Origin of the sequence: Mycoplasma iguanae (assembly GCF_024722375.1) — a bacterium.
In the GTDB taxonomy this organism is placed as follows: domain Bacteria; phylum Bacillota_I; class Bacilli_A; order Mycoplasmatales; family Metamycoplasmataceae; genus Mycoplasma_M; species Mycoplasma_M iguanae.
In genome coordinates, this window is the sequence record NZ_CP102734.1 from 115,343 (window position 1) to 230,685 (window position 115,343).

Here is a 115,343-nt window from a genome sequence, read left to right on the forward strand (position 1 = left end):
AACCTTCTAAAAGGAATGAATTATGTGAATTAGATGATACAAAACTAATTCAACGAAAAGATGATCAGCCTGAAGCAATCATCCAACGTTTGGAAGTTTATGAAAAACAAACAAAACCTTTAATTGATTATTATCAAGCACAAGGTAAATTAAAAATATTTAATGGTGATCAAACAATTGAAGCAACAGCAGCACAAATTATTGCTGAGGTAATAAATTAATGATTTCTATTAAAAATGCAATGGAAATTGCAAAAATCACTAAATCATGCGAAATCCTGGCGCAAGTAAAAGAAGTGATTTATGATTTAATCAAACCAGGTATTTCTTTAAAAGAATTGGATACAATCGCTTTTAAAGAAATAAAAAAAAGAGGCGGAGAACCAGCTTTCTTAGGATACTACGGTTTTCCGGCAACAATTTGTGCCTCTTTAAATGAAGAATTGATCCATGGAATACCTGATAATCGCACTTTACAAGAAGGTGATATTATATCTATTGATATGGGTGTGATTTATGAAGGTTATTACTCCGATTCTGCCTTTACTAAAGGTGTAGGTAAAATTTCACAAACAGATCAAAAATTAATTGATGTAGCTAAAAATGCTTTTTATGCTGGATTAAATGCTATTAAGCCCGGTGCTAGAATCGGTGATATTGAGCATGCAATCGGGCAGTACATTAAAAATCAAGGTCTATATACTACCTACGATTTTGCTGGCCACGGTATTGGTCGCAAATTACATGAAGATCCAACAATCTTCAATGATGGAATAAAAGGCAAAGGAGCACTTTTAAGAGATGGGATGGTAATTTGTATCGAGCCCATGATTTTACAAGATAGTAGTAAAACTTTTATTAAAAAAGACGGTTGAACTGTTGTGGCTTCATCTCGTAAAAATGCTTCACATTATGAACATACAATTTTAATCAAAGATGGGTATCCAATTGTACTCACAGGAGGTATTTAATTAGTGGCAAAAGATGCAATTAAAGCAGTTGGCAAAGTTACCAAAGCTCATACAGCCGATCAATATGAAGTTGAGCTTGAAAATGGCATTAAAATCTTAGCTCATGTTTCTGGAAAAATGAAAGTGCACCATATCAAAATTATTCCCGGTGACACTGTCGACTTAGAAATGTCAGCCTATGATTTAACTAAAGGTCGAATCGTTTATCGACACAAATAGAAATAAATAAGGAGTAACATGAAAGTTAGAGCATCAGTTAAAAAAATGTGTAAAAACTGCAAAATTATTAAACGTCACGACATTATTAGAGTAATTTGTGTTTTACCAAAGCACAAACAAAGACAAGGTTAGGAGAAAAATAAATGGCTAGAATTTTAAACGTTGAAGTTCCTTCAAATAAACGTGTTGTTATTTCTTTAACATATATCTACGGAATTGGTAGATCACTATCACAAGAAATCTTAGCAAAAGCAAATATTGATGAAAATACTCGTGTAAAAGATTTAACAGAAGAGCAATTAACTAAGATTAGAGATATTGCTAAAAATTACATAACAGAAGGTGATTTACGTCGTGAAGTTTCACTAAATATTAAACGTTTAATGGAAATTAAGACATATCGTGGAATCAGACACAGAAAAGGATTACCTGTTCGTGGTCAAGTAACACAGAAAAATGCCCGTACAAGAAAAGGTCCAAGAAAAACAGTGGCTGGAAAGAAAGGTAAATAATCATGGCTAGAAAAGCAAAAAGAAAAAATATTACTAGCGGTGTTGCCCACATTCATTCAACTCATCAAAACACCATTATTTCTTTTGCAGATGAACAAGGGAATGTCTTTGCATGATCATCTGCAGGAGCAATTGGTTACAAAGGAACAAAGAAAAAAACACCTTATGCAGCTGGTTTAGCAGCTGCTGCAGCTTCAGAAGCAGCTAAAGAACACGGATTAAAAGAAGTACGTGTAGAATTAAAAGGTTTAGGGCCTGGTAAAGATGCTGCCAAAAAACAAATTGAAGTTTCCGGAATTACTGTTAAAGAAGTAAAAGATGTAACTCCAATTCCCCATAACGGAACACGTCCACCAAAGAAAGTATTAAAAAGAGCGACAAAAAGATAAATGAAAGTGGTGTAAACTATGAAAAAAATGGCAAGAATTACTTATAAAGAAAATAAAGCGAAAAAAAATTCTGAATTTAGCACAACCTTAGAAGTTCAACCATTAGAAAAAGGTTTTGCTAATACTTTAGGTAATGCGCTAAGAAGAACCTTGCTTTCTTCAGTAACTTCTGTTGCACCATTTGCTGTTAAAATCAGTAATGTACAACATGAATTTTCAACTATTCCTAATGTAGTTGAGGATGTAGTTACCTTAATTTCAAATATTAAAGAAGTAAAATATCTATATGATGAAAATGTTTTTCCAGATGAAGCAATTTTAAAATGTTGATTTAAATCAAATGAAACAGGTCAAATTACAGCTAGAGATATGACTTGTGATGCTGGAATTAAAATGATCAATCAAGATCAAGAAATTGCTACAGTGCAAGCTAAAAATGCTTTAGAATTTGAAGTATTTTTAATTTCTGGTAAAGGTTATATTGACTTTGAAGACAACAAATCTTTTATTAATGAAGTTCAAACAAAATTAGATTCTAAAATTAAACAAGGTGCATTTATTGCTGTTGATTCTGATTTCTCACCTATTAAAAATGTAAATTATCGTTCTTCAGAATTAAATTCTTCTGCGGCAATTGTTCAAGAAAAATTAGAATTAAATATTGAAACAGACGGTACAATGACAGCGCCGGAAGCACTTGCACAAGCTGCAAAAATTTTAATGGCACATTTAGGAAAAATCGCCAATATTGAAAACTTAGATGAAAATGAAGTATTTGAGCAAGAAAAACAAAAAGAAGGTGTTCCAAAAGTTTATTCTGCTGATATTACAACACTTGATTTATCAATTCGTTCATTAAATGCTTTAAGAAGAGCTAAATATAGAAAAATTTCTGATTTACAACAATTAACTATTGAAGAATTGGAAAATATTAAAAACTTAGGTAAAAAATCAGTTCAAGAAATTGTTGATAAATTAGAAGAACAAGGTATTAAATTAAATAAAGGAGATGAGTAATTTATGGCAAATCCAACGCAATTATTCCGTCGTAATACTACTTGAAAAAAGCATGTAATCCGTTCACTAGCAACTGATGTTATTGTTTTTGGCAGAATTACTACAACTGAAGTACGTGCTAAAGAAATTAGACGTCATGTAGATAAACTAATTACAAAAGCAAAAAAAGATACATTAGCTTCAAGAAGAGCAGCTGTTGCTTTCTTAAGACCGATAACAACAAAAGAAGGTGTTCCAGCTTTAAAACATTTATTTGAAACAATTGGTCCTAAATATAAAGATCGCAAAGGTGGATACACAAGAATTATTAAACTAGCACCACGTCAAGGTGACAATAGTAAAATGGCTATTTTAGAATTAGTTTAATTTACTAATTTTTAAATTTAAATCGCTAAAATAGGTAAAAAATCACAGCTAAATGTTGTGTTTTTTTATTTTACATTTATAATTTAAATAAAAATTACCATTACTAATTCATGTTATTTTTTAAAATAACAGTTTCTTTAAGTATTAAAAGCACTCAAAAAAATTATTATAAAGTATAATTTTTGTCAATTATTATTAATCGATTTTTATCACAGCAGTCACAACTAAAACGGGAGTAGTTTATGAAGAATTTCTGAAAAAGAATTAGTTTTTGATTTTTTGGATTATTTACTCTAATAACAAGTTTTACATTAGTTGGTTTAGCAACTAATGGTCATTTTACTACTGCAAAAACAGTTCAAGTAGATAATAAAAATCTTTTAGAAGCTACAAATATTCGAAATGATACAGCAGCAGCAAAAGAAATAACTCAATTTCAATCTAGTCCAAATATTAATACTATCATCACAGAATCAGGACCTATCTTGTATGATAAAAATAAAATTTATGCTGTTGACTGATTTGGTGAAAAAAAATGAGAAGTTGATGTTTATCAATTTTTAGTTAAACGAGGATTAAGAAGAAATGGTAACAATACCATTTTAAATTCCAATGCACATGCTTCTAGAGTTCAAATTTATTTAAATTTAGATCAAGCATGAAATAACTGAATTTATCATGAACCTACAAAAAGAATTTATATTTTAACGACTGTTAGTGATATGAATACTAGAAATAAAAATAATAAAAGAAATTATCAATACATTTTTCCTATTAATGCTTTAACAGGAGAATTACCAGCTGATGGTGATGATAGTCAAATTAAAAGATTAGATGGATCATTTTCTCTTTCTAACTCATTAGCATATGCCGGAGGACAATATTATCAAATTTCTACTTTAGGTAATGGTAATATTGTTATCTTTTATACAAGATCAGCCGGGGTTGCCAATGGTGGTACTTCAGGTTATATTTTTAACCCTTTTACTAATGAATTAAGAAACGTTTCCATTTTAGTTAACAACGTTAGAGCTGGAGCAGCAGCTTTTCCTGACTTGCACGGATGAGAGTTAAGAATTTTAAATATTATTCCTGTAAGTAAAACACTTAACTTTGTTTTACTAGTACGTGGTGGAGGAACGGGCAACAACTATTATGGAGATAATTCTGGATTAGGGGCCATTTTTGTTATGCCCGCCGATGAAAATTTAAAGGTAATTAATGCAGCACGTGATAGATTTCAAAAAAATGCAAGTAGACAAGCTTTAATTAAATATTGAGTTCCACCAAATAAAAATTTTGAAACAGGAAATGTTGCCAATAGACAAGATTATGGATATAATTCTTCATTCTTCGTTAACCCTATTACCCGTGTTTTACAATTTTCAATTTATAACAAAATATTCTTTGTTAAAGAAAATCCTGGTGGACGTAATGGTGGATTTACTTATACATCTGTAGATTTACCGGTTGTAAATAATGATAATAACAATAATTTACGGGTATATCAAAATGAAGGTATTTTATATAGTGGATATTTTGATCTTTTAGGTGACTACTATTTCAATATGGCAACATGAAGAAATAATCAATGAATAGTTCAACCTAAAATTTATCGTTTAAGAAGTACTGATGGTAATCCTTCAATTATTGAATTTTTAGATTTACGTAATTCTGGAATTGATGATATTAATAAAGAAATTGAACATTTCAAGATTTTCCCTACACCTAATCAAGTAGGAAAAATTATGATTAAAAATACCAAAACCGGAATTGCTGCCGCTATTGTTACTGATCCTAATAATCCAAATGTTGGAAAATTACTAGGAACATTAAACGGATCAAGTAATTTCTTAGTAAGACCTGGATTTCATATTTCTAATAGTTCTAACTTGTTATTACCTTCAGAATTAGCAAATTCTAACTTTCTTCCAAATGGACAAAATGACATTATTAATAAAATTGAAGTAACTCAAATTGATGATAAAAGCGGAACAATTACAGTAAAAGCTAGCATTTCTTACTTACCATGATTTGAAGATGGAACTTCTTCAAATTATCAATTTTTAGAAGAAGAAAATAAATTTTCTAACCTTAAAAAAATTCAAGATATTTCTGGATGGACCGATAGGTTATCCAACAACTTAACTAATTTATATATTGAATTTTTTGATGAAGCTAAAGCAGAAGCAATTAATTTATTTAAACTAAATGCTGTACTTAATAATATTCTAACGCCTAATAAATACAAAATTATTAATAAAAATATTGATACTGGTGAAGTAACATTAGAATATTCAATTCAATATCATAATAATACTTCTATTTTAGGGCCATTACAAAGTTTTAATGCTGGCCAAAAAACTTACAAAATGATGGGTAAAAAAGACCTAAAACCAGAAATCCACTTAATAGGTGGATCAAATATCATTAAAGATAAACATGTTGATATTACTAGAAATATAAACATTGATCAATATAGTAATTTACAATTATTTAAAACCAATGGCCTATTACCTTCAAACATTGCAAACAATGGATCTAGTTTTTTAACTAACTTTTTAGATATGGATAAATTATTAGGTTACCAACTAACAGATTTAAAATTCTCAATGGAACCTAATGATTCTACCGGAAGTTTGACTGTAGAAATTACAATCCCAGCAAGTATGAATAGAGTGCTAAATCAGGGAACTACAGATAGTAAAATTAAATCTACTTATACAGGATTTAGCAAAACTAATGAATATAGTTTCAACTTTAATCAGTTTGAAAAAGTTGAAACTACCTTAGTAAACAGCATTTTAAATGTAAAAGATTTAAAAGATGAAAATTTAAAAACAAAATATACAAATTTCTTACCATCAGAAGTAAATTGACAAGAAATCTTTTATGATTTATTCGAATTAAAAGGTTTTGAATTTGATGCGTTTGAAATCAAATTTAGTGCAGATGATTTTACCGGAAACTTAGTTTTAGAAATTAAACTAAAACCTGAATATGTACGATTTAATAAAAATACACCATTTGAAGCAGCCTTTAATAATTTAAAAATTCTTATAGGTGGATTTAACAAAATTAATGAAATCCAATCTGTTAGCAATCAAGTGATCTTTAAAGATGAAAATGATCCAGCTGTTGCCCAATTACAAACAAAATTAGCTTATCAAATTACTGCACAAGATGCCTTAAGTTTAATTGAATTTACACCAAATGAAAATATTAGTGAAATTACTACTAAAAATATTATTCTTTTTCCTAATAATAAAGCAAGATCATTAACAATTGTTGTTGATCTAAGTATGGATAAGGAAAATTTTAATAATAAAGGACCTTCAGAAGTAAGATTACAAAATTCATACATTAAAACTTATACAAATTTTGGTAGTTTCCAACGAGACGGTTTAGAAATCCAATTATTGAGTGATCAACAGCTACCAGCTTTTGTTGATCGTAGTGCTATTACAGCAGATTACATTTTTAGTAATTTAAAAACTTTTATACCTATTTTAAATGGTTATAAAATTACAAGTAGAGATCAAATTGAAATCAATCAAATTGCTTTTAGTCGTAAATTATTTGTAACTTACAACTTTGAAAATCAAAAAGATTTATCAAACTTTGCAATTAAAAAATTCTCAGTAGTTTATAACTACTAATAAAATAAAAATCACTAATACTATAAAGATTAGTGATTTTTTATTAACTAAAAAATAAACTGTTATTTAATTAAAAGTTTTGGATCAAATTTCTAAGCCACTAATTACCATTTCTGGTTCAAAATCAAAACTATAATGTAACATTTCTGTTATCTTTTTACTCAAGAAAGAAAAATCTCCACCAGTAAAAACTACTTGTTCTATTTGATATTGTTCTTTTAAAAGTTTTATATAACCTTTAATAGCCATCACTTTAGAATTAATAATTCCAGCACTAATAGCATTTTTAGTATCAAGTCCTAAAAGATCTGCTTCATAATTTAATCAAAGGGCATTAATTTTTTCATCATTTCAAAGACTGTTAAAAAAAGTGGTAATTGATTTATTAAATCCTACATCAATTGCAACACCTTCAATTTTTTGTTTGTATAACACAAAATAAACAATGGCAGTTCCCAAAGATACTATTAAAGTTTTTTTCTGAGGATAAAAACTATTAGCCGCAATAGCATTTGCAATTATATCAGACCCTATTTCATGTTTTTTTTCTGAATCTGCTTGATAATTTTCAATTTTTATTAAATTTTGTTTTTCAAAAGATAAATAAAAAATCTCAGCTTGAAATTTTTGTTCTAAAAAATTTATAACACTATTTTTCATTTTTTCATTAACAGAAGAAACGAAAACCTTTATAGATTCTTTTTCATCTACTTTTAAATTTTCAAAAAAATGTTCTTTTTGTTTTTCATCTAGTTCTAAAAAAAGCGAGTTATTTTCTTTGAGAAAAATATTTTTATCTTTATTTTTAATTTTTAAAAACGAATTTCCAATATCAATATATATAGTAGTCATAAAAAATTATTGTGCTACCTTACTTTTTTTAAAATTGTATTTGATGTTTTGATAGTATCAAATCGAAATTTCTGTTAAAAGAATTAGTGCACCAGCTCCTTGTGCTACAATAATAATTCAAGTTATATATTTTGGTAATCCAATAATAATAGGATCATAGTGAATTCCTAAGACAAAATTAAAGAATCATGCTGTGTTAAAAATTAATCCGTTTATTAAAACATAAACTGAAATTGTATACATCTTTTTAGAACGAATTACGCTAATAATTTGAAATAAAAATGCTACATTATTTAGAAAAATAGATAGTAGCAATGATGGAGCTAAAATAAAAATCGATCCTTCTGATTCAAAATAAATATCATTTATTCAAAAAGTTATGGCTATAGTAATCAAAAGAAATAATCAGCTTAAAATACCAACCCCAAATAATTGAATTTCTCTTTTATTTCTTTTTTGATAAATCTTGTAAAGAAAAATAGTTGTACCAGCTAAAGTAAAACTAATCAAGTTAGCTACCACAATGTAATCTACTTTATTTTTTAATAAAATGGAATAAAGTAAACCCAAACTAGCACTTACTACAAAAAAATAATATGGTTTATGTTCTTTTTCTGTTGTTTGATATTTAGTGTTTGTATCTTTTTTGTAAAGTGTAAATAACAGCGAAATAATTTGTGGTAAAGCTTGAATAATTAGAAATACTACTCCTGTTCAAGATAGTATTTTAATAAAAATTAATATACTCGACATGCCTTATAATTATAAATTAAAAACTTATTAAAAATATTTTTTAATAAGTTAATTAAAGTTTATAATCTAGACCATGACGAATAGTTTTTTAAAATTTTGTAAATACATCGATTTTATTCCCCCCACAAATTGAGAACAAAATCAAATTTTAGATGTCAAAAAAGATATCAATGGTAATTTTTTTGTCATTGTTGCTTTTTATGTAATGCCAGAAATCAAAGATTTTGAAAAGTTTTTAGAAAGCGCACAAATTTCAGACAAAAATTTTATAATTGAATGAAGATTTCAAAATCAATTTTGTGAATATGATTTACTTTTACAATATTTCAATTATTTAATGAAAAAAGATCAAATAATTGATCTTGAATTTACACGTAAAATGGTTGAAATTCAATTAAATGAGGATAATGTTTACTGTTTCTTCTTTCATAATAAAAATTTATGGGAAGAAATTAGCGATAAACTTGAAGCAATTTTTCTTTCATTCAAAAATTTTGGTTTAGATAAAATTAAAGTTGATTTTAAATTTAATTTTGCAAAATATCAAAAAATAGAAAATAAGCAAAAAGAAAAAGAAAGAAAAATTGAGAAACAACAAGAAATTTTTGAATTTCATCAAAAAAATAACAACAAAAATTTAATAAGTGATTTTGGTTATAGTAATAAAAAAGTTTTTGTACCTTTAAGTATTAATAAATGTTTTAAATCTTTTGAAAAAATGGTATCAATTGAAGGCGAAATTTTTAAGAAAGATATTATTCAAACCAAATCTGGAATGTGAATTTTTATTTTTTCCATTTCTGATTTTTCCAATGCAATCACAGTAAAGCTTTTCTGTAAAAAAGAAGAAAGAAAAGCTCAAATAAATGAATTTAAAACTGGTGATTCCATTTTAGTAAATGGTGAACTAAATTATGATGAATACCTTAAAGAAAAAACGGTAGTTGCAAATAGTATCTCAAAAATTGAATCTATTCAAAAAGCAAGAGAAGATAATGCAACTCACAAAAGGTTAGAATTATCAGTTCGAACCAAAATGTCAGCAATGGATGGAATTACAACTCCAGAGGATTATTTAAAAGTTGCAGAACAAATGGGACATAAGGCATTAGCAATTGTTGACACTAATTCAGTACAATCATTTCCTGAGTTTTTTCATTTAAGTAAAAAAAGTTCTGTAAAACCAATTTATGGTGCTTCTTTTTCTATTTTAGAAAAAGAAAATAATGTAATTTTAAATTATCAAAATTTTAAATTAGAAGATCAAAAGTATGTTATTTTCGATTTAGAAACTACAGGTCTTTCTGCTCGTTTTAATGAAATTATTGAATTTGGTGCTGCAGTAATTATTGGTGGAAAAGTTGTGCATCAACATCAATTTTTTATCAAACCTCAACAGCCCATACCAGCAGATATTACTGATATTACTCATATTACAAATGAAATGGTTGCAAACGCTATAGATCAAGCAACAGGAATTAAAAAAATTGTTGAAATTTTAAAAGATTCTGTCATTATTGCTCACAATGCCAAATTTGATCTTTCTTTTATTGAAGAAAAAATGGCTGAATTTAATTTAGAAAAAACTAAATTTATTACAATTGATACACTAAATTTAGCACGTATTTTATTACCATCAATGAAAAAATTTACCTTAAAAGATGTTGCAAAGCATTATTCAATAAATTATGATTCTGAAGTGGCTCACCGCGCTGATTATGATGCCAATATTTTAGCTCATGTGTGACTTGCAATTTTAAGAGATTTAAAAATCAAAAATATTTTTGATGCAGAGCAATTGAAGAATTTACAAGAAAAAAATTTTTACAAGAAACAGTATCCCTATGAAATTACTGTACTTGCTAAAAACCAAGCTGGTCTAAAAGAATTATTCAAATTAATTTCTTTAGCTTCTACAGAAAATTTACAAGATGAACCTCGATTATTTTTCGAAGATTTACCAAAGAGTGAAAATTTATTATATGGTTCATCTACTTTAAACTCAAGGTTAATTGATCATTTATTTTATGGTACAAAGGAAAAACTTTATCACGAAATAAGTCAATATGACTATATTGAAATTCCCCCTCTACAAGATTTTTTACACATGTTTAATCGCGGTTTAAATAAAACAGAAATAGAAAAAGCTTTAAAAGATTTAATTTTAGAAGCTAAAAAACAGCAGAAATTAGTTGTAGCAGTTTCTGATGCTAGATATATCAATGCTGAAGAGAAATTTTTGCATGAAATTTATATTTCATCAAAAGGACTAGGAGGAGTAAATCATTATCTTTATAAATACAATGAAACAAATCCCGTATATCCTACACAAAATTATTTAACTACAGATGAAATGAAAGCACAATTTTCCTTTTTAATAGATCCAGATTTGATAGATGAAATTGTTGTAGATAATCCAAATAAAATTGCTGATGCAATTGATGACAACATCATTGTTATTAAAGAAGGATTATTTCCACCTGTTTTTGATAATTCAAAAGAAAATTTAGAAAAATTAGTTTGAGATAATGCTAAAAAAATGTATGGAGATCCTTTACCAGAAATTGTCCATGCTAGACTGGAACGTGAGTTAGAGCCAATTTTAAAATATGGTTTTGATGTTGTTTATTGGTTATCTTATAAATTGGTTGCAAAATCTTTATCAGATGGTTATATTGTAGGATCTCGTGGTTCTGTGGGTTCTTCTTTAGTGGCAACTGTAGCTGGTATTACTGAGGTTAATCCACTGGTTCCACATTATATTTGTAAGCAGTGTTATTTCAGTGAATTTTTCATCAACAGTGAATATTCTTCAGGTTTTGATCTACCTGATAAAAATTGTCCCAAATGTGACATTATCATGGATAAAGATGGTCAAACAATTCCCTTTGAAGCTTTCTTAGGTTTAGAAGCTGATAAGGTACCTGATATTGATTTGAATTTTTCAGGAGATTATCAAGCAAAAGTACATGATGAAATTCGAAATTTATTTGGTGAAAACCACACTTTCCGTTCTGGTACAATCAGTACCAATGCAGAAAAAACTGCCTTTGGTTATGTAAAAAAATATGAGGAAATGACAGGAAAAGAATTTTCAAATTCTTTTTTGAATTTCCTATCAACAAAACTTTCAAAAGTTAAAAGAACATCAGGACAACACCCTGGTGGAATTATTGTAGTGCCAAAAGAATATGACATTGAAGACTTTACTCCGGTCAATTTTCCAGCAAATGATGCATCTTCTTCATGAAAAACTACTCACTTTGATTACAAAGCAATCCATGACAATTTATTAAAACTAGATATTTTAGGCCATGTTAATCCCACAGCTATTAAAATGTTAGAAGATTTAACAGGAGTTAAAGTTGATCAAATACCAAAAAGTGATGAAAAAATAATTTCTTTATTTTCTTCACTTGATGCCTTAGGAATTAAACCTGAAGATGTTTCAGGAGAAACTACAGCAGCTCAGGGGATTCCTGAATTTGGTACTTCTTTTGTGCGGCAAATGTTGAAAAGCGCAAAAGTTACATCTTTTGCTGATTTAGTATCAATTTCTGGACTTTCACATGGTGAAAATGTTTGAAAAAATAATGCTGAAGATTTAATTACTAAAGAAAACAAACAATTCAAAGATATTGTTTCTTGTCGTGATGATATTATGGAATATTTAGTTCGAAAAGGATTTGATAAAAGATTTTCTTTTGATATTATGGAACAAGTAAGAAAAGGAAAATCAATCAGTAAAGAACAAGAAACAATGTTGCAAGAAAAAGCTGTACCCCAATGATATATTGATTCAATGAAAAAAATCAAATATATGTTCCCTAAAGCTCATGCTGTTGCCTATGTTATCATGGCTTGAAGAATTGGTTTTTATAAGATATATTATCCTTTAGCATATTATGCAACTTATTTTTCAACACGTTCAGATGTTTTTGATATTGAAACTTTAATTGCTGGTAAACAAGCAATTTCTGAAAAACTAAAAGATTTTACTAGTCGTAAATTTAAAAAAGACTCATTGTTAAAACTTTCTACTAAAGAAGAGAATTTAATTCCAGTTTTTGCAATCGCCGAAGAAATGTATGCTCGTGGTTTCAAAATTGAAAATATTCAAATTGGAAAGTCCAAAGTCAAAGAGTGAATTATTAACTACGAAAATAATTCACTTATCCCTCCTTATATTACATTAGATGGTTTAGGGGAAACACAAGCCCAATCAATTGTTGATGCTTTAAAAGAAGGTGACTTTCTTTCAATTGAAGATTTTGTGAGACGGACAACTATTAATCAAACATTAATTTCTAAAATGCGTGAATTAAATATTTTTTCTGAACTTGATGAAACAAATCAAATGACATTATTCTAATTTTGGTGTATAATATTAAAAAAATTAAAACTTAATCCGAGAAAGTTGCAATTTGCAACTTTTTCTATATTTATTGTAATTTTAAAGAGGTGTTGTGGATATCGAAAAATTATTAAAAGATCAATTTCCCGTTATTAATAAAGCATTTTTTGAAAGAGAAATTCAATTACTTTTCTTACGTGTTGAAGTGAATTTAGTAACTATGGATGAAGTGGAAAACATTTCAAGAAAAATCTCAGATTTTTTAGATGAAAAATATACAGCAGATGGTGAATACTATTTAGATGTTTATTCAAAAGGTAGTGAACCTACTTTTGAATACGAAGAAATTGCAAAACATTTGGAACGATATGTAGAAATTGAATTAGTCGATCAATCTATCCCTTTGATTGTAAAATTACAAGCAGCAGATGAAGTAAAATTACTTGCTTTAGAAAATCATAAAGGTCAAATGAAAAAAATAATTGTGCCAAAAGAAAAAATTAAAAGCTTAAAACTACACATCAAAATTTAAGGAGAATTTATGGCAAAAAAACAAACTATTGATAATGATATAAATCTAATGATTTTTAAAATTATTGATGAAATTTCAAATTTTAGAAAAATTGAAAAAACTGTTGTAGAAGATATTTTTAAGGAAGCTATTATTAAAACATTCCATAAAAAAATTGATGCTGATGCAGAAATAGAAGTAGAAATTGACGAAGAATCAAAAACATTTAATATTTTTAATAAAAATGCAATTGTTGTTTCAGATGAAGAATATGAAGAACAAGATGATTTATTAAATAATGTACTTGTTGGTTTAACTGAAGCTAAAAAAATTGATGCTAATTTAGAAGAAGGTGATGTTTTTGAAAAAACATTCACCTTAAAATCTTTACCTTCGCATTTACATATTATTATTTCTCAGACTTTTAAACAAAAAATTATTGAAGTAATGCGTAAATCTCTTTACCAAAGATACTTACCCAAAAAAGGTACAATTGTGAAAGCTAAGTTTATTTCCAATTCAAAAAAAGGTTATGTTTTTGAATTGGAAGATGGCGCTATTGCTTTTATGCCTTTTTCATTAGCTAATAAAGCACTAAATTTACAAATGAATAAAGTAATTGATGTTTATATTGATAATGTGATTTTAGATACTCGTGAATCACAAATCATTCTTTCAAATTCATCAAACTTATTATTGCAAAATGCTTTAGAAAGATCTATTCCTGAAATTGCTTCTGGAGAGATTGAAATTGTTAAAATTTCGAGAATTCCTGGAGTACGTTCAAAAATTGCTGTTCGCTTAAATCCTGAATACCAAGAAAGTGGAATTGAAGAAGTTGGATCCATCATTGGTAAAGAAGGAAAGAGAATTATTGCAATTCAAAATGAACTGGAAGGTGAAAGAATTGACATTGTTAAATATAGTGATGATATTTATGAATTTATCACTGAAGCAATGAGCCCTGCAAAAGTAGTTTCAATTAACTATGATAATTTCAAAAAAGGTAAAGAAACCTATTTAGTTGTTGTGCCTGATGCTCAAAATACAATTGCAATTGGGAAAAAAGGAAATAATGCGCTTTTAGCGGTAGAAATTACTAATACTCGTTTAGATATTATTTCTGTTTCAACAGCAAAAGAAAAAGGTGTGGAATTACTGTGAAACGGTAATTTAACTGAAGAAGAATTAGAAAAAATTGAAGCTGGTGAAAAAGCAATATACAGACCAAAACGTGGAAATGATTTTTCAGCTCAAAGATTTGCAAGAAAAACTCCTTCATACACATCAAGTTTTGATATGTCTGAATTTGATCAAGAAATAGCAGATTATAAAATTAGTATTGAAGAATTAGAAAATTTTGGTGAAGAGCAAGCATTAGAAGAAAGCCCTGAAGAAATTAATGTAAACCAAATTTTAGAACAACATTTAGAAGAAGAAGCACGTTTAGCTGCTGAAGATGATTATGAACCAGAAGAAGCTAATGAAGAAGAACAACAGCAGATTTTAAATGTTAAAAAAGATTTAAAAAACTTTAAATATGATAATGAATTAGCTTCATATGCTGGTTTGAATGATTTAGATATCGAAGATGAAGATTGAGATTAAATACACCCGAAAATGCATTGTAACTTCAGAAGTTAAACCAATCAAGCAGTTAGTTCGTTTTAATCGTGATAAGGAAAACAATTTTCATTTTGATCCAGAATTAAAACTCCATGGTCGTGGTGCTTATGTGACCAATGATGCAAATATTTTAGCTATACTATTTCAAAAGAAATTATTAAATCAAGCTTATAAAACTAAAATTCAACACGAAATTTATCAGAAATTAGAAGAGGAAGTGATTCAATGGCAAAAAACAAAATCAGAAAATCAAATGTAAATGAAATTAAATCAAAAATGGTTTCTGTAAAAACAGAACTAAAGGATGGTGTATTTACATTTTCAGGACCGATGACAATTATGGAATTTTCCCAAAAAATCAATAAAACTGCACCTGAAATTATTATGTATTTTTTCCAAAAGGGAAAAATGCTAAATGTAAATCACACCTTAAGTGAAGAAGATATTGCAGAATTATGTTTTGAATTTGGTTATGACTTTAAAAAAGAAACTGAAATTAATGCTTCTAATTTTATGGATGAAATCGAAATTGAAGATGATATAAAAGATTTAACTCCTCGCCCACCAATTATTACTATTATGGGTCATGTTGATCATGGAAAAACAACTTTATTAGATAAAATTCGTAAAGCAAATGTTGCTTCAAGTGAATCAGGGGGAATTACACAACATACCGGTTCTTATCAAGTAATTCACAAGAAAAAATCTATTACTTTTTTAGATACTCCAGGACATGAAGCTTTCACAGCGATGCGTGCTCGTGGTGCTAAAGTCACTGACATTGTGGTGCTTGTAGTAGCTGCCGATGATGGAGTTATGCCTCAAACTATTGAAGCTATTAGTCATGCTAAAGCTGCTAAAGTACCAATTATTGTATTTGTTAATAAAATGGATAAACCTTCCAGAGATCCAGAAAAAGTTAAAGCTGAACTTTCAACTCACGATGTAGTAACAGAGGAGTGGGGTGGAGATACACAATTTATTTATGGTTCAGGACAAACTGCAGAAGGAATTAAAGAATTATTTGATGCTATTCATGTGCTTTCAGAAATTCTAGAATTAAAAGCTAATAAAAACCGTCACCCTATTGGTGTAGTTATTGAATCACGTCTAGATAAAGGTCGTGGTGCACTTGCAACAGTTATTGTTCAAAACGGAACTTTATATTCACGCGATTTTATTGTAGCTGGTTCAAAATATGGAAAAATTCGTACAATGGAATCTACAAGTGGTCAAAAAATTGAGGCTGCTGAACCAGGAATGCCAGTTGTGATTACTGGTCTAAATTATTTACCAGAAGCTGGAGATAAATTTTTTGGTTTTTCAGATGAAAAATTTGCTAAAAGAATTGCTGAAGAAAAAGCTTTTTCTGAAAAACGAAGAAATCTTAACGAAAAAAATGCAATTAGTTTTGAAGAAGGTACCAAAGTTATTAATGTTATTATAAAATCAGATGTTCATGGAACTTCTGAAGCCATTAAAGGTGCTTTAGAAAAATTAAAAAATGATGAAGCTGCAGTAAATGTTATTCATGCTTCTGCTGGAGAAATTTCCAAATCAGATGTACTTTTAGCTTCTGCTTCTTCAGCCATTATTTATGGCTTTAATTTACGGGTTTCAGAATCAATCCGTCAATTTGCCAAAGAACAAAAAGTAGAAATTAAAAATTACTCAATTATTTATAAAATTATTGAAGAATTAGAATTGATGCTAAAAGGCTTAAAAGCTCCAAAATATGAAAAAAAATTCATGGGAGAAGCACAGATTTTAAAAATATTTTTCTACTCTAAAGTAGGGAATATTGCTGGTTGTGTTGCAACAAGTGGGAAAATTAAAGCCAATTCAAGAGTAGAAATCTGACGTAAGAAAAAACTAATTTTTGATGGAAAATTAGATTCGCTAAAATCAGGACCTAATGAAATTAAAGAAGCTGCAAATGGTCATGAATTTGGTTGTCATATTAATAAATTTAATCAAATTGAAGAAGGTGATATCATTAAAGCTTATGAAGAAGTTTTAGTGGAGGATTAAAATGAATCCAATCATACATGCCAAAAAAGAACATAAATTACTTTTATTAGTTTCACAAATTATTGCCCAAGATGTTACAAATGTTAACATTTATGGCCCAACTGTAGTTGATGTAAAATTAAGTAATGATGGTTCTCATCTAAATATTTATATGTCATTTGCTTCACATGAAAATAAATCTCTAGATGCCATTAACCATGCTAAGGGATTTATTAGATCACAAATTGCTCGTTATTGAGATAAGAGAAAAGTTCCTGAATTACATTTCATGTTAGATCCTGTAGGTCCAAGGGCTGAAAAAATAGATCAAATTTTAAAAAAAATTAAAGAAGAAGAAAAATAAAAAAATGTTTGATTTTTAAGAATCAAACATTTTTTAATATTTAAAAATTGATTTTAATGTCAAATTGTAATTTTTATATGTATTAAGAATTCTATAAATTAGTTAGTTCTAATTTTTAAAACTTCCTGAAGAATATCATCTCCAGTTTTTTTATTTGATGTAGTTCCTTGTGAAGTTTGTGTATTTTGGAAAAGAGCATCTGAAATTAAAGATGATATTTTATTTGTTACATTATCATTAGGAGCAAAATAAATGGCAGTTTTTTTAGTTGGATCAATTGTACCTGTTGATAAATCCATACCTTTTTGTTTTAACAAGTCTTCCAATGATAGTTGAGCACCTTGAATGATTGTTAATTCAACTAATAAATCATCCATTTGTTTTTTTTCTTCTGCAGTTTTATTTGCTTTAACTTCCAGATCATCTATTTGTTTTTGCAAAGTAGCAACCTGTTGACTTATTTTTTTATATTCTTCAAAAGTAACTCTGTCTCTTGTTGGTACAACATAAGCACTTGTATCTCTAATAAAGTCTTTTACAAATACTTCACCTTCTCCATGAGGATTTGGCATTTTCCCTGTAAGTAATCATTCAATAAATTTAACAGTTGCAGCATTTCTTTTATCATTTGTTTTTATTGCTACAAGTGATGATCCACCTTCATTAAATACTCCACCTTTTGCAGTAATCATATTTTGAATTTGATTAGATCATAAAACATCTTTTTGTTTTGCAAAACTTTTTGCTATTTCTTCATTATTTTTAGCAAAAACTAATTTAGTAAAGCTATTAGAAATTGATTGTTTAATTCCAACATGAGGTGCAATCGCGATTGCACTATCATAAGTTCTAATATCTCAACTAGCTCAAATATTATTTACTCCACCATTTGTAAAGTAAACTGATTTAAACATCTTGTTAGAATCAGCGGCAAGCTTTGCCATTTTATTATGACTAACTAAAGTATTATATGTGTCTTTAATTTGTTTTTGTAATTCATCTTTATTTGCAGCGTTTAGATATGAATAGTCTACAACAAACTGATTATTTCTATCTTTGGCAAGTTTATAAATATATTTTTCAGGGCTACCTGTAATTTCATTTCCAACACTTGCTTCAGTATTTGCATATAACATTTTTTTGTAAATTGTATTACTGTAATCAACAATCAATACAGAAGTATCACGGCCATTTTCTTCAAGCTTTGCTTTTATTTCTGCACTTAAAGTAGGATCTAAATGTAATCCATCATAAACTTTTCCAGAAAATTCTAAAATTTTATCCATTGATGAAAATGTCTCATCATTTACTTTTAAGTCTTTGAAAATGTCAGAAGATTTTGCCTTCATATATCTTCAAGCTTTAGTTTCAGGAATTTCATGATTTCCTTCTTTATCGGCATTTATTACTTTTTTATAAATGCTTGAGTTTTCATCAACAGTACCACCATTGTTTTTAATTTCTTCAAAGATTTTTTTCATAATATCTAAGTTAAAAACTAATGAATCAATTGAAGAAATATCAAAAGGAATTGAAAAAATTTTTCCTTCAGCTTCACCAGCTAATTTGTTATGAAGTGTAAATAATTCACTATCTAGTAATGATTCTTTTATTTGTGATTTTGAAAGATCTAATAAACGATCATATTGATTAACAACAAAAGCTCCACTTTGTTTATTTAGGATAATATTGGGAATACTATCTAAATCAGGATTTGAACTATCTTTGATAGCATTTAATTTTGTTGCAACTTGTGTTGCTAAAGCTGTTTCAGTATTTGCTTTTGTATCTTCTGCATGTTGAATAATAACAGGTAGAAAGTTTTCAGTTCCTTTTTGTGTTTCATTATAAATTTTTACAGCTTGATTAAGTGACCCCACTAAAGGATAAAATTTATTCTGTGCTGTTTGAAATAAAACACTTTCTTCTTTTAATGGCTTACTGGTCTCAGTATTTTTTTCTGTGTTTGTACTATTTGTTGTGCTACAAGCAACAACAACAGCAGGAACAGAAAACATAGCTAAAAAAGAAATATTTTTAGCCGCTTTTTTAAAATTCATTTTTTTCTCCTAAAAATTCTTTATTACTTTTTGTGTAAATAAAATATTACTCTTTTTTTACTAAAAATTCTTTTTTTAGTAAAAAATTATTTATAATTTATCCTTATGAATAATCCAGAAAACAATTATCTAATTGTGAAAGATTTAAACATTGTTTTGAATAAAGAAGTAATTTTGTCCAATGTTAATTTTTCAGTTAAAAAAGGAGATTTTGTCTCTATTATTGGACCTTCTGGTAGTGGAAAAACTACACTCTTAAATTCTATAGCTAATTTAATTCCAAAAACCAGTGGCACAATCATGATTGATAATCATGAAAATAATTTAAACATTGGTTATGTTTTTCAAGATTTTAACCTTTATGAAAACATAACTGTTTATCAAAATATTTATTTATCGGTAAAAAATTCTTTTTTTTGAACAGTAAAAAGAAAACTAGATTTTTTAAAATCATTTGATGTTGAAAACAAATTTAAAATTTTAGAATTCACAACTAAAATTGAAAAATATTTAGAAAATAATACAAACAAAAGAAAAGTTTTAGCAGAATTACAACAACAACATTTTTTATTTTTTAAAAAATTACTTTTGCAAAGAAAAATAAAAACAGCTTTTAAATTTTTAAAGCAAAGTAGTGTGAAACAATTAGCAAAGCAAGATATTGTCGAAATTGCTAGAAATTTAAATATTGAAGATCTTTTATTTAAAAAAACAATGTATTTATCTGGTGGTCAAAAGCAAAGAGTTTCTATTGCAAAAGCCCTAGCTAAAAAAAGTAGTTTAATTTTATTAGATGAACCATTCGCAGCTTTTGATGCTAAATTAAAAGAAAAAACACGTGATTGATTAAAAACAATTAATCAAAAATTTAAGATTACTATGTTGTTTGTTACACATGATCAAAATGATGCAATGTTGATTAGTGACAAAATTATTTTTATTAGCCAAAAAACAATAGTCCAATATGATGAACCAAAAAACATCTTTAAAAATCCTGCAAATTTAGCAATTGCTAAATTTATTGGATATCCAGAAATTATTTTTTTAGAAGAGAAAAATAAATTAAATTATTATATTCGTCCTAAAAACATTTCAATTCAATTCAAAGAGAATTCCACAGATTACATTAAAGAAATCAAAACTAATGGTAATATTGATATTTTAGATATTTGATCTAATAAATATCAAAAAGTTATCACTGTTATTTCAGATGTGAATAAACATCAAATTAACCAAAAAGTCATTTTAATTTTTGATGAAAAAGAAATTTTAATTTTTGATGAATTAGGAAATAGAGTGATCGATGAACAAATTTAATTGAAAGAATTTAAAAGCAAGCACTTTTTTAATTCCGTTATTGGTTATAACGGTTATTTTTATTTTATATCCCTTAATTAATACATTCATTGATTCTTTTAAAAGTTATCACCGTTATTCAAAAGTCAATTTTGATTGATCATTTAAAAATTTTGAAAGTATTTTAAATGATTCACAATTTCAAGCTGCATTTGGAAACACTACAATTGTTTTATTAGTAGCTACACCTTTAGGAATTATTTTAGCATTTTTATTTGCTTTGTTGGTTAATTCCTTAACTTCAAAATTAAGTAAAAATGTTTTAATTACTATGCTTTATTCACAGTTTTTTATTTCTATTTTTGCAATTGGAACTAGCTTTATCTTTTTGTTTGGTAATCACTACAATGCTTTTAATCAAGCATTTAACAGTAATTATAAATTTACTAACAATCAACCATTATTTTTGTATGTTTTATTTCACATTTGGAGAATATTTCCTTTCAATAGTGTCCTATTTATTTTTGCAATTACAAAAGCAATTGAAAAAAACTACAAAAAAATGAGAATTGACAACTTAAGTTTAAAAGATAAAATCTTTCATATTTATAGTTATGAGTTAAAAAAAAGTTTAGTTTTAATGCTTTATATTAATTTTATGACTGTCATGACGCTGTTCCCTGAAGCTATTTTAGGTCAAAATTTTCCCTGAGAGCTAAATCATGCTCATACTTTAACAAGTTATATTTTTGAATATATAAATCCCAAATTTGGGATTGAAATTAATGATGCTAAAGCTGCTGCTTCAGGTATTCTAGTATTTTTATATATTTTATTTTTAATTATACTTTTTTTCACATTCAAAATTTCATTTAGATTTTTTAATAAGAAAAATATGTTACATAAACAGAAAGCACTGGAGGATATATAATGAAATATTTTTGAATTATTTTCAAGTATTTATTAATCACTTTAGTTTTATTATTAGTTCTTTTTCCGCTTTTTTATTTAATTTCTATTTCACTAATGTCAAATAATTTAGTTACTTCAGGTAAAGCACATTTTATAGCTGATGACTGAAACTGACAAAATTATAGCAATGCCTTTTACAATGGTTTTTTACCTTCATTAGCAAATAGCTTAGCTAACGTATCATTAGTGGTAGTAACTAAATTAATAACATTAATCCTGGGAGCTTATGGGTTGTTTTTACTAAACAAATTTTGAAGAAAGATATTATTTATAATTTTTTTATTTATATCTATCATTCCAGAAATCAGCCTTTATTTTAATTTATTTAAATTAAGTACGGAATGAAGTTTGACAAATAAATCAATTATTTTGGCATTATCTATTAATTCAGTATTTTCATTTTTTTCTTTAAATTATTTTTATAATGCATTTGTGGATGTAAGTAACAAAGAAGCTAAAACTGTTGTAATTGATAATTTAAAATGATGGGAAAAATTTTATTATGTTTATTATTCAAAATTAAAAATGCCAATTTTTTTAACAGTAGTTTTTACAACGATTGAAGTATGAAATAGTTACTTATGACCAGCAATTATTTTATCGGGAAAACAAACTGAAAATGGGCAAGCTCTTAATACTATTGCAACATGATTTCCCCAATTAGGTTATATGGAACAAGGAGAATTATTAAATCTTGTTGCTGCAGGATCAGTAATTTCTATTTTAATTCCTTTATCAATTTATTTAATTTGTTCAAAATGAATTAACAGAAATTTATATAAAATGGTGTAATAAATCATCAAAATGAATAAAAAAAATCTCCAGTTAATTGGAGATTTTTTATCTTTGTTTATTTTAAAAAATCTTCTAGACTAGTGAAATCAATTTGATCACTTAATTCTGTGTTGTGTTTTACATATAAAACTTTTCCAGTTTTATCTACAACAATAATTGCCCGGTTCATCAAGAAAATTCCTTCAACTAGTAAACCGTATTTAGTAGAAAATTCTCTTTGTTTGTAATCTGAAAAAATTGAAATATTATCAACTCCATGAGTTCCACATCACTCTTTTAATGCAGTAGGTAAATCTAAAGAAAGAGCGATAAAATTAATTTCTGGATTATTGTGAGCTAATTGAGAAATCCCACGTGTTTGTTCATCACATACTGAAGTATTGATAGATGGAAAGATTGAAATTACATTTAAATCTTTTGTAAATAATTGATTAATTTCTTGATCTTGAAATTCTAGATTTGCAACTTTTGCATTAATCTGGTCACCAACCTTTACAGGTGTACCTACTAAGTTGAATTTAGTTCCTCTAACTGTTATTGTTGACATGTATCATCCTTTACAAATAAACTAATTTAGTGCTTATGTTTAGCATATGGCGGGAATTAAAGGAATCGAACCTTTGCGAACAGGTTTGGAATCTGTGATACTACCATTATATTAAATTCCCGTATTGATAAATATTATTTACCAAATTTAAAGTGACAAACATCACCATCTTGCATTATATATGTTTTTCCTTCAAGTCGCATTTTTCCATTTTCTTTAGCATTTTTTTCACCTTGCTCTTGAATATAATCTAAATAACTAATAACTTCAGCTTTAATAAATTTTTTTTCAAAATCACTGTGAATAATTCCAGCACATTGAGGCGCTAGCATTCCATTTGTAAAAGTTCAGGCGCGAACTTCTAAAATTCCAGCAGTAAAATAAGTTGATAGATTTAATAATTTAAAAGCATGTTGTGTTAAAAGATCTAAACCAGAGTACTTTAAGTTATATTCTTTTAAAAATGCTTGAAAATCTTCTTGATCTAATTGTGAAAGTTCATGTTCTAATTTAATCGAAATAGGTAATAAAGTAACTTTTTTAGCTGTTGCTCATTTTTCTAAATTTTTGTAGTGAGAATTATTTTTTAGATTGTCTATATCATTTTGGGCAATATTAGCAACATATAAAATAGGTTTTAAAGTTAAAAGTTGATAACTTTTTAAGAATTTTAATTCTTTTTCTGAATAATCAAGTTCACGGGCTTGAATATTTTGTTCAAAAGCTTTTTGTAATTTTAAAGCTAATTCATATTCAATTTTAGTTTCTGCATCGGAAGTATTTTGTGCTTTTTTAGTTACACGTTTTAAAACATTTTCAATGATTGTCATATCAGAAAGTAATAATTCTAAATTAATTATTTCCAAATCTCTTAGTGGATTAATGCTATTAGCAACATGAACAATGTCATCATCTTCAAAACATCTAACTACTTGAATAATTGCATCTACTTCACGAATATTTGCTAAAAATTTATTCCCTAAACCTTCCCCTTTGGAAGCACCTTCAACTAGACCTGCAATATCAACAAACTGAAAAGTTGCAGGTAAGATTCTTTCTGGTTTAACAATTTTTGCTAGCTCATGTAATCGATTATCATTTAGTTCTACAATACTGATATTAGGTTCAATTGTAGTAAATGCATAATTGGCAGATTCAACTTGAGTTCTAGTTAAGGCTGAAAAAAGCGTTGATTTTCCAACATTGGGTAGCCCAACAATACCAGCTTTTAGTGACATATTTTTTCCTTTATAAAACATAAATTTTCTTTGAATTAAATAAATAATTATAGCATACAAAAAAATGCTTATTCTATATATATTTTTTACAATCAAACAAAATAAAAATTTATTTTTATGTAGAAAAAAATGTTTTTATTTCTAAAAGTTGCAATTAAGTAACTATTTAAAAAAACAGATCATATTGATCTGTTTTTAACAATGTTTTAAAATTCAGCAGCTAAAGCCTTAATTTCTGCATCAAAAGAATCTAAGTAAGCTTCTTTTGATAATTCAGTAGCTGGTGCAACTTTTGTTCCAGCAAGAATAAATGGTTTAGCAACTTGGGCACCTAAAAAGTTTCAAATTCCTCTTAAGTTTTCAGTATGGTCACCTCATGGGTATCAACCTAAAGGTGCACCTTGACTTGTTAATAATTGAACTTTTAAATTTGTTAATAAACCAATCGCATCACCTTTTTTAGAATATTTATAACTAAATGTTTTATCAGCTACACATATATGGTCAATATAGTTTTTTGTTGTAGCTGGATAGTGGAAATTTGTCATTGGCGTAGACATAACAACACGATCTACGCTTTTTAGTTGGTTAATGTATTTATCTGCATCTTCTGGATTTCAAAATTCTTTAAAGTTGTTAGTTGTTAAAGATTTTATTCCAGCACTTTCTTCGTTTAAATCTAGATATGTTACTTCTGCTTCAGGATGTAATTCTAAATAATGTTTCATAAAACGGTCACTTAATAGTGAAGAAAAAGAACCTGTTTTTTCAGTCATTGAAGATTTAATTACTAATACTTTCATATAAACTCCTTATTAATAAATATTTATTTTTCTTATTAATAATTTTAGCCTTTTTTTATTTTAAATTAATAAAAAAAGGCTAATAAAAGCCTTTTGTTTTGGTCATTAATAATGTCTTGGAGCGAGTGAAGGGAATCGAACCCTCACAATCAGCTTGGAAGGCTGAAGTTCTGCCATTAAACTACACTCGCGTTTAATTTGCTTTATTATTATATAAAAAAAATAAAAAAAAGCAAATATTTCATTTTAATGAATAAAAGCATAAAAAAACAACAAGTTTAGTGTATGTTTATTTTATTTTTGATTCAAAATTATGATTGATTCAATTTATTAAATTTTTCTGTTTTTTCTTTGTTTGATTTATTTTTCATTGCAAGAGCTTCTAAGATAGGTGTTGCAATAATGTCATTTTTAATATTTCCTAAAGCTACACCTGATTGACCATTTAACAATAAATCAACAGCTTTAATTCCCATTAATGTCGATTGAATTCTTTCTTGGGCAGTAGGAGTTCCACCGCGTTGAACATGTTCTAAAGCCATTGCTCTTGAAGCAATTCCAGTTTGAGCTTCAACTTCTTTTGCTAGAGCTTTAATATCTTCATAAATAAATTCACTTACAATTGCTATTACACTTCTTTTTTTCTTTGCAATCATTTGATCTTTTACAATTGCTACAATTTCTTCGGTAGTTTTTATTGCTTCATTAGTGATAATGATTTCAGCTCCGGTAGCTAAACCTGAATAAAGTGCTAAGTCTCCTGCACCGTGGCCCATTACTTCTAAAATTAAAAAACGATTGTGTGAATTAGAAGTATCTCTTAGTGAATCAACAGCTTTAACAATTGTATTTAAAGCTGTATCATAACCGATTGTAAAATCACTGGAAGTAATATCGTTGTCTATCGTTCCTGGCATTGTAATAGTTTTTACTCCAATTTCGTGTAATAATTGCGCTCCCATGTATGAACCATCACCACCAATTACAACTAAAGCATCAATTTCTAAATCTAATAAATTTTGTTTAGCTTGCATTCTTACTGCTGGATCTTTAAATTCTGGATATCTTGCAGAATAAATAAAAGTTCCACCTTTAGCTATATATTGATCAACATCAACATTTTTAGCATTTTGAATATTTTTTTCAACAAGACCTTTATATCCTTCATAAATTAAAAAAGTTTCTAAGTTATTTGCAAGGGCATGTTTTAGAACTGCTCTAATAGCATTATTCATCCCTGGAGCATCACCACCCGATGTTAAAACTGCAATTTTTTTGATTGTAGACATATATTTTTCTCTCCATTATTATTTAATTTAAATTAAAACAGATGTTAATTTTACCTTTTATGTTTTGAAAGGTCATTGCAAAACATAAAAGGTAAGGTAATATATAATGTAATGAAATTTTAACAAAAAACCACAATAAAATAAATTTAGTTTGCTAAATCATTAGGTTATAAAAATAACTTTTAAAATTGATGATGTTTTTAAAAGTTATTTTTATTCAATTACCATTTTTTTTACTAATTTCTATGTAAAAAATTAATAAAAAAAATGGCGGGATAGAAAGGATTTGAACCTTCGCGGGAGTTGCCTCCCCTAACACATTAGCAGTGTGTCCTCTTCAGCCTCTTGAGTACTATCCCAACATGATTAAATAGCCAAATTATTATACAATATTTTAATAAAAAAATAAAGTGATTAAACTAAAGTGGTATTGTTAAAAAGATACTGATTGCAATTCCAAAAAAAATCAATGTTGAAGTTGCATCAGTTAAGGTTGCTAAAATAGGAGCTGACATAACAGCGGGATCTTTGCCGATTTTGGAAGCTATCAAAGGAATAATTGAACCTAAAAATTTTGAAAAAATTATTACAAACAACATTGCAAGTGAAGCTGCAAAAGAAATAATTAAAATTCCCTCAAATTGTTTTAATGAACTATTTGGAATTATTGTTGTATTGAATAATTCTTTGGTTGCAGAAAAATATATCATTAAACGAGCAAAATTGATAGTCATCAAAATTGATCCGATAATTAAACCTACCATAAATTCTTTAAAAAGCACTTTACGAACAATATTGTCACCTTCAATTTCGCCTAGTGAAATTGCTCGAGTAATTGTAGTTGCTGCTTGAGAACCAGCATTTCCAGCTGAACCAGCAATAACAGGAATGATAGAAACAATGGTAGAAAAAAAAGTACTTACTCCAATTTTATTTAAATATGCACTGTGTTCTAATAAATTAGTAAATTGATCGATGATAATCTGTGAAAGTGTTGATCCTATCATTAAAATAATTAATCAAATTACTCTAGATTTTACAAGTTTAATAATTGCTGTTTTTAAATAGTCATCATCAATATTAGAAGAAGAAATACCAGCCATTTTATACATATCTTCAGTAGCTTCTTCTTGGAAAATATCAATAATATCATCAGAAGTCAACATCCCCACAATTCGACGAGAACTATTAATAACAGGAATTACAGACAAGTCATTATCAGCAAAAACATGAGCAGCTTCTTCTTTTTTATCATATGTACGAACAAAAGGTACAGGAAAAAGAATTTTTTTAACTTTAGTTTTTGGATCAGAGAAAACCAAATCTTCTAAAGTTACCGCTCCAATCAAATGTTTGTGTTGATCAACTACATAGTAATAATGAACTAACTCAGCTTCATCACGCATATCACGAATTTTTTTTAGAGCTTGTGAGCAACTTCATTGATCTTTGATATTGACAATATCAATAGACATAATTGAACCAACAACATCATCGCTATATTTTAAAATTTTATTGACATTATTTCTGGTTTCTTTGTCTGTATTTTTTAGAATTCTTTTTGCAAGATTAGAAGGAACTTCTTCTAAAATATCAGCAATTTCATCGGTGTATAATTCTTCCAAAACAGAAGCAATCATTTTATCAGAAAAATTTTTGATTAAATTTTGTTTTACTTCAGGAGATAAAAAAGAAAAAACTTCTCCAGAAATATCTGTACTAAGTAAACGAAAAAAAATTACACTTTCTTGTGGATCTAAATTTTCTACTTCGGCAGCAATTGAAGCAATAGGATTTGTTTTTGAGTAATCACGAATAAAGTTGACATCTTTATTTTGGATTGCTACTTTTAATGTCATATTGCCTCCGCTTTATTAATTAACTAAATGTTTTAATAAGTTTTCTTGAATTAAATCTAAGTTTGTAGAAAAAAACTTTCCTAGTTTAGCAATTGTTACATCACCATTTTCTTCTGAAACAACAATAGTAATGGCATCAGTTTGTTCACTAATCCCCATAGCAGCTCTGTGACGTGCTCCATATTTATTATTGATTGATTTTCCTGTAATTTTAAAGTATGTAGAAGCATAAGTAATTTTATTATCTTTAATAATAACAGCCCCATCATGTAATGGCGATTTTTTATTAAAAATAGCAATTAGTAAAGTTGAAGAAATATTGGCATTTAATTCCAGACCATCTGTTCTAAAACTACTTAAATCATCTTTTTTTTGAATTGTAATAATTGCGCCTGTTTTACTTTTTGATAATTCAATAATTGCTTCTTTTAAATGATAAATTAAATGTACTTTTGTTGTATTTCCTAATTTTGAAAAACTAGTTTTTTTGCTTTTTAATTTTTTAATTATATAAAAAACCAAAAAAATGATTGTCAGTAAAACAACTCAAACAAGTAATACAAAATTTAAAATTATAAAAGTATTTATCATAATTTTAAAATTATAGATTAATAACAATAAAAGAAAAAACTTTTCTCAATTTCAAAGTTGTTTAATAAGATAATTATTTTAAATAACAAAACAAGTAAAAATAAATTCAAAAAACATTAATAGTGTTTTTTAGTACTATTAATGTTTTTTATATTATGAAAATTTTATTGAATTTTAGCTAATCATTTTAAAATTTTTTGAGCGATTTGGTTTGCTTCAAAACCATGTAATTCATAGACAATTTGTCCGTCTGCAGAAGCACCAAATGTATCTGAAAAATGACCATTAAATTTATTGTATGTTGCTAATTTATATCACATTGAATCATTTGAAGCTTCAATGGCAAAAATTGGTTTTTGATCAATTTTTAGCTTTTTAATTAGTACTTCATCATTTACTAAGTCATTTAGAATCGGTACAGAAATTAATTGAGCTAAAATATTTTCTGATTTTAAAATATTTAATACTTTTTCTGCTAACTCCACTTCACTACCAGAAGCCAATAAAGTTAATTGAAAATGATCATTTTCAATAATGTGATAAGCTGCTTCTAAATTGTTTTTAGCTAAATTGTAAGATTTTAAAGGTTGGCGACAACCAATAATTGCATATTGTTCTTTTTTTGAACTAAAAGCTTTTTTAAAAGCTAATAGCATTTCTGATTCATCACAAGGGCGAACTACTTTAAAATTGGGGATAGATCTTAAACCTGTAATTTGTTCGATTGGTTGATGAGTTGGTCCATCACCACCAACTTGATAAGAATCATGGGTATAAATATGAATGTTTGTTAATTCCATCAATGAAGCTAATCTTAGGGCACTTTTAGCATAATCTGAAAACACTAAAAAAGTAGCATCAAGTGTTTTAAAGTTACTATATAAATTAATTCCATTATTAATAGCTGTCATTGCAAATTCACGAATCCCGTATTTAATATTTTTACCACCTTGTCAAAAATCTAAATTTCATCCAACTTTACAAGCAGCTTTTAAATCGGCTGATCCACCTAAAACATTTCATGCATTTTGATCAATATGTTCCATAATTGTAGGAATATAATCACGGGTAGCTAAATTAGATTTTGCAAAACTAACATCAAAACTAGGAAGTGGTAATTGATTATTTATTAATTTTAACAATTCATTGGCTAGTTCAGGAAAATGATTTGAGTATTCAGTGAATAATTCTTTCCATTGATCATATTTTTGGTTTTTATCTTTTATGATTTGAGCACCATATTGATAGTTACTTTCATCATATTCAAAAGGTTCAAAAGTTTTAAAATCAAGCGCTTTTTTATATTGAATTGTTGCTTCTGGGCTCAAAATTCCATTATGACCTTTAGGAGTATTTGCCACAGCAGTGCCTTTAGCAATTTCAGTTCTTACTTGAATATAAGTTGGTTGATCTGATTTTTTAGCTAACTCAATGGCTGCTAAAAAATTCTGTGTGTTATCATTTTCCATAATAATAACATTGAAATTTTGCGATTTGAAATATTGTTGAAAATCAATGTTATTTACTTCTGCTGAACTGGAATCAATTTGCATTGCATTATAGTCATGAATTAAAATTAATTTGTTTAATTTTAAAGTACCAGCCAATTGAATTGCTTCCAGTGCTACTCCTTCTTGTATACAACCATCTCCATGAACTACAAAAATGTGATTATCAATTATACGATAATTTTTTTTGTTAAATTTTTGCGCTAGATATTGTTGAGCAATGGCCATTCCCACACCCATGGCAATTCCTTGTCCTAATGGACCAGTTGATGCATCAACAAATTCTAATTTATCCATTTCAGGATGGGAAGGAGTTTTAGAATTTAAGATTTTATGGTTGATTAAATCTTCTTTATTCAAAATACCTAAAAAATTGTATAGTGAATAAATAGTTAAAGATCCATGACCCGCACTCAGAACAAAACGATCACGATTAATTCATTTTGGATCTTTAGTTGTAAATTTCATTACATTACCCACAAGGTTAGCGATTAAATTTGTTGCACCTAAAGCCATTCCTAAATGACCTTGTTTTGCATGATTAATTGCGTCTAAGGAAATTCCACGCATCGCTGAAACTAAAGCTTCATGCTTTTCTAAGTTTATCATTTTACACCTTTGCAACTTGTTTGTGATTGTTTTTGTTACCAGGTCAAGAAGGAATAAATTTAGCAAAAATTCCGTCCATTACTAAACCTAAGTAAAGGATAATTGCTCCTACAAGGGCAACATATTTGTTAATTTTTCCAAGTAATCCTGGGAATGCAGCAATGATGTAGTCAGTATCACCTCAGTTTAGTGAATTTAGGTTAACATCACTTTCTTGTGCTTTTGCTAAAGTATCTAGCGCAGAATTACTTGCTGGTACTCATGAACCTGCAATGAAAATAATTGGAATAAAGGTAATGAAAATACCCATCACAAATGAACCGATAATAGCTCCTCAAATTCCACCTTTAACATTTCCAAATACTCCTGAAGTTGCCCCTAAGAAAAAGTGTGGTACTAAACCAGGTAAAATTACTGCAGCTGCAGCTGAACTATGATCAATTGCAATTGTGATAAACATTGCAACAATTCCACCGGCAAATGATGATAGAAAACCAATAATTACAGCATTTGGTGCATAAGGGAAAACAACAGGACAGTCCACAGCAGCTTTTGAATTTTTAATTAATTTTTCACTAATCCCTTTAAACATTGGAACCAATTCACCAATAAATAAACGCACTCCAGCTAAGATGATTTCCACACCTGCTGTAAATGTAAAAGCTTGAACAAACATTGTTACAAGTCAATTTGAACTACTTAAAATATTGACAACATTTTCCTTACCTGCAATAATGCTAGTTGTTCCATCAATTGTTTGGTGGAATTTACCCATTTCATACATAATTCCAGCAGGTAAGAAAGCGATCATATAGAAAATAAAGATTGTTAATGAAATAGATACCATTGTATTTCTAAAAAAGTAAAGTGACTGAGGAAATTTAATTTGTTCAGTTGATAAAACTTTACCTTTTTTAATTTTGTAAATAACTTCACCAATTAGCCCACTCATTGCATAACCAAAACCACCTGTATGTCCCATTCCGATTTCGTTTGTACCAATGATTTGTCTCATATATCTTTGATTCACAGCAGGTGAAATAACCATGTATGCAGCAAGCACTAAGGCACCAATAATTAAAGCAATGGCAAAATCACCAGCATTATTTTGGAAGTCTAATCCCACTGCATATAAAGTTGCTGCTAAAGCTAATGATGTGTAGTATAAAACATGTCCTGATAAGAAAACATATTTTAATCTTGATAGCAATGCTAATAAAATATTAGCAATCATCCCTACAACCATGATTAGTGAACCTAAAGTTGCAATGGCTGGTAAAGCATTTGCTAAAATACCAGCAAAGGCATCGTTATTAGGAATGATGCCATTCAAACTATAAGTTTCTTGAAATAAAGGCTGGAATTTTTGAAGTGAACCTACTAATACTCCAGCTCCTCCACCCAAAATTAGAAAACCAATTATTACTTTAAAAACACTAATAATTGTTTGTGATACTTTTTTTCTTTGTATTAAAGCTCCAATTAAAACAAAGATACCAACCAAAAAAGCTGGAACTGATACAAAGTCTTTTAAAAAAATTAAAAATCACATTTTAGTTCCTCCTTAATGACTATTTGTTTTTATTTTCAAAATATTTTTGAAGCTTTTCTTCTAGTTCTTGTTTCGATAAAATATTTGTTAGAATAATTTTATCTTCTTCAGGAAAGTCCAAAGCTGGAGCAACATCTGCTCCAACTACAATTAAATCAACTCCTTCTTTAGAAAAAGAGGAAATATTTGTGTGTTCTACACTTTCATATTGAATTCCCATTGAGTCCAAAACACTTTTTACATTGATTTCCATCAACAGTGATGATCCCAAACCAGAACCACAAACACATTTAATATTCATGTTAATCTCCTTTATATTTATTAACCACTGTTCAAAATTGTTCTAAATTTTGAACAGTTAATATCTCTTGTTTGAAATTTTTATCCATAAAATACATTGCAAAATCTTGAATAAACCCCATATGAGAATCTGAGTCTGGTGTAGATAAAGTAATAATTATTCTAGCTGTTTTATCTGCTTGATCATTAAAGGTTACTGCTTCACTTAATATTAAAGTTGAAACAGCAGGTTTTAATGAATAATTACCAGGAGCAGCATGAAGTAAAGCGATACCTTTTTCTAAGACATAGTATGCACCATATTGTTTTGTAGATTCTAATATTGCTGTTTCCAGTTTTTCTGTAGCTTGTCCTTTATCCACAAGTTTTTGAACACCTAATTTAATAACATCTTTTCAATTTAATTTTTCTTTAATTCAAAATACATTATTTTGGTCAAATATTTTTTGCATTTTTATTTCCTTAATTGTTAGCGAATGCTAAATAAAACATGAGAATTCCAAAAATAATAAATATGAAAATGAATGCTATGATTACTCATATTCCAGCTTTTGGGGAAGTTTTAGTTTCTCATTTTTTGGGTTTAGGCATAGAATTTAATATAAAAAATTTATTAGGATTAGAATTTTTATCTAAATTATCTTTTTCAATTTTATAAATCAATTGTTGCATTTCTTCTGCAGTAAGTTTTTTGATTTTTTCAGAATTTTGACCATACAAATCAATCAATTTATTTTTTAAAAAATTTATGTCATTATCCATTATTTACCTCATTTTAAAAATAACTTTATTAAATCTGCAAAAGGCTCAATAGGTATTGTGATTATTTTTTGGATTAAAGTTCATTTTTTATATTTAAAATATTTTTTAGCTTGTTCAAATTCATGAACTGTAAGGTATTCTTTTAAAACTTTTTCGGTTTGTTTTAAAGATAATTGATGATTTTGTCTTTGTAAAAAATAATCAATTAATATAAGTAATAAAAAAAGTAAACCAAAAATTATTGCAAGTATTCAAATACTAAAAATTAAGCAAAAAGCCAAAACTCAAAAAGAAATAAATAAAAAGTATTTGATAATTTGTTTTTTAGGCTAAATGATTTCATGGATCAACAATATTAAATTTACGAAACTATAAATATTTGCTTCTAAATAGAGTTTATTTAGATTAATAAAGCTTTTTTTGAAATTAATATTATTTAATCAAAAATTAGCCTCTTTATCGTTTATTTGCAAAGTAATTTCTTTAGATTTTAAAAAATTTTGAAAAATAACGCCAGGATAAACATTTTTTAAATTTATTTTTCTGTATTTAATTTTCAGATTTTCTGCATAAATATAAAGCACAAATAAAGCAACAAAAATCCAAAATAAAACGAAAAATAAACCATAATAATTTAATTGTATTTCTCACATTATTTTTTATCTGAACTTAATAAATTATTTCTTTTAAAAAAATTAATTCATTTTAATTGGTCAATATTATTTTTCATTTTTTCGCTTTCAAATTTAATTTTTTCACCCAATTCTTCAAAAGTTAAAATTGGATAATTTGTTGAATTTTTTACCATAGAGTTAGGATTGTTTTTGATAAAAATTATTTCAAAAGTAACTTTATATTTACTTAGTAATTTTTCAATTTCTTGATATTTATTTTCTGAATTTAAGTTAATAATTTCTTGATTATTAGAAAAAATAATTTCAGACAATATATAAATTTTTTTATCAGTAACAATAATTGCAGGAATTAAGCTTTTTTTCACTTTGGCATGTGGGTTTTTTATTAATATATTTATAAAAAGTTTTAAATTGTTTAGCATTGCAAAAAAATGAAATTTTTCAACACTTTTTTGAGAAAGTAATTTCATAGATCCCTTATCTAGATCCATTTTTTTATTTGTATAAATTCTCCAGATAACAACAGCTAGCAAAATTACAATTAAAATTGAACTAAAAATTATTAGAAATAATTTAAGCATATTTTTACCTCAATTAATTTATGGATGGACTTAAAGTCCAAATAAATTTTATATAAATTATATTTTTATCTTTTTAATGTGAAAGGAACTTTCATAATTAAAATTAATAAGCTATAATTATTTTATGAACAGTGAAAAAGCTTCTTTTCCAATCATAACTAAAAAATTTAATTTAACTGATGTTGAAGAAAATATTTTAAATTTTATTAATTCTTTAAAATTAGAACCTTTTAATTTAACTTCATTAGAATTATCAAAAAAAGTTTTTTGTTCGGAAGCTTCTATCTCACGTTTTGTAAAACGCTATGGCTTTAGTTCTTACAGAAATTTTGTTTTTTATGTCAACAAAAAAATTGAAGAACTTAAGTCACAAACCAGAAATATTCATAATACAAAAGAAGATTTAGTAATTTTGAATAATATTCATAATTACTCTTTTCAAAATACGATTAATAATTTTAATATAGAACAAATTTATCAAGCAGCCAATCTTATTAATGTTTCCAAAAAAATTATGTGTATTGGAGTAGGTTCATCTAACAAATTAGCAAATGAACTATCATCTAATCTAGCAAAATCAGGAAAAAATGTTTTATTTAGTGAAGACTTTCACACAATTATGCCGTTAATTGGTTTATTAAACAAAAATTCTTGTGTAATTGTGGTATCAAATAATTTAAATAATAAAGAAATTATTTTTTCCATTCAACAATCTAGAAATCAAGGCGCAAAAATTATTGTTATTACTTCCAATGGCAAAAATCAATTTTCAGATTTAATAGATATCAAAATTCTTTATGAAAAAATTCATGATAATACTAAAAATGTTCCAGTTGCATCTAAGTTATCATCAATCATCATTATTGATTGTTTATTTGAAATTTATATGAATTTAGATAAAAAATATAGAAAAAATATTTACAAAACAGATAAAATTTTGCAAAAATGAAGACAAAGTTAGTTTTAAATATTAATGTGTGTAATTATCAATTAGCTTTTGATTATAATTGACTTTTCCTTGTAAATAAATATAGGAAATGTAGTTTAATGCAAGTATATAATATTTATTATTTTCTTGTCATATATATTCATCTTCTGAACTGACTTCTAAACAGGGCAGTAAAATGCTTTCACGACGAATATGTTCTTGGTTGAGTGCATAAGAGTAACTATAAACACTAGAAACAAAAAGATTTGTTAGTATTTTTGCAAAAAAATAATTAACAGAATTATCTAATTTTTCTAAATCTTTATTTTTATAATCCATCACATATGTATGTGATGTAGCAACAAAATCATAATCATGATAAAAACTATAACCTACACTACCATCTTTATTAATAGTTAGTTGATTTCTAAAAATAGGAATTGTTGGATCTAAATCATCCTTATTAATATACTTATAAGAATTATTTTTTGAACTAGTAACAACCTTAATGTAATTATCTTGAGCTTGATCAAGCAAATTATAATTTTTTAATGTCAATGATCCTGGAACAGTTATAAACTCAAATAAATCATCTAGTTTAAACGATTTTCAAATAATATTTGTTTTATCTTGTAAATAAGTTAATTCATACTTAGCTTTTTGTGCTTCATATTTAGCTTTTTGAGCTTCATACAATCTAATTGTTTTTTGCTCTTTATATTCTTTAGCTTGCTCCATTAAATCTTTTATATAATCAGTAGCAAGCGTATAATATTTACCATCTTCTATATATATATATATATTGGTCATCCGGTTTAACTTCTAAACAGGGTAGTAAAATACTTTCACGACTGATATTTTCTTGGTTTAATTTATATGAATAATTGTAGATATTGTTAGTAAAAGATTTGATAGTATTTTTGCTAAAAAATGATTAACTGAATTATCTAATTTTTCTAAATCTTTATTTTTATAACTTAAAATACACGTATCAGCAGTTGCGACAAAATCATAATCATGATAAAAGCAATAACCTACACTACCATTTTTATTAATAGTTAGTTGATTTCTAAAAATAGGAATTGTTGGATCTAAATCATCCTTATTAATATACTTATAAGAATTATTTTTTGAACTAGTAACAACCTTAATGTAATTATCCTGCACTTGATCAAGCAAATTATAATTTTTTAGTGTCAATGATCTTGAAACAGTTATAAACTCAAACAAATCACCTAGTTTAAACGATTTTCAAATAATTTCACCCATAATTTATTCCTTATTTATTATTTAACAAGACTGTTTTTCACCAAATCATAAATTAAATTCAGATCATGTTTTTTACAAAATTTAAAAATTATCCAGTTTGAATATTTTTAGTATTTTAATTTTACTAGCATTTTATATATTTATAATAATAAAGAAATTTTAATTTTATGTTAAAATAAAAAACGTTACTTAATGTAACCATTCTAAAAAGGTTCTAAATCTAAATATTTTTAAAAAAATATTTAGTACCTTCAAGATGAGCCATTATTAAGGAGAAATATGTTTGCAATTATTCAAACTGGTGGTAAACAATTACTTGTCAAAAAAGATGATACTATCTTTATTGAAAAAATTGAAGGTAACGAAGGTGATATAGTTACTTTTGATCAAGTACTAGTTTTAGACCAAAAAATCGGAGCACCTTTAGTTACTGGAGCAACAGTAACTGGTGTGATTGAAAAACAAGGAAAACAAAAGAAAATTATTGTTTATCGTCACAACGCAAAATCAACTCACAAAAGAAAATTAGGACATCGTCAACCTTATACAAGAGTAAAAATTACGGAATTGAAAGGATAATCAGAAATGGCAAAGACAAAAGCTGGTGGTTCGACTCGTAATGGTCGTGATTCCAAAGGAAGACGTTTAGGATTAAAATTAGGTGATGGTCAATTTGCAACAGCTGGTGCAATAATTTTTAGACAAAGAGGAACAAAAATCTTCCCCGGTACTAATGTGGGAAGAGGAAATGATGATACTCTTTTTGCTTTAATTGAGGGATACGTAAAATACGAAACTAAGAAAAATCGTAAATATGCATCCGTTTATACAGAAAGACAATAATTTTCATGCTAAAAATCTTACAAATTAATGTAAGATTTTTTTATTGACAGAATTAATATATAAGGAGCACTATGAAATTTATTGATCAGGTAAAATTACTAGTTCAAGCTGGTAAGGGAGGAGACGGAATGATTGCCTTCCGTCGTGAAGCTCACGTTGATCGTGGTGGCCCTTCAGGTGGCGATGGTGGCGATGGTGGTTCTGTTTATTTTGTACCTGACAGCGGAGTTAATACACTTTTAAGTTTACACTTAAAAAAAACTGTCAAAGCTGAAGATGGTGAAAATGGTAGAATTAAAAATCAATATGGAGCTAAAGGCAAAGATACTTTTGTCAAAGTACCTTTTGGTTCTGTGGTTTATCATAAAAATAAAATAATTGCAGATATTATAGAAGATCGACCTTACCTAATTGCTCAAGGTGGTAAAGGTGGAAGAGGAAACAGTAAATTTAAATCTTCTAGAAATACTGCACCGGAAATTTCTGAAAAAGGTGATCGAGGCCAAAAAATGGACATCTTCATAAATTTAAAAATTATGGCAGATGCAGGCTTAGTGGGAAAACCATCAGCTGGAAAATCAACTTTACTTTCGCGAATTTCTAATGCTAAACCCAAAATAGCAGATTATACTTTTACCACATTAGTGCCTCAACTTGGTTTAGTAAAATATTTTGAAAATTCATTTGTAGTAGCAGATTTACCAGGCTTAATTAAAGGCGCTTCACAAGGTAAAGGTTTAGGGATTAGATTTTTAAAACACTTAGAAAGATGTCGTGTCTTATTACATGTCATTGATTTTGGTGATCCTAATAAAGATCCCATCACAGATTATGAGCATATCAATCAAGAGATTAAAGCATACAATATAGGTTTAGAAAACAGAGCTCAAATTATAATTGCTAATAAAGCAGATTTAAGTAGTTTTCAACAACATCTAAAAGCTTTCAAAGCAAAATATCCTAGTCAGGAAATCATTACAATTAGTGCTTTAGAAAATGATGACTTTGACACATTAAAAGCAAAGATTTTTAAAATGATTGAAGCAAATAAAAATCCAATAATTGCAAAAGTTAAATCAGAAGTTACCATTAGTTTGAAAACATACTTCGAAGTTAAAAAAATTCATGAAGGATTATTTGAAATTTTTGGCCCAGAAATCGAAGAAATTTACCATAAAATTCCTTTAATTTCACATGATAATTTAATGCTTTTCAACAGAAAATTACGTCAGTTAGGTGTTTGAAAAGCATTAGAAAATCAAGGAGTTAAAAAAAATGACACAGTTAGAATTTTTGATTATGAATTTTTATGAGAAAATGACTAACTCTAAAAAAAGCTAACTACTTTAATTATTCTTTTTTTAGTTTAAAACAGTAAAAAATTGTTATAATTTTTAATAAAAAATACTTTCAAGGTAATTTTTTGTAATTTTATAATAAATAACTATACGTTGACACAGTGAATATAGTAAAATAAATTCTTGTAAATAAGATATTTTTAAATGAAAGTAAAGGAAAGATATGAAAAAAATATATAAATGAAGCGCTCTTAGTGTAAGTACAATTACGCCTATTGCAATTGTAATTTCGTGTGCTCCAAGTTCAGAAAGTAGTAATCAGCAATTACAGTACAAAAATTATATAGATGCTGATGCTTCATGAACTGCAACTGATTCAACTGCAACTCTTAAACTAAAAAACTTAGGGCAATTCATTGGCAAAAAACTTGTTGTTAATTATCGTGAAGTAGGTTCAACTAACTTCGCTTCTTTACCTGTTGAAGGTGGAATTGCAATTAATGATCAAAATAAAGATAATTTTACAGTTACTCTAACAAAATTAGGTTCAAAAAAAGAGTATGAAGTTAGATTTAATATTTTAGAACCTGGTGATTCAAGTGTTATTGTTGCTAGTTCAAATATTTGAACTAATGCTTTTACTACTAAAGCAGCACCAACTCCAGAACAACCAACTAGTCCAAGCCCTGCACCAACTACAGAAACTCCTCAAACTCCAGAAACAAAAACTGAAGAATTTTCATATTCAACAGATTTAATTTCTTCAAATGAAGTTCATTTAGTTTTTAATAATCTACATGATTATGTAGGTAAAAGCTTGCAGATTAATTACAAAGAAGTTATTGATAAATCAAAATTTACTTTAGAGAATTATTTTGATGTAACTAAAAAAGCTCCAACATCATTAGAATTAACTTTCAAATATCTAGAAGAATTTATTGGTAAAAAATTAAAAGTATCATACGCAAAAGAAACAACTGCATCAGCGCCAGCAACATCGCCAGAAACACCATCACCTGCTGTATCTGCCACATCAAGCGACACAAGCGACACAAGCGACACAAGCGACACAAGCGCTTCAACTCCAACAAGTGAGACAAGTCAATCTAATCCATCAAATGAAACAGCTACTCCAGCTCCAGCTCCAGCTCCAGCTCCAGCTCCAGCTCCTGAAACAGCTCCATCACCTATTACATATGAAGAAGCTAAACATGTAACATCAAGTGAAATTACTGTCGCAAATCAAAATGCTTTAACAGTTTCTTTATCTGGTTTAGAAGCATCTTCTAAATATAAAATTACAGTTTCTGTTATTACTGAAGCACCAGTACCTACAGAAGGTGAAACTGCTTCTTCTACTACAGAAACATCATTGCCTTTAGCTAATGAAACATCAAAAATTTTAGAAACACCTGCATCATCAACTGCAGAAACAACCGAAACAGCTCCAGCTCCAGTTACTTATTGAACAGTTAATACAACCACAATTTCTGAAGTTAATAATCAAAAATTTAGTGTTCCATTAACACAAGGTATTTCAAAAGAAAAAACTTATACTTTTGAAGTTAAAGCATTAAGTCAAAATTTAGTTAATTTTGGTACAGCAGAATCTACATTTACTACTCCTAAAAGTACAGGTGTAAAATTTGAATTAATTAATAAAACAGCTAAAATATTTATTGAAAATATTTCTAAAAAATATGATGGTGAAGCTTTAACAGTAAGTTTATTGAAAAATTCAGCTGCTGTATCATCAAGTGCAACAATTGTGTTAGAAAAAGTAAATTCTAAAAATGCTTTAGTTCAAAATCAAAAATTAAATCTTAATTTTGATAACTTAGAAGCAAACCAAGAATACACAATTCAAATTTCAGATCCTAAAACAGGGCAAATTATTAGTCAATTCTTTGATAGCAGTGCTGTTGTTTCATTTAAAATGTCTGAATCTATAAATAGCCTAGTGCAAACAGGACCTAAAACAGCAACTGTTAAATTAACAAATATAGACAAAAAATTAGCTGGTAAAAAAGTTGTTGTTGCATTTTTAAATAAAACAACAGATAAAGCAACAGCAGATTCTTTCAAAGATGAAGATCTTACTAAAAAGGTAGAAACTACACTTGCATTACCTACCGGAACTGATCAAAAATTAACAGCTAATTTAGAATTAACTGGATTAATTCCTGAAACAGATTATTTATATAAAGTATATTTAGAAGATGCACCAGAAATTTCTTTATTAGATACTGAAGTAAATAATTTTAAAACTACAAAATTCCCTAGAGCAAAAGTAAATGCAGATAATAATGTAATTATTACATTAGTAGGTAATAAAGTATCTGTAAATATTGAAAACATTGATAGTACATTTTCAAGTTCAATGCTTATGGCACGTGTTATTGAAAACCCAACCCCAAATGCTGCTTTAGATCCTACTATTTTAGACTTTTTTCCTGAAAATAAAAATAGTGTTAAAACTGGTAATGAATCAAAAGTAAATGCAGATAGTTCAAAAGAAATAACTGTATCTAATTTAGATTCATCAGTGAAATATGTTTTACAACTATTCGTTCATGATCAAACAAATCCATTACTTGAATCACCCATTACTTTTACTTCAAATCAAGCTCCAACAACAACTATTGTTTTAGATTCTGAAAATACTGTAAAAGTAAAAGTGGGAAGAACCCAAAATCTTGTTGGTGGAAAAATCAAAGTCAGTTATAGAAAAACTGGCAGCAGCAGCAGCAGCATGCCTTGACAAACAGCATCAACAAATGGATCTGCTACTCCACCAACAAGTGGTGATAATTCATATACTGTAGCTTCTTCTACAACTTCAAGTTCATCAGATTCATACGAATTTACTTTATCTAGTTTAGAAAAAACTGAATACCAAGTTAAAGTAGAATTCCAATCACCTGGTGCAACTCAGTGAGATGAATTAAAAGAAGAAACATTTAAATTACCTAGCTCATCTACAGAATCTAAATTGGCTGGATCAATTATAAATCTTGATGATGCACAACTAATTGCCGGATTAAATATTTTTGTTAAATACCAACTTAATAATAGTAGTGGAACATCAACTGAATGAACTAGCTCACCAACTATAGCAGTAAATGCTGAAGGAAAAGCAACTATAGAATTAAAAGGTTTACAAAAAAATGAAACTTACAAATATGAAGTTTACTTTAAAAAACCAGGAAGTAGCACAAATGATACATTAACAGATACTAAACTTTTAGCTGAAAGTACATTTAAAACATATGGTGATCCTATTGCTACTGTTACATATGAAACAGGTCAAACTAGTGCAACTATTAAAGTTTCACCATTAATTGAAAACGTATCTTCAATACTAACTTTACATTACCGTGAAGTAGCAGATGCAGCTTCTTCAACAACAAATAGTTGAAAAGCGGTAGAAGGTGCACCTCAAATCGTTACAGAAGCAAATAAAATTACTGGTGTTGAATTTAAATTAACAACTTTAGAATCAGGAAAAACTTATGAATACAAAGTTGTTGATGAAAAAGGAACAGAAATTATTATTCCAGCTTCATTAAAACCTAGTGATTCAACTCCAGCAGCAGGCTCAGCTGCCACATCTTAATAACATAAAAAAATACTTTATTATAAAGTATTTTTTTCTTTACTTATTTTTAAAATCTGATAAAATTAAATAGATCCGTTGGAATAGTACCCAAGCGGGTTTTAAGAAATATTAATAAATATTTCTGCGTATAATAAAACATCTTAAAGACATTTGCAATGTTATTCCATATGCTTAATAAGGTAATAACTCCGAGGAGTTATTACATTTTTTATTTAATAAAACTAAAATTTAGAAAAAATGATAAAATTATTTTAAAAATATTTCTCATTTTATAAAAATATTGTATAATTCAAAAGCATTTAAAACAACTAAATATTATTTAGTTCCATATTGGAGAAGTAGCTCAGCTTGGTAGAGCACTTGGTTTGGGACCAAGTGGTCGCAGGTTCGAATCCTGTCTTCTTCACCATTTTGGGGGGGTAGCTCACCTGGCTAGAGCGCCTGCCTTGCACGCAGGAGGTAGAGGGTTCGACTCCCTTCCTCTCCACCATTATGGCTCTGTAGCTCAGTTGGTTAGAGCATCCGGTTCATACCCGGAAGGTCAAGAGTTCGACTCTCTTTGGAGCCACCATATGGAATTAAATAGGTTATTTAGGACCTATAGCTCAGTTGGTTAGAGCAACCGGCTCATAACCGGTCGGTCGCTGGTTCGAGCCCAGCTGGGTCCACCAAGGGCAATTACCCAAGTCTGGCTGAAGGGACTAGTCTTGAAAACTAGCAGGGGCTTCACGGCCCGCGGGGGTTCGAATCCCTCATTGCCCGCCAGTGTTTATTAAAAGTTAAAAACTTTCAATAGGCAATATACCATCTAAATGCATTATTGATGCATTTCAATATAGCGGAGTGGAGCAGTTGGCAGCTCGTTGGGCTCATAACCCAAAGGTCATAGGTTCGAATCCTATCTCCGCAACCAATGGTTCAGTGGTAAAGTGGTTTAATACGCCTCCCTGTCACGGAGGAGATCGCGGGTTCGATCCCCGTCTGGACCGCCATTAGGCTTTGTAGCTCAGTAGGTAGAGCAACGGATTGAAGCTCCGTGTGTCGCTGGTTCGATTCCTGCCGAAGCCACCATATCATCCATATATGGCCTTGCACTCATCATTAATGATGAGTGTTTTTTCTTTTTTTTTATCATTTTTCTACATTCATATAATGAGAAGAAAATAAAAAAGGAGTTTACAATGTTACTAATTAATATGCCGATTGTGATCCCACAACAAAATCAACAACAAAAAATTATTTCTAGAACTCACTACATTCCATACCATCAAGCTAATTTAAATCAGCTTAATGAAAATGACCAAAGTGTGATAGAACTAAAACGATATTTAGTAAATGGTTTATTTGCTAGTAAAGGACAATTTTTAACAGAACAAAGTTTTTATTGATCACACTATTTTCAATGAAATAACAGCAATCAATTACAAACTGCTTTAGAACAATTAAATACAGGAAAATGAAATCAAACTTTCCTAAGTCCTAATTTCACAAAAAATTTGCAATTTAAAAAATTGCAAGGTATTTCTTCTATTACTAATTTAAGGGATCATGAAAATAATGAATATATGAAAATTGTTAATCAAATTGCGGTGAAACATCAAGAAAATGAAAAAGAATATTTAGTATCTGAAAATGGCATTCATTTTCTTAGCCCTAAAACTTATTCCAACCACTTGCAAGTTGTCAATTCTCAAATAGTTAGTAAAAATAATATCATTTATAACAATATTATTTTGTATCCTCAAAAATTGCAACAAGGAATACATAATAAAGTACTTTTTAAAGTTGCAATATTTAATGATAATGAGGAAGATATTGCAAGGGATATAGCATTATTACCAAAAAAAGTTTCTGGTTTACCTCTTAAAGGGAATAGTTCTTTAGATCTCCAGTTTGTTCTAAACAATACTAGTAATCCAGAAACAATTAATAATCAAAAAATTATTGGTACCATCGAAATAATAAGCAACACTTTTTATGATATGAAAAGCCAACAAACTATCAAGGGGTTGAATAAAAATGCCAATAAAGGTTATATTATTCCCTTTAATTTTCAAGGTGAATTAAATTATGTAATAGAAACTGACCTAAATGAGGATTTTTCTAATCTTCATTTAGGTCTACATCAAACTATTTTACAACCTTATTTAGATCACTACGAGGGAATTAAAAAACTGAAAATTATTTACAAAAATGATATAGATAATGTTTTCTTACCTTATACAATTAAAAGTAGAGATTTTGTTAAAATAGCTTTACAAAAGTTATCTTTGCAAACTATTTTACATTTAAGTAAAAAAGAAGAAAATGAAAATCTTGAATAAATTAAAATATGCTTGGCAAAAAATTAATTTAGCTAAAAAATGAAAAATGCTTTTATTAGTTTCTTTAATTATTGGTTTAGTTCCCATTACTTTTGTAACTATTGAACTAATTAAAAAAAATCAAACAGAAAAATATTCTTTATTTGATGATAAGCAGAAGTTAACTGAGACAGTAGTTTTCCCAAAAATTGATATAAGTGATTTTTACGATTATTTAGAATATAAAGGCAATAAGTTATTAATAAGTGATAACTTTATTGCTGCCATTATTCAAGAAACAATAAAAACAATGAACAAAACAACAGGTAAAATAACCTTTAACTATAAAAAAATTAATGATCAAAGTGTAGAATTTCATTTTAAATGAACTGATCAAAATTTAAGTGAAGTAAATAATTTTCAAATAGATTTATCTTAATGTTATAATTTTAAGATGTCAAATTCAGATATTGAAAAATTTATTTTTAACAACCTTGAAAGAATGGGTGCTAAAAATTTAAAAAAAGATAGTATCATTTTAAATGTAGGTATTGATTCTTTAGATTTAGTAGAAATGGTAACTGATTTAGAAGAACATTTTTCCATTGAAATTAGCGATGATGAATTAATGAGCATTAAAACTATTAATGATGTTATCGAAATGGTAACAAAAAAAATAACTAAATAATAACATAAACATATTTAAAAACCCAAGTAGCAGAAAAAGCTATTTGAGTTTTTTTATTTTCATGCATTTTTTTTACATTTACTTAATGAAGTGACAGTAAAAAAGGAGAATAAATGAAATATGTACTAGTTTATTTCGCAATCAAATACAAAGGTGATTTTAATCAAATATATGAAGCATTATTAAAAAATGAATTAATTTCATTTTCAGAAATTGAAGAAGTTAAAAAACAAGTTGAAGCTCGAAAAATCAAAGCGATTACTATTTTAGATTGAGATTACCCCCAGGAATTTAAATTTTTAGCTAAACCACCATTTGTGATTTTTTATGAAGGTAATAAACTGCTTTTATACAATAAACATAAAATATGTTTAACTGGTGAACATCAGACACAAAATATCGAATTTTATTTTAATAAAACATTGCCGGAAGTAATTAAAAAACAAACATTAATTACTAATTATTCGAAAGCCATGGATCACAAAATAGTTAATTATTTTCAAAAAAATGATAAACCAATAATTTATATTTCATGTAATGGTATAGAAAATCCTTTTTTTCATGAACCGGTAAAAGTTACAGATCAAACTTTAATTATTTCAGAAAGTCCAAGTAATGTAAATATTTCAAGAAATAGACTAAGAGCTCGTAACCGTTTAGTATCTGCACTTGGAGAATCATTAGTTATTTATTCTTCTAAAAAAAGAAGTCAAGCTAATACTTTAGTAACGGAGTTTTTGAATTTAGGAAAAGAAATTTATTGTTTCCCTGGTGATATAAGCGAAGATGATGGAAATAATTATTTAATTAGTCAAGGAGCACATTTAATTACATCAATTATTGATGTTAATTAAATGCAAATTTAAAGATTTAAATGTTATTAAATGGTAAAATTATATGGATATTTTATTTTATAAAGGATGTATAAATGACCCCACATATTAAAGCTAAAAAAGAAGATATTGCAAAAATTGTTTTAATGCCAGGAGACCCGCTGAGAGCAAAATTTATTGCTGAAACTTTCTTGGAAGATTACAGATTAGTTAACACAGTTAGAAACTGTTTTATGTATACAGGTAAATATAAAGGTAAGGAAATTACTGTAGCCGCTTCAGGTATGGGAATTCCTTCAATCGGGATTTACTCATATGAATTATTCAAATTTTACGATGTAGAAAAAATTGTCAGAATTGGATCAGCAGGAGCATACAAAGCTGAATTAAAACTTTATGACATTATTCTTGTTGAAAGTGCTTATTCAGATTCAACTACCTTTACTGAACTTGTTCTAGGAGAAAAAACACATGTTATGTATCCTTCAAAAGAATTAAATGAAGCATTATTAAAAAATGCTGAAAAATTAAATATTCCTGTAACTACAGGAAGAGTCCATTCTTCAGATGTTTTTTATTCATCTAGATCATTAGAAGAAACATTAAAAATTACAGAAGCAATTGCAGTAGAAATGGAATCTTTCGCCTTATTTACAAATGCTAAAAAACTAGGTAAGCAAGCTGCATGTTTATTAACTGTCAGTGATAATCTAATTACCCATGAATTAACCTCACCCGAAGAGAGAGAACAAAAATTTAATAAAATGATGGAAATTGCCTTAGAACTAGCTTAATTTTTTAAGTTAGTTTTTATTAGTAAAAAATATTAATTAGAAAGAAGTTTAATGACAATAATTGATTTAATTAACAAAAAGAAAAATAAAAAAGAATTAACAGAACAAGAAATTAAATTTTTAATCGATAATTATGTAAATGATAATATTAAAGATTATCAAATGTCTGCATTTTTAATGGCAACGTTTATAAATGGTATGACTACTAAAGAAACCTCATATTTAACTTTAGCAATGATGCATTCAGGAAAAGTAATAGACTTAAGTTTAATTCCTGGAATCAAAGTAGACAAACACTCAACTGGTGGAGTAGGAGATAAAACTACTTTAGTAATTGGCCCTATTCTTGCTTCTCTAGGTATTCCGGTTGCTAAAATGTCAGGTAGAGGATTAGGACATACAGGTGGAACAATTGATAAATTAGAATCAATTGAAGGATTTCAAACTGAACTAGATTATGAAACTTTTATTAAACAAGTTCAAGATATTAATATTGCTTTAATGGGACAAACTGATGATTTAGTTCCTGCAGATAAAAAAATTTATGCCCTAAGAGATGTTACTGGAACTGTCGACTCAATGCCTCTAATTGCTTCTTCAATTATGTCTAAAAAGTTAGCGGTAGGAGCAGATGCAATTTTATTAGATGTAAAATGTGGTAATGGTGCATTTATGAAAGATTTAGAATCTGCAATGCAATTAGGGCAAGAAATGATTAATATAGGTAAAGAATTAAACCGTGATGTTAAAGTAGAAATTACTAACATGGATAAACCAATCGGTTGTGAAATCGGTAATAAAAACGAAGTGCTAGAAGCTATTAAAACTTTGCAAGGTCAAGGACCAAAAGATTTCACAGAATTATGTTATTCTTCATGTGAAACGATTATTATGCAATCACAAAAAGCTTCAAACCGTGATGAAGCTAAAAAAATGATTGATGCAACAATCAAAGAAGGTAAAGCCTTAGAAAAGTTTTATGAGTTTATCGCAGCGCAAAATGGAAACGTCGAAAAATTGAAATCAGCAAGTTTTTGACAACCAAAACATGCATTAGAAATAAAAGCTACTTCAGAAGGATTTTTTAATATTAAGTCAGCTTTAGATTTTGGCATGGTTTCATCAAAATTAGGAGCAGGTAGATTTAGTAAAACTGATATTATTGATTTTGATGCTGGTATAACATTAAATAAAAAGACAAATGATCTAGTGAAAAAAGGTGAAATCTTATTTACACTATATTCATCTAAACCAATTGATCCAAAAATTGTAGAAGATTTAAATGATTCATATGAAATTAATCCAGAACAAATTGAAAATAAAGTTATTTTAAAAAGGATGGAATAGATATGAATTTCAACAAAATGATTGATCATACTCTTCTAAAACCAGAAGCTAAAACTACAGATATTGATAAATTAATTCAAGAAGCAATTGAATATCAATTTGCTACAGTGTGCGTTAATTCATCATGAGTATCATATGTTTATTCAAAACTAAAAAATACTAATGTGGGAATCACATCAGTTATTGGTTTTCCTTTAGGGGCAATGGATACAAATTCAAAAGTTTTTGAAGCTAAATCAGCTATCGAAGCTGGAGCTAATGAAATTGATATGGTTATTAATATTGGAAGATTTAAAGACCATGACTATGATTATGTATTAAAAGAAATTCAAGCTATCAAAAAAGCGATAGGAACTCATATATTAAAAGTTATTATCGAAACTGCTTTATTGTCAAAAGAAGAAATTTTAAAAATTTCTGAAATTGTTGTTAATTCAGGTGCTGATTTTATTAAAACTTCAACAGGTTTTTCTACAAGAGGAGCTACTATAGAAGATATTATTTTAATGAAATCAGTAGTAGGTGATACAATAGAAATAAAAGCAGCAGGTGGTATCAGAAAAATTGAAGATCTAGAAAGTATGCATAAAGAAGGTGCTACTAGATTTGGGACTTCATCAGCTGTGCAAATTTTAAGTAATGAAAAAATCTCAAAAAACAACTACTAATAAATAAAAAAGAGAGGATAAAAATGGTAAAAGTTTTAGATCATCCGCTAATTAAAACGAAGTTAACAATTATGCGTGATGAAAAAACATCACATCAAGTTTTCAGAAAACTTTTAGAAGAAATTTCATCACTAATGGTTTATGAAATTTTACGTAATTATGAGACTAAATCATTATTAGTTCAAACACCAACAGGATCAATTGCAAAGGGCGAGCAAATGGATAAAGAAATTGTCATTATTCCTATTTTAAGAGCCGGTTTGGGAATGGTGCAAGGAATTCTTTCATTAGTTCCTGATGCCAGAGTAGGACATGTAGGACTTTATCGTGACGAAAAAACTTTTGAATCACACGAATATTTTTATAAAATTCCTGATGTTGCTAAAGATTCATACATGATAGTTGTAGATCCTATGTTGGCGACAGGTATTTCTGCATTTGATTGTATTAAAAGGTTAAAAAAAGATGGTTTTACCAACATTAAACTTGTTTGTCTTGTAGGTGTTAATGAAGGAATTGAAAAAATCCAAACAGTTTTTCCTGATGTAAATATTTATCTATCAGCAAGAGACGAAAAATTAAATAGTAAAAAATACATTATTCCCGGTCTAGGTGACGCCGGAGACCGTATTTTTGGGACTAAATAATGTATCAACAATTTAAAACTCATTCACCAAAAATAACTTTCCAAATTACTTTTGCCGGCATCATGTTGGGATTAGTTTTACTATTTACATTTTTAAATCGTTTTCTAGCATTTTATGGATTTTTAAAATTTGATTTTTCAATTATTTTTATTACCATAACTTATATAGTTGCGGGTTGAAAACCTACTTTATTAATTTTACTATTAAGATTTTTTATTGCTCCTTCATATAATGAAGGTTACACTTCTTTAGGTTTTTTAGGGCAAGGAGTTTTATTAATTGTTTCGCTTTTATACATTGGATCTTTATGGATTTCACATTATTTATTCAATTTTAAAAATAAACATCTAACTAAAATAGTCCAATTTACATTTGCATCTTTAGTTACAATAATTATTATTAATATTTTAAATATTTTCTTAATCAATCCACTATTTTTCTCTATTTTTGAGAATAGATTTGTAAATTTTTATATGATTATAGACAATTGAGAAACTTACAAAACATTATTCTTTTTATTACCTAATTACTTTTTAGGTAGCTTAGCTCTGTACTCTTCTTTTAACGTTATTTTATTAGTGATAACATCTCTTACTTGTTATGCTGTAACAGAAGGATACGAAAAAATACATAAAAATGGCATTCAATTATAGAGATTGCTAAATTATTGTATAATTATCTAATATATTTAAATTTTTTAAAATTAAGAAATGAGGTCAAATGTTAATACCATTTGTTAAATTACACCGCGAAATCTATTTTCCAGGAACACGAGTAACTCTAACCTCTACTAATGAACAAGAAAAGTTAGCAATGGAAATAGCATGAAATTCAGACAAGAAATTTATTGCTTTATTCCCTTCTAAAAAAGAGAAAAAAAATGCAAAAATTAATGATGTTGCTGAACTTTACCATTTTGGTGTTATCGGCCAAATGGTAAGTATTGATTCTAGACCTAAAAAAACTAAAGTTGAACTTAATATATTAGGTAGACTTGTTGTAAGCAAAATCTATCCAAGTGATGTTGACATGACATGAAATGTAATGGCTGAAGTAAAAGAATATGTCATAACTCATGCAGATAATGAAGAAATGCTAAAAAATCGTCTAGACATTATTAGTGCTATTTTCGGTGATATATTAGATAATATTAAACATATACCAAGTCATGATAAATATAATTTAGAGTTTTTATATAATGCCAAACCAGACCAAGCCGTGAGAGTAGTTGATATTTTATGTTCATTTTTAAATAAAACATTTGAGCAAAAATATGATATTTTTTCAACTCAAAGTTTAATTGAACAATTAGACATTTTAATTGATGATTTACAATTCGAAGAAATGTCTAGAGAAATTGACAATGAAGTTGATTCAGAAATTCGTCAAAATTTAGATGCACAACAAAGAGAATTTATTTTAAGAGAAAAAGTTAAAGTAATTCGCAAAAAATTAGGTGATGATAATGCTGATGATGAAGATGAATTTATCAAATATACTTCCAGCGGTGAAGGTAAATTAATTTATCCTGAATACATCAAAAAAATTATTATTGCTGAAAAAAGACGACTAAAAGGAATGATGTCAACTTCTCCAGAGGCTAATATTTCAAGAACTTATTTAGACTGATTACAAAAATTACCTTGAAGAATTGTCAAACCTGATTTTCTAGAACTAAAAAAAGCTAAAAAGATTTTAGATGAAAATCATTTTGGTTTAAAAGAAGTAAAAGAAAGAATTTTAGAATTTATTGCTATTTTAACCAAACAAAAAGCTACTGGATTAGATGAAAACTTTAAACCTATTAGAAAAAAATTATTAGTTGATGAAAGTTTATTTGTAGAAAATAAAAAGCAAAAAAATAGTCCCAAACAAAAATTTAATGTTCCAATCATTACTTTAGTTGGTCCACCAGGAACAGGAAAAACCTCTTTAGCTAAATCAATTGCTGATGCCATGGGTCGTAAATTCGTTAAAATTTCACTAGGTGGAGTGCATGATGAATCTGAAATTCGAGGGCATAGAAGAACTTATGTTGGAGCTATGCCAGGGAAAGTAATTCAAGCCATTAAAAAAGCTGGAGTTTCAAATCCACTTATCTTATTAGATGAAATTGATAAATTATCTTCTAATTATAAAGGTGATCCAGCTTCTGCGATGTTAGAAGTATTAGATCCAGAGCAAAATGCTCATTTTCAAGATCATTATTTAGAAGCTGAATACGACTTATCAAAAGTCTTATTCATTGCAACAGCTAACTATTATGAAGGAATTCCTGAACCATTGATGGACAGGGTAGAAATCATTGAAGTTTCTTCTTATACATTATTAGAAAAAATTCAAATTTGTCGTGATTATTTAATTGCAAAAACATTAGAACAAAACTTTTTAGAACCCGAATACTTTGATATTTCAGATGAAGTAATTGAATTTATTATTCAAAAATACACCCGTGAAGCTGGAGTAAGGGAATTAAAAAGAATTTTAGATAAACTAGCACGTAAAATTGTTGTAAAACAAATTAATAAAGAAATCAAAGAAAATAAATTTACTATCACAAAAGAAATTACAACTAAATTTTTAGGTGTGGAAAAATTCAGCGATGAAGAAAATGATGGAAAAGAACAAATTGGTGCAGTTAATGGTCTTGCATATACTCAATATGGTGGTTCAACTTTATCAATTGAAGTTTCAACTTCAGCTGGTAAAGGTGAATTGAAACTTACAGGTCAATTAAAAGATGTTATGCAAGAATCAGCGCAGATTGCTCTTTCATATGTGCGTTCAAATGCTGAACAATTCCGTATTAAAGATTTTGACTGAGATTCAAATAATATTCACATTCATGTCCCTGAAGGAGCTGTTCCCAAAGATGGTCCTTCAGCTGGAGTAACATTTACAACAGCAATTATTTCTGCCTTAGCCAAAAAGTCAATAAGTCATCAAATAGGTATGACTGGCGAAATTACTTTAAGAGGAAAAGTTTTAGCAATTGGTGGATTAAAAGAAAAATCACTTGCAGCTTTAAAATTTGGAATCAAAACTGTTTTTATTCCAAAAGATAATGAAAAAAACCTTGAAGAACTTTCAGATCAAGTTAAAAAGAATATTACCTTTATACCAGTTTCACATTATGATGAAATTGCTAAATATTTATTCAAATAAAAGCCTTATTGGCTTTTTTTTATATCACATTTTTAGCACTATTTTAATGAAAGTGCTAAAAATGTGATATAATTGGTTAATAGAATTAAGGAGGTAATTATGAATAATACAAATAATGAAAATGCATTAATGAAATATGGTAGAAATTTAACTGATTTAGCTAAAAATAATAAACTAGAGCCAGTTATTGGTCGTGATGATGAAATTCGAAGAATTATCCACATTCTTTCCAGAAAAAATAAAAATAATCCAATTTTAGTTGGAGAACCTGGAGTAGGTAAAACTGCCATTGTTGAAGGTTTAGCAACTAAAATAGTTCAAGGTTCTGTGCCTGAAAATTTAAAAAATATGGAATTATATGAAATTGATTTACCTGCTTTAATCGCTGGTGCATCATATCAAGGTGAATTTGAAAAAAGATTAAAAGACATTATGAAAGCGATTGAAGAATCAGAAAATAAAGTAATTATTTTTATTGATGAAATTCATATGATTGTTGGTGCTGGAAAAACTTCGGGAGCAATGGATGCGGCAAATATTGTAAAACCAGCTATGGCTCGCGATCAAATTAAATTAATTGGTTCAACAACTTTGGAAGAATACAAATTATATATAGAAAAAGATCCAGCGCTTGAAAGAAGAATGCAAAAAATTTCTGTCAAAGAACCATCAATTGAATCTACTATTACAATTTTAAGAGGAATTAAATCCAGATTTGAAGAATTTCACAAAGTAAAAATTGATGATAATGCACTAATTGCTGCTGCAAATCTATCAAATCGTTATATTGCTGATCGTTTTTTACCGGATAAAGCAATTGACTTAATTGATGAAGCAGCTGCTTCTATTAAAACTGAAATGAATTATTTACCTGAAAGTTTAGAACGTGCAAATCAAAAAATTGCTCAATTAGAAATGGAAAAAGCTGCTAAAAAAACTCAAAAAACAGCAGAAGCAACAGAAAGAATTACAGAAATTGATAAAGAATTAAAGACTTTAAAAACGCAAGCAGATGAAATTTATCAAAAATGGAAATCAGAAAAAGATGCAATTGATAAAATAGCAGCAATTAAAACACAAATTAATGAATTAAATCATAAAGCAAATTTTTATAAAGGTGAAGGTAAATATCGTGAAGCTTCTGAAATTGCTTATTTAAAAATTCCTCAACTAGAAAAAGAACTAGCTCAATTAGAAAAAATAGCTGAAAACAAAATTTCAAAAGAAATTATGACCAGTGAAGATATTGCGAAAGTGGTTTCTAAATGAACTAAAATTCCTTTAGAAAAATTAGTAAAAAGTCAAAAAGATAAATTATTAGAATTAGAAGCTAATTTATCACAAAGAATTAAGGGACAACAAGAAGCTAATAAACTGGTAGCAAATGTTATTCTTCGTTCTAAAGCAAACATTAATGATCCCTTTAAACCCATCGGTTCATTCCTGTTTTTAGGTCCAACGGGGGTGGGTAAAACTGAATTAGCAAGATCATTAGCTTTCAATTTATTTGATTCTGAAAAACAAATGATTCGTTTAGATATGTCTGAGTACATGGAAAAACATTCAGTATCTAAAATTATAGGTTCACCTCCAGGTTATGTAGGTTTTGAACAATCAGGACAACTAACAGAAAAAGTTAGACAACAGCCTTATTCAATTGTTTTATTTGATGAAATTGAGAAAGCTCATCCTGATGTTTTAAATCTTTTATTACAAATTTTAGATACAGGAGCTTTAACTGATTCTAAAGGAAGAAACATCAATTTTAAAAACACAATTATAATCATGACTTCCAACATTGCATCTCAAGAAATTTTGGATAATAAATTAAACAAAAAAGAGTTAGATCAAATTTTACTAAAACATTTCCGCCCTGAATTTATTAACAGAATCGATGAAATTATTGCATTTAATAAATTAGATGAAAATAGTGTTAGAGAAATTATTAAATTAGAGTTAAATAAATTAGCTCAAAGAATCCAAAATACTTATAAATTAAAAGTAGAATATTCAGAAGCTTTAATTAACTATATTCTAAAAGAAGCGTATGATGTCAATTTTGGAGCAAGACCAATTAAAAGATTTATTCAAAAAAACATTGAAAAAGAAATTGCCTTATTTTTAATCTCTCATAATTTAGAAGAAAAAGACACAATGTTTTTAGATTATTCAAACAATAAAATTACAATTAAAGTTTCATAATAAAAAACTAACCTCATAATGAAGGTTAGTTTTTTCCTTTTAATGAAAAAAACTTTAATTTTTATAAAATTAAGTTAATTAAGTATGAACTTTTTACTAACAACTTGTGCAAAATTCATTCACTATTTTGCACAAGTTATGGAGTATTTTTTAAAAAGCCAGTTTCAGCCCATATTGATTTATTTTTTTGTATCTTTTTTATTTTCATAAAAATAAAAAAGTAATAAAATAATTTAGACATAGTTATAAATTGTGTCAGTTTAGATAGGAATATAATGTCATTTCCAAAAAAAATATTTTTAACTTGATTAACATTATATTTGCTAGGATCTGTAATTAGTATTGTTTTAATGTTTACCATTAACAATAAGTCAATACTTTTGGGATGGATTTGAAGTGGGATTGGAAATATTTTTTTTATATTTCCAAAGTTATTTTTCTTAAATGAAAAATATAAAAATCAAAGTGAAGCAAAAAACAGTTTTAATAAAATGAAATATTTGATTTTTACATATACAAATAGTTTTATTCAAATTTTATTAGCACTATTTTTGATTTTTATTAATTATTGAGCCAATGGTAATTGATCAAATGTTTTATTAGCACCTTTGAATATTATAAGTTTCGTTGTAGGTTCAAGTATACCCATGATTACATTTTTAATTGCAGCATCGTTAAGCCGAAAGGAGTAAAATTTGAATATTCTAACTGAAAGTTCAACTCCCAATATCGAAATGCCAAAAACTATGGCAATTGATTTTGCAAAGAATTTTTTGGACGCGCAATCATTTTGAATGCAACCACAACTATTTTCAATGATAATTGCAACAATTTTAATCATTATTATTGCAGTAGTAGTTTACTTCAAAGTTAAAAAAGTTAAACCCAACCAAGCACCTAATACAACTGCTTACATTGCTGAGCAATATGTATCTTTAGTTGATAACATGGTTGAAACTAGTGGTGAAGGAAAAATGAATAAAACCGCGCCATATTTTTTTACATTATTAACTTTTTTAATTTTTGGTAATTTGCTTTCTTTAATTGGATTGGAATCTATTTCAACATCTTATTCAGTACCCTTAACTTTGGGAATAATTACATGATTGGGAATTTATGTTTCAGGGATTGTGCATGCTAAATTGAGATGGTTTTTAAAATTTGCAAAAAATCCATTAGATCTAATCGGAGTTCAATCAAGTTTAATTTCTTTAACATTTAGGATGTTTGGAAACTTGATTGGAGGAGTAGTATTATTAATTCTAATTCAAGTTTTTACAGCTTGAATTTGAGAAATGATACCAGTTCCAGGTATTTGAAGAGTTAACTTTTTAAATTCAATTGTTGCAGTACCATTTAAATTTTATTTTGATATTTTTGGTACTTTAATTCAAGCCTTTATTTTTGTACTGCTATCAACAATTTTCTGAGGTACAGAACTAACTCAAGATTTACCACAAAAAAAGGCAAAAAAAATCAAAAAATCTATATTTTTACATAAAAAACAAACAACATTAAATTAAGGACACAAAAATGAATGAAATTTTAAATTTATTTAATGACACAGTTGCTACATCAACAACAGATGCTAATGCAGGAATTACAGTAGGTAAAGGATTAGTTGCTATAGGAGCTGGTCTTGCCATGATAGGCGGAGCATCAGTAGGGGTTGGACAAGGTATTGCTGTAGGTCGTGCAGCAGATGCAATCGGAAGAAACCCTGAAGCTGAAAAAGTAGTTAGAACAAACTTAATTATTGGACTAGCTATTTCTGAAACTTCAGCTATCTATGCTTTAATTGTTTCACTAATTTTAGTATTTGCATTTAATTAATATTTTATTAATGAAAGAAGACACATATGAACAATTCAGTAGATAGTCATGTATTAGAAAATCCTTCAAATATATCAATTCAAACTCAAATGCAGAATTTATTCGAAAGATTATCTCCTAATTTATGAGTGATGATTTCAACACTAATTGCTTTAGTTATTCTTTTGGTAGTATTAACTTACTTGGTTTATAAGCCAGTAAAAAAAATGTTAGCTGAAAGAAAGAAATTTATTCAAGATAATATTGATGCTTCTGTAAAAAGCCGTGAAAAAGCTTTAGAGTTTGAAAAGGAAAAACAAAAAGAATTACTTGAATCAAAAACAATCGCCTTTGAAATTGTGCGTAATGCAAAAATAGAATCTGAAAAAATTATTTGACAATATACAGAAAATGCTAAAAAAGAATATAAAAAGATTCTAGATTCAGCTGCAGTTGCAATCAACTTAAAAGAGCAACAATTTAGAGAACAAGCAAAACAAGAAGTTGTTGAAATCGGAACTGAAATTGCTTCAAAAATTTTAGAGAAAAAAGTAACTCCACAGACTGAATCAGAAATTATTAAAAAAATCTTAGATAAGGCTTAAGAAATGAATCAAACTTATACAATTGGTGCAATTTCTCAAGCACTTTTAGAAATTGCTATAGAAGAAAAAAAGCTTGATGTATTTAAAGAAAATGTTACATATATCAAAGCAATTTTTTCTAACAATCCAGAATTAAATACTATTTTAAAAAGCTATTTTATTTCTTATGAAGAAAAAGAAAAACTAATTAATAATATTTTTAAAAAAGTAATTGATTCTACTTTTATGAATTTTTTACTTTTTATTACTGAAAAAAAGCAAATTGGTTTACTTTTAAATGTTTTTGAAAAATTTATTGCTCAAGTTTACAAAAAACAAAATATTACCCTTGGAACAATTTTTTCAACTAAAGTACTTTCACAAAAAGATTTAAAAGCTTTTGAAAAATTTATTGCTCAAAAGCTAGCTAAAGAAGTTGTTTTAGTCAATAAAATTGATCCTTCATTAATTGCGGGAATAAAAATAAAAGTGGAAGATTTTATCTATGAAGACAATTACAAAAAACAAATGGAGCAAATGAAAAATCTAATTTTAAGAGGAGAAAATAATGACCGCTAATAAAGAGTTAGATATAACTTCAGTAATTAAAAAGCAAATCAAAAATTTTCATAAAAAAATTGAAGAATCAGAAATTGGAGAAGTAATTTCTGTTAGTGATTATGTGGCAATTGTTTATGGATTAAAAGATGTGCAATTTGGTGAAGTGCTAATTTTTGAAAAATCAAATGTTTCAGGAATGGCTTATTCATTAGAAGAAGAATTTATTGGAGTTTTAATTTTAGGGGATGAAACTAAAATATTTGAAGGTGAAATAGTTCATCGTACTAAAGAAATTATTTCAACTAAAATTGGTGATGCATTAGTTGGTCGTGTATTAAATGCTTTAGGTGAACCAATTGATGGTAAAACACCACTTGCAAAATTAAAAAGCAAAGAAATTTTCACAGAAGCTCCAAGCATTATGTCACGTCAAGAAGTAAATCAACCACTAGATACAGGAATTTTGTTAATAGATTCAATGATTCCAATTGGTAAAGGTCAAAGAGAATTAATTATCGGTGATCGTCAAACTGGTAAAACTTCAATCGCCTTAGACACAATCATCAATCAAAAAGGAAAAGATGTTATATGTGTTTATGTGGCAATTGGTCAAAAAAATTCAACAGTTTCCCAAATTGTTGATAAATTAGAAAAGCATGAAGCAATGGCTTATACCACAGTTGTTTCAGCTGGAGCTTCAGAATCAGCTCCAATGCAATACATTGCACCTTATACAGGGGTTACAATTGCAGAAGAGTGAATGAAACGTGGTAAAAATGTTTTAGTTGTTTATGATGATTTATCAAAACATGCTGTAGCTTATAGAGCTCTTTCACTACTTCTAAGACGTCCACCAGGTCGTGAAGCTTATCCAGGAGACATTTTTTTTCAGCATTCATATTTATTAGAAAGAGCTGCAAAATTAAGTGATACTTTAGGAGGTGGTTCAATTACTGCCTTACCAATTATCGAAACACAAGCGGGAGATATTTCAGCTTACATTCCAACTAATGTTATTTCAATTACTGATGGACAAATTTTTACAAAAGAATCATTATTTAATATTGGTCAAAGGCCAGCTGTTGATATTGGTTTTTCTGTTTCTCGTGTTGGTTCAGCTGCCCAAACCAAGCCAATGAAAAAAGTTGTTTCTTCATTAAAGCTGGAACTTGCTCAATATAATGAAATGGAAGCTTTTGCACAATTTGGTTCTGATTTAGATGAATCAACCAAAAGAATTTTAAATCATGGGGCAAAAGTTTATGAATTGTTAAAACAACCACAATATAATCCTTTATCTAATGAAAATCAAACGCTAATTTTGCTTGCTGTTAAAGAAAGAATTATTAATATTGTTCCAAAAGAAAAAATATCTGATTTTAAAGAAGAATTTATTAAATTTGCCAACAGTAATGCTGATATTCTAAAACTGAAAAGACAATTAGCTAATGACAAAAATTTTACAGATGAAACATATAAAATTGCATTAGAACTAACATTAAATTTCACTAAAGGTTATGTACAAACAATACCAGATTATGATGCATCTAAATATGAACCTGTTCCCTATGAAAGAAATTAAATATGGCTTCTCTACAATCAATTAAAAGTAGAATATCTTCAATTGAAACAACAAGAAAAATCACCAAAGCAATGGAACTTGTTTCATCAGCTAAAACAAGAAAAATCAAAATGTATCATGAATCGATCCAAGAATATGTGCAAGCTATTGCTCAAGTCTTAGGTTCAATTTATCAAAAAAATAATGCAAAAGATTTAGATTTAGACATCAATGTAACAGCTGGACAATTATATGTAATTGTTACTTCCCAATTAGGACTATGTGGACCTTACAACTTAAACATTGCAAAACTTGCAAAAAAATTAGTAACTAAAAATGACTACGTAATTATTCTAGGGTCAAAAGGAATTTCTATTTTAAGAGAAACTTTTTTAGAAGAACAAGTTTTATTTAAAGTGGCCAAATATGAACATGATGATTTAACTAAAGCTTTAGAACAAATTAAAAATATTATCGTTAACTATCTAAATGACAAAAAAATTAGTGCTGTTAATGTGTTATATACCCAGTATATTAACAGTTTAACTTTCCAAGCAATAAATAAAGAAATATTTCCTTTAAAAGCAAACGATTTTACAAACAATCTTTTAGCTGGAGAATTAGAATTGGAACCCAATGCTCAAAAGATTTTAAAAAGTGTTTTACCACTTTACTTTAGCTCAACTTTATTGAATTTAATCATAGAAAGTAAAGTATCAGAAATGTCTTCAAGAATGTCTGCAATGAAAAGTGCAACAAATAATGCAGATGAAATTAATCGAACATTGAAGTTATTATTTAATAAATCACGTCAGTCAAATATTACACAAGAAATTACCGAAATTATTAACGGTGCCTTAAATGATTAAAATAGGAGAAAAATATGGCAAATAATAATCAAAAAAATGTTGGTATAATTACTCAAATTTTAGGGCCTGTTATTGACGTCCGTTTTCCAGAAGGTGCACTTCCTAACTTATTAAATGCACTTGAATTTGAATTTAATGGTAAAAAATATGTCTTAGAAGTTGAACAACATATCGGAAACGATGTTGTAAGAACAATAGCGATGGAAATTTCTTATGGATTGAAAAAAGGTATTAAAGTTTACGACACAGGAAAACCAATTTCTGTACCAGTAGGAAAAACAGTACTTTCAAGAATGTTAAACGTTCTTGGAGAACCAATCGATGAAAAAGAACCCATTCCTGCAACTGTAGAAAGAAATCCCATCCATGCTCCTGTACCCACTTACGAAGATCAGGATCCAACTACCGAAATTTTAGAAACCGGAATTAAAGTTATTGATTTATTAATTCCTTATATTAAAGGTGGAAAAATTGGTCTTTTTGGTGGAGCTGGAGTTGGAAAAACTGTACTTGTACAAGAATTAATTAATAATGTTGCTAAACAACACGGTGGACTTTCAGTTTTTGCTGGAGTTGGTGAGCGTTCTCGTGAAGGAAATGATCTTTATAATGAAATGAAAGCTTCAGGAGTTTTAGATAAAACTGCTTTAGTTTTTGGTCAAATGAATGAACCTCCAGGTGCAAGAATGCGTGTTGTACTTTCAGCACTAACAATGGCTGAATATTTTAGAGATGAATTAAATCAAGATGTGCTATTATTTGTTGATAATATTTTCAGATTTATTCAAGCTGGTTCTGAAGTTTCAGCTTTACTAGGGAGAATGCCTTCAGCTGTTGGTTATCAACCAACACTTGCAACTGAAATGGGAAAATTACAAGAAAGAATTACTTCTACACATAAAGGATCAATTACTTCTGTACAAGCAGTTTATGTTCCGGCTGATGATTTAACTGATCCTGCTCCTGCTACAACTTTTGCACACCTAGATGCTAAAACAGTTTTAGATAGAAATATTGCAGCTTTAGGAATTTATCCTGCAATTGATCCATTAGGATCATCTTCAAGATTACTTGATCCATTAATTGTAGGACAGGAACACTACAATGTTGCCCGTGAAGTGCAAGCAACATTACAACGTTTCAAAGAATTGCAAGATATTATTGCAATTTTGGGAATGGATGAATTAACAGAAGAAGACAAAAAAGTTGTTCTACGTGCACGTAGAATCAGAAATTTCTTATCGCAACCATTCCATGTAGCAGAAAAATTTTCTGGTATTCCAGGTCAATTTATTAAACTAAGTGACACTGTAAGAAGTTTTAGAGAAATTTTAGATGGAAAACATGATCATTTACCTGAAGCAGCATTTTTATATGTTGGAACAATTGAAGATGTAGTTGCTAAAGCAGCTAAAATTACTTCAAAATAGGAGTAATCATGTTAACAACAAATTTAAAAATTATTACGCCTAACGGAATTTTTCTAGAAGAAGATGTAGAAATTGCTACTGTAACAACACTTGCAGGTCAAATTGGAATTCAAGCAAATCGTGTGCCATTTGCTTCTTATATTCAACCTTCATTCATTTTAATTAACTGAACTCATTCTTCAAATTTTAAAAAGTTTTGAACTAATGGAGCATTAGTTTATGCAGAAAAATCTTTTGTAAAAATTATCACTGATAATATTCAAAGTGATATTGATGAAGCAACAATAGAAGCTAATAAGCAAAAACAAAAACATGAAGCTTCAACAGTTACAGGTAGTGAAGTAGAAATTAAGCGTCAATTAAAGAAAAATTTTAAAAACTAGCTTCTTTTTGAAGCTTTTTTATTATTTTATTGTTTTTTATAAAATAGCTTTTTTATCGATATAATTAAATAATTTATGTCACATTTTCAATGATTTCCTGGCCATATGGCTAAAGCTCTAAGAGAAATAAAAGAAAAACAAACTCTCGCTGATCTTTTTATTATTACTTTAGATGCTCGTGCACCTATCAGTTCTTATAATGAAGAATTTGATTATATTGCCCCACACAAACCCCGGCTTTTTGTAATTACTAAAATTGATTTAGCTGATAAAAGTAAACTACCTAAAATTCGTCAACGATTTAATTCAGAAAATGCTGCAGTTATTGAAGTTAATTTAAAAAAATTTAGTTCTAAAGAAAAAATTATTAAAGCCGCAGAAAAACTTTTATATGAAAAGCGTATTCGCGATCTAAATAAAGGTTTATTAAAACCTCGCTTAAGAGTTTTTGTAATGGGTGTCCCCAATAGTGGAAAATCAACTTTAATTAATTTAGTAGCGCAAGCTAAAACTAAAGTAGGAAATATGCCCGGAGTAACTAAAGGACAGCAATGGATTAAAGCTGGAGATCTCCAATTATTAGATACACCAGGAATTTTATGACCTAAAGCTTCTGATGAACTGATTGGAATTAAAATTGCCATTATTGGTTCAATTAAATTTGATATTATTCCACCAAAAATTTTATTTAATGAGTGTTATCGATTAGTATCAAAATATTACCCTGAAAAAATTATTCAAATAGGTTTAAAGCCTGCTGATGATGAAGTTGATATTTATAATAGCTTACATAAACTTTGTGAAATTAAAAAATTTTATTTACCAAATCAAGAACACAATCTAGATAAAGCAATGAAATGATTTACCACTTATTTAAGAGATTTAAAAGGCGTTACTTATGATTAATAATTAAGGAGTGATGATGTATAAAAAATTTTCTGAAGGAATGATTGAAGTTATTACAGGACCAATGTTTTCTGGAAAAAGTGATGAACTTTTAAAAAGAATTATTACACTTTCTTATGCTAATGTTAAAACGCTAATTTTCAAACCAACATTTGATACGCGTTTTTCTGATGATGAAATTGTTTCACGTTCAGGTGCAAAAATGAAAGCTTACAATGTAAAAGACTCACAACAAATTCGTGAAATCATCAGCCAACAAAAAAGCAAATTTAAAGCAATTGCCATTGATGAAGTACATTTCTTTGATAAAGATTTAATTTTTTTAATTGATGAATTAGCCAATTCTGGTTATCGAGTAATTGTTAGTGGTTTGGATCAAGATTTTTTACGCCGTCCTTTCACAATCATGCCTCAACTTTTAGCAATGGCAGAACACATTGATAAACTGCAAGCTATTTGTGTAGTATGTAAAAATGCCGCTTCTACAACATTTAGAAAAGTAAATAAAAGCAATATTAAATTAATTGGTGATACAGATGAATATGAATCACGTTGTCGCTCATGCCATATTAAAGGCGAATATGCTAAACTAACAAAAATGAATTTAGATAAAGAATAAAAAAACCACAATTATTTTGTGGTTTTTTTTTATATTAATTTACATAGTATCTATTGTTTTCACCTTCAATATGCATTCCAGCATCTAAGGTTTCAGTTTTTTCAACTTTTTGACCATTTACTGTTATTGAATATTTTAAAGTTATATATAGTCTTTTATTTTGTACATAAATTTCACTAATGCTGATAGTTTTAAATTCTCAATCAATGGGGTAAGGTCAATTATTAGGATTTTTTAAATTTAAGATTTTATTATCAAAATATAAGTCAAAGAATTTTCAAGGTTCGGCATTTAAATTAAAGCCGTTAGCATTAAAACTTAGATCTAATTTATTAGCTGTATTTCAAATTCCAGTGATTTTTTTATTATTAAATGAAAATAAAGTTGTTCATGAATTTAGTACTTTATTACTTCTAATCTTTACAGAAAATTTATTAATATCTGAAGCTTGTCATTTATTAACTCCTGATATATCAAAAGTTTTAAATGCAATACTATTATTTTGTCAATCATAAGAATCAGCTTCGTTTATTTTATACATTTCCAAAATAACTTTCATAGTACCTGCTGCATCATTGGCATCATAAACATTAGAAATTTTAAAATAATATTTATTGCCATTAGCTAATTCATTTGGAATATCAAATCATTGATTAGCAAAATAACTTGAAGATTCTTGAGTAAGTTGTTTAAAGTAAAAATTCCCATGAAAATTTTGACCATAATAATTAGTAGTTATTTCTGGATATTCATTACTAAATTGGAATAATAAATTATTTTGTTCATTCACTTCTTGATTAAATACTTTTTGATATCAAGAAGGATAAATATTAGTGATATTTGTAAATGAATTATTTTTCAGTTTGATTTCATTAAAAGCTTTTAAAACAGAATTTTCTTGTTCTAAGGGTATTTTTAATGAATTTTGAAGTTCTCCTGAACTTGCTTTAGATTCAAAAGTTTGAGTTTCAATTTTACTATCTTTTATATTTGTAAAATTAACAGCTAAAACAACATTAATTACTAACTCTTTACTCTCATCTTTTTTTTCAGCACTTTTAATTTTTAGTGTCGGAGTAACAATTTTTTGTCATGCAGGACTATTTGAAAATTTGTAAGCTATAAAAGTAATTTCTTTCAATTTTTCAATTTTTTGTTCATTACTGATACTTGAACTATTAAAATCATTAACTAGTTGATCTATATTTTTACCTTTTGTATTTGGATTTTCTAAAGTAACATCCAAGTTATTATAGAGTTTATATTCAGTATATGAATTAAAATTACTTACACCATTAACAACATTGAAAAAACCAAGTTTTTTAGAAGTTGTTAATTTATATTCTTTGCTTTGGTTTTTACCATTTTGTGAAATAGTTGCAACAACTGTCATAGTACCTGCATTGGTGTCTAAATCTTTTGCAGTTAATGTCACATTATCATGAGAAACTTTTGAATGAGTTGTAATATTGAACTTGTTTTTATTTAAATGATTTGATAAATTACTTGATAAATATTCAGAAGCGAATAAATTATCTTTTAAAGAAATTGTAAAATTAGTAAATAAATTATCTAATGCTTTTTCTGCAACTATTTCAGATTCTTTATCAGGATTAGCAGGTTTGACAGGAGCTGGTTGTGGTTTGGAATCTTCAGGTTTTTGGTTTGTATTTTGATTATCAGTTGCATTAGGTTTATTTTCTGGATTAGTTGTAACAGGTTGAGTAGGGCTAACAGCAGCAGGTTGCTTTTCATTTTCTTTACTATTTTCTGTTGTAGTATTAGTTTTTGCAGCAGCACAACTCATCGCTACAAATGGGATAAATGTAGATAATACAGCTAAGTATTGCAGGTTTTTTTTGTTAATTTTCATATCTATAAATTTTATAGTAAAAGCATAAATAAAATAAAAAATTACATAATATTAAAAAGCACAATTGGCAATCAAATAAAAGCAAACTAAAATTTTGCTTTTTCTATTACAAAAATAGCATGAATTTCATTAAATTGTGGTAATATATACAGCGATATAAAAGTTATTTTTTTTAAATATATGAATGGAGAAAATATGACTAAAGCACGTCGTGCTGAAATGGCTGTTAGAAGAGAAAAAAGATTAGCCAAAATTCGTAAAGCAGCTAAAAAAGCAGCGCTTAAATCTAAATAATTTTCATTATTAAGTAAATCTTAAGTGTTTAAGATTTACTTTTTAATTTTTAAATGGATAATAATAACTTTTGACTTAAGGAGAAAACAATGAAATTAACTGACAAAAAAACCAAAATCATTGCAACAATTGGACCTTCATCAAATAACTATGAAACTTTAAAAGAACTAGTTCTTGCTGGTGTTACAACTGTTAGGGCAAATTTTTCGCATGGTACACATGAAGAACAAAATGGTAAATTTGAATTAGCAAAACAAATTTCAAAAGAATTAAATGTTCCAATTTCTTTAATGCTAGACACAAAAGGTCCTGAAATTAGAATTGGACAAATGAAAGATGGAGCACAAAAAATTACAGCTAACTCAAAAATTAAAATTTTTACAGGTTCAAAGCAATTTAAAGAACATGTAGGAACTTCATCAGAAATTACTGTTTCATATCAAATGGATAAAGATTTAAAAGTAGGAGATCTAGTTTTAATTGATGATGGAAAATTAAAAACAGTAGTTTTAGATATTAAAAAAGGTGAAATTTTAGTTGAAGCTCAAAATGATCATAAATTAAAAACCAACAAAAGAATTAATCTTCCTGGCGTTGAATTTTCACTACCTTTTTTAGCTAAAAAAGATATTGCTGATATTAAATTTGGAATCAAAAAAGGAATTAACTATGTTGCTGCTTCATTTGTTAACTCAGCAGCTAATATTAAAGAATTAAGAACACTTTTAAACGAAAATGGTGGAAAACATGTGCAAATTATTGCAAAAATTGAATCACATGTGGGAACAGTAAAAATTGATGAAATTATTAAAGTTTCAGATGGTATCATGGTAGCTCGTGGAGATTTAGGATTAGAAATTCCTTTTCAAGATGTTCCCTACTATCAAAAGAAAATTATTCGTAAATGTCGTTTAGCTGGTAAACCAGTTATTGTGGCAACTCAAATGTTAGATTCAATGGAAAATCATCCCCACCCCACAAGAGCTGAAGTAACTGACGTTTATTGAGCAACAGAACTAGGAGCTGACTCAACAATGCTTTCTGGAGAATCTGCACAAGGAGATTTCCCATTACTAGCAGTAAAAACAATGGCCACAATTAATGAACGTGCAGAACGTGAATTTTATCAAAAATTATTTTATGATATGCAATTAAAAGCTATGATTGCTTCTTCAAAAGGTAAAAGAGCTGAAATTGCTAAAGAAATTGCCCTAACATGTCAAAAAGATAAAGTTGACTATGTTGTTGTACTTTCAAGAACAGGTAAATTATTAAAAGAAGTTGCTAAATTTAGACCAAACGCTCCAATTATTGGAATTTTAAATGATGAAGCAATGATTGGTGCATTCGGTGTAACTTCTTCAGTTTATACTTCATTAGATTCACTAGAACTATTCAAGGAAATCAAACAAGATTCTGCAAAAGCCATTGATGCAGTTAAACCTTATGGAATCAAAAAAGGTGACATTGTTTTAGTTGTAGAAAATGATAAAATCACAAAATTAGTTGCAAAAAGAATTTAATTTTTCTTAATAATTTATACAAAATCTGGATTCAGTATTTTCCAGATTTTTTATTTTTAAAATTTTAAAGTATACTTTTATAAAAATAAAAATTATGCACTTATACGAAATTAAAAAAAGTAAATTTTATACCGCAATTTATCAAGTAAATTCTAAAAAAACAATTGATGAAATCATCCAAAAATTAAAAAAAGAACATAAAAAAGCCCGCCATATTTGTTATGCATTTTACTATCAAGATGGAGAAGGTAATTTTCATGGAGGATATTGGGATGATGGTGAACCTAAAGGTAGCGCAGGTCAACCGCTATTTAGTTTGTTGCAACATCACCACCAAATTAATAAATTATTAGTTGTTATACGCTATTTTGGCGGAACAAAACTAGGATATGGAGGATTATTAAGGGCATATATTAATGCTGCTAAATTAAATTTTTAGTTTTGTGCTGTGTTATAATTTTGACAATGAAAATTACAGCAAAATACAGCGAAAGAATTGACAAATACATCAGTGATAATTCAGAAATATCAAGAAATGATATTAAAGATTTAATTTTAAATCATGAAGTTTTTGTGAATGGTATTTCTGTGCGTAAACCAAAATTTATGTTAACTGAAAATGATGAAATTGAAATCATTAATATCCCAACTAAAGTTATGGATATTAACCCAGAAAAGATCCCTTTAAAAATTGTTTTTGAAGATGATGATATTATCATTGTAGATAAACCTTCAGGTATGGTAGTGCATCCTGCACCAGGGAATATGAGTGGGACATTAGTAAATGCTTTGCTTTATCACTTCAATAATAATCTTTCTGATGAAAATGGTTATTTAAGACCGGGAATTGTTCACAGAATTGACAAAAATACTTCAGGGCTTTTAATTGTTGCCAAGAATAATAAAATTCACAAATATTTAACTGAAAAATTAAAAAATCATGAAATTAAAAGAAAGTACAAAGCCATTGTCGAAAATTTTTTAGAAAACGATATTATCAATTTAGATTTACCAATTGGCCGTGATCCTCAAAATCGCCAAAAAATGGCAGTTATTAAACAAAACTCAAAAGAAGCTAGAACAAAAGTTTTTTTAGAAAAACTTTTTGAATATGAAAATAAAAAATACTCCTTAATTCGCTGTGAACTAGAAACAGGAAGAACCCACCAAATTAGAGTACATTTATCCTACATTAAACACCCAGTTTATGGAGATCCTTTATATGGTAATACTGTAGATGATTTTGGTCAAAGATTACATGCTTATGAACTTAGTTTGACAATGCCTGATGGCAAAGAATTAAAATTCACAAGTGATTTACCAAAAGAATTCGATATTGCAAACTAGCTAATTGATAATTAGCAGTTAATATAATAGATTGCTAATTTTTCTTTTTGTTTTAAAAATAAAGAGTATAATAATGGAATAAATATCAAAGAAAGAGGTTAATTCATGAGTAACCAAACCTTATATTCAAATACAAAAGACATGTGAAATGCAGAAAATAAAAACTTTTTTAAATATGGAAAAAATATTTTATTTTTTTGAGTAGCATTAATTTTGGGGACAGTTTTTGCCCTATCAGCCCGAATTGTGAATATTTATCAAATGTATTCAGAAAATTCAAATATTTCTGATGATGTCAAAAGATTACAAACACAATCAAATATAAGTTTAATATTTTCTATTTTAGTAGTAGCTTGAATTTTATATTCTTTAATAGCTTTTGTTAGATCAATTAACTATGTAAAAAAAGAGGAAAACTTTTCACTTTTAAAAGCATCTAATGTCTTTAAATTTATTAGCTTTTTATCGCTATTTCATGCTATTATGGGTTTAACATCGCCTTTATTTACAAATCAAGGACATTTATTGTTTGATCATTCAACTGGTTTAGTTTTTCCATTATGAACATTCATTTTTATCAATATTTTACTTTTTGTAATTTCTTATTTGGGACAGTTAAAATACATGAATAAATTATGAAATTTAAAAATTGGTTTTATTCAAATACAAATGCAAAAACAAATGTCAGAATTTATGGAAAAAAATAAAAGTTCTTTTGGTCAATTTAATGCTCCATTCGGTCCTTTCGGTCCATCTCAAGCAAGTGGTCATTCTACAGAACAAAATAATGAAGCTAATTCTGAAAATAAAGCAACAAATCAAATGACTGAACAAGAAAAGAAAAAAGCTGCAGCTGAAGCAAAGTTAAATGGATTAACATTATCAGAATTACGTAATATGGCTAAAAAATTAAACATTTTTGGTTATGAAGATATGAAACGACCTGAATTAATTAAATTTATTTTACAAAATACAGGTTTCTAAATTGTATAAAGTAAAACTTATAAATTTTTGCTATTATAATAAACCATTTTATGAAAAACAAACCACTTTTGTCGGGTTTGTTTTTCTTTTTTATTCTCATTAATTTTAATATTAAAATAAAAAAAATATTTTTTATGATACACACGGATAAGTTGTTATATAATTAACAAGTTAATTTTAAAATAATTAAATTATTTTGACCTACTTCAATAAAAATATTAAATCAAATAGAAAGGAATTAGATGCCTACAATAAGTCAATTAGTTAACCAAGGTCGTAAAAGCAAAGTATTTAAATCTAAATCACCTGCTTTAATTAGAGGTTACAATTCACTAAAGAAAAAAGAAACGAGTTTACCTTCACCATTTAAAAGAGGAGTATGTACAAGGGTTGCAACAATGACACCTAAAAAACCTAACTCTGCCTTACGTAAATATGCAAGGGTTAAATTATCAAATGGAATGGAAGTTACAGCTTACATACCAGGAGAAGGGCACAATTTACAAGAACACTCAGTTGTTTTAATTCGTGGTGGTAAAGTTAAAGATTTACCAGGGGTTAGATACCATATTATTAGAGGTACCCAAGATGCTGCTGGAGTTGCAAAACGTAACCAAGGTAGATCTAAGTACGGAACAAAAAGAGTTAAAAAATAATAAAAATTAGAAAGGAAATTTAAATATGTCTAGAAAACACCAAGCACCCATTCGTAAAGTATTAGCAGATCCAATTTTTAACTCTGAATTAGTTACAAAATTAGTTAATACAATTATGTTAGATGGTAAAAAATCAATTGCACAAAATATTCTATATTCTGCTTTTGAAATTGTCAAAGAAAAAACCGGAAGAGAACCATTAGAAGTTTTCCAAGAAGCGATTACTAACATTACTCCCCAACTTGAAATTCGTTCAAGAAGAGTTGGTGGAACAAACTACCAAGTACCTATGGAAGTTTCACAAAGAAGAAAACAAACATTATCATTAAGATGATTAGTAAATTATGCAAGATTACGTTCAGAAAAAACAATGGATGTAAGATTAGCGCATGAAATTATTGATGCTTCAAATAAAACTGGTGCTTCAATCAAGAAAAAAGAGGATACTCATAAAATGGCAGAAGCTAACAGAGCCTTTGCACACTTTAGGTGATAGACTATGGCCAGAAAATATGATTTAAAAGATTACCGTAATATCGGAATCATGGCACATATTGATGCCGGAAAAACTACTACCACCGAAAGAATTCTTTACCACACAGGTAAAATTCATAAAATTGGTGAAACACATGATGGTGGATCACAAATGGACTGAATGGAGCAAGAAAAGGAAAGAGGTATTACAATCACTTCTGCTGCTACTTCAGCTTTTTGAAAAGATAAAAGAATTAATATTATTGATACTCCAGGACACGTTGACTTTACAGTTGAAGTAGAACGTTCATTAAGAGTACTTGATGGTGCAGTTGCTGTTTTGGATGCCCAATCAGGAGTAGAACCTCAAACTGAAACTGTTTGGAGACAAGCAACAAACTACAGAGTTCCTCGAATTGTTTTTGTTAATAAAATGGATAAAGCTGGAGCTGATTTTGAAGCTTCAATTCGTTCAGTTAAAGATCGTTTAGGTGGAAATGCTGTAGCTATTCAATTAAATATTGGTGCAGAATCAGAATACAAAGGTTTAATTGATCTTGTTGAAATGAAAGCATTCGAATATGATGGAAATGCTGATGAAACTGCAAAAGAAATCGAAATTCCTGCCCATTTAAAAGATAAAGCAGAATTAATGCGTTCTCAATTAGTGGAGGCTGTTGCTGATTTTGATGAAGAACTAATGATGGCGGTTTTAGATGGTCAAGAAGTTAGTGCAGAAACTTTAAGAGCTGCAGTTAGAAAAGCTACACTTACTTCAGAGTTTTTCCCTGTAGTATGTGGTACAGCTTTCAAAAACAAAGGTGTTAAAAAAATGATTGATGCTGTTGTTGATTATTTACCTTCACCGTTAGATGTACCTGCTATTAAAGGTTATTTACCAAATGAAGAAATGATTGAAATTCCTTCATCAGATGATTTTGAATTTTCAGCTTTAGCTTTCAAAATTATGAATGATCCTTATGTGGGAACATTAACTTTCTTTAGGGTTTATTCAGGTGTTCTTTCAAAAGGTTCATATGTTTTAAATTCAACCAAAGATAAAAAAGAACGTATCGGAAGAATTTTAGAAATGCATGCTAACTCACGTGAAGAAATTGATGAAGTTAGAGCAGGTGATATTGCTGCAGCTGTTGGTTTAAAAGATACAATTACTGGAGATACACTTGTTGCTGAAAAAGGTAAAGGATTTATTTTAGAAAAAATGGTTTTCCCAGAACCAGTTATTTCACAAGCTCTTGAACCAGCTTCTAAAGCTGCAACTGAAAAACTTTCTTTAGGTTTACAAAAACTTGCTAATGAAGATCCTACATTTAGAACTTGAACAGATGATGAAACAGGTCAAACAATTATTGCTGGTATGGGTGAACTACACTTAGAAATTATTGTTGATCGTTTAAAAAGAGAATTTGGTGTTGAAGCTAACGTTGGAGCTCCACAAGTTTCATACCGTGAAACAATTACCAAAACTGCTGAAGTTGAAGGAAAACACATCAAACAATCTGGTGGTAAAGGTCAATATGGACATGTTTGAATTAAATTTGAATCAAATCCAGATGGCGGTTTTGAATTTGTTGACAAAATTGTTGGTGGAAAAATTCCTAAAGAATACATCAAATCAATTCAAAAAGGTCTTGAAGAAAAAATGGCAGTGGGAATTCTTGCTGGTTATCCAATGATTGATATGAAAGCTACATTATTTGATGGATCATACCATGATGTGGATTCATCTGAAATGGCTTATAAAATTGCTGCTTCTAAAGCGCTTACAAAAGCAAAAGATCAAATTGGAACTGTTTTATTAGAACCTATTATGGATGTTTCAGTTATTGTTCCAGCTGATTATTCAGGTGATGTTATGGGTGATTTATCACGTCGCCGTGGACAAGTTAAAGAACAAGAAACACGTTCAGATGGAGCAAATGTTATTAAAGCTGATGTACCATTAAGCGAAATGTTTGGTTATTCAACTGAACTACGTTCAATGACTTCAGGACGTGGAACTTACCAAATGCAATTTGATCACTATGAAGTTACTCCAAAACAAATTGCCGATGTAATCATTAAAAAAAGAGCAATCAAAAACGACGAAGAATAAATTTTTCTTCAGAAAAAATGCAAATTCCCAGATTTGCATTTTTTTATACAAAATATTCAAAAAACTTGATTTTAAACAATGTTTTTAAGCCTTTAAAAAACCTTAAAATAGTCATAAAAAAAGGCTTTAGTGTAAAATTGAAAACATGAAGAAAATTAGAACAAGATATGCTCCAAGCCCAACAGGTTTTTTACATATTGGTGGAGCGAGAACAGCTCTTTTTAGTTATTTATTTGCTAAAAATCAAAATGGTGATTTTATTGTAAGAATTGAAGATACTGATATTGCTAGAAATGTTGTGGATGGTGAAAGATCACAATTAGAAAATCTAGCTTGATTAGGCATTATTCCTGATGAATCACCTCTTAATCCTAAAAAAGAATTTGGTGCTTATCGCCAAAGTGAAAAACTAGCACGATATAATGAATTAATTGAACAATTATTAAGCAAAAATTTAGCATATAAAGCTTACGATACTTCCGAAGAATTAAATGAGCAAAGAGCGCAACAAAAAGCAAAAGGGATTCACAGCTTTCGTTATGACAAAAATTGATTAAAAATTTCTGATGAACAAAAAGCAAACCGTGAAGCGAAAAATGCTTATTCAATCCGTTTAAGTTTACCTGCAAATCATATTTATCAATGAAATGATTTAGTAAGAGGTCAAATTACAGTTAATTCAAATGATATTGGCGATTGAGTAATTCGTAAATCTGATGGATATCCCACTTATAATTTTGCTGTGGTAGTGGATGATTATGACATGCAAATTAGTCATGTTTTACGTGGCGAAGAACATATAACTAATACCCCGAAACAATTAGCTGTTTATGAAGCTTTTAATTGAAAAGTTCCAGAATTCGGACATTTAACAATTATTACTAATATGGAAGGCGAAAAACTTTCTAAACGCGATTTTTCTGTAAAACAATTTATTGAAGATTATAAAAATGAAGGTTATTTACCTGAAGCTATTTTTAATTTTTTAACACTTTTAGGATGAACATCAGCAGATGCTAAAGAATTAATGTCAGCTGATGAAATTGTCAAAAAATTTGATGTTAGTCGTTTGTCGAAATCTCCATCAAAATTTGATATAAAAAAAATGGAGTGATTTTCAAAACAATATTTTAAAAATTTAGATAATGCAAAAATTATTGAGTATCTAAATATTGAAGGTTTAGATCCAGCTTGATTAGAATTATTTTTAAATACTTATAAGCAAAATGCTGTAACTTACCAAGATTTAAAATCAGCTTTAAGTATTTATCAGACACCTAAATTAAGTAATGATCTAAGAGATTTAGATCAAGAAGTTATCAAAATTTTTACTAAGCAACTTATCAATAAACCATTTACAGTGGATAACATTCAAAATGCATTAGACCAAACTAAAGAATTGACTGGTAAAACAGGTCAAAAGTTGTTTATGCCAATCAGATTAGCTACAACTTATCAAAATCATGGTCCTGAGTTAGCTAAAGCAATTTATTTATTTGGTAAAGATTTAATTATGGAGCGTTTAGCAAAATGAAAATAAAATTTAGTTCACTAATTAAACAAGAAGATAATGAAAATAAAATTGAATTTGAAGCTCCATTAAAAAAAGAACAATGAGAAGAATATGATGTTTATGAATTTTTGGAACCTCAAAATAATGTTATGAATAGAATTGAAATTTCAGATGATAAAGTTAACATTTTTGCAGGACCGGCTTCAATTTTTCTTGAACTGCAAAATGAAGTCGATATTCAATTTCAAACACCGCAAGGAATCATTATTATGAAAAGTTTTTTAGAACAATTAGATAAAACTCAAAATTCCATTAAATTTAATTATTCCTTAAAAACAAAAAATAATGAATTAATCGGCCACTACAAAATTCATTTAGAAATTAGTTAATAAAGAAAAAAAGTGTAGCTTTTAGTAGCTACACTTTTTAATATAAAAATCACAATAAAAAAAACTAATTTTTCATAAAAATAACTTTTTAAAAATAATCTATTTAGAATTTTGTTTTTCTTGTGATTTAGCAACCAATTTATTAAATCTGTCAACTCTACCAGTAGCTTTAGCCATGTTTTTATCTCCGGTATAAAATGAATGACATTTTGAACAAACATCCACAGAAGCTTCTTTAGTTGTTGATCCAAATGAGTGTTCTGAATTACATGTTGAACATGTTAATTTTAAAATACTATATTCTGGGTGAATATCCTTTTTCACAATTTTCCTTTCACATAAAGCGATTTACAACTTTATATTTTTCCTTTTAATTTAAGTCTTTTAATTGTACCACTTATTTTTTTTATAAAAAGATATTTTTAAATACTTTTTATAATTTATAATTAAAAGATGATTTTAAATTTACAAGAGATTTTTAATTCACAAAAATTATTAGATCAGTCAATCTCTAAAGCTCACAATATTATTGTTAATGATGAGATTATTGATAAACAAATCATTGCTCTTTTAGTTGAAATTGGTGAATTTTCTAATGAAATAAAGACTTTCAAATATTGAAAAAAAGATCAAAAAAGAGATGAAACTAAAATATTGGAAGAATATGCTGATGTAATTCATTTTTTTATTTCTTTAGGAATAAAATATAATATGAATCCTCAAATAGAAGTTCCTATCTTTCAAGAAGATATTAATACTAATATTATTCACATTTATAATAATATAATGTTATTTTGACAATCACGTTCATTGTCAGATTTAGAAAGTGCTTTTAAAATTTTTTTATCTTTAGTTCAATGACTGGGTTATGAATACAAAACAATTTTGGATTCATATTATAAAAAAATGCAAATCAATTTTGAAAGAATTCAAAATAATTACTAATTATGGCCATTGCAATTATTGCAGAGTATAACCCCTTTCATAACGGACATATTTATCAACTTCAATATGTAAAAAAGAATTTTCCCAATGACAAAATTATTATCATTATGTCTGGCAAATATGTTCAGCGCGGTGAACTAGCTGTCGTTTCTTTTGAAGAAAGAGCAGCAATAGCAAAAAGCTACGGAGCTGATGAAGTTTATGAATTAGCTTTTGAATATGCAACTCAGGCAGCACATGTTTTTGCTGCTGGTGCAGTGAAAATGATCGCAGATTTAAAAATTGAAAAAATGATTTTCGGTTCGGAATCAAATGATGTAGAAAATTTAATTTTAATTGCAAAAACCATCAAAGAAAATATTGATCAATATAATAAATTATTAAAATTAGAATTAAAGCAAGGTTTTTCTTTTCCTAAAGCCAATGCTAATGTTTTAGAAAAATTAATTGGTCAAGCGATTAGCTTACCCAATGATATTTTAGGTCTTGAATATGTAAAAGTAATTATTATGAATAATTATAATATTACTCCTTACACTTTAAAGAGAACGCTTGATTTCCATGCAGAACAAGCTCATGAAAATTTTGCTTCTGCTTCTTTAATTAGAAAAATGATTTTTAACAATGAAGATGTTAGTAAATATACTCCAATGATTTTTAACCAAATTCCTGACAGAATTGAAAATTATTATCCCCAATTTCAAGAAATTATTCGTAACTCTTCTGTAAAAGATTTACAAAATATTTGCTTAGTGTCTGAAGGAATCGAAAATTTATTTAAAAAACATATTAATGCAAATTCTTATGATGAATTTGTTTCAAAAGTTAATTCTAAAAGATATACTTCTTCTAGAATTAAAAGAATTATGCTTTACATTTTATTAAATATTACAAAAAACAAAGAAAATTAATTATTTTTTGTATAGTGAAATTGATTAAAAAAACTATAAAAGCATTTTTATAGTTTTTTTGTTACATAAAAATTAACTATATAGTTAATTTTTTAGAAAATTATCAATTATTTCGATATAGCCATCGATATTTTCTTTAAACATTAAATGACCAGTTTTGGGCATAATTTTTACTTCAATATTTTCTACGTTTTTTTCAAAGTATTCTTTAGCATCATCACGATTAATTATTCCATCTTTTTGGCCTAAAATTAAAAGTGTTTTTACTTTAATTTGGTTCAAGCCTTTTTCAATATCATTCATTAAATTTATGTTGGGTAAACTTTTTCCTAATTTTCAAATATTTTTATTATTATATAAATTAAAATTAAAGTTTTTTCGTGCCTTAATCAAATAATCAACATCTTCTAAAAAAGTGGGATTATAAAATAAATTTTTCATAAAATTTTTTTCACCTTCAAAATTTTGAGGAAAATAATCTCTAAAAAATACTTTTTTTAAAGATAATGAAGTTTTATTCATGGGAGCTATAAAAATCATACGATCAATTAATTGCGGAATTAATTGATAAGCCAAAGCAATAATTCCCCCACCCATAGAATGTCCCATTAAAATAACATTTTTTAAATTTTTAGATTCAATAAATGTAGCAATTAATTTGGCATAATAGTAAACATTTAGTTGTTCATTTGTTGCTTCCAACAGATTGTTTCCTGGTAAGCTAATTGAATAATAATCATTTTCATGATAATTTTCATAAAAATTTTGATGTACTTGATATGAAGAATTAAAACCATGTACAAAAACAATTGGTTTTTCTGGTTTCTTATTATCTATAAAAATTTGTGGTAATTTCTTAATTACTTCATGCATTTTCACCTTCTTTCCTTAAATTATATATATTTTTTCATTTGGCTAAAATTGCAAAGAAATAAAAAACCACCTCATATAGAGGTGGTTAATCTTTTGGTCACTATTGTGATTGGCTGCCCCGGTTAGATTCGAACTAACGAATGTCGGCACCAAAAACCGATGCCTTGCCACTTGGCGACGGGGCAAAATGGTGGGGGGGGAGGGATTCGAACCCCCGAACTCGAAAGAAGTGGGTTACAGCCACCCGCATTTGGCCGCTTTGCTACCCCCCCATATTTATTTGTTGCTTAAATGCTCTGTTAATTATATAAAAAAAATATAAAAAGTAAATTTTTTTTATATAAAAAATAAAAAAAATGGCAGGGGTGACAGGACTCGAACCCATAACACACGGGGTTGAAGCCCGTTGTTCTACCATTGAACTACACCCCTACGCGTAATTGCGCTAATAATTATATAATAAATCCTTGTTTTTATCAAGCAATCTCCTATAAATTAATCTTTTCTAAAGTTTTTCTTTTTAGATCTTCATAATTCTTGAAATTCATGATAAAAATTACCATGTTCTTTTTTTATTAATGAATTTAATTTTAAAGAAATAATATCTAGAATAAACATTTCGGCAATTTTAGAAGATAAAGGCACTATTCTTTTTTCTTGTTCTAAGGTGGCAAAATAAATTACATCAACATTTTCTGAAGGATGAATTTTTTTATTGGCAGTTATTAAGCAAACTTTGATTTTGTGTTTATCTAATAACTTGATAATTTGATTGTTTTCTTTTGAATTCATACTTTTAGAAAAAATAACAATCATTTGAGCTTTTTTATAATCTTCATCAATTCATAAACTAATATCGTGTAAAGTTCTGGCATTAACAGCATTAATTCCTACAATATTTAAAGCATTAACCATTTCTAGAGCAGCTCAAGCAGAAGAACCAGCACCAAAAGTAATTACTTTTGAAGAAGTCATAATTTTTTGAGTAACTTGGTGAATTATTGCTAGATCTAATAGCTCTAAAGTTTTTTCTAATGAATGTACATAAAATAAATTTACATTTTCAATTTTGTCATTCATATCAAAAAGGCCTTTTTCTGTATTTTCATCAATTTTTTCAATTACATATTTTTTCAAATCTTTGAAATTTGCAAATCCTGCCTTTTTGACAAAATGGGTAATTGTAGCTACAGAAATAAATAACATGTCTGCTATTTCTTTAATTGATGAATTAACAAACTTTTTAGGTTTTGTTTCAATAAAACGTTTGATAATTAAATCAACATTTGAAAATTTTACTAAATCCATTTTTTCTAGTTTTATCATTATTAATTTAAAATTATAAGTAAAAAAAGCAAAAAAATACTTTTTTGCACTTATAGTTTATTAAAACATTATTTTTTAATTTCATCTACAAAAAGTTTTGTAATAAATTGTGGTCTGGTAATTGCAGATCCTACAACAACGACATCAGCAATCTTTAAAGCTTTTTTTGCTAATTGAGGAGTGTCAAAACCCCCTTCAGCAATTAAAAGTTTATTACTTTTTGTTGTTTGTTTTTTAGCTCATTTCAAAAATTTCATGTCATCATCAATATTTGATAAAGACTTTGTTTCTTGAGTATATCCCCTTAAAGTTGTTCCGATATAATCAAAATCTAATTTAATTGCATTTAAAACATCTTCTTCATTGGAACAATCAGCCATTAAAAATTGCTTTTCATTACGGTGTTTTTTAAATCAAGTCACAATTTCTTCTAAGCTTTCTTTTGGCCGCTGTCTTAATGTTGCATCAGTTGCAATAATTGTTGCTCCAGCTGCCATTAATTGTTTTACTTCATCTAAAGTAGGAGTTATAAATACTCCTGAATTTTCATATTTTTTTTTAATAAGAGAAATCACTGGAACATTAAAATTAGCACTCATAATATCTTTAACATTATCCAATTGACTAGTTCTCAATCCTTCCGCACCACCTTGTATTACAGCTTGTGCCATTTTTAAAACAATTCCAGGGCCAAACATTGGTTCATTTTCTAATGCTTGACATGAAACTATAAATGTGTTTTCTTTTAACATTCTTCTACCTTCTTGTATTTTTAACTATTATATAAATTTTTTTACAGCTTTTAGATAATTCAAAAATTCTTAAAAAAATTTTAAATTTTGATTGAAAATGTTCAAAAATTAAAATATATTTTACATTTTTATAATATTAAAAAATATTTTCTAATTAATTAGATAATTTAAACAGGTTATTAAAACCTAAACATTTTTAACTAAGGAGCAACAATGATTTATGATAGGTTAATCAATTTAAGTAGATACAAAAATATTCATCCTAATTTAAATAAGGCAATTGAATTCATTGAAAAAAATGATTTACGACAATTATCAGTTGGTAAAACGATAATTGATAATGAAAATTTATTTGTTTTAAATATGGAAGTAGACACATATGATGATAAAAATGCATTATATGAGGTTCATTCAAAATATGCAGATTTACATGTTTTAGTAGATACAAGGGAAAAATACTTTTTTGCTTATCCAGAAGAATTAAGTAATCTTCACAGTGAATTCGATGTAGAAAATGATGTAACTTTGTATTATAAAGATACTAGCAGAAATTTTTTACAACCATTTCCTGGAGAATTCATTTTGTTTTTTCCTGGTGAGGCTCATTTGCCAAAATACACCAATAGTCGAGGAAAACTTTTTAAAATTATTTTCAAAATTGCTATATAAATATTAAATTATGAAAAAAATTATTACATTAGATATTGGGGGAACCAATATTAAATACGGAATTATTAATAAAAATTATGAATTCATTTATCAAGAAAAATCTCCAACAAAAACTGCTAATATTTTTTTACAAGTAAAAAATATTATTGAAAATTTATTGGAGAAATATGCTGATATTTGCAATCAAATTGCAGGAATTGCACTTGCAACTACCGGAGCTGTTGATTCAAAAGAAAGAAAAATTGCTTGAACTAATTCATCGATGAGTTTTTATAAAGATACAGATTTTTCTTTATTAGAAAAAATCTTTAACTTACCAGTTATTTTAGAAAATGATGCAAATTCAGCGGCATTTTCAGAAAAAATCTTTGATGAATATGCAGATAATTATGCTTTTGTAACATTAGGTACAGGTGTAGGAATTGGAATCATTAAAGAAAATAAGTTATTTTCAGGTTCTAATTATTTAGGTGGTGAATTAGGCTATTTAAAATATGGTGATCAATATTTAGATCAATATCTTTCATTTACTAAACAATCAAATGAAATGAAAAATCAATTTGATATTCATATTAATGAACATGCAAAATTTAACAATTTATACTTAAATAATGAAAAATTTAAAAATTTCATGGATGACTATTTTGATAAAATTGTGAAATTTACAGTGCAATTGGCAATGTTTTTAAATCTTGATAAGATTTTTATTAGTGGCGGGTTTTCTTATATTGAAAAAAAATATTTTAAAACTGTACAAGAAAAATTTCAAAAAGCATTAGCAATAACACCTTTTAAAACACGATTAATTTTAGCAAAATCACAAAATAATGCTGGAATGTTAGGTGTGAGTTATTTAATGTTTAATAAAGGCAATGATGAGAAAAATTAAAATACTAGATTCATTGATTGAGTATAAAACTTTATGTCATGAAGATGAATGTAATCCTCAAAATAATATTTTATACATTCATGGTTTTGGCGGTGATTTAAGTCGCATTATAGAATTATCAGAGCGCTTTGTAGAATACAATATTTGAGGGTTAAATTTACCTTTTAGTGAAATAACAGCAGAAAATGAAAATAAACATTTAAATTTATTTTACTATAGTGCCATTATTAATGAATTTATTGACACTTTAAAAATTCCTAATGTTATAGGTTTTGGTCACTCAATGGGTGGTGGAGTTTTAGCTTTAGCTATGAATCAAAAATCTCAAAATTTTAAGACAGGAATTTTTGTAGCTCCAATAAATAAAACAAGTTGCAATTTAAAAGAATTATTTTTAGAGGGTTTTTATCCAGAAACGCTAACAGCTAGAATTGAATTTTTAGATAAAGTATTTTATGATGCAACTAAATTTAAAAATAATCCACTTGTTATAGACAAAGCTTTAAAATATGTTGAGAATTTAAAAAATGATAAAGCTTTCAGTCGTAAATTAAAAAAATTGGGTGCACATTTAATTTCAGATGAAGTAATGAATGGTATTGAAAAATCATTAAATAGAATTGAAAAAAATACTTTATTAATTTATGGAGATAGTGATAACATCATTGACTTAAATAATATTTATAGTTATTACCAAAAAAACTTAAAAAACCATCAAACAATTATTGTTCCAAAATCAGGGCATGCACCTTGAGAAGAAAACCCCGATTTTTTCTTTGAAAGCGTAAAAAAATTTTTAACAAAAAATAAATAATTTTTTAAGACTTTAAAATTATTTTTTATTCCTTATTAAAATCATAAATAATAAAAAAATTCAAGGAGAATTATGAAAAAATACCAAGGACTATTTTCAGCTTTAATTACTCCATTTGATGAAAATGGAAAAGTAAAAGAACAAGCTTTAAGAGATATTATTAAGTATTTAATTGAGTATCAAAAAATAGATGGACTTTATGTAACAGGTTCAACAGGAGAATTTTTATTACTTTCTGTTGAAGAAAGAAAAAGAATTTTTGAAATCGTAGCTCAAGAAGCAAAAGAAAAAATAACTTTAATTGCTCAAATTGGAATACTTAATCTTAATGATGTTGTTGAAATGGGACAATATGCACAAAAATTAGGTTTTGATGCAATTAGTGCCATTACTCCTTATTATTACAGCTTCTCATTTGAAGAAGTGAAATCATATTATCAATATATTGCTCAGAGAGTGGATTTGCCAATGTTTATTTACTACTTACCTCAACTAGCAGGTGGAAAAATGGGAATTCAACAATTTGGTGAATTACTAAACATCAAAAATGTTTTAGGATGCAAATTTGGAGCTACTGATGTGTTTTTATTTGAAAGATTAATCAGTGCATATCCAGAAAAAATATGAATGTGAGCTTGAGATGAATCATTAGTAACAGGTTTAATGTTGGGAGCTACAGGATTTATCGGTTCAACTTACAATGCTAATGCTAAAGGTGCAAGAAGAATGATTGAAGCTTTTGATAAACATGATATTGTTACATTACGTAAAGAAATTAAAGATTATAATGATTATATTGAAGCATTAATTTCAACAGGATTAATGCAAACTTTAAAAGCAATAATGCGTTTACACGGAATTAATGCTGGATTTAACAAAAAACCATTTAAATTAATTCCTGAAGAAGAACTGGAATTAGTGGCTAAAGAATTAATAAAAAAATTCAATTTATAAAAACATTTTATATAATAATTTTTTAATGCCTAAAGTAATTTTTCACATTGATATTGATTCATTTTTTGTGTCTGCACACAGAATTATAAATCCACAATTAAAAAATAAACCTGTGATAGTTGCTAAGCAAAAAACAGGTATACACGGAATAGCTACTTCAGTATCTTATGAAGCGAGAAAATTAGGGATTAAAATTGCAACTCCTTTATCTTTAATTCGTAAAAATTTTAAAAATGTGTATTTTGTTACTTTATGATACGAGCTATATAGTTATTTTTCGAATAATTTTTTTCATCACCTTACAAAAACATGAACTAAAAAAATAGAAAAAATGTCAATCGATGAGTGTTATTTAGATGCTACAGATTTATTAATCCAAAAAAATATTTCTCAACAACAATTAGCACAGCAAATTCAAAAAGATATTTGGGATAATTTAAATTTACCTGTCACAATTGGGATTGGAAAAAATAAATTTCTTGCCAAAATGGCTACTAACCGCGGAAAACCTGCAGGTATTTTTCATCTTGATGAAAAAAATTTTAAATCAGTGATTTATCCTCTTCCCATTCAAGAATTTTTATATATCGGTAAATCTTCTATTCCTAAATTGAATAAAATGGGTATTTATACCATTGGAGATTTTGCAAAACAATCATTAAATAATAAGAAATTACAAACACTTTTTGGAATTCGCTTCAAAAAACTTTTAGATAATGCTCACGGAATGGGTGATGATTTGATTAATAGTAAAAGTTTTGAATTTCAACAAATTGGAAAAGAAAAAACTTTTGATAATGGTTTTACAACAGACCATAGTTTTATTAAAAATGAAATAAAGAAAATTTGTGAACAAATTTCACAAAAAGCTAAATCACAAAATACTTTCGGACAAGTTATATCAATTAACTTTAAAATCAATTTTCATGAATCATTTAATAAACAAAAAAAATTAAATGAAAAAGTTAATAATTTCAAACAAATTTTTCAAGTTGCATCAGATATTTTTGAAAAGTATTGAAATAATCAAGAATTACGAGGAATCGGGGTTTACTTATCAGAACTTGAAAAGGGAACAGAAAAATTTAAACAAGTTGATTTATTTAGTACAGAAACAAACTCAAAAGTTGATTCAAGAGTTTTGAATGTTGTCGAGCAAGTAAATTTAAAATTAGAGAAAAAAGCAGTATTTTTATTAAACTTAAATCATTATAAAAAAAACTAATTTTCATGTATTATTTATTCTTAATGAAAATAGCTATTTTTGGTGGGTCCTTTAACCCCGTTCATCAAGGTCATATTTCAATCGCAAAAGAGGCAGTTGAAAAATTAAATTTAGATAAATTATATTTTGTACCAGCTTACAAAAATCCTTTTAAATCAAAACACAAATATGTTGATGTAGAGCACAGAATTGCTATGCTAAAAAGAGTATTGTTTAATAAAACAGATATTTCACTTTTTGAAGCAAATCGCAAAGGAATAAGTTATACAATTGATACTGTGCTTTATTTTAGAAAACAGTTCCCAGATGCAGAATTATATTTAATTTTGGGTTCAGATAATTTACCCAAATTAAATAAATGAAAAAACATTGAAACAATTTCACAAGAAACAAAAATCATTATTTTTAAAAGATCAAATAATATAGTTAAAACCAACATCAAAAAATTTAATTGTTATCTTCTAAATAATGAAATTTATGATTTTTCTTCTACAGAATTTCAACAAGGAAAATTAGATGTTGTACCAATAGAAGTTAGAAAATATATTGGTGAAAATTTCTTATATTTAGAGGAAATTTTAAAAAATTCTGTTGATGCTAAAAGATTTAAACATTGTCTAGCTACAGCTAGTGCTGCCGCCGAGTATGCAAAAGTTCTAAAATATGATGCTAAAATTGCTTGAATAGCAGGATTAGTTCATGATATTACAAAAACAATTCCCAATGATGCTCAACGTCAATATTTAGAATCACATAAGATTGATGCTAGTCAATACAGAGATTATCAATTACATCAAACTACAGCAGCAGTTTGATTAGAAAAAGATTACTATATTAACAACAAAGATATTGTTGAAGCAGTTAAATGACATACATCATTAAATTCTGAAATGACAGTTTTAGGGAAAATAGTTTTTGTAGCTGATAAATTAGCACAAGGTAGAAGATATCCCGGAATTCAAAAAGTCCGTCAATTAGCATTAACTGATTTTAATGAAGCTTTCAAAATAGTTGTACAACAAACTTGAGATTTTAATAAAGCTAAAAATATTGAAATTACTTCCGAGCAAGAAACTTTGTATAAAAAATGAACTAGTTAATTATTTATTTTTAACTAAAATTAGTTTTAATACTAAAAATGGTTAATTATGAACTTTTATAGAATCGCAAATACTAAAAATTAATATGTTACTAGATTAAATAGCATCTAGAAATTAAAATTTATAGTATTAAAAATATTAAAATTTAAATAAAAAATATATCAAATAATGTTTAACATACATAAAAATAAAATTGTTAAACAGCAGAAATAATCAAAAAAATATCCATAAAATTAAACCTAATTTCACCGGTTTTTATTTTATGGATATTTTTTTAAAATTAGGTGGCGAAAATTCAGTTTCCTTTTTTAAAATATAACTTTTGTTCATTTTGATGAACTTTTATGAATTAAATAGCATTTTAAGAATTTTTTTTGACTTTTTACATCAATTTTTAAATTTTTAGGAATATAATTAAGTGAATTATTAGAGACTTTTAGTTCTTTAATAATTATAATTTTCAAACTATTTATAAAAAAAGGAATTTATAAAAATGAAAAAATTTGTAAGAACAATTTTAGGGGACGTTGATCCCTCGGAATTAGGAGTTACTGACTGTCATGATCACTTAATTAAAAATTATGGGCCAGAGGCTCATGAACATCCTGACTTTGTTATGTTATCTATTCCTGCTGCAAAAGCAGAAATGGAAGAATATTTAGCAAAAGGTGGAAAAACTATTGTAACAATGGATCCACCTAACGTGGGACGCGATGTTCACAAAATGTTAGAAATTGCTGAACATTTTAGAGGAAGAGGTCATATTTTAATGGCTACAGGATTCCACAAAGCAGCATTTTATGACAAAGGTGCATCTTGATTGGCTTTAGCTCCTGTTGACGAAATTGTAAAAATGGTTGTTGCAGAAATTGAAGAAGGAATGGATGAATACAACTATAGTGGACCAGTTGTAAAACGTTCAAAAGCAAAAGCTGGAATTATTAAAGCTGGTACAGGATATGCAGCAATTGATCGTTTAGAACTTAAATCTCTAGAATCAGCAGCACGTTCATCGATTGCAACGGGTGCCCCTATCCTAGTACATACTCAATTAGGAACGATGGCTTATGAAGCTGCCCAACACTTAATTGATTTTGGTGTTAATCCAAGAAAAATTCAATTATCTCACTTAAATAAAAACCCTGATAAATATTATTATGAAAAAATCATTAAAGAATTAGGAGTAAGTCTTTGTTTTGACGGTCCTGACCGTGTTAAATATTACTCAGACGCAACTCTTGCAGAAAATATTAAATATCTTGTAGATAAAGGATATCAAAAACATATTACTTTATCACTAGATGCGGGTAGAATTTTATATCAAAGAAATTATGGTTTAGAAAAAGGAAAACAAACATTTGGATTAGGATATTTATTCGATCGTTTTATTCCTTTATTAAAACAAGTTGGAGTTAGTGAATCAGCTATTGAAGATATGCTTGTAAACAACCCAAGAGAAATTTTAACTTTTGATGAACCTCGAACATATGATGTTTCAAAAGTTAATCCTAGAGTTTTAGAATTAAAAAAAGAGTTCAAAATAAATTAATATAAAAAAGGAGAAACTTATATGAAGGATAAATTAGAAAAAGCCTCTAAGAAAAAAACCTTAATTGGCTGATCTATTTTTCTAGCTGTTTTCATCATCCTTTCAATTATAGTGCTACTTATTTGAATGGGAACCAATGAAAATGGTTGAAGTAAATTTGGTGAAGCTTTCAGCTTTTTAGTTAGTGTAGTTTACCTAGACAACTTCTTAAGACAACCAGTATTACTAATTGGTACTTTAGTATTTGTTGGTTATTTAGTGCTTGGTAGAGGACTTGTCGAATCATTTACTGGCGCAATGAAATCATCTATTGGTATTTTATTAATGGGTATTGGTTCAGGAATGCTAGTAGGTATGGCAAGACCTGTATTCAACGGATTACAAACATTAGGGGAAGGAACTACTGTTGTTCCATTAGATCCTTACTTTGCCTTAACAATTGCTAATCCAACAGGATTTTTATCAAGATTAGCTGGTGAAGGGTTTACCTATGCTGCATGAGTAATTTATGCATTTTTAGGGGGATTAATTATTAACATAATTCTTGTAGTATTCAAAAAATGAACAAATGTTCACTCAATTGTTATTACAGGTCACATTATGATCCAACAAGCAACTGTATTAGTGGCTTTCTTATACTTCTTATTATTTAGAGAAACAGAATTATCAGCAGGTGGAGTAAAATCAGGACCTGAATGAGCGATGATTATTATGTCATCTATAATGTTAGGTGTTTACTGAGGAGTTGGTTCAACTTCAACAATTAAACCAACAAATACAGTAACTGAAAATGCAGGATTTGCAATTGGACACCAACAAATGTTATCAATTTCTGTAGCTTATAAATTAGGAAAATATGTTGGTAAAAAAGAAAACTCAGCAGAAACAAGAGTTTTACCAAAATGATTAAAAATCTTTGAAGACAACATTTTTACTCAAACATTTATTTTATTAATCTTATTCTCAATCTTAATGATTATTCTATTTGTTTCTAACAAAGTAAATTATGACTGAGGTAAAAGAGAATTTCGTGGTGATTTTGGTTCTTGAAATGCCTTAAGTTCAGGAGCTTGAGTAGGATTACAATTTATCTTTGGAGCATTCAAAATAACAGCTTCAATCTTAACTCTAATTACAGGAGTTAGAATGTTTGTTACAGAATTACAACAATCATTCCAAGGAATTAGTGAAAAAATTATTCCTGATTCAGTAGTTGCAGTTGATATTGCTGCAGTTTACGGATTCGCACCAAACTCAATTACATATGGATTTATTTCTGGAACATTAGCGCAATTTGCTGCTGTAGGTCTAGTAATTGCTTTATCAAGAATTCCAGGACTAAGTATTTCAATTACAATCCCATTATTTATTACTTTATTCTTTAACTCAGGAGCACTTGCAGCTTACTCAAATGCTTCAGGAGGAATCAAAGGTGCTATTATAGTTCCAGCAGTTATCGGTATATTTGAAATCTTGATTATATCATTCGCTTTAGGAGCTGTTACACACGTTTCTACTGCAGCAATGCCAGGAATTGTACCAGATCCAGAAACTCTAAAACCTCAAACACCAGTTCCAGGCGGATTCATAGGAATGGCTGACTGAAACTTATTCTTTGGTGCATACATTTTAGTTTCAGCTTGATCAACAGCTGGTGCATGAATCTTTACAATTTTAGCAATTCTAGGATTACTATTCTATGGACAAGCATTAGACTCAGGAATGCAACACAAAAAAACATTTGTACAAAAATTCTTAAAGTTAAATCCAGAATTAATATCAGCAAATAAAAAAGCTTAATTATTTTAATATAAAAAAGGAGAAACTATGGCATTAAAAATTGTTGCAGCTTGTGGTAATGGTATGGGTACAAGCATGATTATTAAGTTAAAAGTGCAAAAAATTTGTAAAGCTTTAGGAATTGAAGCTGATATAGAAGCTTTATCAATGGGACAATCAAAAGGATTAACAGCTTCAGTTGATATCATTATTTCTTCAACTCATCTATCAAGTGAATTTAACCACAATCAAAAAGCTAAAATTGTTGGTGTTAAAAACCTAATGGATGAAAAAGAAATTGAAAGCGCTTTAAAAGCAGCTTTAAATCTTTAGTGACGGATAAAACATGAAAATTAATCTATTAGAAATTTTAAAAAAATATCAAACAGTGCAATTACAGTTAAATGCCAAAACATGAGAAGAAGCTGTCTTTTTATCAGCTAAACCTTTAATTGATAAAAAATTAGTGGAACATTCATATTATGATGCAATTATAGCGAGTACGCTAAAACATGGACCTTATTATATTATTGCTGATGATTTAGCGATGCCTCATGCTCAAAGTGATGCCGGTGTTAATGAAAATAGTTTCTCACTTATTACTTTACAAGAACCAGTTTTTTTCCCTGGTGATGAACGTCCAATTAGAGTATTAATTACTCTAGCAGCTACAAGTGCTGAAGTACATACATCAGAAGCATTACCTCAGATTGTTGCAGTTTTTGAAGATCCAAAAACAATTCAAGAAATAGTTGATGCTAAAACAGTAGAAGAAGTTTTTGATATTATTGAAAAAATTGATTTTACTAAATATTTATCATAATTAAGAAAAGAGTTTATATGTCGAGAAAACCAATGTTACAACTAGCTTTAGATACATTAACTATTGAAGAAGCAATTAGTAATGTCCAAAAAGTGCGTGATTACATTGACATTATTGAAGTTGGAACAATCTTAATTTCTTCAGTTGGAAAAAGTGCAATTTCCATCTTAAAAGCAACTTTTCCTGAAAAAATTATTATTGCTGATGGAAAAGTGGCTGATGCTGGTTCAATTTTTGGGAAAATGTTTTTTGGTCAAGGTGCCAATTATGTAACCGCTATCTGTGCAGCAGAACCACAAACAATGTCTGAACTTTTAAAAGTGGGACAAGAAATTGATGTTAAAAATGAAGTCCAAGTGGAACTAACTTCTAATTTCACTTGAGAACAAGCTCAACAGTGAAGAGATCATCATATAACTCAAGCAGTTTGACATCGGGCACGTGATGCACAAGCTGCTGGTGTAAAATGAGGCCAAAAAGACTTAGATAGTATTAGAAAATTAGTAGATTTAGGATTTTTAGTAACTGTCACTGGTGGAGTCGAACTAGAAGACATTAAATATTTCAAAGATTTGCCAATTTATATTTTCATTGCTGGCCGCTCAATTCGTGATGCGAAAGATCCAGCTGCGGCAGCAAAGGCCTTTAAAGATGAATTTAACAAATATTGATAAAAAAAAACGTTACTTAGGGATTTATGAAAAAGCTTTAAATAATAAGTTTTCTTGAGAAGAAAAAATTTTATTAGCAAAAAAAGCCGGTTTTGATTTTATTGAATTTAGTGTTGATGAAGCTGATTTTCGACTAGCGCGTTTAGATTGAAATGATGAAGAAATCAACCAATTACGTCAGTTATTAATTAAACACGATTTTTATTTCAATTCAATGTGTCTTAGTGGACACAGAAGGTTTCCTTTTGGTTCAAAAGATGCAGCAACACGCCAAAAAGCTTTAGAAATTATGGAAAAAGCACTAATTTTAGCTAAAAAATTAGGAATTAGAATTATTCAACTTGCTGCATATGATGTTTACTATGAAAAATCAACTGAACTTTCTAAAAAACGCTTTATTGAAGGTATCAAAAAAGCTACAGAACTAGCGCAAAAATATAGTGTTACTTTAGCTTTTGAAACAATGGATACACCTTTTGCAGGTACTATTTCAAAGTGTTTAAATTTTATTAAGAAAATCAATTATCCACAATTGTATGTTTATCCAGATATAGGTAATTTAAATCAATTTACTAATGATTTTGAAAATGAAGTGGAATTAGGTCAAGATAAAATTGTTGCTTTTCACTTTAAGGACACAACACCAACGAAATTTAAAGAGGTTGCTTGAGGGCAAGGAACAGTCGATTTTGTACGAAGCTTAAAAGCTATCAAAAAAATTAATTTTCGTGGTCCTTTAATGATTGAAATGTGATCAAAAAATGATCCTGAAGAAACATTCCAACAAAATTTAACAGAATTGAAAAAAGCTAAAAAATTTTACCAACAGCAGTGAAAATTAGCGGGTAATGATGAATAAAGCAGAAATTGAAAAATTACAAAAATTAGTTTTTGATGCTAACCAATTATTATTTACTTATCGCTTAGCTATCCATACTTGAGGAAATGTTTCAGCAATTACTCAAGATCGGAAATATATGGTTATTAAACCTAGTGGTGTAGCTTATGAAACTATGACTTACAAAGATATGGTTATAGTTGATATGGAAAATAATGTCATTGATTCAGATTTAAATCCTTCAAGCGATACACCAACACATACATTATTGTATAAAGCTGATTCACGGATTCAAGCAATTGTGCACACTCACTCACCTCATGCAGTAGCATGGGCACAAAGTGGTAAATCAATACCTTGTTTTGGTACAACTCATGCAGATAACTTTTATGAAGATGTACCTTGTACACGTGATTTAAATGAAGCAGAAATTGCTCAAAATTATGAACATAATACAGGATTAGTCATCATTGATCATTTTCATAAAAATAATCGTGATTTTGCTGCAACTCCAGCTGTTTTAGTGAAAGAACACGGACCTTTTGTATGATCAACTAAAAGTGCAAATGATGCCGTAAATCTGGCTTTAACTTTAGAAGAAGTAGCAAAAATGGCATTGTTTACTATAACAATTGATCCTAATGCTCAAGAAGCTAAAAAAGCTTTACAAGAAAAACATTACAATCGCAAACACGGGAAAGATGCCTATTATGGACAAAAAAGATAATGTTCAAACTTTAGTCTTTGACTTAGATGGAACACTATTAAACTCAGAAAAAAATGTTTTAGATTCAAGTATTGAAACAATTAAGCATTTGCAGAAAAAAAATGGCACAAAAGCAATTATTGCTTCTGGTCGTCCTTGATATTTTTGTAAAAAACCTTGAAATTTAATTGATAGCCAAATGCCAATTATTTCTTGTAATGGAGCTTTAGTATTTGATCCTGTTAACAACAAAGAAATTTTTGTTAATCCCATTGAAAAAACAGTTGCTAAATCTATTTTTAATTATTTACACGCTTTAAAAATTAATTTTTTAGTTTATACATCAAAACAAATGTTTAAAAATGAAGCAATATCACCTTCTCAGTGATTTATTTGATTAGATGGTGAACTTGCTAAAATGGCAGAAGATGAAAAATTTCAAATTAATCCTGTTAATTCAGATTTTGATTTGGATCAACACCAAGTTGTAAAATTTTTAGTTATTGCTAAGGAAACTGATCCCAAAAATCTTGATTTAATCCAAAAAGAATTCAAAAAATATCAAGAAAAAGTTTATTTAATTAAATCACAACCTACAGTTTTAGATATTATGCCAACTGGTTCAGACAAAGGTCAAGGTTTGAAACAAATTGCTCAACACGGTTTAATTAATTTAGATACAACTTTAGTTTTTGGTGATGAAGTTAACGACATTCCAATGTTTAAAGTAGCAAAATATTCAGTTGCTATGGGACAATCTAAATCAGAAGTTAAAACAATAGCAAAATATGTTACAGATTCTCATGATAAAGACGGAATTGCTAATTTTTTGAAAAAAATAATATAATCTAAAGATGTTCTTTAAAAAAATTAAAGTAAGCCATTTAACTTCCGGTTATTGATTAGCACCAAAATTTTTAAATCTTTTTAGTCCTCATAATAGTAAAGCAATTGTTAAACCGTTTGTATCTTTAGAAGATTTAATCCAAAAAAACAGATTATTGCACAGTGAATTTGCTTTCAGTTTTAATGGTGATCATAATTTTTACAATGTTAACAAACTTTATAAAATAAGAAAAATTGATTTTCAATTTAATAAACAGTTAATGAATGAAATTGAAAAAAATGGCTTCCATTATCATGAAATTATTCCTAATTTAGTTCTGGTTTGAGATTTTAAAGCAATTAAAACCATTTACAGTGGTTTAGCCCCTTTTTATTCTTTAGAATTTTATGAAAACTTATTAGCAAAGGCTAAAAAAAATATTTTGGTAGATAATAAAGCTTACTTTACTTGAAACAGAAATTGAGGATTTATTCAAATTAACAAATAATTTTAAACCCACTAAAATCTTTGTGTTTTAGTGGGTTTTTTTATATAAAAAATGCAGAATATTTATTTAATTAATAAAGATTCTTCATCCATTTCAACAGGTTTTTCAATATTCATGTAATCTAAAATTGTGGGTGCAATGTTTGCTAATTTTCCATCTTTTAGTTTTAATGATTTATCTGTTGTAATTAACATTACAGGATATGAAGTATGCTTTGTTGCAGGATTTCCGTTAGCATCTTCTGTAACTTCAGCATTTCCATGATCAGCTGTAATGAATTGAATAGCATCATTTTTTTCAACTCATTCTTTAATAATACCCAGCTGAGTATCTAAAACTTCTACAGCTTTGATTGCAGCTTGTAAATCACCAGTATGACCTACCATGTCAGGGTTGGCAAAATTCATAATTACTAAGTCGAAATTTTTAGCTTCATTTAATAAAGCTTCTGTAATTGCTTGAGCTGACATTTGTGGTGCAGTTGCATATGACTCTACTTTTAGTGAAGGTATCATAATTCTCTTGCTATTTGCATATTCAATATCTTGCCCTCCATCCATAAAGAAAGTTACGTGAGCATATTTTTGAGTTTCAGCTAGACGTAGTTGTTTGAGTCCTGCATCAGAAATTACTTTACCAATCGGTTTTTTAATTTCCATTTCATCAAAAGCAATGTCACAATTAATGCCTTCATATTTCATCATTGACACAAAAGCTGATAATTTTGCTCTATGAGAAGGAACATAGTCATATAAATCTGAATCAATTAACATATGAGTAATTTGACGAGCTCTATCTGGACGAAAGTTGAAGAAAATAACAGCATCATGATCTTTAATGAATTTAGCATCAGGATTTATTGCCGGAATTAAAAATTCATCAAATAATTGTTCTGCATATTGGGATTTAACATAATCTTTTGCTGAATGAAATGTATTTCTTGCTTTACCAAAAAGTGCATCATAAGATTTTTGATTTCTATCAAACATTTTATCACGATCCATAGCATAAAATCTTCCGGCAATGGAAGCAATTTTATAACCTGCTTTATCAGCTATTTTTGTTTCTAATTTTTCAATTGAACTAAGAATTGATTGAGGCGCTACATCTCTACCATCACCAAAAATATGTATAGATAAGTTTTCTATACCATAAGCTTTAGCAGCATCAATTAAAGCAAATAAGTGGTCTTCTAAAGAATGAACTCCACCGGGAGATAATAAACCCATCAAATGCAAAGTTGCATTATTTGTTTTTGCAGCTTCAAATGCTTTTACAAAAGCAGTATTTTGACCGAAAGTCCCATCTTCTAAAGCTTTTTTTATTAGCGAAAGCCCTGTATAAACAACAGTACCGGCTCCAATATTTAAGTGACCTACTTCACTGTTACCCATTTGTCCTTCAGGTAATCCCACATATTGACCTGAAGCTTGAATAATTGAATAAGGATAACTTTTAAAGTATTCATCAAAAGTTGGAGTTTTGGCCATTTTAAAGGCATTCCCCTGTTTTTCTGACCTTAAACCTAGCCCATCAATTACCGTTAAAATTACTGGTTTTTTCATTGTATTCCTTTTAAAATTTATTTTATATTTTATAAAAAAAGAAAACTAGGGTTAATTAGTTTTCAATTTTTATAAAATTATTTTTTGTGTAATCATCCAAATAATTTACAAAATAGTGTTTTATGTTGATGTTTTGCTTCTTTTGTTGTTGTTTCTTCTTTTTCTTGAACTTCAACATTTTCATCAGCATCTTGAATCGCTTTAATTCCTGGAAGCTCTTTACCTTCTAAGAATTCTATTGAAGCTCCTCCACCTGTAGAAATATGTGAAAATGAAGCTTCTAATTTTAAATTTTCAATAGCAGCAACAGAATCTCCACCACCAACAACTGAGTAAGCTCCATCTAATTTACCAATAGCAACAGCAATTGCTTCAGTTCCTTTTTTAAAGTTTGAGAATTCTGTAACCCCCATAGGTCCATTTCAAAGCACTGTTTTAGCATTTGCTAAAGTTTTTTCAAATAATTTTATTGATTCTTCAGCAATATCTAATCCCATATATCCTTTTGGAATGTTTAGAGGATCTTTTTTATTAACTAATCTTGCTCCATTTGCAAATTCTTTGCCTATAGCATGATCGATTGGTAAAACAATTTTATCTCCATATTTAGCTAAATATTCTTTTACAAGTTCTAATTTATCTTCTTCTAATAAAGAATTTCCAATCTCATGTCCTTGCGCTTTTGCAAATGTATAAGCCATTCCTCCACCGATAATAACTTTATCAGCAACTTTTAACAAGGAATCAACAATAGCAATCTTATCTGAAACTTTAGCTCCACCTACAATTGCTATGAATGGTCTTTCAGGATTGTTTAAAACTTTTGATAAAGCTTTAACTTCTTTTTCCATTAAATAACCCATTGCAGATTCATTAATATAAGTAGCAATTCCTACATTGGATGCATGTGCACGGTGTGCGGTACCAAAAGCATCATTAATAAATACATCTCCCAATGAAGCTCAGTATTTTCCTAATTCAGGATTATTTTTTGATTCAGCTTTTTCATTTAAGTCTTCGTATCTTGTATTTTGAACTAATAAGATATCACCATCTTGTAAGTTCTCAACAGCAGCTTCTAATTTGGAACCTCTAGTTTGATTTACAAAATATACTTTTCTACCTAGTAGTTTTTCTAAATGTTTTGCCACTGGAGCTAGTGACTTAGATGCCTTATCTTCTTCTGTTTTAATTCTGCCTAAGTGTGAAAATAAAATTGCTTTTCCGCCTTCATTTACAACTTTTTGAATAGTTGGCAATGATGCTCTAATTCTTTTATCTGAAGTAATATTTCCTTCTTTATCAAAAGGAACATTAAAATCATTTCTAATTAAAACTTTTTTACCTTTTAGTTCTATTTGATCAATTGTTTTTTTCATTTGGTCTTTCTCCTTTGAAAATGATTAATTAGTAAAATTTAAAATCATCAAGTAATTATCATAAAATGTTTCTAAATATTAACTTGTTATTTATTAATTATATTAAATTGTTATAAATTTTTAAGTATTAAATTTTTTAATAAAAAAAACATAAAAAAATCCCCCTATTTTATTGAAAAGGGAGATAATTTTTTTTATGTTTTTAAATCTTTTATTATTAATTCTAAAGAAAAAATAATAAAAAAAATGGTGGAGATGCCGGGAATCGAACCCGGGTCCACACATAAACATATTATTTAAATCTACAGTTTAGTAATTTTTATATTCAACAAATTAAAAACTTAAAATTACAAACAGTTGTTTAATTTGTCCAGTTGAAGTTCTGCAAAATTTAACTGAGTCCTTTTACATATCCCAATACCACATTGTAGCACTTTGGGAAGAATGCTACAAGACCAACCGCTAAATATTAAGCGAAAGAAGGATTTAAGTTAAATGAAGAATTCATTGCTAAAGCGCTGTAGTCTTCGTTTGTTTTTTCTTTTCCATTTAGAAAAGCCTAGAAGTATTTATGGTTTACCAGACCACTGCATTAAATAATCGCTTATATATGTCGAAACCTTTACACCCCCATAGTATTTATAATGAGGAATTTAAAGATATTTTGCTATTTCATGCTCAATATCACGTTTTTTTTCTGTTTCTCGTTTATCTTGTTTATTTTTTCCACGAGCAAGCGCAATTTCAATTTTTATTTTATCTTTTGATCAATAAATCATTGTAGGTATCAAAGTAAAATTATTTTGTTGTTGCTTTAAAGCTAGTCTTTTTAACTGTGCTTTATGCATTAATAATTTTCGTGGTCTTAGTACATCACCTTTGACTGCCATATATAAAGAAATATGCATATTTGAAATAAAAAGCTCGTGAAATTTAAATGTAGCAAAGGCGTTATTTAAATTTACTTTATTGGCACGAATTGATTTTACTTCTCAGCCCAATAAAGCAATTCCAGCTTCATATTTATCTATAATTTCGTAGTTATAATTTGCTACTTTATTTTTTGCTATTATCTTCATATCTGATTTATTATCTATTAAATTTTAACAAAAAGCTATTTTTTCAATTAAAAACAAGAAAAAGTTTAAAATTTTATTGCTAAATACTCAAAAATAGAATTTTCTGCATTTTATAAAATTATTTTTAAACTAAAAAATTATTACAATTAGTTATTTCACTTATAATTTACATTAGTACTTATTAATTATTATAACCAGTTATTTCATTGTCCAATGAGGTTAATAACTCGTGTTTTACAAATCATAGTAACATTTTTTAAATAAGCATTTTATTGATTTTTATTTAAATTCATCATTATTTTAGAAAAATATTAAATTTTTAAATATACTAGCTTTAATATAATTTAAAATTTTTTATTTTTAATTAGTTAAAATTTATTATTTAATATAGATATTTTTAAAAAATATCACAGAATTGAGTTATTGATTTTCGTGGTATTATTTCAATATATTTTATATAATTATCTCAGTTTCATTACATAAAGAGGGCACAATGAAAAAAGTTTCAAAAACAATCCTAGGAGCTATGTCAATAATTTCAGCTTCTACATTAGCAGTTGCTTTAATTCAACAAAGTAACCAAACAAATTTTGTAGTTCCACAAACTTTTGCAGCAGTAGAAACAACTGCTAATGGCAAATATTTTTTTCGACCTTCTGCAATTACTTTAGATTCCACAAAATTTTCACAGTGAAATAAAAACAAATATGCAACACAAGTTAATGCTGAAGATATTCGTAAACTTTTTTCTTTTATTAGAACTTCTTATAATAGTAATGAGAATGCAACCACCAATATTAGTGGTTATAAATTTGAACAAATTTCAGAAAATGGAACTATAACATCTGTCCAAAGTTCAAATTTTTCATCAAGTTATGCAGGTTTTCAGTTAGGAAGTTTACAAAATTCTTCTATCAATAATTTAGTAGTAGAAATTACTAAAGCAGATAATTTTAAAGGTGAAATAGAATTCAAAGTTTACCAGAATATTACAGCTTATACTACTGATGAAAATAATAATGTTATTTTATCTAGACCTGGTTCTACTGCTAGTGATTTTGGAAATTTAAGAGCACTAATAACACCACCAACTGAATTTAAATCAGAAACAGATGCTGATGTTTGAAAATTACCAAAGAGCACATTACCATTAAATATTGTAAAATGAAAATTTCAATGAGCACCAGACGAACAAATTGATAGTTTTATTAAAAACACTACCAAAGATGTTAATTCAATCACAAATTCAGACATTAGTTCAAACTTTTTTTCATTAAGTTTAGATTACAATACAACAGAACAAGAAATTCCTGATGAATCTATGATTCCTACACCAACTATTTCTTTAACTCCAAATACTGCCTTAAATTTATTGACAGTATCAATTAATTTAAGTAATAGCTTTTCAAATGCCAATAAATCTTTTTCAAAAACTTTTTATGGTTTCAGAACTAATGAAGAATCATTAATTGAATTAAAAATGGTGACAAACGAAAACTTATTAAATGCTGATATTGCTATGCCTTATTGAGACCAAGATCAAACTGCTGATCCTACAAAATCTAAAATTGGTCAAAAAGTTTCAACTTTATTACCTTCAGAATTTGTTAATCCCCAGGCAAGATACGATGTTTCTTTTTTAGATATTTTTAATGGAGTAATAAAAAATGCTGTAGGAATTGTGGGAACAAAATCAAATTCTGCATTATCAATTAATTCTACTAATAATAGAATTGGATTTTTAACATATCAAAATGCTGAAATTAATTCAAATCAATTGGCTAAAATTAATACAAGTATTAAAAGTGTTGAAACTTTTCCAGATGATTTAGAAGGAACTTTAGAACTAAAAATTACTTATCAAACAATTAATAATTCTGGAAAAGTTATGGATGGGCCTATAGAAATAGTTAAATATACCGGTTTTTCTAGAAACTTAGAAAGTGGTGAATTAGTTTATTTTAACTGATCAAATACCATTCCTTCTAGATATGCTTCTTTAGTTGCTTCTGGAATTGTAAATGTTTTTAGGGAAACTGTTAATTCAGCAGATGGTTCATCTTCAACACCAATTGCTGGTGGATGATCAACATCAGAACAATCTAAAGATTTCGTTTCTTTATTTTTTGATTCTTCTGATTTTTTAAAAAAAGTTTATAAATTACCATATGTAAATCCATCATTAGCTAATTTAGCTAATGAAACAGCTACTGGTTCAATGGTAAGAATTACAGATGCTTCAATCGAAAATAATGGTGAAATCATTCAAAGAATTAGAGTAGAAATCCAATTTTCACGTCTAAATGGACAAGATAATGTTGTTTTTTCTAAAACATATGTAACTTCCACTACTGCTCAAGATATTCCTGAATCATTACAAAGTAAAATTAGAATAAATCAGGAATTTACAAAAAGTCTGCATCAGTATAGTAATTTATTACCGAGTGAATTAACAATTGAGCAGATAAGAAAAATGTTTATTTTAGAAACTCCTACAGCTGGTGCAGATTTCACAACACCATTAGATCAAGCTATCATTTTTGCTGTTCCAGATGATAAAAACGGTCGTTTAGCAGTTTCATTGATTTTCGATAAATTTAATAATATTCCTTCATTTGAATATGGAAGAGTTTTCACTGGTTTTAAAGAAAATTTAGCACTAAAACTAAATTTAGAATTAAAACATACTCCTTTAACAAATTTAAGTGCAAACTTTTTATCTAAAAATCCAATGGATGAAAAAAGCTTAACTAAAAAAGACATTTTAGAAGCAATGTTTGGTGGTTTAGAGAGCACTTTATTTAAAATGATTTCTGAAGACAATCTTGAAATTACTGATCGATCACCAACCTCGGTAACCGCACAAATCAAAATTAACTGAGCCGACTTAACTTTAAAATTTCAACAAGTGCCTTTGACATTGTCAACTACCAGCGCAATTTTAAGAACTAATGACACAAATATTGATCTAAATACAAATGATGTCACAACACTATCGTTTACTATTACCGGTTTTACAGGTGGAACTAATTTTAATCAACATAATGACACACCGATAAAACCAGGAGAAATTTTATCTCAGCAGCAAATTTTATGATTATGATTAGGATTAGGTTCTAGTTTGTTTGGAATTTTAGCAATCTTAATTTTATGAATATTAATTAATGCAACAAGATTTAACAAAAAAACTAAGTCATTAAGACAACAAAATCAAAAATTTGAACACGAGGAGGAATAAAATGCATAAAAAATACTCTCATTTAAAAATAGCTTCAGCAATTATTATTCCATCTGTGATTATCAGTAGCACTTTTATTGTCACAAGTATTCAAAAAAAATCTCCTTTTACTCAAACAGTTAGTCCTCAAACTTTTTCATCTAGCACTGTATCTCTTAGTCAATTAACTTTTATTAATCCTGCTCTTTTAAACACCGATTTAAAATATCAAAATGTTGAAAATATTTTTAATAAAAATGGTCATTCTTTTTTATATGCTCATAAAAAAACAAACGGAAATGCAAATGTCATTGATACTGTAGCTTTAATTCAAGATTCAACAAATCAAATGAAATGAGCTGTTGATGCTGAAAAAATTAAAGAAATAATTAAAAATTATAGAAATCAAAAAAAACCTAGCACTCCACCAAGTCACAATCTAGAAAATGTTAAAATCAACAAAGCTGAATATTCTATTTCTTCAAGAAGTTATTATTTAAACGTTTACGTTTATGAAACAGATGAAACTAAAGGACATACAGTAATTTTAAAAATATCAGAATCATCTGGTGATGTTTCTGTTTATTTTGATGCTGCACTAGCAACAGAAAGTAAAATGACTGGTTCACAATCTAGAAAATATGTGAATACTAATTTTTCACAATTTGTGATTAAAACTGATAATCAAAGTACACCTACTTTAATTTTAATTAAAGGTGATTATGAAAAAGCTACCAGTGGAACTAATCAAACAATTGCCATTGAAGTTACTGGTTCTACAGGTGGTTCTGTTGGTGATGTTACCGGTAGAAATGTTTTTGAAACTAGTTTTATAACTCAAGAAAATACTTATTTAAATACAACAGGAAATAAAATTTATGCAACTAATTCGGCATGAATTAATGGTGGATTATTTTTATTACTTCAAAAACGTAATAGTGCTGGAAATACAACAGAAGTAGTGGCATATGCTTATTCAACTAGGGGTAATGGATTTAATGCTCCTTTTAGAACATCAATTAAAAAATTACCTGGAAATGACACTCACTATTCAATAACAGCAATTAAAGGTCAAAATTACTTAGTTGCAAGACAAAATAAAGCAGCGCCAACTACTGGCAATTTTGCTGATAGTGGACCATTATTAGTCCAAAAACTAGATTTAACAATTAATGGAAATAACGCTAATGCTACAGTAACAAACGATCAAAAACAAATAAAATATTTTAACAATGGTTCATTACTAGGAATTAGTAATGTTTATTCAACTACTAAAATTAGTTCTAATGCTGAATTTGTTGCTATAAGTAATAACAATGTACTTGTAACATTAGATAGAAACTTAAATTTTATTGATCAGTTAGCTTTAGTAGACTTACCAAGCAATGTGTCAATAATTGATTTAAAAACAGTTGGTATCAACTACTTTTTATACTTGTCAAATGGTGAAATTTGAGCATATAATAATTCAGGTTTTGCAGGAACTCCAAAAACTTTAGCATCAAATGGTTTAGAAAAACCTGTAAGTATTTCCTTCAAAGATCAAAGCCAAGTAAATAATGGAGCTGCCATTTTTGCTGATTCATTAAACAAATTTAAGCAATCATTTGAAGCTAATTTAAATTCATTTTTAAATATTCAAAGAGCTTATAATAATGTTAGTCCTGTTTTAGAATTTGAAACAGTTGATAAAGAAGTTGCGGATCAAAAGCATAGTCATGAATCGACAATTAAAATATACCAAGTTCTAAGAACTTTAGATGCCAACGGAACAGTTAATCCTTCAGGTAATATTATCGGTGGAAATAAAATCCGTGTCTTTTTAGGTGAAAAAACTTTCCGATTTTTCTTAAATAATCCTGATGTTAAAACCAAATCATTTGTTAGTTTACCAGAAGTTTTAAGACGTTCATTACCTAGTCAAATTGCTTCGATGTATGCAAATAATAACGACGTTTATAATTTATTTTTAGATGTTAAAAATATCGATCTATATGATAAAGCTGGAAATGGAAGTAATATTTCAGTAAGATTAACTCCCAATGACAAAACAGGGCGTTTAACCATTAATTTTAATGTAACTTATTTACATGAAAATGGAAAATTAACTAATAGAAATTTTTCATCTACAATTTCAGGTTTTCCTACTAGTCAAGTTGAAAATTCTACATTGACATTTAATATTAATCCTTTTTCAAAAGATATTTTATCTGAGAAATTCGGAAAAATATTACCTTCTCAAATCAAACCTAGTGAAGTTTTAGATAACTTTATTATTCTTTCACCTTTTCTAAAACAATCAGATTATGAATTATCAATTCTTCCTCAAAATGCTAAAGGAAAAGCACTTTTTAAATTAAAATTTAATTTCAAAAATAATTTAGTTTCTTTATCACAAGAAGCAGATGCAGCTAAAAAAGCTTTACAAGTAACACATGATTCAATTGTTTGAGAAAGTGAAGAAGTATTTAAGAGTAATACTGCTCAAAACCAAAATATTTTAATTAAATTTAATACTTTTGATGAAATCAAAGCTAAAAATCCTTCAATTGTATTACAAAAACCTTCTCAAGTGAAAACTGCCATAGAAAATGCAGGTAATACACAACAAAAACTGAATGCAATTATTGGTTACAATTTTGTTACAATGTCAGATTATGTTAAAGACAAAGTAGCTAACATTATTATTTCAAATATAAATGACTTAACTGGAGAATTTACACTTCAGTTGAATTTTAATAATCCCTTAGGAAATTCATTAAGAACAACTTTCCCACATGACTTTAGTGGTTTCCAAACTGATGAAGCTACTGCAAACGATGTTTATAATATAACTTTTTTAACAAAAGAACAATATTTAGCAACAAATAATGTTTCAGAACAATCTAATATTTTTAATAGATCAGCATCAGATGTAGAAATTTCAGATTTAATGATCAGACAAAGCGGTCAATTGAGTCCTAACGGTGTTTTAGGTGGATTAATTAATTTTTCTGATAACGCCCTAAATTCACAATACAATATCACTTTAACTCCAGAAAATGCAACAGGTAAATTGTTAATTACAATTGTTTTTAACTCATTTATTGAATTAGGTGATGATGGAAGAATTAAAAACATTAGTAATAAAAAAATCGTTCATTACTACGATGGATTTAATAAAACTAATGAAAATGGTATTTTCTTCTTAAATTGATACACTGAAAATGAAATTGCACAAAAAAAATTACCAAATTCAGCTTCAGCTTCTAGTTCATCATCAAACTCAACAAGTAATAATTTTTCAGAATTTACATCTGTTGAATTTGCTGGTTTTTTAAGAAATTTAGAACCTTTAGAATTACTACAATTTTTTGGACAACTTTCTGATGCTGCTCTTAAAAAATATCGTAATGATCCTAACCAATTCCAAGTACAAATTACTCCAAATGCAGATAGAGGTTCATTAAATGTAAGAGCAACATTTAATGAATGAAATAATACAAACGGAATTACAGAATTTTCTCAAACATTTACCGGTTTTAAATTACCAATTGAAGTTTTCCAAACTCAAATTGGAACTTATGATCCAACAAATTCACAATTTTTAGATCGAGCAGTAATTGAAGTTTCTAAAGTAAATAATTTACCTTCTGAAATGACTCCTGAAATGTTAAATAAGTTTTTTACTTTCCAGGATAATATTTTAAATAATTTGGAGAAAAAAATTTATTTCTTATATGATGATAGTACAGGAAGTGGAAAATTTGTTTTCTTTATTAAAAGACCAAGTAATTTAGTTCCAGAAAATAGTGATACTAATAATACAGAAACCAATTTAACTACAACTGCAGCAATAAGATCATTTAATAATGTTCAAACTATTGCAGCACCAAATATATTTGATGATGAAGTGGAAACACACGATTTTCAAATTAGTAGATTAATACCAATAAGTGAGTTAGTTGCAGAAGGTTATGTTTTAATGACAAATCCATTGCAAAATGTTACAGGATTTAAAATTTATAAACCAGAAGAAAAAAGATTTGAAAGTATTGTTAATTTATCACTAGCAATAGGTTTACCAATCATAATTTTCTTACCTTTAATTATCATCTTATTTGCTATTCGTCAAAAACCAATTATTCTTTTTGTTCAAAGTAAAATAATTAATTCATTATTTAAAAAACGTAAATTAGACAAAAAAAGGGAAACAATAGAAGAAGATGAGTAAAAGAGAAAAAACCGTTTTTTTAAATGTTCCTAATTTTGGTGTTAATTTAAATAAAGATTCTGAAAACAATTTGTTTAAATACATTAAAATGTCTAACTTTAAAAAAATTATTAACATTTTTAGTGTATTGCAAATTATTGATTTTAAAACTAAAACTTTAGATTTTAGAAAAGAATTATTTGATGCTTTTAATTTGCCATATCAAAATTTTTTACAACTTAATAATCTTAATTCCAAAGTTAATGAAGTTGTACGTTTTGCTGCAAAAAAAGAAATAATAAAGAATAATTATATTTTTCTTTATTTACATTTAGATAATGAATTTGATTTAAATAATGCAGATGCATTTATTGAATTTTTAGAAAATCTTCAAAAAAAACTTTGACCTAAAGCCAAGGCACAAGATAGAAAATTTCGATTTTATTTAAATTTATTAATTGATAAACCTATTTTTAACTGAGCATTTTTAAAAAGAGCAATTTTTAAATTACAAAAAAGTACATCTACGACAGTTATTATTCATAAATTTATTCCTAGTGAAAACTTATTAGCTGATAATTTTCAAGCTGCTAAATTTTATGAATTAATTGAAAACTGAAACAATCCTGAAAAAACTCAAATCATTAGTTCAATTTGAAATGCTGTTGCCGATATCAGTAAAGACCATTCTTTTGAAAAAACATTTTTATATGATAGAGACAATGACAAAAAATTAAAAGAAAAATTCGCAATTTTTGTTTCCTTCCAAACAGATGAATTAAGTGATTTTTATACTTTTTATCAACAAGAATTTCCAGATATTAATAGCTTACATATCAATCTAGATGATTGAAGTTTCAAAGCTAATGATGAAAAAGTTGGAATTAAAGAATTTCAAGAACTGGAAACAGTTTTAATTTCTAAAAATAAAAGAAATAATTTTTTAACAGGTTTATTTCCTCATCATTTAGATCATATAATCATAAGTCCTGCCAAAGATAATCCGTATTATTTTGTGCGTCAAAGTGCTAAGTTGTTTTATGAATCTTTAAAACAACAAGTTAGTCAAAACAAAAAAACAATTGTTTTAAATTGAAATATTTTTCAGGAAGTAAAAGAGCATTTTTCATATAAATTATGAATGTATGCAGCTATGGTATTTGATGTTTATATTTCAAAAATCCTTTTTTATTTAAGTAGAAAAAATATTAAATGAATTTTATTTTCCGATGAAATTGGTTTTGAAAGATTATTTTCTATCCAATTGGATGAAGATATTAATTTATTTTATTTAAGTAACCAACTAACATTAAAAAATACTTCTAATACAATTGATGCCGAAAAATTTAAAGATGTATTAGTTAGTTTACTTTCTAAAAAATATAAATCAACTTTTAGTTTAAATTTGTTTGCTTCAATAAAGGTATCTAACAAATTAAAAAAAATTGAAGCAATTAATTCAGATAAAGAATTAATTGAACATTTAAATTTAAAAAGACTACAAAAAACAAATAAAAAAGCATTTGATGAATTTGTTAATTTTGCATCTAGAATGCAAAAAAGAGAAATAAATCACCAGTTTAGAATTATCACTAAGGGAATTGCTAATCCCCAAAATTATTCACTATCTTTAAATACAGAAAATATGTATTTAGCAATGTATTTCCATGAGAAAGATTTATATCAACTTCCAGTAAAGAACATTAAGTTGGGTGATCTTATTCTATTTTATAAATCTGCAGAAATGTTTTTAAATTTATTAAAAGAAGGAAAAAACGCAAACTTATTTTATAAAGCATCTGGTGAAGGAAGTTATAAACGTGAATTTTTCAATCGTTATTCTTCATACATTAATCAAGCTGTAAAAAGATATAAAGAATTAGAAAATCTGCCTGTAGCTTCTAGAGTAAAATATTTAAGAAAAAGCTTTTTAGAATTAGAAAATTTATTACTAAATTTACAAAATATCAAAATTGCTTCATTAAAAGAATTAGAAGATAATTATGCTTTCTTAAAACGAAAAGAAAAAGAAGAACTTCTAATTAAACAAGAAATTGAAAGAAAAGCCGAAGAACTTTTAGAACTAAGTAAAAATGAATCTAATTTAAATCTTAAATCTGAATTTCAACTTTTTGAAGATAAAAAGTTTAACAAAGATTTAAAAGACAAAAAATAAGGAGTTAATATGAAAAAAATTATTTTCAATTGAAAATTAAATATGAACTATTTTACAATTAGGCAATTTATTGAAAATTTAGAAAAACCTTTAGATAAAAACTTTATCATATTGCCTTCTTATTTTGGTATTTTTAACTTACTTTCAAATTCAAAAGGAAAAATTGATATTTCACAGGTTGGAGTGCAAAACATTTCTGCTAATGCAACAGGAGATTTTATAGGTAAAGTTTCTTTTGTGGAAGCAAGAGAAGTAGGAATTGACTATATTTTAGTGAATCATCCATATATTTTAAAAAATTATATCGATGAAAAAAATAGCCATTCAATTAACTACAAATTAAAAGTTTTATTAGAAAATGATTTTAAACCAATTATTTGTATTGGAAATGAACTACAAGAAAAAGTTACTGATATTGAAAAAGTAATTACTAATGAAGTAAAAAAACTTTTTGAAAATATCCAACTAACGAATTCAAACGAATTAATTTTTGTTTACATGCCTTATTTCTATGCAGCAAACAATGTTGCCATTGATAATGCAGAAATTGAAAGACAAGTTGGCATTGTTAAAAAAGTAATAAAAAAACAATTTGGAGAATTTTTATCAGAAAGCAAAATTTTAGTTCTTTATGGTGGATTATTCAATAAAGAAAGTAATGAATTACCTATGATTGACGGAATTTTCTTTGACCACTGAGAAGATGTTGAATATATTCAAAAAATAATTAAAAATACTAAATTTGGGAATTAATAAAAAATTGATCAGTATTTGTTAAAAGCTAAAGGATAGAAAATGAAATATAAAAATAAAATTAGAAAGACGATGATTAAAGGTCTTATTCCTTTAACTATTTTTGCTGCTTCTTTTGGTATAAGTAGTACAGTTTTTATCAATCATTTTATTAAACCAAAAAAAATAGCTCCAAAAACATTTAATTCTGAGACAATACAAAATCAACAATTAACCAAAAAAAATAAAAATGTAATTGCTACTTTAGATGGTTCTTCATTTATTCAAAATGAAGGAAGAATACTGAAAAAAAGAAATATTAATGGTGCTCTAGAATTAACAATTACATTGCAAGATAGTTCAGATGCAGTTTTAAGTATGGCTAATTTTGAGTTTTTAAATCAATCTTATCTTGCTTTAATTACCAAAAATGCTAAATTAATTATTTACAATTTAGCAAATCCTAAAAAAGCTTTTAAAGAATATCAAATCGATCAAAGCATTAATGCTTTTTCCAAAAATAAAGACTTTTTAATTTTATATAGTGATCAAAATTCAGTTAATAGTTATTCTAAAGCTCAAAAACTAGATTTCAATAATTTTCAACTTAGTGATTTAAACATTGAAAAAACAGCAAAAAATAGTGAGCTAATTATTAAAAATATTTTTTATATTGCTCCTGATGTAAATTTAATAGCTTATATTAAACCAGAAATGGCAAATCTTTCTACAATTGCAAATGATACAAAATTTAGTGAAATACAATTTGATTTTGTTAACAATGAGATGCAAATTAGAAAAGATGCTGGTATTCCAAATTGAACAAATCAACCAATTAAATTTTCAAAAGCTTTAGCTTATAATGAAATTAATTTAAGTAATAAAGAAAATTCACTAGATTTACTTGCTAATATTGATTTAGCTTCAGTAATTTCTTTAGGTGAAAAAATTATGGTAATTAAAGGAAATCTATCAGCAGAATTTTTTAATACACCTCCAAATAAAATAATTCATGAAATTATTTTTCAAACATCAAACGCTAAAGTAATTTTTGCAGATGATAGAAATATTTATAACTTTAATTACAATACCGGTTTTTTTAGGTTAACTCATAATTTAGATACTTTTTTGGACAAAAATATTCAACTAAAAGATATTAATTTAGTAACAATTAAAAATGAAGAAGATCCATTCTTATTGTTGGTAAATAGAGAAAATGAAGATTCTTTAATTTATGGAATTTCTTTTGAAAGACAAGTATTATTAGATGATAATCTTGTGTTTCAAATTAATATTAATAGACGGAATTTTCAAATTAATAGTGCTACAAACATTCCTTTACTAGCTTCTAATTTGAAAACCAACAATATTTCTATTACTAACATTACAAATGAAAGAAAAAGATATTTACCAACTGGAAAATTAAAGTTTGTTGATTTATCCTTAGAACCGAAGGCAGAAAATAGCACTGCAGCAGTTTTAGTAAGATTAAATAGCTCAGCTTGATACAATTCAAGTTTAAATGTTTCTTCTGATTTTTTTATTGAAATCAATAACTTTAATTCAGTTGCCAAAGAAATGGGATCAATGTGAATTGATCAAAGAGCATTTAGCAATTTTTTAAATGTTTCTCTGGTGCAAATGACACCTGCTTATTTAAAAGATTTAGTAAAACCTCTAAATCTTCTTCCTTTAGAAAATGAATATTTAAAAGTTAATTCAATTGATTATTTTGTGGAATATTTATCACCAAATAATGACATAATAACAATTGGAGCTTTCATTAATTTCTTGGATTTATTAAACAATTCGATTCAAACTTTTAAAATTAGTCAAAGTTATTTAGCTAACATTAGTACTGAAAAGGTTTTCACCATAGTTGGTGAAAGAATCAACCAAGCTGATGAAAATAATGAAGAAAATATTATTGATATTAGAGAAGCAATTGCCGATTCAGAAGGAAGATTGCCAGCTAATTTAAATAACTTTTTACCATCTTATTTTTATCGTTCTATTTCTGATAAACTAGATCCTACTGTAGAAGAAATTAATGCTTTTTTACTAAGATTTGTTAAAAAAATATCTAATTTAAATGTAAGTATCACAGCCAATGCAGATGATAGAGCAGGTACTTTGAAATTAAATTTTAATTTAGATGATAATGTAGCAACTCAAAATGGTTTCTTTTCATCTAAATCAATTACATTTGTTAATTTTAATAAGATTTCAGATTTTTATGTTAATTTCCGTGGTGCTACAGAAAATAATGCCGATGTAGTAGATATTTCAAAAATTAATAATCCCATTTTTGCAGAACAATCACCTTTTACTTTAGTAACAGGCTTTAATTTAAGAGATTTATTTTATAATCAATGACCTTTTTCAATCACTTCAGATGAAAAAGAAGCCGAAAATATTCAAAACAATATTAAAGCTTTAATTAATACCAACCTAAACTTAATGAATTTTAACCCTGAATTTGAAACTTCATCTAATACTTCAATTGAAGCTATGTTACTTTCAATTAAAGATGGAATATTAAAAATAAAGATTTCTTACCCTGCAATAACAAGTGAATTAAGTACTGCTTTAGGTTTAGATCTAAATAAATCTAAAGAGGTAACTTTCATTAATTTACCTAAAATTAATGAAGTTTTTAATATAACTATGGATAATGAAAAAGTCAATGAAATTATTGAAAAATATGATTCAGAATTTACCATTGATGAAACCAAAACAAAAGAAATCTTTGAAGCTATGAATATTAATGGATATGATAAAGATCAAGATTTAGCTTTTGATCTTAAATGAGATGGTGAAATATTAAAAATTAATGCTAAAGCTAAAAGAAATAATTTTAATAGTTCAGGAGTTAATTTCTTACCTGTAGAATACAATTTAGAAATGTCTTGAGTAGCTAAAAATTATCCTGGACATGTCAAAAGAATTGTAAGCATCACCGTACCAATTTTAGCTATTTCAATCAGTTTATTTATAACACTGATTATAATTTACAAAAGAAAAGTCAAGTTAAGAAAATACTTCTAATAGCAAAAAAGTTAACTCAAAAACAGGGTTAACTTTTTTTAGCGCAATTTAAGAATAAAAAAACTTTGAACCCTAAAGCACAAAGTTTTATAATAAAATAATTTTAAATTTTATTTAACTTGATTTTGATCTGAAGTTTGGATAATTTCACTATCATCATCCAGATTAGGACCCGCAATTTCATCAAAATCTTTGATTAAATCTCTTTTTTCAAAGATTTTAACAAGTCAATAATTTATAAATGGTGCAATAATTAGAATTGCTAAAAAGCTTAGTCATATTGCTAATTCTTGGGCAGCTGATACAACAACGCCATTATCAAAGAAAACACCTCATGAAGAAGTATATGTATCTTCTGATAAAGCTAAAACTAGTAAAGCAATATTGATGATAAAAGCAGCAATAAATCCCAATGATCCAATAATTGATGCTGTTCAGATTAAAAATTTATTTAATCCTTTTTTGTTTTGAGCTCTTTGTTCTTCAATTCATTCCGGATTCTTAACTTTTTTAATTAAGTAAAGAATAATTGTTACACCATGTAAAGCAAAAAAGAAAACAGTTGGTAAATTTGAAAATCCATCAATAAATTTATCTGTATTTAAAATAATTGTTGGAATAAAAGTAGCTAGTGCTCAAACAATCATTGTTCCAGCTGTTAAAATAGCAGTTGTTACATTTCTTGATCTTTTTTTGCTTAAGGCTGATATTCCTAGTAGTAATTTAATTCTTCTTTGTTGCTCCATTTCCGCAACAAATCCCGCTGAAAATCCGTTAATAACTCCGTAAGTAGAAATTAACAAAAAGAAGAAAGTAAATATAATAATAGGTTTTTTAGCTTTTTCTGGCAATGAGTCAGCTAATAAATTGTGAATTTGACCTTGATTGTGTAAGATAGAAGAAATGGCAATTAATGTGTATAAAACAATAACAGCCAGCATTCCAAAAATAACAATTAAAGGAATATTTTTATTAGGTTTTTTAACTTTTTTACCAAGTGAACCAACTGTTAAGAAAGCATCATAAGCAAACAATACAGCAGGTAAAGCCATAATCATCTTTTTAAAGTCAAAACTTTTTTCTGTTAATGCAAATGCGTTTTCTCCACCAATAGAGTGAGTTTGAAATGCAATAATACCAATGAAAATAGCCAACACTAATGGAACAAATTTTAAAATTGTTGTTACTGCTTGAATTCATCCACTTACAGTTGTAGAAACAAAGTTAACTGTTACAAAGAAAGCGGCAGTAAAAATTGTAATAATTACTAAATGTCAAATTTTAAATGCTGATATATCAAATTGGAAAGCATTAGCTAAAAAGAAAATTAAAACTTCTGCCCCGAAAAAGGCAAGAATAACACACAAAATTCCAAAGTAAAAGAATGATCATCCAAAAGAAATGAAGTATCCATATCCTTTACCTCCTACTTTGTGAGCTCAGTTAGCTAAACCAGTTAATTTAGTATTTTTGAAAAATCCCATTTCCGAAAAAGAGATAGCAGCTGCAGCTGCCATAACTCCACCCACGATTCAGGCTGCTAATCATGTTCATCCTTCTGAATCTACTTGTCTTTGAATTGAACCGTTTTTAAAGAAAATTCCAATTCCAATAACAGAACCTAATAACATAGTCAGAGCTAGTCAAAAACCTATTTTTTTTGCGCTTTTTTGCGTCATAGATCTCCTTTCAAATATTTTTATTTTATTTATTGAAATAAAAATAAAAATATTCTTTTTTCCAAAAATAATTAAATATAAAAAATTACTAGCAAAATTGCCTGGTAACTATATTTAACTTGATTTTTGAACAAAAGAATATTGTAGACATTATATCATATTTTTCAAAAAAACAAAGCCTTTGTTTTTTTGACACTCTTTTTTCAATAAAAAAGTTAAAATTAAATCAATATAATTAAATTTGTTAGTAAAAGAAAGCTTATTGCTTTGATTTTAAATGAGGTATATATGAAAAATATTGATCATGAAAAAATTTTTTCAAGATTAAAAGAATATATGGAAGTACATGGTATTTCACGATATGAAGATGAGGTTGTAGCATTAATTAAGAAAAATACAGCTCAAGCTAATGTTGAATATACAAGAGATGGATTAGGATCCCTGATTATGACTAAAAAAAGTCATAATCAGGGTCCCAAAATCATGATAAGTGTGCATATGGATGAAGTAGGTTACATTGTTTTAGATATTTTAGAAAATGGACAATTAAGAGTGCAATCTGTTGGTGGAGTTTGACCTAATGTTGTTGTAGGTTCAAAAGCAAAAGTAGTTACTACAACAGGCAAAGAATATGCAGGAATTTTTGGTCACACTTCAATTCATATTTTAGAACCTGAAAAAGCTAAAAAAGCTGTTACAAATAAAGATTTATTTGTAGATTGTGGTTTTGATAATAAAAAGATAGCTGTAGCAGCAGGAGTAGAAATAGGAGATAAAATTTATATCCATGGTCCCACTTTGAGACTATATAACAAAAATCTAGTCGCAGGTAAAGCAATGGATAACAGAGCTGGAATTACTGTTTTAGATTTTATTATTAATGAATTATCAAATGAAACTTTACCAAACCAAACCTACTTTGTAGCTTCAGTTCAAGAAGAAGTAGGAACTCGTGGAGCTAAAACTTCTGTAAGTATGATTAATCCTGATGTTGCAATTGCAATTGATACAACAAGTTCATATGATACTTATTTATCTGGAACAGGAGAAAATAAATTATCAAAAGGTGTAGCACTTAGAGTAGCTGATAGAGGAACATTAATGGATCCCAAGTTAATTCAATATTTTAAAGATTTAGCTCAAAAACATAACATTCCTCTATACAAATTTGTAGCTCAAGGCGGAGGAACTGATGCTGCTGAACTACAATTTGGCCGTGGCGGTGTTGCTACAATTTGCTTGTCAATTCCCCAAAGATATCTTCATTCACCAATTGGTGTTTGTGATTTAGAAGATTTAAAAAATAATATCGTTATAGTTGTAGAATTTTTAAAATCATTCGATCAAACCGCACTTGATAGTATTAAGTACAAGTAATATTAAAGACACGGAAGTGTCTTTTTTTAACATTAAATTTTAAATTTAATCATTAACAAAAAAGAAGCCGCCCAAAGCTTAGAATATGGGCGGCTAAATTATAATAATGTGTTAATCAACACTAGTATTCTTAAAGTTTATATATATTAATAAAAAAGAGGATAAAACTTAAATAAATATTAAAATAAAAAGGTTATAAATATAAAATAATAAAAACTTCAAACCTAAAATTAGGTAATTATCCATACTGTTGTTTTTAATAACAACAAAAATACAAAATAACCATTTTGAATTTTTGCAATAGCCCTAGAAATAAGCTATTGCTTCAAAATTATAACATCATTTTTAACAGAAAATAACTAATTTTCACCCTGTAAAAAATCATTTTTTTACTAGGTTTTTCCACAAAAAATAAAAAGTTAATTTTTATTATTTTTTTTATTTAAAAAACGATTTTTTTAGAAAAAATGAAAATTAATTTTTAAAAATAAATTTTGTAAAAAAAGAAAAAAATATTTAAAACTTTAAAATTTGAACAAATTTTTAGACAAAATCAATTAAAAGAAATAGGTTTTCTACGGCTTATTTCTAACAGAAAATACATCAAAAAATAGCTAAATTATTTAAAGTAAGCATTTGTTTTATTTTTTCTTTTTATTATATTTTGCATAATAAAAAGAAAAAAACTGCTTTTTCTCTATTTTTTCTTAAAAAAATAAACTTTTTATATTTTTTTGTGTAAAATTGAAACTATGTTTTTGAAATTTTTAAAATTTGGTGCAAAAGGATCAACCGATGCAAGATTTACTGAAAAACAATTTTTTGCTTTTAGTTTAAATTTTGTGGTTGGTTTTGGTTTTATTGCCACTATTGGAGATATTGTTAGCTTAGGTGCTTGAGGAATGATTGTTTTTGCCATTACTGCATTTGCAGCAATGGGAACATCATTGGCTTTTGCTCGAGTTTCTGAAAGATATCCAAATGAATTAGGAGGATCATATGGATATGCTAAAAAAGCTTATAAAAGTAAAATAGCAGCTTTTTTGCAAGGATGAAATGTTTTATCACAAGTTGTAGTAGGTTCGAATAATACTCCTCTATTTATTGGAGCATTATTATCTTATTTTGATCCGGCTAGATCAAATATTTATAATTTAATATCACTAGGAGTTTTTATTTTTATTATTTTCTTAGTGACATTAGGTTTAAGATTATCAAAATGATTAGTTTTTTTATCTAGCTCT

At 27.5% G+C, this 115,343-nt stretch carries 105 protein-coding genes, 14 tRNA genes and 1 other RNA gene (2 of these 120 running past the window's edge); 86 read left to right on the forward strand and 34 right to left on the reverse strand.

The window, feature by feature from the left end:
- The 9 genes from NV226_RS00560 to NV226_RS00600 all read left to right on the forward strand — a co-directional run.
- Positions 1-221, forward strand: partial view of an adenylate kinase family protein gene (locus NV226_RS00560; protein WP_258210970.1) — the final stretch only. The gene continues 424 nt to the left of window position 1, outside the view; 221 of the gene's 645 nt are visible here — the last part of the coding sequence; its start codon lies beyond the left edge, outside the window; it ends in the stop codon at positions 219-221.
- Entirely contained in the window at positions 221-970 is a 750-nt protein-coding gene (gene map, locus NV226_RS00565) for a type I methionyl aminopeptidase (protein ID WP_258210971.1), read from the forward strand. The genes NV226_RS00560 and map overlap by 1 nt, the downstream gene beginning before the upstream one ends.
- A 3-nt stretch (positions 971-973) precedes the next feature.
- Positions 974-1,189 (forward strand): translation initiation factor IF-1, encoded by a 216-nt coding sequence (infA, locus tag NV226_RS00570; RefSeq protein WP_258210972.1) that lies wholly within the window; start codon positions 974-976, stop codon positions 1,187-1,189.
- An 18-nt stretch (positions 1,190-1,207) separates the two neighbouring features.
- Entirely contained in the window at positions 1,208-1,321 is a 114-nt protein-coding gene (gene rpmJ, locus NV226_RS00575) for a 50S ribosomal protein L36 (RefSeq protein ID WP_258210973.1), read from the forward strand.
- Positions 1,322-1,332: 11 nt separating this feature from the next.
- On the forward strand, positions 1,333-1,701 hold the full coding sequence (rpsM, locus tag NV226_RS00580; RefSeq protein WP_258210974.1) for a 30S ribosomal protein S13: 369 nt from the start codon (positions 1,333-1,335) through the stop codon (positions 1,699-1,701).
- 2 nt (positions 1,702-1,703) lie between these two features.
- Positions 1,704-2,090 carry a 30S ribosomal protein S11 gene (rpsK, locus tag NV226_RS00585; protein ID WP_258210975.1) on the forward strand — a complete coding sequence of 129 codons (387 nt, stop codon included), beginning with the start codon at positions 1,704-1,706 and terminating at the stop codon, positions 2,088-2,090.
- Positions 2,091-2,108: 18 nt separating this feature from the next.
- Entirely contained in the window at positions 2,109-3,107 is a 999-nt protein-coding gene (locus tag NV226_RS00590) for a DNA-directed RNA polymerase subunit alpha (protein ID WP_258210976.1), read from the forward strand.
- 3 nt (positions 3,108-3,110) lie between these two features.
- Positions 3,111-3,473 (forward strand): 50S ribosomal protein L17, encoded by a 363-nt coding sequence (gene rplQ, locus NV226_RS00595; RefSeq protein ID WP_258210977.1) that lies wholly within the window; start codon positions 3,111-3,113, stop codon positions 3,471-3,473.
- Between the two features lie 242 nt (positions 3,474-3,715).
- The gene (locus tag NV226_RS00600) at positions 3,716-7,132 is read left to right on the forward strand and encodes a lipoprotein 17-related variable surface protein (RefSeq protein WP_258210978.1); all 3,417 of its coding nucleotides are present in this window, start codon (positions 3,716-3,718) and stop codon (positions 7,130-7,132) included.
- Positions 7,133-7,198: 66 nt separating this feature from the next.
- On the opposite strand, the gene NV226_RS00605 is transcribed toward NV226_RS00600, so the two are convergent.
- Both NV226_RS00605 and NV226_RS00610 read right to left on the reverse strand, forming a co-directional pair.
- Complete coding sequence (locus tag NV226_RS00605) at positions 7,199-7,984, reverse strand: type III pantothenate kinase (RefSeq protein WP_258210979.1); 786 nt, start codon at positions 7,982-7,984, stop codon at positions 7,199-7,201.
- 6 nt (positions 7,985-7,990) lie between these two features.
- Positions 7,991-8,737 carry a hypothetical protein gene (locus NV226_RS00610; protein WP_258210980.1) on the reverse strand — a complete coding sequence of 249 codons (747 nt, stop codon included), beginning with the start codon at positions 8,735-8,737 and terminating at the stop codon, positions 7,991-7,993.
- A 73-nt stretch (positions 8,738-8,810) separates the two neighbouring features.
- On the opposite strand from NV226_RS00610, the gene NV226_RS00615 reads away from it, so the two are divergent.
- From NV226_RS00615 to rbfA, 6 genes are all read left to right on the forward strand, one after another.
- Entirely contained in the window at positions 8,811-13,109 is a 4,299-nt protein-coding gene (locus NV226_RS00615; protein ID WP_258210981.1) for a PolC-type DNA polymerase III, read from the forward strand.
- Positions 13,110-13,203: 94 nt separating this feature from the next.
- Positions 13,204-13,623, forward strand: coding sequence for an LSm family protein (locus NV226_RS00620; RefSeq protein WP_258210982.1), 420 nt, complete (start codon positions 13,204-13,206; stop codon positions 13,621-13,623).
- A 9-nt stretch (positions 13,624-13,632) separates the two neighbouring features.
- Entirely contained in the window at positions 13,633-15,210 is a 1,578-nt protein-coding gene (gene nusA / locus NV226_RS00625; protein WP_258210983.1) for a transcription termination/antitermination protein NusA, read from the forward strand.
- Positions 15,194-15,487, forward strand: coding sequence for a YlxR family protein (locus NV226_RS00630; RefSeq protein ID WP_258210984.1), 294 nt, complete (start codon positions 15,194-15,196; stop codon positions 15,485-15,487). The genes nusA and NV226_RS00630 overlap by 17 nt, the downstream gene beginning before the upstream one ends.
- A complete protein-coding gene (gene infB / locus NV226_RS00635) occupies positions 15,454-17,259 on the forward strand; it encodes a translation initiation factor IF-2 (RefSeq protein ID WP_258210985.1) in 1,806 nt (601 codons plus the stop codon). The genes NV226_RS00630 and infB overlap by 34 nt, the downstream gene beginning before the upstream one ends.
- Position 17,260: 1 nt before the next feature.
- A complete protein-coding gene (gene rbfA / locus NV226_RS00640; protein ID WP_258210986.1) occupies positions 17,261-17,602 on the forward strand; it encodes a 30S ribosome-binding factor RbfA in 342 nt (113 codons plus the stop codon).
- Between the two features lie 98 nt (positions 17,603-17,700).
- On the opposite strand, the gene NV226_RS00645 is transcribed toward rbfA, so the two are convergent.
- Complete coding sequence (locus NV226_RS00645) at positions 17,701-19,662, reverse strand: P68 family surface lipoprotein (RefSeq protein ID WP_258210987.1); 1,962 nt, start codon at positions 19,660-19,662, stop codon at positions 17,701-17,703.
- Between the two features lie 105 nt (positions 19,663-19,767).
- Between NV226_RS00645 and NV226_RS00650 the strand changes: the two genes are divergently transcribed.
- From NV226_RS00650 to NV226_RS00660, 3 genes are read left to right on the forward strand one after another with little or no spacing between them, the layout of a single operon-like run.
- Positions 19,768-20,979: an ABC transporter ATP-binding protein gene (locus NV226_RS00650; RefSeq protein WP_258210988.1), complete on the forward strand. Its 1,212-nt coding sequence runs from the start codon at positions 19,768-19,770 to the stop codon at positions 20,977-20,979.
- Positions 20,966-21,889: a carbohydrate ABC transporter permease gene (locus NV226_RS00655; RefSeq protein ID WP_258210989.1), complete on the forward strand. Its 924-nt coding sequence runs from the start codon at positions 20,966-20,968 to the stop codon at positions 21,887-21,889. The genes NV226_RS00650 and NV226_RS00655 overlap by 14 nt, the downstream gene beginning before the upstream one ends.
- Complete coding sequence (locus NV226_RS00660) at positions 21,889-22,722, forward strand: ABC transporter permease family protein (RefSeq protein WP_258210990.1); 834 nt, start codon at positions 21,889-21,891, stop codon at positions 22,720-22,722. The genes NV226_RS00655 and NV226_RS00660 overlap by 1 nt, the downstream gene beginning before the upstream one ends.
- A gap of 58 nt (positions 22,723-22,780) precedes the next feature.
- Here the strand turns inward: NV226_RS00660 and NV226_RS00665 are convergent, their stop codons facing one another.
- From NV226_RS00665 to NV226_RS00740, 16 genes are all read right to left on the reverse strand, one after another.
- Positions 22,781-23,272, reverse strand: coding sequence for a peroxiredoxin (locus tag NV226_RS00665; protein ID WP_258210991.1), 492 nt, complete (start codon positions 23,270-23,272; stop codon positions 22,781-22,783).
- Positions 23,273-23,319: 47 nt separating this feature from the next.
- Positions 23,320-23,393, reverse strand: a tRNA-Trp gene (locus NV226_RS00670).
- 13 nt (positions 23,394-23,406) lie between these two features.
- A complete protein-coding gene (gene ychF / locus NV226_RS00675) occupies positions 23,407-24,531 on the reverse strand; it encodes a redox-regulated ATPase YchF (protein WP_444850928.1) in 1,125 nt (374 codons plus the stop codon).
- 185 nt (positions 24,532-24,716) lie between these two features.
- On the reverse strand, positions 24,717-25,313 hold the full coding sequence (locus NV226_RS00680; protein WP_258210992.1) for an FMN-dependent NADH-azoreductase: 597 nt from the start codon (positions 25,311-25,313) through the stop codon (positions 24,717-24,719).
- A 117-nt stretch (positions 25,314-25,430) separates the two neighbouring features.
- A tRNA-Gly gene (locus NV226_RS00685) sits at positions 25,431-25,504 on the reverse strand.
- A gap of 120 nt (positions 25,505-25,624) precedes the next feature.
- A complete protein-coding gene (gene pfkA, locus NV226_RS00690; protein WP_258210993.1) occupies positions 25,625-26,602 on the reverse strand; it encodes a 6-phosphofructokinase in 978 nt (325 codons plus the stop codon).
- Positions 26,603-26,870: 268 nt separating this feature from the next.
- Positions 26,871-26,961 (reverse strand) — tRNA-Ser (locus NV226_RS00695).
- 60 nt (positions 26,962-27,021) lie between these two features.
- A complete protein-coding gene (gene mgtE / locus NV226_RS00700; RefSeq protein WP_258210994.1) occupies positions 27,022-28,461 on the reverse strand; it encodes a magnesium transporter in 1,440 nt (479 codons plus the stop codon).
- 15 nt (positions 28,462-28,476) lie between these two features.
- On the reverse strand, positions 28,477-29,052 hold the full coding sequence (locus NV226_RS00705; RefSeq protein ID WP_258210995.1) for a diadenylate cyclase: 576 nt from the start codon (positions 29,050-29,052) through the stop codon (positions 28,477-28,479).
- A 164-nt stretch (positions 29,053-29,216) separates the two neighbouring features.
- On the reverse strand, positions 29,217-31,169 hold the full coding sequence (locus tag NV226_RS00710) for a thiamine pyrophosphate-binding protein (RefSeq protein WP_258210996.1): 1,953 nt from the start codon (positions 31,167-31,169) through the stop codon (positions 29,217-29,219).
- A 1-nt stretch (position 31,170) separates the two neighbouring features.
- The gene (gene ulaA, locus NV226_RS00715) at positions 31,171-32,721 is read right to left on the reverse strand and encodes a PTS ascorbate transporter subunit IIC (protein WP_258210997.1); all 1,551 of its coding nucleotides are present in this window, start codon (positions 32,719-32,721) and stop codon (positions 31,171-31,173) included.
- Positions 32,722-32,740: 19 nt separating this feature from the next.
- Positions 32,741-33,022 carry a PTS sugar transporter subunit IIB gene (locus NV226_RS00720; RefSeq protein WP_258210998.1) on the reverse strand — a complete coding sequence of 94 codons (282 nt, stop codon included), beginning with the start codon at positions 33,020-33,022 and terminating at the stop codon, positions 32,741-32,743.
- A gap of 1 nt (position 33,023) precedes the next feature.
- A complete protein-coding gene (locus tag NV226_RS00725) occupies positions 33,024-33,473 on the reverse strand; it encodes a PTS sugar transporter subunit IIA (protein WP_258210999.1) in 450 nt (149 codons plus the stop codon).
- A 10-nt stretch (positions 33,474-33,483) separates the two neighbouring features.
- Positions 33,484-33,783: a hypothetical protein gene (locus NV226_RS00730; protein ID WP_258211000.1), complete on the reverse strand. Its 300-nt coding sequence runs from the start codon at positions 33,781-33,783 to the stop codon at positions 33,484-33,486.
- Positions 33,783-34,064 carry a hypothetical protein gene (locus tag NV226_RS00735; RefSeq protein ID WP_258211001.1) on the reverse strand — a complete coding sequence of 94 codons (282 nt, stop codon included), beginning with the start codon at positions 34,062-34,064 and terminating at the stop codon, positions 33,783-33,785. Before NV226_RS00735 ends, NV226_RS00730 begins: the two co-directional genes overlap by 1 nt.
- Before the next feature lie 371 nt (positions 34,065-34,435).
- Positions 34,436-34,999, reverse strand: coding sequence for a hypothetical protein (locus tag NV226_RS00740; protein WP_258211002.1), 564 nt, complete (start codon positions 34,997-34,999; stop codon positions 34,436-34,438).
- A gap of 124 nt (positions 35,000-35,123) precedes the next feature.
- Here NV226_RS00740 and NV226_RS00745 point away from each other — a divergent pair, with 124 nt between their 5' ends.
- Positions 35,124-35,960, forward strand: a complete 837-nt coding sequence (locus NV226_RS00745) for a MurR/RpiR family transcriptional regulator (protein WP_258211003.1) — start codon at positions 35,124-35,126, stop codon at positions 35,958-35,960.
- 9 nt (positions 35,961-35,969) lie between these two features.
- On the opposite strand, the gene NV226_RS00750 is transcribed toward NV226_RS00745, so the two are convergent.
- Complete coding sequence (locus tag NV226_RS00750) at positions 35,970-36,737, reverse strand: restriction endonuclease subunit S (RefSeq protein WP_258211004.1); 768 nt, start codon at positions 36,735-36,737, stop codon at positions 35,970-35,972.
- Between the two features lie 57 nt (positions 36,738-36,794).
- Positions 36,795-37,196 carry a restriction endonuclease subunit S gene (locus tag NV226_RS00755; protein WP_258211005.1) on the reverse strand — a complete coding sequence of 134 codons (402 nt, stop codon included), beginning with the start codon at positions 37,194-37,196 and terminating at the stop codon, positions 36,795-36,797.
- 279 nt (positions 37,197-37,475) lie between these two features.
- On the opposite strand from NV226_RS00755, the gene rplU reads away from it, so the two are divergent.
- The 34 genes from rplU to NV226_RS00925 all read left to right on the forward strand — a co-directional run bounded on the left by rplU (position 37,476) and on the right by NV226_RS00925 (position 64,328).
- Positions 37,476-37,775: a 50S ribosomal protein L21 gene (gene rplU, locus NV226_RS00760; RefSeq protein ID WP_258211006.1), complete on the forward strand. Its 300-nt coding sequence runs from the start codon at positions 37,476-37,478 to the stop codon at positions 37,773-37,775.
- A gap of 6 nt (positions 37,776-37,781) precedes the next feature.
- Positions 37,782-38,039 (forward strand): 50S ribosomal protein L27, encoded by a 258-nt coding sequence (gene rpmA, locus NV226_RS00765; protein ID WP_258211007.1) that lies wholly within the window; start codon positions 37,782-37,784, stop codon positions 38,037-38,039.
- Positions 38,040-38,110: 71 nt separating this feature from the next.
- Entirely contained in the window at positions 38,111-39,364 is a 1,254-nt protein-coding gene (gene obgE / locus NV226_RS00770; RefSeq protein WP_258211008.1) for a GTPase ObgE, read from the forward strand.
- Between the two features lie 196 nt (positions 39,365-39,560).
- The gene (locus NV226_RS00775; protein ID WP_258211009.1) at positions 39,561-42,953 is read left to right on the forward strand and encodes a hypothetical protein; all 3,393 of its coding nucleotides are present in this window, start codon (positions 39,561-39,563) and stop codon (positions 42,951-42,953) included.
- Between the two features lie 335 nt (positions 42,954-43,288).
- Positions 43,289-43,365: transfer RNA gene (locus NV226_RS00780), tRNA-Pro, on the forward strand.
- Positions 43,366-43,369: 4 nt separating this feature from the next.
- A tRNA-Ala gene (locus tag NV226_RS00785) sits at positions 43,370-43,446 on the forward strand.
- Between the two features lie 4 nt (positions 43,447-43,450).
- A tRNA-Met gene (locus NV226_RS00790) sits at positions 43,451-43,527 on the forward strand.
- 23 nt (positions 43,528-43,550) lie between these two features.
- Positions 43,551-43,627: transfer RNA gene (locus tag NV226_RS00795), tRNA-Ile, on the forward strand.
- Between the two features lies 1 nt (position 43,628).
- A tRNA-Ser gene (locus NV226_RS00800) sits at positions 43,629-43,721 on the forward strand.
- A 72-nt stretch (positions 43,722-43,793) separates the two neighbouring features.
- Positions 43,794-43,869, forward strand: a tRNA-Met gene (locus tag NV226_RS00805).
- A gap of 2 nt (positions 43,870-43,871) precedes the next feature.
- A tRNA-Asp gene (locus NV226_RS00810) sits at positions 43,872-43,948 on the forward strand.
- Between the two features lie 3 nt (positions 43,949-43,951).
- Positions 43,952-44,027: transfer RNA gene (locus NV226_RS00815), tRNA-Phe, on the forward strand.
- Positions 44,028-44,056: 29 nt separating this feature from the next.
- Positions 44,057-45,280: an MHO_1580 family protein gene (locus tag NV226_RS00820; RefSeq protein WP_373423278.1), complete on the forward strand. Its 1,224-nt coding sequence runs from the start codon at positions 44,057-44,059 to the stop codon at positions 45,278-45,280.
- Complete coding sequence (locus NV226_RS00825) at positions 45,264-45,698, forward strand: MHO_1590 family protein (protein WP_258211011.1); 435 nt, start codon at positions 45,264-45,266, stop codon at positions 45,696-45,698. Before NV226_RS00820 ends, NV226_RS00825 begins: the two co-directional genes overlap by 17 nt.
- Positions 45,699-45,713: 15 nt before the next feature.
- A complete protein-coding gene (locus NV226_RS00830; RefSeq protein ID WP_258211012.1) occupies positions 45,714-45,947 on the forward strand; it encodes an acyl carrier protein in 234 nt (77 codons plus the stop codon).
- Positions 45,948-46,060: 113 nt separating this feature from the next.
- Positions 46,061-46,801 carry a DNA-processing protein DprA gene (locus tag NV226_RS00835; protein ID WP_258211013.1) on the forward strand — a complete coding sequence of 247 codons (741 nt, stop codon included), beginning with the start codon at positions 46,061-46,063 and terminating at the stop codon, positions 46,799-46,801.
- Between the two features lie 74 nt (positions 46,802-46,875).
- Positions 46,876-47,574, forward strand: coding sequence for a purine-nucleoside phosphorylase (gene deoD / locus NV226_RS00840; RefSeq protein WP_258211014.1), 699 nt, complete (start codon positions 46,876-46,878; stop codon positions 47,572-47,574).
- A gap of 51 nt (positions 47,575-47,625) precedes the next feature.
- Positions 47,626-48,921 (forward strand): thymidine phosphorylase, encoded by a 1,296-nt coding sequence (locus tag NV226_RS00845; protein ID WP_258211015.1) that lies wholly within the window; start codon positions 47,626-47,628, stop codon positions 48,919-48,921.
- Positions 48,918-49,589, forward strand: a complete 672-nt coding sequence (gene deoC, locus NV226_RS00850; RefSeq protein ID WP_373423279.1) for a deoxyribose-phosphate aldolase — start codon at positions 48,918-48,920, stop codon at positions 49,587-49,589. Before NV226_RS00845 ends, deoC begins: the two co-directional genes overlap by 4 nt.
- Before the next feature lie 23 nt (positions 49,590-49,612).
- Entirely contained in the window at positions 49,613-50,236 is a 624-nt protein-coding gene (upp, locus tag NV226_RS00855) for a uracil phosphoribosyltransferase (RefSeq protein ID WP_258211017.1), read from the forward strand.
- The gene (locus tag NV226_RS00860) at positions 50,236-50,889 is read left to right on the forward strand and encodes an MPN527 family putative ECF transporter permease subunit (RefSeq protein ID WP_258211018.1); all 654 of its coding nucleotides are present in this window, start codon (positions 50,236-50,238) and stop codon (positions 50,887-50,889) included. Before upp ends, NV226_RS00860 begins: the two co-directional genes overlap by 1 nt.
- Before the next feature lie 67 nt (positions 50,890-50,956).
- Positions 50,957-53,401: an endopeptidase La gene (gene lon, locus NV226_RS00865; RefSeq protein WP_258211019.1), complete on the forward strand. Its 2,445-nt coding sequence runs from the start codon at positions 50,957-50,959 to the stop codon at positions 53,399-53,401.
- Between the two features lie 99 nt (positions 53,402-53,500).
- Complete coding sequence (locus tag NV226_RS00870; protein ID WP_258211020.1) at positions 53,501-55,603, forward strand: ATP-dependent Clp protease ATP-binding subunit; 2,103 nt, start codon at positions 53,501-53,503, stop codon at positions 55,601-55,603.
- 275 nt (positions 55,604-55,878) lie between these two features.
- On the forward strand, positions 55,879-56,295 hold the full coding sequence (locus NV226_RS00875) for a hypothetical protein (protein ID WP_258211021.1): 417 nt from the start codon (positions 55,879-55,881) through the stop codon (positions 56,293-56,295).
- A 3-nt stretch (positions 56,296-56,298) separates the two neighbouring features.
- The gene (locus NV226_RS00880; RefSeq protein ID WP_258211022.1) at positions 56,299-57,126 is read left to right on the forward strand and encodes a F0F1 ATP synthase subunit A; all 828 of its coding nucleotides are present in this window, start codon (positions 56,299-56,301) and stop codon (positions 57,124-57,126) included.
- A 10-nt stretch (positions 57,127-57,136) separates the two neighbouring features.
- Complete coding sequence (locus NV226_RS00885; RefSeq protein WP_308738122.1) at positions 57,137-57,436, forward strand: ATP synthase subunit C-like protein; 300 nt, start codon at positions 57,137-57,139, stop codon at positions 57,434-57,436.
- Positions 57,437-57,462: 26 nt separating this feature from the next.
- On the forward strand, positions 57,463-58,020 hold the full coding sequence (gene atpF / locus NV226_RS00890) for a F0F1 ATP synthase subunit B (protein ID WP_258211023.1): 558 nt from the start codon (positions 57,463-57,465) through the stop codon (positions 58,018-58,020).
- 3 nt (positions 58,021-58,023) lie between these two features.
- Positions 58,024-58,578: a F0F1 ATP synthase subunit delta gene (locus tag NV226_RS00895; protein ID WP_258211024.1), complete on the forward strand. Its 555-nt coding sequence runs from the start codon at positions 58,024-58,026 to the stop codon at positions 58,576-58,578.
- The gene (atpA, locus tag NV226_RS00900; RefSeq protein ID WP_258211025.1) at positions 58,568-60,142 is read left to right on the forward strand and encodes a F0F1 ATP synthase subunit alpha; all 1,575 of its coding nucleotides are present in this window, start codon (positions 58,568-58,570) and stop codon (positions 60,140-60,142) included. Before NV226_RS00895 ends, atpA begins: the two co-directional genes overlap by 11 nt.
- A gap of 2 nt (positions 60,143-60,144) precedes the next feature.
- The gene (gene atpG / locus NV226_RS00905) at positions 60,145-60,990 is read left to right on the forward strand and encodes an ATP synthase F1 subunit gamma (RefSeq protein ID WP_258211026.1); all 846 of its coding nucleotides are present in this window, start codon (positions 60,145-60,147) and stop codon (positions 60,988-60,990) included.
- 14 nt (positions 60,991-61,004) lie between these two features.
- Entirely contained in the window at positions 61,005-62,420 is a 1,416-nt protein-coding gene (gene atpD, locus NV226_RS00910; protein ID WP_258211027.1) for a F0F1 ATP synthase subunit beta, read from the forward strand.
- An 8-nt stretch (positions 62,421-62,428) separates the two neighbouring features.
- Positions 62,429-62,803 (forward strand): FoF1 ATP synthase subunit delta/epsilon, encoded by a 375-nt coding sequence (locus NV226_RS00915; RefSeq protein ID WP_258211028.1) that lies wholly within the window; start codon positions 62,429-62,431, stop codon positions 62,801-62,803.
- A gap of 75 nt (positions 62,804-62,878) precedes the next feature.
- Complete coding sequence (gene ylqF, locus NV226_RS00920; protein ID WP_258211029.1) at positions 62,879-63,709, forward strand: ribosome biogenesis GTPase YlqF; 831 nt, start codon at positions 62,879-62,881, stop codon at positions 63,707-63,709.
- Between the two features lie 16 nt (positions 63,710-63,725).
- On the forward strand, positions 63,726-64,328 hold the full coding sequence (locus tag NV226_RS00925) for a thymidine kinase (RefSeq protein WP_258211030.1): 603 nt from the start codon (positions 63,726-63,728) through the stop codon (positions 64,326-64,328).
- Between the two features lie 34 nt (positions 64,329-64,362).
- Here NV226_RS00925 and NV226_RS00930 read toward each other — a convergent pair whose 3' ends face one another.
- Positions 64,363-66,201 carry a lipoprotein 17-related variable surface protein gene (locus tag NV226_RS00930; RefSeq protein ID WP_258211031.1) on the reverse strand — a complete coding sequence of 613 codons (1,839 nt, stop codon included), beginning with the start codon at positions 66,199-66,201 and terminating at the stop codon, positions 64,363-64,365.
- Between the two features lie 383 nt (positions 66,202-66,584).
- Here NV226_RS00930 and pyk point away from each other — a divergent pair, with 383 nt between their 5' ends.
- The 9 genes from pyk to NV226_RS00975 all read left to right on the forward strand — a co-directional run bounded on the left by pyk (position 66,585) and on the right by NV226_RS00975 (position 75,497).
- Positions 66,585-68,018: a pyruvate kinase gene (pyk, locus tag NV226_RS00935; RefSeq protein ID WP_258211032.1), complete on the forward strand. Its 1,434-nt coding sequence runs from the start codon at positions 66,585-66,587 to the stop codon at positions 68,016-68,018.
- Positions 68,019-68,112: 94 nt separating this feature from the next.
- Positions 68,113-68,457: a YigZ family protein gene (locus NV226_RS00940; RefSeq protein WP_258211033.1), complete on the forward strand. Its 345-nt coding sequence runs from the start codon at positions 68,113-68,115 to the stop codon at positions 68,455-68,457.
- 26 nt (positions 68,458-68,483) lie between these two features.
- The gene (locus NV226_RS00945; protein WP_258211034.1) at positions 68,484-69,365 is read left to right on the forward strand and encodes an RluA family pseudouridine synthase; all 882 of its coding nucleotides are present in this window, start codon (positions 68,484-68,486) and stop codon (positions 69,363-69,365) included.
- A gap of 105 nt (positions 69,366-69,470) precedes the next feature.
- Positions 69,471-70,349, forward strand: coding sequence for a Rho termination factor N-terminal domain-containing protein (locus NV226_RS00950; RefSeq protein WP_258211035.1), 879 nt, complete (start codon positions 69,471-69,473; stop codon positions 70,347-70,349).
- 242 nt (positions 70,350-70,591) lie between these two features.
- A complete protein-coding gene (rpsL, locus tag NV226_RS00955) occupies positions 70,592-71,005 on the forward strand; it encodes a 30S ribosomal protein S12 (protein ID WP_258211036.1) in 414 nt (137 codons plus the stop codon).
- A 25-nt stretch (positions 71,006-71,030) separates the two neighbouring features.
- Positions 71,031-71,501: a 30S ribosomal protein S7 gene (gene rpsG, locus NV226_RS00960; RefSeq protein ID WP_258211037.1), complete on the forward strand. Its 471-nt coding sequence runs from the start codon at positions 71,031-71,033 to the stop codon at positions 71,499-71,501.
- Between the two features lie 3 nt (positions 71,502-71,504).
- Positions 71,505-73,595 carry an elongation factor G gene (fusA, locus tag NV226_RS00965; protein ID WP_258211038.1) on the forward strand — a complete coding sequence of 697 codons (2,091 nt, stop codon included), beginning with the start codon at positions 71,505-71,507 and terminating at the stop codon, positions 73,593-73,595.
- A 145-nt stretch (positions 73,596-73,740) separates the two neighbouring features.
- Positions 73,741-75,135 carry a glutamate--tRNA ligase gene (gene gltX / locus NV226_RS00970; protein WP_258211039.1) on the forward strand — a complete coding sequence of 465 codons (1,395 nt, stop codon included), beginning with the start codon at positions 73,741-73,743 and terminating at the stop codon, positions 75,133-75,135.
- Complete coding sequence (locus NV226_RS00975) at positions 75,126-75,497, forward strand: DUF1934 family protein (protein WP_258211040.1); 372 nt, start codon at positions 75,126-75,128, stop codon at positions 75,495-75,497. The genes gltX and NV226_RS00975 overlap by 10 nt, the downstream gene beginning before the upstream one ends.
- Positions 75,498-75,596: 99 nt before the next feature.
- On the opposite strand, the gene rpmE is transcribed toward NV226_RS00975, so the two are convergent.
- Positions 75,597-75,821 (reverse strand): 50S ribosomal protein L31, encoded by a 225-nt coding sequence (rpmE, locus tag NV226_RS00980; RefSeq protein WP_258211041.1) that lies wholly within the window; start codon positions 75,819-75,821, stop codon positions 75,597-75,599.
- A gap of 129 nt (positions 75,822-75,950) precedes the next feature.
- On the opposite strand from rpmE, the gene NV226_RS00985 reads away from it, so the two are divergent.
- Both NV226_RS00985 and NV226_RS00990 read left to right on the forward strand, forming a co-directional pair.
- Positions 75,951-76,442: a dUTP diphosphatase gene (locus tag NV226_RS00985; RefSeq protein ID WP_258211042.1), complete on the forward strand. Its 492-nt coding sequence runs from the start codon at positions 75,951-75,953 to the stop codon at positions 76,440-76,442.
- Between the two features lie 2 nt (positions 76,443-76,444).
- Positions 76,445-77,353 carry a nucleotidyltransferase gene (locus tag NV226_RS00990; protein WP_258211043.1) on the forward strand — a complete coding sequence of 303 codons (909 nt, stop codon included), beginning with the start codon at positions 76,445-76,447 and terminating at the stop codon, positions 77,351-77,353.
- A gap of 84 nt (positions 77,354-77,437) precedes the next feature.
- On the opposite strand, the gene NV226_RS00995 is transcribed toward NV226_RS00990, so the two are convergent.
- The 6 genes from NV226_RS00995 to NV226_RS01020 form a co-directional block, all read right to left on the reverse strand.
- Entirely contained in the window at positions 77,438-78,226 is a 789-nt protein-coding gene (locus NV226_RS00995) for an alpha/beta fold hydrolase (protein ID WP_258211044.1), read from the reverse strand.
- 110 nt (positions 78,227-78,336) lie between these two features.
- Positions 78,337-78,411: transfer RNA gene (locus NV226_RS01000), tRNA-Gln, on the reverse strand.
- Between the two features lie 3 nt (positions 78,412-78,414).
- Positions 78,415-78,498: transfer RNA gene (locus tag NV226_RS01005), tRNA-Tyr, on the reverse strand.
- Positions 78,499-78,583: 85 nt separating this feature from the next.
- Positions 78,584-78,658: transfer RNA gene (locus NV226_RS01010), tRNA-Trp, on the reverse strand.
- A gap of 63 nt (positions 78,659-78,721) precedes the next feature.
- Entirely contained in the window at positions 78,722-79,552 is an 831-nt protein-coding gene (locus NV226_RS01015; protein ID WP_258211045.1) for a MurR/RpiR family transcriptional regulator, read from the reverse strand.
- A gap of 68 nt (positions 79,553-79,620) precedes the next feature.
- Positions 79,621-80,304, reverse strand: coding sequence for an N-acetylmannosamine-6-phosphate 2-epimerase (locus NV226_RS01020; protein WP_258211046.1), 684 nt, complete (start codon positions 80,302-80,304; stop codon positions 79,621-79,623).
- A 213-nt stretch (positions 80,305-80,517) separates the two neighbouring features.
- Between NV226_RS01020 and NV226_RS01025 the strand changes: the two genes are divergently transcribed.
- From NV226_RS01025 to NV226_RS01095, 15 genes are all read left to right on the forward strand, one after another.
- Complete coding sequence (locus NV226_RS01025; RefSeq protein WP_258211047.1) at positions 80,518-80,973, forward strand: NanQ anomerase/TabA/YiaL family protein; 456 nt, start codon at positions 80,518-80,520, stop codon at positions 80,971-80,973.
- A 10-nt stretch (positions 80,974-80,983) separates the two neighbouring features.
- Positions 80,984-81,862 carry an ROK family protein gene (locus NV226_RS01030; RefSeq protein WP_258211048.1) on the forward strand — a complete coding sequence of 293 codons (879 nt, stop codon included), beginning with the start codon at positions 80,984-80,986 and terminating at the stop codon, positions 81,860-81,862.
- Positions 81,849-82,676 (forward strand): alpha/beta fold hydrolase, encoded by an 828-nt coding sequence (locus tag NV226_RS01035; protein ID WP_258211049.1) that lies wholly within the window; start codon positions 81,849-81,851, stop codon positions 82,674-82,676. Before NV226_RS01030 ends, NV226_RS01035 begins: the two co-directional genes overlap by 14 nt.
- 72 nt (positions 82,677-82,748) lie before the next feature.
- Positions 82,749-83,630 carry an N-acetylneuraminate lyase gene (locus tag NV226_RS01040; protein ID WP_258211050.1) on the forward strand — a complete coding sequence of 294 codons (882 nt, stop codon included), beginning with the start codon at positions 82,749-82,751 and terminating at the stop codon, positions 83,628-83,630.
- 25 nt (positions 83,631-83,655) lie between these two features.
- Positions 83,656-84,855, forward strand: a complete 1,200-nt coding sequence (locus tag NV226_RS01045; protein ID WP_258211051.1) for a Y-family DNA polymerase — start codon at positions 83,656-83,658, stop codon at positions 84,853-84,855.
- A gap of 23 nt (positions 84,856-84,878) precedes the next feature.
- Positions 84,879-85,955 (forward strand): nicotinate-nucleotide adenylyltransferase, encoded by a 1,077-nt coding sequence (locus NV226_RS01050; RefSeq protein ID WP_258211052.1) that lies wholly within the window; start codon positions 84,879-84,881, stop codon positions 85,953-85,955.
- A 493-nt stretch (positions 85,956-86,448) separates the two neighbouring features.
- On the forward strand, positions 86,449-87,504 hold the full coding sequence (locus NV226_RS01055) for a phospho-furanose lactonase (RefSeq protein WP_258211053.1): 1,056 nt from the start codon (positions 86,449-86,451) through the stop codon (positions 87,502-87,504).
- Positions 87,505-87,525: 21 nt separating this feature from the next.
- Complete coding sequence (locus NV226_RS01060) at positions 87,526-89,304, forward strand: PTS ascorbate transporter subunit IIC (protein ID WP_258211054.1); 1,779 nt, start codon at positions 87,526-87,528, stop codon at positions 89,302-89,304.
- Between the two features lie 27 nt (positions 89,305-89,331).
- Positions 89,332-89,616 carry a PTS sugar transporter subunit IIB gene (locus NV226_RS01065; protein WP_258211055.1) on the forward strand — a complete coding sequence of 95 codons (285 nt, stop codon included), beginning with the start codon at positions 89,332-89,334 and terminating at the stop codon, positions 89,614-89,616.
- Positions 89,617-89,629: 13 nt separating this feature from the next.
- A complete protein-coding gene (locus tag NV226_RS01070) occupies positions 89,630-90,106 on the forward strand; it encodes a PTS sugar transporter subunit IIA (RefSeq protein WP_258211056.1) in 477 nt (158 codons plus the stop codon).
- Positions 90,107-90,123: 17 nt separating this feature from the next.
- Complete coding sequence (locus NV226_RS01075; RefSeq protein WP_258211057.1) at positions 90,124-90,780, forward strand: 3-keto-L-gulonate-6-phosphate decarboxylase UlaD; 657 nt, start codon at positions 90,124-90,126, stop codon at positions 90,778-90,780.
- Positions 90,758-91,636 (forward strand): L-ribulose-5-phosphate 3-epimerase, encoded by an 879-nt coding sequence (locus tag NV226_RS01080; protein ID WP_258211058.1) that lies wholly within the window; start codon positions 90,758-90,760, stop codon positions 91,634-91,636. The genes NV226_RS01075 and NV226_RS01080 overlap by 23 nt, the downstream gene beginning before the upstream one ends.
- Positions 91,629-92,342, forward strand: a complete 714-nt coding sequence (locus tag NV226_RS01085) for an L-ribulose-5-phosphate 4-epimerase (protein ID WP_308738123.1) — start codon at positions 91,629-91,631, stop codon at positions 92,340-92,342. The genes NV226_RS01080 and NV226_RS01085 overlap by 8 nt, the downstream gene beginning before the upstream one ends.
- Positions 92,326-93,168 carry an HAD family hydrolase gene (locus NV226_RS01090; protein WP_258211059.1) on the forward strand — a complete coding sequence of 281 codons (843 nt, stop codon included), beginning with the start codon at positions 92,326-92,328 and terminating at the stop codon, positions 93,166-93,168. The genes NV226_RS01085 and NV226_RS01090 overlap by 17 nt, the downstream gene beginning before the upstream one ends.
- Positions 93,169-93,175: 7 nt before the next feature.
- Positions 93,176-93,655 carry an MPN499 family protein gene (locus tag NV226_RS01095; protein ID WP_258211060.1) on the forward strand — a complete coding sequence of 160 codons (480 nt, stop codon included), beginning with the start codon at positions 93,176-93,178 and terminating at the stop codon, positions 93,653-93,655.
- A 62-nt stretch (positions 93,656-93,717) separates the two neighbouring features.
- Here NV226_RS01095 and gpmI read toward each other — a convergent pair whose 3' ends face one another.
- From gpmI to smpB, 4 genes are all read right to left on the reverse strand, one after another.
- Positions 93,718-95,220 (reverse strand): 2,3-bisphosphoglycerate-independent phosphoglycerate mutase, encoded by a 1,503-nt coding sequence (gpmI, locus tag NV226_RS01100; protein ID WP_258211061.1) that lies wholly within the window; start codon positions 95,218-95,220, stop codon positions 93,718-93,720.
- A 77-nt stretch (positions 95,221-95,297) separates the two neighbouring features.
- On the reverse strand, positions 95,298-96,599 hold the full coding sequence (locus NV226_RS01105; protein ID WP_258211062.1) for a phosphoglycerate kinase: 1,302 nt from the start codon (positions 96,597-96,599) through the stop codon (positions 95,298-95,300).
- Positions 96,600-96,846: 247 nt separating this feature from the next.
- Positions 96,847-97,231, reverse strand: a transfer-messenger RNA (tmRNA) gene (gene ssrA, locus NV226_RS01110).
- Between the two features lie 21 nt (positions 97,232-97,252).
- Complete coding sequence (smpB, locus tag NV226_RS01115; RefSeq protein ID WP_258211063.1) at positions 97,253-97,678, reverse strand: SsrA-binding protein SmpB; 426 nt, start codon at positions 97,676-97,678, stop codon at positions 97,253-97,255.
- A gap of 493 nt (positions 97,679-98,171) precedes the next feature.
- Here smpB and NV226_RS01120 point away from each other — a divergent pair, with 493 nt between their 5' ends.
- From NV226_RS01120 to NV226_RS01140, 5 genes are read left to right on the forward strand one after another with little or no spacing between them, the layout of a single operon-like run.
- The gene (locus NV226_RS01120) at positions 98,172-100,916 is read left to right on the forward strand and encodes a hypothetical protein (RefSeq protein ID WP_258211064.1); all 2,745 of its coding nucleotides are present in this window, start codon (positions 98,172-98,174) and stop codon (positions 100,914-100,916) included.
- Between the two features lies 1 nt (position 100,917).
- Positions 100,918-105,108 carry a hypothetical protein gene (locus tag NV226_RS01125; RefSeq protein WP_258211065.1) on the forward strand — a complete coding sequence of 1,397 codons (4,191 nt, stop codon included), beginning with the start codon at positions 100,918-100,920 and terminating at the stop codon, positions 105,106-105,108.
- Complete coding sequence (locus NV226_RS01130) at positions 105,101-107,263, forward strand: hypothetical protein (protein ID WP_258211066.1); 2,163 nt, start codon at positions 105,101-105,103, stop codon at positions 107,261-107,263. The genes NV226_RS01125 and NV226_RS01130 overlap by 8 nt, the downstream gene beginning before the upstream one ends.
- A gap of 9 nt (positions 107,264-107,272) precedes the next feature.
- A complete protein-coding gene (locus NV226_RS01135) occupies positions 107,273-108,016 on the forward strand; it encodes a triose-phosphate isomerase (RefSeq protein ID WP_258211067.1) in 744 nt (247 codons plus the stop codon).
- Between the two features lie 42 nt (positions 108,017-108,058).
- Positions 108,059-111,043 (forward strand): hypothetical protein, encoded by a 2,985-nt coding sequence (locus NV226_RS01140; RefSeq protein WP_258211068.1) that lies wholly within the window; start codon positions 108,059-108,061, stop codon positions 111,041-111,043.
- Positions 111,044-111,153: 110 nt separating this feature from the next.
- On the opposite strand, the gene NV226_RS01145 is transcribed toward NV226_RS01140, so the two are convergent.
- The gene (locus NV226_RS01145; protein ID WP_258211069.1) at positions 111,154-112,722 is read right to left on the reverse strand and encodes an APC family permease; all 1,569 of its coding nucleotides are present in this window, start codon (positions 112,720-112,722) and stop codon (positions 111,154-111,156) included.
- A gap of 288 nt (positions 112,723-113,010) precedes the next feature.
- Here NV226_RS01145 and NV226_RS01150 point away from each other — a divergent pair, with 288 nt between their 5' ends.
- Both NV226_RS01150 and NV226_RS01155 read left to right on the forward strand, forming a co-directional pair.
- The gene (locus NV226_RS01150) at positions 113,011-114,099 is read left to right on the forward strand and encodes a M42 family metallopeptidase (protein ID WP_258211070.1); all 1,089 of its coding nucleotides are present in this window, start codon (positions 113,011-113,013) and stop codon (positions 114,097-114,099) included.
- 752 nt (positions 114,100-114,851) lie between these two features.
- Positions 114,852-115,343: the 5' portion of an APC family permease gene (locus NV226_RS01155; protein WP_258211071.1), read on the forward strand. It continues 894 nt past the right edge of the window; 492 of the gene's 1,386 nt are visible here — the first part of the coding sequence; its start codon is at positions 114,852-114,854; its stop codon lies off the right edge, out of view.